We start from the raw sequence: 115,343 nt of genomic DNA, 5'->3' as shown, positions 1-115,343 counted from the left end.
CTGCGCGGCACCGTGGTGGCCGGCGACGACGGCGTCCGGGTCTGCGGCGGCGGCCCGGCGCTGGTGGTGCGCCGGCGCAGCGGATCCGACCGGATCTACAGCGTCGCCACCCGCGAGGACGCCCAGCGCATGGCCGCGCTGCTCAACCGCCGGGCGGGGAAGAACCAGTAGGCTGGTCAGCGACATTCACCCCCTTCCCCCGAGGATTCCCCATGCGCGTCCACATCGCCACCGACCACGCCGGGCTCGAGCTCAGCGCCCACCTTGTCCGGCACCTGACCGCCAACGGCCACGAGGTCATCGACCACGGCCCCACCGCCTACGACCCCGAGGACGACTACCCGGCGTTCTGCATCCGTGCCGCGCTCGCCGTCGTCGCCGACCAGGCCGCCGGCACCCAGGCGCTCGGCATCGTGCTCGGCGGTTCCGGCAACGGCGAACAGATCGCCGCCAACAAGGTCAAGGGCGTCCGCGCCGCGCTGGCCTGGAACCTGGACACCGCACGCCTGGCCCGCGAGCACAACGACGCGAACGTCGTCGCACTGGGCGGGCGCCAGCACAGCCTCGAGGAGGCCACGGAACTGGTGGACGCCTTCCTGGCCGAGCCGTTCAGCGACGCCGAGCGCCACGTGCGCCGCATCGGCAAGATCGCCACGTACGAAACCACCGGGGAGATCGTCGACTAGATGCCGGAAGGACACTCCGTCCACCGCCTGGCCCGGCAGTTCGCCGACGTCTTCGGGGGCCAGGCGCTGGCCGTCTCCAGCCCGCAGGGCCGTTTCGCGGCCGGCGCGGCCCTGATCGACGGCGCCCGCCTGGCTTCCTCCGAAGCCCACGGCAAGCAACTCTTCCTCGGCTTCGACAACGGGCTGCTGCTGCGCGTGCACCTGGGCCTGTACGGGGCGTGGGACTTCGGTGGCGACGGCACCTTCCGCGGCGCCTCCAGCATCGGCGCGCCGCGCAGGATCGGCGAACGCGAGGCGTACGACGGCGCCGCGCCGGCCCCGTACGGCGGCCCGCCCGCCCCGACGGGGCAGGTGCGCGCCCGGCTGGTGTCCGAGCACGGCTGGGCCGACCTGCGCGGGCCCACCGCCTGCGAGGTGCTCACGCCCGCCGAGGCGTCGGCGGTGCGCGCCAAGCTGGGGCCCGACCCCCTGCGCCCGGCGGATGCGGCGTGGGAGGACGGCGGGCCGGAGGAGTTCGTCCGGCGCCTGCGCAAGCGCTCGGTCATCCTCGGCACCCTGCTGATGGACCAGTCGGTGGTGGCCGGCGTCGGCAACATCTACCGCGCCGAGGCGCTGTTCCGCCAAGGCCTGGACCCGTGGGCGCGCGGCCGCGACTTGGGCCCCGGGCAGGCCCTGGAGCTGTGGGAGGACCTCGCCGCCACCATGGCCGACGGCGTGCGCCAGGGGCGGATCATCACTACCCGGCCCGCGGACCGCACGGATTCCTCGGCCCCGCTGTGGCCGGACAACGCCCACTACGTCTACCAGCGCCAGGGCCGGTCCTGCCGGGTGTGCGCCGTCCCGGTGGCCGTCACCGAACTGGCCGCGCGCAAGCTCTACTGGTGCCCCGGCTGCCAGGGGACCGGCCCGCGCTGAGCCGGCGGCCGGACGCACGGGACGCGCCGGCGTCGTGCCCTGCTGCGCATCTGGTGCATGCCCATGCGTCGGATGCGGTCGACGCGTCGGCATGCACGCGACGCAACGTCATGCACGGTACGGGACCGGCCGGCGCCGTGCCGTCCCGCAACGCGCGAAGGGCCCCGATCCTGGTGGATCGGGGCCCTTGGGTGCGGAGGGGATGACGGGAATCGAACCCGCGTAATCAGTTTGGAAGACTGAGGCTCTACCATTGAGCTACATCCCCGCAGCCGTTGGGAAACCCCCGCGGCGACGTTGAAAACTCTAGCAGTCACGCCGGAGGACGGGCAAATTGGGGCAGGTCCGGCCGGGGTTTGGCGGCCGCGGGCCGCCGCGCGGGGCGGACGTTGCGCGGATGATTAGTCGTTGGGGCAGGGTTTTGCATACACTGGCACCTGCACTAATTCGGGGTGTAGCTCAGCTTGGCTAGAGCGCGCGCTTTGGGAGCGTGAGGTCGCAGGTTCAAATCCTGTCACCCCGACTCTGAATGAAAACCCTTGCCACAGGTCGTTTCGGTTTTGGCGGGGTGCCGTCCAGACCGTCAACGATTCAGACAATCAGGAGAACTACGCCGTGAAGAGCGCCGTCGAAAACCTCACCCCGACCCGGGTCAAGCTCACTGTCGAGGTTCCCTTCGAGGAACTGAAGCCGGGTATCGATGCGGCCTACAAGACCATCGCCGGCCAGATCCAGGTCCCGGGCTTCCGCAAGGGCAAGATTCCGAACCGCCTGATCGACCAGCGCGTCGGCCGCGGCTACGTCCTGGAGACCGCCATCAACGAGGGCCTGAACGGCTTCTACCAGCAGGCCGTCACCGAAGCGGAGATCATCCCGCTGTCCCGCCCCGAGGTGGAAATCACCGAGGTTCCCGGCGCCGAGGCCCCCGAGGGCGAGGGCCAGCTGGCCTTCCAGGTCGAGATCGACATCCGTCCGTCCATCGAGCTGCCGGAGTACGCCGGCCTCGAGGTCACCGTTGACGCCGTCGAGGCCTCCGACGAGGACGTCGAGAAGGCCCTCGAGGACCTGCGCGGCCGCTTCGGCACGCTGAAGACCGCCGAGCGCCCGGCCGCCGACGGCGACTTCATCACCCTCGACCTGGCCGCCTCCGTCGACGGCGAAGAGATCGACGCCGCCCAGGGCCTGTCCTACCAGGTCGGCTCCGGCACCATGCTCGAGGGCCTGGACGAGGCCGTGACCGGCCTGTCCGCCGGCGAGGACGCCACGTTCGAGACCAAGCTGGCCGGCGGCGAGCACGCCGGACAGGACGCCCAGGTCAAGGTCGCCGTCTCCGCCGTCAAGGAGCGTGAGCTTCCGGAAGCCAACGACGACTTCGCCCAGCTGGCCTCCGAGTTCGACACCATCGCCGAGCTGCGCGAGGACCTGGCCAAGCAGGCCGCCGAGGGCAAGCTGATGGAGCAGGGCGTCCAGGCCCGCGAAAAGGTCCTGGAGAAGCTCGTCGAGCTGATCGAGGTTCCGGTTCCGGAATCGATCGTCACCGAGCAGGTCGAACAGCACTTCGAGCAGGGCGGCCACGGCGAGGGCGAGCACGACACCGAGGAGCACCGCGCCGAGGTCAAGGAAAACACCGCGAACGCCTTCCGCAACGAGGTCATCCTCGACGCCGTTGCCGAGAAGGAAGAGATCGGCGTCGCCCAGTCCGAGCTCATCGACTACATCGTCCAGACCGCCGGCCAGTACGGCATGGACCCGAACCAGTTCGCGCAGATGCTCGACGGCGCCGGCCAGGTCCCGATGATCGTCGGCGAGGTGCGCCGCCGCAAGGCGCTGGCCAAGGTCCTCGAGCTGGCCAAGGTCACCGACACCGAGGGCAAGGAGATCGACCTGAGCACCTTCGTGCGCCCGGCCGGCGAGTCCGCCGCCTCGGGTACCTCCGCCTCCTCGGCTTCTTCGGCCTCCTCCGCCTCCGCGGCGTCGGCCGAGTAGCCAAGCGTTGCCGCGCGGCCCACGCCGCGCAACTGCGGGGCCGTCCTTCGGGGCGGCCCCGCAGCCGTTTAAGCGCACGGCGGACGCGGCGGGGCGGGGGTATGCGCCGTCAGCGAACAGCCCGACGTCGCGCCCCCGGCGGTGCGTGTCAGGCAGTAGTCTCATCAGCAGAAAGAGCGCTTGAAAGCCGCAGGCCGACGGTCCGCGGAACAAGGCACCACGGAGAGGTATTCGAAGCATGTCCCATGAATCCCGCACCCCCACGATGGCGTCGGTCGACCCGGCCAGCCGCGAGGACTACATCTACAACCGGCTCCTGAAAGAGCGCATCATCTGGTTGGGTTCCGAGGTTGCCGATTCGAACGCCAACGCGATCTGCTCCCAGCTGCTCCTGCTCTCCGCGGAGGACCCGGAGAAGGACATCTACCTCTACATCAACTCCCCGGGCGGCTCCATCACCGCCGGCATGGCCATCTACGACACCATTCAGTACATCCCGAACGACGTCGTGACCGTTGCGACCGGCCTGGCCGCCTCGATGGGCCAGTTCCTGCTCTCCTCCGGCACCAAGGGCAAGCGCTACGCGACCCCGAACGCGCGCATCCTCATGCACCAGCCCTCCGGCGGCATCGGTGGCACCGCCTCCGACATCCGCATCCAGGCTGAGCTGATCCTGCACATGAAGAAGGTCATGTCCGAACTGACGGCCGAGCAGACCGGCCAGACCGTGGACGCCATCCTTCGCGACAACGAGCGCGACAAGTGGTTCACCGCCGAGGAAGGCCTGGACTACGGCTTCTTCGACCACATCGCCCAGAACTCGGGCGCCGTGTCCGGCGGCGGCGGCGTCGCCCAGTAGCCCACGGTCCAGAGCACAGATTTCCCAGGAGACACGATGAACTTCACCCCCTCCGGCACCGCCGGACAGATGCCCAGCTCCCGCTACGTGCTGCCGCAGTTCGAGGAGCGCACCCCCTACGGCTTCAAGCGCCAGGACCCGTACGCCAAGCTCTTCGAGGACCGCATCGTTTTCCTCGGCGCCCAGGTCGACGACGCCTCCGCGGACGATGTCATGGCGCAGCTGCTGGTCCTGGAGTCGATGGACCCGGAGCGCGACATCACGCTCTACATCAACTCCCCGGGCGGCTCCTTCACGGCCATGACCGCCATCTACGACACCATGCTGTTCATCCGCCCCGAGGTGCAGACGGTGTGCCTGGGCCAGGCCGCCAGCGCCGCCGCGGTGCTGCTTGCCGCGGGCGCCCCCGGCAAGCGCCTGGCGCTGCCGAACGCGCGCGTGCTGATCCACCAGCCGGCCATGGGCGGCGGAGAGCGTGGCACGGCCACCGACCTGCAGATCCAGGCCGAGGAAGTCATGCGCATGCGCACCTGGCTCGAGACCACGATCGCGGGCCACAGCAACCGGCCCCCGGAGCAGGTCGGCCAGGACATCGAGCGTGACCTGTACATGACGGCCGAAGACGCGAAGGCCTACGGGCTGATCGACGAGGTCCTTGTGCCGCGCAAGATGAAGACGCAGGCCATCTCCGGCTAGCTCGGCCCGCACCCGGGCCTCGGGGCGGGCGGCCGGCGGACACGAAACGTGCCGCGGGCCGCCCGACCCGGGAAACTGTCAGCCATCTGGCCTACAGTGGGAAGAAGTCATGTGGCGCGAACCCGCACCGGGGCCGCGCACCAAGCACCAGATAAAGGGGTCGGACACGATGGCACGCATGGGTGAAAGCTCGGATCTGCTCAAGTGTTCCTTTTGCGGCAAAAGCCAGAAGCAGGTCCGCAAGCTGATCGCCGGCCCCGGGGTCTACATCTGCACCGAATGCATCGAGCTGTGCAACGAGATCATCGACGAGGAGCTCGCCGAGGTCGAGGAGGGCGCGGAGTTCGAGCTGCCCAAGCCCCGCGAGATCTTCGACTTCCTGCAGGAGTACGTGATCGGGCAGGAGGGCGCCAAGCGCTCGCTAGCCGTCGCCGTGTACAACCACTACAAGCGCATCCAGGCCGGGAACGGGCCGAAGACCTCCGGCAGCCTCGGCGACTCGCACCCGCTCGACGAGGTCGAGGTCGCCAAGTCCAACATCATGCTCATCGGTCCCACCGGCTGCGGCAAGACCTACCTTGCCCAGACCCTGGCCCGGCGCCTGAACGTCCCCTTCGCCGTTGCCGACGCCACCGCGCTGACCGAGGCCGGGTACGTCGGCGAGGATGTCGAGAACATCCTCCTCAAACTCATCCAGGCCGCCGACTACGACGTCAAGAAGGCCGAACAGGGCATCATCTACATCGACGAGATCGACAAGATCTCGCGCAAGAGCGAGAACCCCTCGATCACCCGCGACGTTTCCGGCGAGGGCGTCCAGCAGGCGCTGCTGAAGATCCTCGAGGGCACTGTCGCCTCGGTTCCTCCGCAGGGCGGACGCAAGCATCCGCACCAGGAGTTCATCCAGATCGACACCACGAACGTGCTGTTCATCGTGGCCGGCGCGTTCGCGGGCCTGGAGGAGATCATCGGATCCCGGGCAGGGCGCAAGGGCATCGGTTTCGGCGCCCCGTTGACCGCGCTGCGCAGCGATGCGGTCTCCTACGCGGACGTCCGCCCGGAGGACCTGCTCAAGTTCGGCCTGATCCCCGAATTCATCGGCCGCCTGCCGGTGATCACCACAGTCGAGAACCTCGACCGTCCGGCCCTGATCCAGATCCTGACCGAACCCCGCAACGCCCTGGTGAAGCAGTACCAGAAGATGTTCCGCATCGACGGGGTGGACCTGGCCTTCGAGTCCGACGCGCTGGAGGCGATCGCCGACCTTGCGCTGGACCGGGGCACCGGGGCCCGTGGCCTGCGGGCCATCCTCGAGGAGGTCCTGGGCCCGGTCATGTTCGAGCTGCCCGGCCGCGACGACGTCGCCGAGGTGGTCATCACCTCAGAGGTCGTCACCGGCGGCGCGACGCCCACCCTGATTTCCCACGAGGTCCGCGACAAGCGGCGGACCAAGTCGGCCTAGAACCCGTCGGCCTGGAACCCCTCGGTCCGCCACGCCCGATCCGTCCGGCACACCCCGTGCGGGGCGCTGCATCCGCAGCCTTTCGCCCGGTTCCACCACCACCAGCCCAGGAGGCCCCGTGTCCGATTCCACCCGCGTCGATTTCTGGTTCGATCCCGTCTGCCCGTTTGCCTGGGCGACTTCGCGTTGGATCCTCGAGGTGGAGAAGGTCCGCCCGATCGACGTGGACTGGCACGTCATGAGCCTGTCCGTGCTGAACGAGGGCCGGGACCTGCCGGAGGAATACCGCACGAAGATGGACCAGAGCTGGGGCCCGGTGCGCGTGATCATCGCGGCCGCCGAGGAGCACGGCGCCGAGGTCATCGGGCAGCTCTACACGGCCATGGGCACCCTCATCCACCAGGACGAGGTTGCCGACCGCGCCGAGGTCATCGCCCGCGCCCTTGAGACCGTTGGCTTGCCGGCCGAACTGGCGGCCGCGGCTGAGACGGACCTTCACGATGACGCGCTGCGCGCCAGCCACGAGAAGGGGATCTCCCAGGTCGGCGAGGACGTCGGCACGCCGATCGTTTCCCTCAACGGCACCGCCTTCTTCGGTCCGGTCATCACACGCGTCCCCAGCGGCGAGGAAGCCGGGAAGGTCTTCGATGGCGCCGTCGCACTGGCCGAATACCCGCACTTCTTCGAGATCAAGCGCACCCGCACCGAGCGCCCGGCCTTCGACCTGAGCTGACGCCCGCGGCCGGCCCGCTTCCCCGCGGCATCTTGGCGGGGAAGCGGGCCGCAGGGGGCAAGACGGCGGGTCAAGTAGGTTCCCCCACAAAGGCAGCGGCGCTCTGATGGTCCGCGGCACAGCATTGGCCCCAGGGCCTTGCGGCGCCCCTGCCCGGGGTGCACACTATCAATACGCATCCCCACAAGATGCGGGAACGAAAACCAAATCTCCAGTGACGGAAACGGGACTTCCTCCCCGGACCGGCCGCCCGCAACGAGACGGTAAGACCTGACAGAAATGGATTTCGTTCGGTTGGAAGTCATCGTTGCCAACTGACCAAGATGAGTCGAAGCCCCTCCGACGGCAAAACGCCGAAGGGGCTTCCCCTCGTTAACGCCCCTTTTCCGGGAAAAGTGGCGCCCAACGAAAAGTGACGCGTTAGTGCGGGTGTTCCCGAGAATCCTGACGCGTAGGTGCGGGTCCACCACGGAATTTTGCTACCTCGCAGGCAGTCCCCGCTGGATTTTGCTATCTCCGAGGCAGTGTGTGCGAAATTCTGTGCAGGGCAGACAACGCGGGATCCTTGCCGGCGGGCCCGCCGGCGCAAAATCCCGTGGGAACTGCCTCGGTGATAGCAAAATCCTGGGACGGGCGGCTTGGGACAGACGAAGGAGGCCGCCACACCCGGACGGGTGTGGCGGCCTCCTCGCATCGGCGCCTACGCCTGGGGTGCCGGCTCCTCGGCCGGGGCCAACTCGATTTCGGCCACCGTGAGCTCGCCCTCCCCGGCCACCAGGACCAGGTCGCGGGCGTTGCCGGCGGCGAGCAGGTCGCCGAGGCCCTCGCGGAGCCGGGCCAGCTGCGCCTCCGGCGCGGTCACGACGCCGGTGAGCACCTCGGTGCGCTGCTTCACCTTGGCCTCGGATTTGGCCTTGCGGATGCCGCCCAGGGCCAGGCCGACCGCCGGGAGCACCTCGACGTCGGCGCCCTCGACGGCGTCGGCCAGGTTCTCCGCCGTCGGCCAGGCCGCGCGGTGCACGGACCCGGAACGCCACCAGCCCCAGACCTCTTCGGTGGCGAAGGGCAGGAACGGGGCGAACAGGCGCAGCACGGAGTCCAGCGTGGTGGCAAGGGCCGCGAGCACGGAAGCCTGCTCGGCCTCGCCGCGCGCGCCGTAGGCGCGGTCCTTGATCAGCTCCACGTAGTCGTCGGTGAAGGACCAGAAGAACGACTCCGCGATGGAGAGGGCGCGGGCGTAGTCGTAGGCCTCGAAGGCGCGGCTCGCCTCCCCGATGACCTGCTCCAGGCGGGCCAGCAGGGACTTGTCCAGGCCGTTGGTGACCACGGAGGCGTCACCGGCCAGCACGTTGTCCTCGGTGGCTCCGAGGTTGAGCACGAACTTGGACGCGTTGAGCAGCTTGATCGCCAGGCGGCGGCCGATCTTCATCTGCGCGATCTCGTAGGCCGTGTCCGCGCCCAGCTTGGCCGAGGCGGCCCAGTAGCGCACCGCGTCCGCGCCGAACTCGTTGAGCACGTCGGTGGGAACCACCACGTTGCCCTTGGACTTGGACATCTTCTTGCGGTCCGGGTCCAGGATCCAGCCGGAGATCGCCGCGTGCTTCCACGGCGCGGTGGCGTGCAGCGCGTCGGCGCGCACGGCGGTGGAGAAGAGCCAGGTGCGGATGATGTCGTGGCCCTGCGGGCGCAGGTCGAACGGGAACACCTTCGCGTAGAAGTCCTCGTCACGGCTCCAGCGGCCCACGATCTGCGGGGTCAGCGAGGAGGTGGCCCAGGTGTCCAGCACGTCGGCGTCACCGGTGAAGCCGCCGGGCACGTCGCGCCGGGACTCGTCGTACCCGGCCGGCGCATCGGCGGCCGGGTCCACCGGCAGCTGCTCGTCGGAGGGCAGCAGCGGGTTGTCGTAGTCCGGCTCGCCGGAAGCGTCCAGCGGGTACCAGACCGGGATCGGCACGCCGAAGAAGCGCTGGCGGGACACCAGCCAGTCGCCGTTGAGGCCGGAGATCCAGTTCTCGTAGCGGCTGCGCATGAACGCCGGGTGGAAGTCGATCTCCTGGCCGCGGCCGATCAGGCGGGCGCGGCGCTCCTCGTCGCGGCCACCGTTGCGGATGTACCACTGGCGGGAGGTGACCACCTCGAGGGGCTTGTCACCCTTCTCGAAGAAGTTGACCGGGTGCGTGATCTTCTTCGGCTCGCCGTCGAGCAGGTCCGCCTCGATGAGCAGCTTCACCACGGCCTCCTTGGCGGAGAACGCGGTCTTGCCCGCCACCTCGGCGTACGCGGCGGCACCCTCGGCGGTGGTGATCCACTCCGGGGTTTCGCCGAGCAGGCGGCCGTCGCGGCCGATGATCGCGCGGGTCGGCAGCTGCAGCTCGCGCCACCAGGTGACGTCGGTCAGGTCGCCGAAGGTGCAGACCATCGCGACGCCGGAACCCTTGTCGGGCTTGGCCAGCGGGTGCGGGTACACCTCGACCTCGACGCCGAACAGCGGGGAGGTCACCTTCTTGCCGAACAACGGCTGGTAGCGCTCGTCGTCGGGGTTCGCGACCAGGCCGGCGCAGGCGGCCAGCAGCTCGGGACGGGTGGTCTCGATGAAGACCTTGGTGCCGTCCTCGGCGAAGAACGGGTAACGGTAGTAGGCGCCGGGCATCTCCCGGTCCTCCAGCTCGGCCTGGGCCACCGCGGTGCGGAACGTGACGTCCCAAAGCGTCGGGGCCTCGGCCATGTAGGCGTCGCCCGCGGCCAGGTTGGCCAGGAAGGCGCGCTGGGAGACCGCGCGGGAGGTGTCGTCGATGGTTCGGTAGGTCATGTCCCAGTCGACGGACAGGCCCAGGGTGCTGAACAGGTGCTCGAAGACCTTCTCATCCTCGACCGCGAGCTGCTCGCACAGTTCGATGAAGTTGCGGCGGGAGACCGCGTCCCAGTCCCGCTGGTTCTTCGCCGGGGCGGCCGGGGGCTGGTAGCCGGGGTCGTAGGCGATCTTCGGATCGCACCGCACGCCGTAGAAGTTCTGCACGCGCCGCTCGGTCGGCAGGCCGTTGTCGTCCCACCCCATGGGGTAGAAGACGTTCTTGCCGATCATGCGCTGGTAGCGGGCCAGCACGTCGGTCTGCGTGTAGGAGAACATGTGCCCCACATGCAGGGAGCCGGAGGCGGTCGGCGGGGGAGTGTCGATGGAGTAGACCTGCTCGCGCGTGGTGTCCGCGTTGAACTTGTAGGTCCCCTCGGTGCGCCAGCGCGCGCTCAGGGTCTCCTCCAGACCCTCCAGCGCCGGCTTGTCGGGAACGTTGACGGTTGCGGGCGTGTCTGTGCCCGGGATCTGTTCAGCCATGGGTTCCATTCTTCCATGGGGGCGCACCTACCATGGGCGCATGGGGAACATACGGCTCCGGCGCGCCTACGAGGCGCCCGACGGCGGGTACCGGGTCCTGGTGGACAGGCTCTGGCCGCGCGGGCTGGCCAAGGCGGACGCGGAGTTCGACGACTGGGCCAAGGACGCCGCCCCCTCGACCGAACTGCGCGTCTGGCACAACCGCCAGGCCGGGCGCTTCGACGAGTTCCGCCAGCGCTACCTGCACGAACTGGAGGACGGTCCGGCCGCGGCCGGCGGCGAACGGCTGCGGGCGCTGGTGGCCGAACACCCCGACGTCGTCCTCGTCTACGCCTCCCGCGACACCGAGCACAACCACGCCCTGGTCCTGCGCGACTTCCTCACCGGCCCCTGACCGGGTCCAACCCGGACCAGCTTCGACCAGGTCCGACTCGGACTAGGGTTGATCCATGACTTCCGCACTTTCCGAAACCACCCATGCCGCCGTCGTCACCGGAGCCTCCACCGGCATCGGCGAAGCCACCGTCCGGGCCCTGACCGCCCGCGGCTGGACCGTCTACGCCGTCGCCCGCCGCGCCGACCGCCTGGACGCGCTCGCCGCCGAGACCGGAGCGGTTGCGGTCGCGGCCGACATCACCGAGGACGACGACGTCGCGCGCCTGCTCGAGCACGTCGCCGCCGGCGGGGGGATCGACACGCTGGTGAACATCGCCGGCGGGGCCCGCGGCGCGGACTACGTGGGCAACGCGAAGACCGAGGACTGGGAGTGGATGTACCGGGTCAACGTGATCGGCACCATGAAGGTCACCCGCGCCTTCCTGCCGATGCTGCGCGCGCACGGGGAAGGCACGGTGCTGAACCTGACCTCGACGGCGGGGATCGTCAGCTACGAGGGCGGTGGCGGCTACAACGCCGCCAAGTTCGCCGAGCGCGGCATGACCCAGGCGCTGCGCCTGGAGGAGGTGGGCCACAACCTGCGCGTCGTCGAGGTCCTGCCCGGCCTGGTGCAGACCGAGGAGTTCGCCCTCAACCGGCTCGGCGGCGATGCCAACGCCGCGGACAAGGTCTACGCCGGAGTCGCCAAGCCGCTGACCGCCGGGGACGTGGCCGACGTCGTCGCCTACGCGGTCACGCTGCCGCACCACGTGAACCTGGACGAGATCGTGATGCGCCCGGTGGCGCAGGCCGCCGCGCACAAGGTGATCCGGGACGCCTGATGGCCGTGCTGCACGTCGTCGCGACGGCCCACGGCACCGACAACCCGCGCGGGCGCGAACTGGTCAACGGGCTGCGCGCGCAGGTGGCCGCGCTGCTGGCCCCCGGCATCGGGGACTTTGCGCAGGTGGTGGTGCACGAGGCCTACGTGGACGTCCAGGAGCCCGCGCTGGAATCCGTGCTGGCGGCGCTGCCCGCCGGCGAGGCGGCGGTGGTGGCCCCGCTGCTGCTCTCCCACGGGTTCCACACCGGCGTCGACATCGCCGACGCCGTGGCCGCCCGGGAACACACGCTGGCCGCCGCCCCGCTGGGACCGCACCCGCTGCTGATCGCGCAGCTGGCCGACCGCCTCGGCGCGGCCGGGCTGGAAGCAGGGGACGCCGTCGTGCTGGCCGCCGCCGGGACCCGCATCGAGGCCGGGCAGCAGCAGGCCCGCGAGGCCGCCGCCGCGCTCGCGGAGCGGCTGGGACGCCCGGTGGGCACCGCGTTCTGCTCGGCCGCGCAGCCCTCGGTCGCCGACGCCGTCGCCGCGGCGCGCCGCGACCACCCTCACGCCCGCGTCGCCGTGGCCTCCTACCTGCTGGCCCCCGGATTCTTCCAAAACCGCGTAGCGCAAGCGGGAGCGGACTTTGTGACGGAACCACTGCTTCCGGGCGTCACAATCGCCGAATGTGTCGTTGCGAGACTTGCCGAAGTGCTCACACATTTCGCCACATGACGCGTACTGACCGGTAACGGAGGGGGGTCGCTGCACATCCCGAAACGTTCGTGAGACCGCCGGGTCCGGTGCCTACCGTTGAATGCATGACGCAGGCACCCAGCACCGACACCGTGGATTCCGGGACCCCCGCCCGGCCCGCACGATCCCGCCCCGCGGCCAAGCCGCACGGGCAGTGGAAGATCGACGGCACCACCCCCCTGAACGCGAACGAGGAGTTCAAGCAGGCCGACAACGGCCTGAATGTGCGCGAGCGCATCGAGACGATCTACTCCAAGCAGGGCTTCGACTCCATCCCGGGCGAGGACCTCCACGGACGCTTCCGCTGGTGGGGTCTCTACACCCAGCGCAAGCCCGGCATCGACGGCGGCAAGACCGCCACGCTCGAGCCCCACGAGCTCGAGGACCGGTACTTCATGCTGCGCGTGCGGCTGGACGGCGGCGCGCTGAGCACCGAACAGCTGCGTGTCATCGCCGGCATCTCCATCGAGTTCGCCCGCGACAGCGCCGACATCACCGACCGCCAGAACATCCAGCTGCACTGGATCGACGTCGTCGACGTGCCCGAGATCTGGCGCCGCCTGGAGGCCGTGGGCCTGGGCACCACCGAGGCCTGCGGCGACGTGCCGCGCGTCATCCTCGGATCCCCGGTCGCCGGCATCGCCCGCGACGAGATCCTGGACCCGACCCCCGCCATCCGCGAGATCGCCGAGCGCTACATCGGCGACCCGGAGCTGGCGAACCTGCCGCGCAAGTTCAAGAGCGCGATCACCGGCCACCCCTCCCAGGACGTGGTGCACGAGATCAACGACATCGCGCTCGTGGGCGTCGTGCACCCGGAGCTGGGCGCCGGCTACGACCTGTGGGTCGGCGGGGGACTGTCCACCTACGCCAAGCTCGGCGAGCGCCTCGGCGCGTTCGTCTCCCCGGAGCGCGCCGCCGAGGTGTGGCTCGGGGTGGTGAGCATCTTCCGCGACTACGGCTACCGCCGGCTGCGGAACAAGGCCCGCCTGAAGTACCTGCTTGAGGACTGGGGCGCGGCGAAGTTCCGCGAGATCCTGGAGACCGAGTACCTGGACGCCCCGCTGCCGGACGGCCCGCCCCCGGCCCCGCCGACCGAGCCGGGCGACCACGTGGGCGTGCACGAGCAGCGCGACGGCCGCTTCTACATCGGGGCCACCCCCACCGTGGGGCGCGTCTCCGGCACCACGCTGCTGGCGCTGGCCGAGCTGGCCGAGGCCCACGGGTCCTACCGGCTGCGCACCACCCCGCACCAGAAGATCCTGGTGCTCGACGTGGCGGGCGAGCACCTCGACGCCGTCCAGGACGGGCTGCGCGCGCTGGGGCTGGACCCGGCCCCCTCGGTGTTCCGCCGCTCCACCATCGCCTGCACCGGCATCGAGTACTGCAAGCTCGCGATCGTGGACACCAAGGACACGGCCGCCGCGGCCATCGACACGCTGGAGGAACGGCTCGGGGACATCTCCCACCGGCTGCCGCGCCGCCTGACGCTGCACGTCAACGGCTGCCCCAACTCCTGCGCCCGCATCCAGACCGCCGACATCGGGCTCAAGGGCCAGATCCTGCCCGACGGCGAGGGCGGCACCCGCCCCGGCTTCCAGGTGCACCTCGGCGGCGGGCTCGCCTCCGAGGACCGCGCCACCGCCGGCACCGGGCGCACCGTGCGCGGGCTGAAGGTGTTCGCCGACGAGTTGCCCGGCTACGTCGAGCGCGTGGTGCGCAGCTACGACGCCGGCCACGAGCCCGGCGAGTCCTTCGCCGCCTGGGCACAGCGTGCCGACGAGGAGGACCTGGTATGAGCGCGCGCCCCACCGACCTGCACATCCACAGCGAGCGCCGGCTCGGACGCCTGCGCGCCGCCGTGGAGGCCGGCGCCGCGGAGCTGGGCCACGACGCCGACGCGGCCGCCGTCATCGACTGGGCGGCGCGCACCGTGCCCACCGCGCTGGCCGCCGTCGCCTGCTCCATGGCCGACGCCGTGCTTCCGCACCTGGTCGCGGCCCGGATGCCCGGGGTCGACGTCCTGTTCCTGGAGACCGGCTACCACTTTCCCGAGACGGTGGCGACCCGCAACGAGGTGGCCCGCGTCCTGGACGTGCGCATCGTCGACGTGCTGCCCGAGCGCACCGTCGCCGAACAGGACGCCGCGCTGGGGGAGAAGCTCTACGAGCGCGATCCGGCCGCCTGCTGCCAGCTGCGCAAGATGGACCCGCTGAAGAAGGCGCTGGCCGGCTACGACCTCTGGTTCACCGGCGTGCGGCGCGACGAGGCCCCCACCCGCACGAACACGCCGCTGGTCACCTTCGACGAGCAGCACGGGCTGATCAAGGTCAACCCCGTCGCGACCTGGAGCTTCGATGACCTGCTGGACTACTCCCAACGCCACGCCGTGCCGCTGAACCTGCTGCTGCAGCACGGCTACCCGTCCATCGGCTGTGCCCCCTGCACCCGCCCCGTGGCCCCCGGCGAGGATCCCCGCGCCGGCCGCTGGGCCGGACTGGCCAAGACCGAATGCGGCATCCACACCCCGGCCGAAAGGAGCCAGCGATGACCTCCGTCGCTTCCCCCGTCGCCCCCGCGACCGCCCACACCCGGCCCGGCGCCGGGGACGCACCCGACGTGCTCTCCACGCTCGAGTCCGAATCGATCCACATCCTGCGGGAGGTGGTCGCCGAGTTCGAGCGCCCCGCGATGCTGTTCTCCGGCGGCAAGGACTCGGTGGTGATGCTGCACCTGGCCGCGAAGGCGTTCTGGCCGGCGCGCATCCCCTTCCCGGTGCTGCACGTGGACACCGGACACAACTTCGGCGAGGTCATCGACTTCCGCGACCGCACCGTGGCGCGGCTGGGGCTGCGCCTGGAGGTGGCCAGCGTGCAGGACTACATCGACCGCGGCGAGCTGCGCGAACGCGCCGACGGCACCCGCAACCCGCTCCAGACCACCCCGCTGCTGGATGCGATCGCCACGCACCGCTTCGACGCGGTCTTCGGCGGCGGCCGCCGCGACGAGGACAAGGCGCGCGCCAAGGAGCGCATCCTGTCCCTGCGCGACGAGTTCGGCGCCTGGGATCCGCGCAACCAGCGCCCCGAGCTGTGGAACCTCTACAACGGCCGCCACCAGCCGGGTCAGCATGTGCGCGCGTTCCCGATCAGCAACTGGACCGAGCTGGACATCTGGCGCTACATCGAACGCGAAAACATCGAACTGCCCTCCATCTACTACGCCCACGAGCGGGAGGTCTACCGCCGCGACGGGATGTGGCGGGCCGTCGGCCCGGTCTCCGCCCCGCGCGAGGACGAGCCCGTCGAGGTGCGCACCGTGCGCTACCGCACGGTGGGGGACATGTCCTGCACCGGCGCGGTGCTCTCGGACGCCGCCACCGTCGCCGACGTCGTCCGCGAGGTCGCCGCCAGCTCCCTGACCGAGCGCGGCGCCACCCGCGCCGACGACCGCATTTCCGAGGCAGCCATGGAAGACCGCAAGAAGGACGGGTATTTCTGATGACCACCCCCACCGTGCCGCACGGCACCCTGTTCCGTTTCGCGACCGCCGGCTCCGTCGACGACGGCAAGTCCACGCTCGTGGGCCGGCTGCTGCACGACTCCAAGGCGATCCTGGCCGACACGCTCGACGCCGTGGCGCGCACCAGCGCCGACCGCGGCTTCGGCGGCGAGGCCGGCGGGCTGGACCTGGCGCTGCTGACCGACGGGCTGCGTGCCGAACGCGAGCAAGGCATCACCATCGACGTCGCCTACCGCTACTTCGCCACCGACAAGCGCACGTTCATCCTGGCCGACTGCCCCGGACACGTGCAGTACACCAAGAACACCGTCACCGGCGCGTCCACGGCCGACGCCGTCGTGCTGCTCGTCGACGCCCGCCACGGGGTGCTCGAACAGACCCGGCGCCACCTGAGCGTGGCCGCGCTGCTGCGGGTGCCGCACGTGGTCGTCGCGGTGAACAAGATCGACCTCATCGGCTACGCGCAGGATCGTTTCGCCGAGATCTCCGGCGCCATCGAGGCGATCGCCGCCGAACTGGGACTGGAGTCGGTGGCCAGCATCCCGGTCTCGGCGCTGGAGGGCGACAACGTCGTCCACCGTTCGGAGCACACGCCCTGGTACGCGGGGCCGACGCTCGTGCAGATCCTCGAGACGCTGCCCGGGCTCGACGCCGCCGAGGCGGCCGAGCACGCCACGGAGGCCGGCGGCTCGCTGCGCTTCCCGGTGCAGTACGTGATCCGCCCGCAGGGCGCGCTCGCTGCCGGGCTGGACGAGGAGGAGTACCGCGACTACCGCGGGTACGCCGGACAGCTGGCCTCCGGCCACGTCGGCGTCGGGGACACGGTGAGCATCATCGCCCCCGGCCAGGGACGGCGCACCACCACGGTCGCGGGCATCGACACGGCGGACGGTCCGCTGCAGCGGGCCATCGCCCCGGCCTCGGTCACCCTGCGGCTGGCCGAGGACATCGACATCGCCCGCGGAGACCTGATCGCCTCCGGCTTCCTGCCCACCAGCACCGACGCGTTCACCGCGCGCCTGGCCTGGCTCGGGGCCCACGCGCTGCGGCCCGGGGCCCGGGTGCTCATCAAGCACGGCGCCGCCACCGTCAAGGGGCTGGTCACCGCGATCAACGGCCGGCTGGACCTGGACAGCCTGGAGATCGGGGAGGCGGAGACGCTCGAGCTCAACGACATCGGCGAGGTGGGCCTGAAGCTCGCCGCCCCGCTGCCCCTGGAACCCTACGCCGCGCACCGGCGCACCGGAGCGTTCCTGGTCATCGACCCGCAGGACGGCAACACCCTGGCCGCCGGCCTCGTCGCCTAGTTGCCAAGTCGCCACCAAAACCGCCACCACCCCAGCAAGCACCCCCAGCACACAAGGAACCACCATGACCGACAAGCCCCAGAAGCCGGAGTCCATTCGCATCGACGCCGCGGCCCCGGCTCCGCACCGCCGCAAGGTGCCACGCCTGGCCGCGGCCCTCGTCGCGCTGCTGGCCGTGGCGGCACTGGCCACGGCCTGGCTGGCCACGACCGGGCTGCCCGCGCCCTCCGGCGCCCAAGCGGCGGCCGGGGCGGGGCCGGCGGATAAGCTGCGCCTGGGCTACTTCGCGAATGTCACCCACGCCCCGGCCGTGGTCGGCGTCGAGCAGGGGCGGCTGGCAGACGCCGTCGGGCGCCACGGCACCACGCTGGAGACCCAGGTCTTCAACGCCGGGCCGGCCGCCATCGAGGCGCTGAACGCCGGGGCGATCGATGCCGCGTTCCTGGGCCCGAGCCCGGCGATCAACTCCTACATCAAGTCCGGGGGCACGTCGCTGCGGGTCATTGCCGGTGCCGCGTCCGGCGGCGCCCAGTTCGTCGTCGATCCCTCGATCACCAAGCCCGCGGACCTCAACGGCGCCGTGCTGGCCAGCCCGCAGCTCGGCGGCACCCAGGACGTCGCCTTGCGCACCTGGCTCGCCGACCAGGGCCTGAAGACCACGCCGGACGGCGGCGGAGAGGTCGCGATCAACCCCACGGGCAACGCCGAAACGCTGGACCTGTTCCGTTCCGGCAAGCTCGACGGGGCATGGCTGCCCGAACCCTGGTCCTCCCGCCTGGTGCTGGAAGCCGACGCCAAGGTGCTCGTGGACGAGGCGGACCTGTGGGACGGCGGCGAGTTCCCGACCACGATCCTCGTCGTGGACCAGCGCTTCGCCGCGGCCCACCCCGAAACCGTCGCCGACCTGCTGGCCGGGCACCGGGACACCGTCGCCTGGCTGGACTCCGCTGACACGGCCACCCGCCTTGACGCGGTCGGGAAGGGGCTGACTTCCCTGGGCGCCGCGCTGCCGGAGGACGTGCTGGCCCGGGCGCTGGGCAACCTCACGTTCACCACCGACCCGCTCGCCGGCACCTACCCCACCCTGATGGAGCACGCGGTCGAGGCCGGCCTCACCGAATCGGGCCAGCTCGAGGGCCTGGTGGACACCACGGTGCTCGACGCGCTGCCGGCGGACGCCGCGGACGGAACGGGCAAATGAGCGTCACGCTGACCTCGCTCTCCAAGTCCTACGACGGGCGCGTGCAGGTGCTCGACGGGCTGAGCACCCACATCCGCACCGGCGAGTTCGTGGCGATCCTCGGGGCCTCCGGCTGCGGCAAGTCCACGCTGCTGAACCTGCTGGCCAGGCTCGAGGCCCCGACCGGCGGAAGCCTGGAGGTGCCCGCCGACGGTGCCGCGTTCATGTTCCAGGACGCCAGCCTGCTGCCGTGGCTCACCGCGCGCGGCAACGTGGAGCTGGCGCTGCGGCTGCGCGGGGTCCCGCGTGCCGAACGCCGGGCACGGGCCGAGGAACTGCTGGACCTCGTGCACCTGCGCGACGCGGCCGAGCGCCGCCCGCACCAGCTCTCCGGGGGCATGCGCCAGCGTGCCGCGCTCGCCCGGTCCCTGGGCCAGGAACGCCAGCTGCTGCTGATGGACGAGCCGTTCGCGGCGCTGGACGCGATCACCTGCGACCTGCTCCACGATGAGCTGGAACGGGTCTGGCGCGCCACCGGGCGCACGATCGTGTTCGTCACCCACAACGTGCGCGAGGCCGTACGGCTGGGCCAGCGCGTCATCCTGCTCTCCTCCCGCCCCGGCCGCATCGTGGCCGAGTGGGAGGTGCCGGAGGAGATCCGCCGGGATCCGGCCGCCGCGGCCACCCTGGCCGGCACCATCACCGAACGCCTGCGCGAGGAGATCCGCCACCATGGGCACTGAATCGACACTGTCCACCAAATCAGAGCCGTCCACCGAACCGACCGTGACGTCGCCGGCCCGCACCGCACCGGCGGCGCCGTCCGCCAGCGACCTCGGCCGGCTGGAGGCCGGCCTCGACCAGCTCCAGCGCGTCGACCCGGTCGCCAGGCGCGGCACGTTCGGCTCACGCCTGCTCTGGCCGCTCGGCGCCCTGGCCGCGGTGGTCAGCCTCTGGCAGATCCTGGCCTGGAGCGGCATCAAGCGCGACGACCTGCTGCCGGGCCCCGGCCAGGTGGCCGCGATCGTTGCCGAGCAGGCCGCCAGCGGCGCGCTCGCGGAGGCGGTGGGCACCTCGCTGGCCCGCGGCGGCCTCGGGTTCCTCATCGCGGTCGCGATCGGCACCCCGATCGCGCTGGTGCTGGCCCAGCTGCCGGCACTGCGCCGCGCCGTCGGGCCCCTGATCTCCGGGCTGCAGGTGCTGCCCTCCGTGGCCTGGGTGCCGGCGGCGATCATCTGGTTCGGGCTGACCGACGCCACCGTGTACTTCGTGGTGCTGATGGGTGCCACCCCGTCGATCATCAACGGGCTGCTCGCCGGCATCGACACCATCCCGCCCCACTACGCCCAGGTCGGCCACGTGCTCGGCGCCAGCCGCTGGCAGCACACGCTGCTGATCACGCTGCCGGCGGCGCTGCCCGGCTACCTCGGCGGACTCAAGCAGGGGTGGGCGTTCTCCTGGCGCTCCCTGATGGCCGCGGAAATCATCGCGGTCGGCGGCTCCATCGGCTTCGGGCTCGGCTCGCTGCTGCAGCAGGGCCGCGACCTCTCCGACATGGGCCTGGTGATCACCGCGATCCTGGCCATCCTGGTGGTCGGCATCCTCGTCGAACTGCTGCTCTTCGCCCCGGTTGAACGCGCCCTGCTGGCGCGCCGGGGCCTCGCGAAAGGACACTCCGCGTGAGCGACCTCTATCCCGCCAGCCTCCGCCTGCTCGGCCGCACCGTCGTGATGGTCGGCGCCGGCGCCGTGACGGCCCGCCGCATCGGCGCGCTGCTCGACGCCGGGGCCCGGGTGCGCCTGATCGCCCCCGCCGCGCACCCCGAGCTGCGCGACCTGGCAGAGAACGGACTGATCGACTGGCAGCGCCGCGACTACGCCGAGGGCGACCTCGACGAGGCGTGGCTGGTGCACACCGCCACCGGCTGCCCGGCCACGGACGCGCGCGTCGGAGCTGATGCCGAGGCCCGCCGGCTGTGGTGCGTCAACGCCACCGACCACGCCACCGCCTCGGCCTGGACGCCCGCCGTCGCCCGCTTCGACGACGTCGTGGTCGCCGTGAACACCGCGGCCGACCCGCGCCGTGCCGCCGCGATCCGCGACGCGATCCGGGTCAGCCACGCCACCGGCGCGCTCCCGCTGCGCCACCGCCGGCCTGCGGCTTCTTCCAAGACGGCGGCTTCTTCCGGCCCGGCGGCTTCCGCCACCACTGCTGAGGCCGGTCGCATCGCGCTGGTCGGCGGCGGACCGGGGGACATCGGGCTGATCACGGTGCGCGGACGCACCCTGCTCGCCGAGGCCGACGTCGTGGTGGCGGACCGGCTGGGCCCGCGCGGCCTGCTGGCCGAGCTGGACCCCGCCGTGCGCGTCATCGAGGTCGGCAAGGCCCCCGGCGCCCACCTGGCCACCCAGGAGGAGATCAACGAAATCCTCGTCGCCGAGGCGCGCGCCGGACACCTGGTGGTGCGGCTCAAGGGCGGGGACCCCTACGTCCTCGGCCGCGGCGGCGAGGAGGCGGCCTATGCCCGTGCCCGCGGCATCGACGTCGAGGTGGTCCCCGGGGTCACCAGCGCGGTCTCGGTGCCGGCGGCCGCCGGCATCCCGGTCACCCACCGCGGACTGGCCACCGGGTTCAGCGTCGTCACCGGGCACCAGGACCTCGGCGAGGTGCCGGTGCGCCAGGACCACACGCTGGTGCTGCTGATGGGCATCGCCCGGCTGGGGGAGTCCGTGGCCGGACTGCTGGCCCGCGGCATGGACCCGGCGACCCCGGTCGGCATCGTCGAACGCGGCTGGACCCCCGAACAGCGCGTGTGCATCGGCACCCTGGAGACGATCGCCGCCGACGCCGGGCGCGCCCGCATCGGCAACCCGGCCGTCATCGTGATCGGGCGCGTCGTCAGCCTGAGCCCGTACGCGGGCCCCGTCTCCGAAACTACGGCCCCAGAAGCCGCGCCCGAAGAAGCCGTCCCCGCAGCCACTCCTTCATCCGTCACCGCCGCAAACGTCCCCGCCCGAGGCCTCAGCCTCGCGGCCCGGTAACACCCCCAGGAGAAACCCCTTGAGCCAGACCACCATTCCCGACCACCTCACCAAGCGTCCGCTCCGCGTGGCCATCATCGGCGCCGGTCCGGCCGGCGTGTACGCCGCGGACCTGCTCACCAAGTCCGAACCCGTCGCCTCCGGGGCGCTCAGCCTGGCGATCGACCTGTTCGACCGCTACCCGGCCCCCTACGGGCTGATCCGCTACGGCGTGGCCCCGGACCACCCGCGCATCAAGGGCATCGTCAACGCCCTGCACAAGGTCCTGGACCGCGGGGACATCCGCTTCTTCGGCAACGTGGACTTCGGCACGGACGTGGACCTGCAGGCGCTGCGCGAGCACTACGACGCGCTGATCTTCGCCACCGGCGCGATCCGGGACGCCGACCTGAACATCCCCGGCATCGGCCTGGAGGGCTCCTTCGGCGGCGCGGACTTCGTCTCCTGGTACGACGGGCACCCGGACGTGCCGCGCGAATGGCCCTTGGAGGCGACGGAGATCGCGGTCATCGGCAACGGCAACGTGGCCCTGGACGTGGCCCGCGTGCTGTCCAAGCACCCGGCCGAGCTGCTGGTCACCGAGATTCCCGAGAACGTGCATGCCGGGCTCCTGGCCTCGCCGGTCACCGACGTGCACGTGTTCGGCCGCCGCGGCCCGGCGCAGGTGAAGTTCACCCCGCTGGAGCTGCGGGAACTGAGCCACAGCCACGACGTGGACATCGTGCTCTACCCGGAGGACTTCGAGTTCGACGAGGCCTCCGATGCCGCCATCAAGACCAACAACCAGACCAAGACCATGGTCTCCACCCTCACCAACTGGCTGATTGAGCAGGAGGAGCGGGAGGACCGCGCCCCGGCCAGCCGCCGCCTGCACCTGCACTTCCTGCACAACCCCGTGGAGGTCCTCGGCGAGGACGGCAAGGTCTCCGGGATCCGGTTCGAGCGCCAGGAACTGGACGGCACCGGCCAGGTGCGCGGCACCGGCGAGCTGCTCGACTACCCGGTGCAGGCCGTCTACCGCGCCATCGGCTACTTCGGCTCCCCGCTGCCGGGCCTCGAGTTCGACGCGAACACCGGGGTGGTCCCCAACGACGGCGGGCGGGTGCTCGACGGCGACGGAGCCCATGTGCCGGGGCTGTACACGACCGGCTGGATCAAGCGCGGCCCCGTGGGCCTGATCGGGCACACCAAGGGCGACGCGCTGGAGACCATCACCCACCTGCTGGCCGAGCTGGGACAGCTGCCGCCGGCCGCAACGGAGGCCTCCATCGAGGACCACCTCCAGGCCCGCGGCGTTGCGTACACCACCTGGGAAGGCTGGCTGAAGCTGGACGAGCACGAACGCGCGCTCGGTGCGGACGCCGCCCCGGTGCCGACCGCCGCCGGGCCCGTGCAGCGCGAACGCATCAAGGTCGTGGACCGCGAGCGCATGGTGGAGCTCTCCCGCCCGCTGGAGGCCCGCGCGTAGGCCGGGCCCCTCTGTCGAAGTCCTGAACCGACCCCTTGGACCGAACCCTTGGACCGGGGCATCCGGAAAACACCCGCCCGCACAACCCCGGGCAGGTGCCGGATGCTCCGGCGGGCCGGACAGCGGGAGCGCTCAGCCGAGCTGGGCCAGCCACCCGCCGACCAGGTCCTCGTGGATGTCCTCGGTCCGCTCGTACTTCACGGTGACCACGTTCTGGTTCCCTGCCGGCTGCAGGACTCCGGCCGGATCGTGGAACTCCGGCCCCACCCACAGCATCAGGGTCACGTACCGGGGGAACGCCTTGTAGCCGGCGACCGGGTGCTTGCCGTGCATCCACACCGGCTGGGCGTGCCACAAGGTCGCCTCCAGCTCCGGCAGGCCGTCGCCGAGCAGCTCCGCCAAACGGTCGGCGACGTCCCGCAGCGGGGGATCGAGGGCGGCGTTGTAGTCCGGGACAGTGTTCATCGACATCCCCTTCCAGCCCCTGGGCCGGGGCATCCGGAAAACACCTGCCCAATGTACCTCCGGTGGTTGCCGGATGCTCCGGTTGGGCGGCCGCGACCCGCACCCCCGAGCCCGTCCGGATCCCCGCCTCGACGACGCGCCGGCTCCCGTCCTGGTCGGTTAGACTTGAGGCATCGGCGTCGACCCGGCCATCACCGGCGAGCCTCCGGAAGAAAAGCCCCCACCGGCGGTGCGCAGGAACCCCTGCGGACCTGCACGAAGGGCCCAGTAGAACCGGACGGGTATGCCCGTCACAGCAGACAACGAGCGGCATGGCCGCCCGTCCAGGCCCTTTCGGGACCATGCTCCTTCCGGACACGGTCCCGCGGGACCATCGCAAGCCGGTTTCACGACCCGGTGCCGCGGAGGACGGGCCCATGCAAACGGGGTGGTACCGCGGTGCCCGGCGAAAGAGAGCCGGGATCTCCGTCCCCGTGCCAGGACCAGGCGCCCCCTTCGGACGCCGACCACGCCAGGACTGTGCCGCCGATGACCAGCTATCCCAAGGCCTCAACCGACCCGCAGGGCACCACGCCCGCCTCCCCCCGCTTCCCCGAGATCGAGGAACGCGTCCTGAAGTACTGGGACGCCGACGGTACCTTCCAGGCCTCCATCGACGGCCGCGACGCCGAGGGCGGCACCAACGAGTTCGTCTTCTACGACGGCCCGCCCTTCGCCAACGGCCTGCCGCACTACGGCCACCTGCTCACCGGCTACGTCAAGGACCTGGTCGCCCGCTACCAGACCCAGCGCGGCCACAAGGTGGAACGCCGCTTCGGCTGGGACACCCACGGGCTGCCCGCCGAGCTGGAGGCCATGAAGCAGCTGGGCATGACGGACAAGAACCAGATCATGGCCATGGGCATCGACAAGTTCAACGACGCCTGCCGCGAGTCCGTGCTCAAGTACACCCACGAATGGCAGACCTACGTCACCCGCCAGGCCCGCTGGGTGGACTTCGAGAACGACTACAAGACGCTCAACGTCGAGTACATGGAATCGGTCATCTGGGCCTTCAAGCAGCTGCACGAGAAGGGCCTGACCTACCAGGGCTTCCGCGTGCTCCCGTACTGCTGGCAGGACGAGACCCCGCTGTCCAACCACGAGCTGCGCATGGACGACGACGTCTACAAGAACCGCCAGGACCAGACCGTCACGGTCACCTTCCCGCTGCTCGCCGGGGAAACCGCGGCCTCCCGGGCGCTCGCCGGCGTGCAGGCGCTGGCCTGGACCACCACCCCCTGGACCCTGCCGACCAACCTGGCCCTCGCCGTCGGGCCCGAGGTGGCCTACGTCGTCGTGCCGGCCGGCCCCCACGGCGTCAAGGCGTCCGCGGCCTCCGGCCGCTTCCTGCTGGCCTCGGACCTGCTCGCCTCCTACGCGAAGGACCTCGGATACGACGACGCCGCCGCGGCGGCCGAGGCGGTCGAGGCCACCTTCCTGGGCTCCGAGCTGGAGGGCATCTCCTACGAACCGCTCTGGGACACGTTCGCGGACACCGAGAAGTGGGGCACGCAGAACGCCTGGCGGATCGTGGTGGCCGACTACGTCACCACCACCGACGGTACCGGCATCGTCCACCAGGCCCCGGCCTACGGCGAGGACGACCAGAAGGTCTGCGAGGCCAACGGCATCCCCGTGGTCCTCTCCATCGACGAAGGCGCGAAGTTCCTGCCGCTGTTCGCCGAGGGGCCGCTGGCGGAGATCGCCGGCGTGCAGGTCTTCGACGCGAACAAGACCATCACCAACGTCCTCAAGGCCGACGCCCGCCTGGTCCGCACGGCCAGCTACGAGCACTCCTACCCGCACTGCTGGCGCTGCCGCACCCCGCTGATCTACCGCGCGATCTCCTCCTGGTACGTCGAGGTCACCAAGATCAAGGACCGCATGCTGGAGCTGAACCAGGAGATCAACTGGATCCCGGGCAACGTCAAGGACGGCCAGTTCGGCAAGTGGCTGGAGAACGCGCGCGACTGGTCGATCAGCCGCAACCGCTTCTGGGGCTCCCCGATCCCGGTCTGGGAGTCGGACAACCCCGAGTACCCGCGCCGCGAGGTCTACGGCTCCCTGGAGGAGATCGAGGCCGCCTTCGGCACGCTGCCGCGCAACCACGCCGGCGAGGTGGACCTGCACCGCCCGTTCATCGACGAGCTGGTCCGCCCCAACCCGGAGGACCCCACGGGCCAGTCCATGATGCGCCGCGTCGAGGACGTGCTGGACGTCTGGTTCGACTCCGGCTCGATGCCGTACGCCCAGGTGCACTACCCGATGGAGAGCAAGGACTGGTTCGACGGGCACAACCCGGCGGACTTCATCGTCGAGTACATCGGCCAGACCCGCGGCTGGTTCTACACCATGCACGTCCTGGCCACCGCGCTCTTCGACCGCCCGGCGTTCCGCAACGTCATCAGCCACGGCATCGTGCTCGGCTCCGACGGGCAGAAGATGTCCAAGTCGCTGCGCAACTACCCGGACGTCAACGAGGTCCTGGACCGCGACGGCTCCGACGCCATGCGCTGGTTCCTGATGGCCTCCCCGATCCTGCGCGGCGGCAACCTGGTGGTCACCGAGCAGGGCATCCGCGAGGGCGTGCGCCAGGTGCTGCTGCCGATGTGGAACGTGTGGCACTTCTTCAGCCTCTACACCAACGCGGCCAACGGCGGCGCCGGCTACGACGCGAAGCTGGCCCACGACGCCGCCGACCCGCTGGACCGCTACATGCTTGCCGCCACCGGCGACCTGGTCCGTGAGGCCACCGCCGCGTTCGACGCCTACGAGATCTCCGACGCCTGCGAGGCGGTGCGCCAGTACATGGACACGCTGACCAACTGGTACGTGCGCCGGTCCCGCCAGCGCTTCTTCGACGAGAACACCGAGGCCTTCGACGTCCTCTACACCTGCCTCGAGGCGCTGTGCCGCGTGGCCGCCCCGCTGCTGCCGCTGGCGACCGAGGAGATCTGGCGCGGGCTGACCGGCGGGCGCTCGGTGCACCTGGCCGACTGGCCGGACGCCGAACTCTTCCCGCGCGACGCCGGCCTGGTGGCCCGCATGGACGCCACCCGCCGCATCTGCTCGGTCGGCTCCTCGCTGCGCAAGGGCGCCAACCTGCGCGTGCGCCTGCCGCTGAACGGGCTGACCGTGGCCACCGAGGGCGCCAGGGACCTGGACGGCACCTACGCCGCGATCATCGCCGACGAGCTGAACCTGCGCGGGGTGACCCTGCTGGACGCCTCCGAGGCCGACGCCGGCGAGTTCGGCATCAGCCAGAAGCTGGTGGTCAACGCCCGCGCCGCCGGACCGCGCCTGGGCAAGGGCGTCCAGCAGGCCATCAAGGGCTCCAAGTCCGGGGACTGGTCGGTGGAGGCCGACGGCACCGTGGTCTCCGGCGGCCTGCCGCTGGAGCCGCACGAGTACACGCTGGAAACCGTGGTGGAGGAGCACGACGGCGGAGCCTCCGTGGCCGCGGCCGTCCTGCCCGGCGGCGGGTTCGTGGTGCTGGACACCGAGGTCACCGCCGAGCTCGAGGCCGAGGGCACCGCCCGGGACATGGTCCGCGCCGTGCAGCAGGCCCGCAAGGACGCCGACCTCACCGTCGGCGACCGCATCCGCACCGTGATCGCGGCCGATGCGGCCACCGTGGAGGCCCTGCGCGCCAACGCGGAGCTGCTCAAGGGCGAAACCCTGACCGTGGACCTGGTGCTGGAGGTGGCCCCCGACGCCGCCGAACCGGTGGTCACCGTTGCCGCCGCAACCGTGACGGGAGCCCAGGCATGAGCGGGTTCGACGAGTTCTCCGTGGAAAGCGTCTACGCCGAACTGCTCGGCCGCGCGCCCGAAAACAAGATCGAGCCCCGCATGGAGCCGATGCGCCGGGCGATGGAGGTGCTCGGGGAGCCGAACAGGGCCTACCCGATCATCCACATCACCGGCACCAACGGGAAGACCTCCACGGCCCGGATGATCGAGTCGCTGCTGGGCGCGCACGGGCTGCGGACCGGCCGCTACACCAGCCCGCACCTGGCCAAGGTCACCGAGCGCATCAGCATCGACGGCGAGCCGTGCCCGGACGAGACGTTCGTGCGGATCTGGGACGAGATCCGCCCGTACCTGCAGATCGTCGACGGCGAGCTGGAGGCCAAGGGCGAGAACCGGCTGACCTACTTCGAGGCCGTCACCGTGCTCGCCTTCGCGGTCTTCGCCGACGAGCCGGTCGACGTGGCCATCATCGAGGTCGGCCTGGGCGGGATCACCGACGCCACCAACGTCGGCGACGGCGCCGTCAGCGTGGTCACCCCCATCTCGCTGGACCACACCGACCTGCTCGGCGACACCGTCGAGGAGATCGCCTGGGAGAAGGCCGGGATCATCAAGCCCGGCGGCTTCCTGGTCAGCGCCGCGCAGCAGGCCGAGGCCGCCGACGTGCTGCTGGAGCGGGCCCGCGAGGTCGGCGTTCCGTTCCGCTTCCAGGGCGTCGAGTTCGGCGTCGAGTCCCGCAACCTGGCCGTGGGCGGCCAGCAGCTGGTCCTCCAGGGCCTGGCCGACCGGTACACGGACATCGCGCTGCCGCTGCACGGGGCCCACCAGGCACAGAACGCCGCCGTCGCGCTGGCCGCCGTCGAGGCGTTCATCGGCGGCGGCGAGAAGCCGCTCAGTGCCGACGTCGTCCGCGAGGGCTTCGCCAGCGCCTCCAGCCCCGGGCGCCTCGAGGTGGTGCGCACCTCGCCGACCGTCGTCGTCGACGCCGGGCACAACCCGGACGGGATCCGCGTCAGCGCCGAGGCGCTCAAGGAGACGTTCGGCTTCAGCAAGCTGGTGCTGGTGGTCGGCATCCTGGGGGAGAAGGACGCCCCGGCGATGCTCGCCGAACTGCGCGCCCAGTACAAGGACCTGGTCGAGGACATCTGCCTGACCCAGTCCACCTCCCCGCGGGCGATCCCGGCCGGCGAGCTGGGCGAGCTGGCGGTGGAGGCCGGCTTCCCGGAGGCGGACATCCACGTGACGGAAAAGCTCGACGACGCCCTCGACTGGGCCGTCGGCCGCGCCGACGCCGCCGAAGACTTCGGCGGGGGCATCCTCGTCACCGGCTCCATCACCTTGGTGGCCGAGGCCCGCACGCTGCTCGGAAAGTAGGGACACCGATGGCACGACTGACCAAGGCCCAGCGCGAATGGCGCCCGGGCATGAAGAAGAAGCGGCGCTCGATCCGCACCATGTTCGCCTCGACGGTGCTCACCCTGGAGGCGTTCCTGGTGTTCTTCGCGGCGCTGACCGTCTTCGGGCTGCGCAAGGACATCCCCGGGCCGGTGACGCTGGGGGTCGGGATCGGGCTGGCCGTGGTGTGCATCCTGGCCTGCGCCCTGCTGACCAAGCCGCTGGGCTACTGGATCGGCTGGGGCATCCAGGGGGTGCTGTTCCTGATCGGCTTCATCGAACCGACCATGTTCATCATCGCGATCCTGTTCACCGTCACCTGGTGGTACGCGGTGGCCAAGGGCGGGTCGATGGACCGGGAGAACGCCGAACGCGACCGGCTCCAGGCCGAATGGGAAGCCGCCCACCCGGAACCGGGCGCCTGACGCGGCCCTCCACCGGCCACGTTCCGTAACGAACGCCCCGCCGCCCTTCCCGGGCGGCGGGGCGTTCGCCGTTCGGACTAGCGTCTACCCGCCTCCCCGTTCGCGGCCTGCCCCACACGCTTCGCGCGCGGGGACCCCTGGCCGCTCACTTGGCTCGCTTCGCTCGCGGCGGGGCCCTCGGCGGCTAGACTCGGATCCAGAAATCGACCCCCACGAAGGAGGCACCCACGTGTCCATCGAACGGACCCTTGTCCTGGTCAAGCCGGACGGCGTGCAGCGCGGGCTCACCGGCACCATCCTGTCCCGCATCGAGGCCAAGGGCTACCGCCTGGCCGAGCTGAAGCAGGTGGCGGCCAGCCGCGAGCTGCTGGAGAAGCACTACGAGGAACACGTCGGCAAGCCGTTCTACGAGCCGCTGGTCGAGTTCATGCTCTCCGGGCCGCTGGTCGCGGCCGTCTTCGAAGGCCACCGCGTCATCGAGGGCTTCCGCTCCGTGGCCGGCACCACGGACCCCACCACGGCCGCCCCCGGCACCATCCGCGGCGACTTCGGCCGCGACTGGGGCGTGAAGGTCCAGCAGAACCTGGTCCACGGCTCCGACTCGCCCGAGTCCGCCGAACGCGAGATCGGCATCTGGTTCGCCTAGGCGCTCGCCGGACAACAACGGCGGGGCGGCACCTTCACAAGGTGCCGCCCCGCCGTCGTTTTTTCCCATTTCCGCCGCGATCGGGGATGCGTTGCGCGGCGTGTCGGCGCGACACGCCGCCGGTGCCCGCCGGAACCGGGAAGGTTTGCGCAGCGCCTAACCCAGGAACGCGTTCATGAACCGCAGGAACACGGTGCCGGCGGTCAGCACCAGCAACAGGGCGGTCGCCACCCAAGCCCATTCGGCGGCGACGGCGCGCACGCGCGGGCCGGCCGGAATCACCCCGGCGCGCAGGTTCCGCGCAGTCGTGTACACGAACAGCGGGATGACCATCGCCCACACGACCATGCAGTAGATGCACAGCGCGCCGATCACGTACAGCGCCTGGGACCAGAGCCACACGCAAAAGACGAAGGCCAGCGTGATGCCCGTCTGGAAACCGATCCAGTACCAGCGGGCGAAGCGCGCGCCGGCCAGCAGCGCCATGCCGACGGTGATGACGATCCCGAAACCGACGATCCCGATCAGCGGATTCGGGAAGCCGAACAGCGCGGCCTGCCAGGACTTCATGACGGTTCCGCAGGAGACCCACGGGTTGATGTCGCAACTGGTGATGTGCCCGGGGTCCTTGTAGAGGGCCAGGCGTTCGAGGACCAGGGTGGCCGAGGCGAGCCAGGACACCACGCCCGTCACCACGGCCAGCCAGGCGAAGGACCGGTCCCTTTGCTCCGTGGCCTGCCCGGGGGCGTCGGGGGAGCGGTCTGTCACGGTCACGGGGGACCTCCTCGGATCGGGGGCGGATCTCGCCGTCCAGTCTAGGCGCCGAGGGGCCCCGGCCGAGCGTAGCGAGGTCGGGGAGGCGCCGACGACGCTAGGCGCCGAGGTCGGGGGCCTGGCCAAGCTTTGGTGTCGGCGCGGGACACGCGGGCCTCGCCCGGTGCCGGATTGCCGTCGTGTGAGAGAATGGTCATGGCCGCCAGTGGAACCACAGTCCACTTCCGGTCCAGTGACAGGCTTCCGGGCCCGTCGGCGATGAATTGGACGGGGACAGACGAGAACGGCCCCTCCGAAAACCGCCGTCGGCCGCCGCAACAGAAAGCGGCATGCCGGGAAGCGTACCGCTGGTTCCCTCGGGAGTTCCGCACCGCACGACGACGGTGCACCCCCAGGGAATAGCACAACGACTTCCGGGGAACGGGAGGCCGCAAGGCCCCGTTTCCCGACTGACGCACCGGCAGGGGCCGCTGTGGAGGGTCCTTCCGGGTAGGAGTATGGCTATCCATGGACCCCATTAACGAAGAACAGGGCTTTACCGAAGGACAGGCCGCCACGGACGCGGACGCCACGAACGCCTCGCACGCGGAAGCCGGCGCTGCCCCGCAGGACGCGGCAAGCACCGACGCGAATGCCGAAGCGGTGAACGGAGAGGCCTCGGCCGCCGAGGAGGCTCCCGCCAAGGCTCCGCGCCGCCGGGCCACCACCCGCGCCACCACGGCCGGGACCGCCAAGCCGGCGACGCGCACCCGCAAGACTGCCGCGCAGAAGGCCGCCGAGGCCGCCGCGGCTGCGGCCGAGTCCGCCGCCGGGTCCGCCGAAGAGGTCGCGCCCGAGGTTGCGGGGGAGGGCCCCGTCGCGGCCGCCGAGGTGGCCGCCGCCGCTGAAGCCGCTGCCACCGAGTCGGCCGCGGCTGAATCCGGGGAGGCCGCTGAGGTTCCGGCTAAGGCCACGCGCCGCCGGGCCACCACCCGCGCCACCACGGCCGGGACCGCCAAGCCGGCGACCCGCACCCGCAAGACTGCCGCGCAGAAGGCCGCCGAGGCTGCCGAGGCGGCAGCGGTTGCCGCAGCCGGTCCCGCCGACGAGGTTGCGACCGAGGCCGCCGCCGAGCCCGCCGCGGCCGAATCCGGGGAAGCCGAATCCGGGGAGGCCGTTGAGGCTCCGGCCAAGACCACCCGCCGCCGCGCCGCCACCCGCACGGCAGCATCCCGCGCCACCACGGCCACCACCCGCACGCCGGCGACCCGCACCCGCAAGACCGCGGCGCAGAAGGCCGCCGAGGCGGCGGAGGCTGCGGCCGCCGCCGAATCCGCCACCGGCTCCGTGGCCGAAGGCGCGGTCGAAGTCGCCCCCACCGAAGCCGCCCCGCTTGAGGCAGCCCAGGTTGAAGTCGGCGCGGTTGAGGCCACCGAAGCGACGCCGGTTGGCGAAGCCGTTGAGGCTGCTCCGGCCGAGGCCGCCGTCGCACCCGCAGCTGCCGCAGAGGAGACGGCCGCCGCCAGCCCCGCCGCCAACCCGTTCGCGCTGCCGGTGGATCCGCTGTCCGTGCTTTTCCACGCCCCCGACCTCACCGCCATCCCGGCCCGTGCCGCGGAGCCTGAAGAGGAGCAGGAGGAGGCCGGCGAGGAGGACGAAGGCCGCTCCCGTTCCCGCCGTGCGCGCCGCGCCCGCGGCCGCGCCCGCGTTGAGGGTGCCGAAGCCGAAACCGAGGGTGCGGACGAAGCCGCCGAGGCGCCCCTGGTGGGTGAGGACGGCGTCGTTTCCCGCCGACGCCGCCGCCGTCGCCGCGGCGATGCGGACCTGGAACTGACCGGTGGCCACGATGACGATCCGCCCAACACGATCACCCGCGTGCGCGCCCCCCGGCCCAGCAACGGCACCGAGGCCGTCCCGTCCAACAAGGTCGCCTCCGTGAAGGGCTCCACCCGCCTCGAGGCCAAGCGGCAGCGCCGTCGCGAGTCCCGCGAGTCCGGACGCCGCCGCCAGGTCATCACCGAGGCGGAGTTCCTGGCCCGCCGCGAGTCGGTGGACCGGCAGATGATCGTGCGCCAGCGTGAGGATCGCATCCAGATCGCCGTCCTCGAGGACGGCATCCTGGGCGAGCACTTCGTTTCGAAGACGCAGCAGGACTCGCTGATCGGCAACGTCTACGTCGGCAAGGTCCAGAACGTGCTGCCGTCGATGGAGGCCGCGTTCGTCGACATCGGCCGCGGCCGCAACGCCGTCCTGTACGCCGGCGAGGTCAACTGGGACGTCGCGGGCCTGGACGGTCAGCCGCGCCGCATCGAGCATGCGCTGAAGTCCGGGGACTCGGTCCTGGTGCAGGTCACCAAGGACCCCATCGGGCACAAGGGCGCCCGCCTGACCAGCCAGATCTCCCTGCCGGGCCGCTACCTGGTCTACGTGCCGGGCGGCTCCATGACCGGCATCAGCCGCAAGCTGCCCGACGTCGAGCGCAACCGCCTCAAGAAGATCCTCAAGGACCACCTCCCGGAGAACGCGGGCGTGATCGTGCGCACCGCGGCCGAGGGTGCCTCCGAAGAGGAACTGATGAACGACATCAACCGCCTGCGTGCCCAGTGGGAGGAGATCGACCGCAAGTCGACCTCTACCAAGACGCTGCCGCCGGAGCTGCTCTACGGCGAACCGGACCTGACCATCAAGGTCGTCCGCGACGTCTTCAACGAGGACTTCTCCAAGCTGATCGTCTCCGGCGACGAGGCCTGGGACACCATCGAGGCCTACGTCACCTACGTGGCCCCGGACCTGGTCTCCCGCCTCGAAAAGTGGGAGGGCGAGGAGGACATCTTCGCGGCCAACCGCATCGACGAGCAGATCCACAAGGCCCTGGAACGCAAGGTGTTCCTGCCCTCGGGCGGCTCGCTGGTGATCGACCGCACCGAGGCGATGACCGTCGTGGACGTCAACACCGGAAAGTTCACCGGCAGCGGCGGCAACCTCGAGGAAACCGTCACCAAGAACAACCTCGAGGCCGCCGAGGAGATCGTCCGCCAGCTGCGCCTGCGCGACATCGGCGGCATCATCGTCATCGACTTCATTGACATGGTGCTCGAGTCCAACCGCGACCTGGTCCTCCGCCGGCTGGTCGAGTGCCTGGGCCGCGACCGGACCAAGCACCAGGTCGCCGAGGTCACCTCGCTGGGCCTGGTCCAGATGACGCGCAAGCGCATGGGCACCGGCCTGCTGGAGGTCTTCAGCGAGAACTGCGAGGCCTGCAACGGCCGCGGCGTCATCACGCACGACGAGCCCGTCGAGCACCGCCGCTCCTTCACCTCCCACGGCGAGCCGCAGGCTGCCCCGCGGATCGATCGGACGGACCGCACCACCGCCTCCCGCAGCGAGCGCCGCAAGCGCAGCCGCGGCCCGGAGAAGGAGCAGGAGGCCGTGGTGGCGCACCTGCCCGAGGCCCCGGAGGCGGCCAAGGCCAGCGCCGCCCGCGCCGCGTTCGCCACGATCGCGGCCGCCGCGCACGCCGCCCACGAGCATGAGCTCGAGCTTGAGCGCGGGGAGAGCGTCCACGCGGCCGCTGACGCCGCCCTGGCGGCGATCGTCCAGGGGGCGGCCGCCAGCGGCCACGCCCCGGAGGAGCGCGCCGACGACGGTGTTGTGGGCGAGGGCGCCGCGGGTGGCGCCGAGCAGGTGCTCACCATCGCCGGCGAAGAGGTGCCGTTGCCGCGTTCGCGCCGCCGCCGCCGCGCGTCAGCGCCGGTGCAGACGCCGGACCTGACGCTGGAGAGCCTCACCGCAGCGTTTGCCGAGGTCCCCTCCGTGCCCGCGGTCCAGTCCGTGCCGCCAGCCCAGTCCGTCCCGGCGGCCGCGCAGGCGCCGGAAGCGATCGAGGAGGAGGTGCCGCAGGGCGCAGCCTCCGGGGAGGCCCTGATTGGCGGGACCCTCACCGGCGAGGCGCCGTCCGGCGAGGGGCGCTCGCGCCGCCGCCGCCGTGGACGCGCCTCCGCCCCGGCGATGGCTCCGGCCGCCGCAGGGCAAGCGCAGGTCTCTGCGCCTGAGCAGGCAGAAGCTCCGGCGGAGGTTCCGGCCGCCACGCCGGTGGCGTCCGCGGAGCCCGTGGCGCCCGCCCGGCCCGCCGCGGAGCGGGCGGCCGAACCGGCGCCGGCCGATCAGTTGCAGGCCGGCGAGGGCACCCGCGCGCGCCGTGCCCGCCGCCCCCGTGCGGCGCGCAGCGCCCAGGGTTCGGCCAACGAGCCCATCCAGCGCAGCGAGGCCGTGGCGGGCGCCGGGCAGGGATCCACGCACGTGGCCAAGCTCCCGGCAACCGCCCCGGCCGCGGCTCCGGCCGCCCCGGCGGCCGAGCCGATGATCCTCGGTGTCGGCGTGCCGGCCTCGGAGCTGTAGGATCGTTGGAGAAAAAGGGTCTTGACGACTCGCCGGGGCAGGCAGTATTTGCTCCGGCGGGTCGGGCTAGCGTAGTCTAGACCTTCGGTGCGAACGCCAGCTATCGGAATCTTCCGCTCGGCGTGACAGCACAGCGCAATCCTGGGAGTTCTTCCGGGTAGTGATGCGCAGCAAAAGTATTAGACGTCGAGAGAAGTGAGTTCCCAAGTGGTGTACGCGATTGTCCGCGCTGGCGGCCGCCAGGAGAAGGTTTCTGTTGGAGACCTGGTTACCCTTGACCGTGTCCCGGTGGCAGCAGGTGGCACCATTGAGCTTGCCGCTCTGCTCCTGGTTGATGGCGACAAGGTGACCTCCGCAGCTGCCGATCTGGCCAAGGTAACGGTGACGGCAGAGGTGGTCGAGAACCTCCGCGGCCCGAAGATCGTCATCCAGAAGTACAAGAACAAGACCGGCTACAAGAAGCGCCAGGGCTTCCGTTCCGCTCTGACCAAGGTCAAGGTCACCTCCATCGCCTAAGCGCGGTCGAGACCTCTGATTCCCTCTAACTTCTAAGGTAGGCATATTCAATGGCACATAAGAAGGGCGCCAGCTCCACCCGCAACGGCCGCGATTCCAACGCTCAGTACCTGGGCGTGAAGCGCTTCGGTGGCCAGGTCGTTTCCGCCGGCGAGATCATCGTTCGCCAGCGCGGCACCCACTTCCACCCGGGCGCCAACGTCGGCCGCGGCGGCGACGACACCCTGTTCGCGCTGACCGCCGGAGCCGTCGAGTTCGGCACCCGTCGCGGACGCCGCGTCGTGAACATCGTGACCGCCGACTAATTATCGGCGCGACCGCAATTCATTAGACTGGAGGGTGGGCCGGAAGGCCCGCCCTCCAGTTGTTTATCCCGGGCCGCCACCGATGGCGCCCCATCCCTTTGCAAGAGGAGTCCCCAGCAGTGGCAGCGTTCGTCGACCGAGTGGTCCTACATGTTTCCGGCGGTGCCGGTGGCCACGGCTGCGTCTCCATCAAGCGTGAGAAGTTCAAGCCGCTGGGTGGCCCCGACGGCGGCAACGGCGGAGACGGAGGCGACGTCATCCTGCGCGTGGACCACCAGACCACCACGCTGCTGTCCTACCACCACACGCCCCACCGCCACGGCGAGAACGGCGAGGGCGGCAAGGGAGACATGCGCGGCGGGCGCCAGGGCGAGTCGCTGGTCCTCCCCGTGCCCGAGGGCACCGTGGTGAAGACCCGCGACGGCCGGATCCTGGCCGACCTGGTCGGCGAGGGCACCGAATACATCGCCGCCGCCGGCGGCCAGGGTGGACTCGGCAACGCGTCCCTGTCCTCGCAGAAGCGCAAGGCCCCGGGCTTCGCGCTGCTGGGCATCCCCGGCGACGAGCAGGACATCGTCCTGGAGCTGAAGACCGTCGCCGACGTCGCGCTGGTGGGCTATCCGTCCGCCGGCAAGTCCTCCCTGATCGCGGCGCTCTCCGCGGCCCGCCCGAAGATCGCGGACTACCCGTTCACCACGCTGGTGCCGAACCTGGGCGTCGTCCAGGCCGGCGACGTCCGCTTCACCGTCGCCGACGTCCCCGGCCTGATCCCCGGCGCGTCCGAGGGCAAGGGCCTGGGGTTGGAGTTCCTGCGCCACGTCGAGCGCTGTGCCGCCCTGGTGCACGTGCTGGACTGCGGCGCCCTCGAATCCGAGCGCAACCCGATCTCCGACCTCGAGACCATCGAGGCCGAACTCGACGCCTACGCCACCGACGCCAGCTTCGCCGGCGCCGACGGCACGGTGGTCCCCCTGAACGAGCGCCCGCGCCTGGTCGCCCTGAACAAGGTGGACATGCCCGACGGCGCCGACATGGCCGAGTTCGTGCGCCCGGAACTGGAGAAGCGCGGCTACCGCGTCTTCGAGGTCTCCGCGATGAGCCGCGCCGGCCTGAAGGAACTGAGCTTCGCCATGGCCGACCTGGTCATGCAGGCCCGCACCGTCGTCGCCGAAACCCCGGCCGCCGTGCCGGTGCAGGTGCTGCGCCCGCGCGCCGTCAACGAGGCCGGCTTCGAGATCCGCCGGGAGGAGCGCAACCTCGAGCCGCTCTTCCGCGTCCTGGGCGAGAAGCCCGTGCGCTGGGTCAAGCAGACCGACTTCACCAACGACGAGGCCGTCGGCTACCTCGCCGACCGCCTTGCCAAGCTCGGGGTGGAGGACCGCCTGTTCAAGGTCGGCGCCAAGCCCGGCGACGCCGTGGTCATCGGTACCGACGACGACGGCGTGGTCTTCGACTGGGAGCCGACCATGGCCGCCGGCGCGGAGCTGCTGGCCGGTCCGCGCGGCACCGACCTGCGCATGGAGGACATCAGCCGGCCCACCCGCGAGCAGAAGCGCCAGCAGCAGCAGGACCGCCGCGACGCGAAGTCCGCCGCCCGCGCCGAGCTCGAGGCCGAGCGCAAGGCCGGCATCTGGACCGAGTCGGTGAACTACAAGCACCAGCAGCGTCCCTCGGAGGACGGGGAGTAGCGTGCGGGCCAACAACACGCCGTCGGCGGTCGCCGACCGCTCCCAGTTGCCGCAGGCCGGCCGCATCGTCGTCAAGGTTGGCTCCTCGTCGCTGACCACCGTGGGCGGGGGCATCTCCGAGGAGGCCCTCGCCGGGCTGGTGGACCGGCTCGCCGCGGTGCGCAACTCCGGCGTCGAACTGATCCTGGTCTCTTCCGGCGCGATCGCCGCCGGGCTGGCCCCGCTGGGCCTGTCCCGCCGCCCGCGCGACCTGGCCCGGCAGCAGGCCGCCGCCTCCGTGGGGCAGGGCCTGCTGATGGCCCGCTACACGCAGGCGTTCGGCGCGCACGGCGTCACGGTGGGGCAGGTGCTGCTCACCGCTGAGGACCTGATGCGCCGCCAGCAGTACGCCAACGCGTTCCGTGCGCTCAACCGGCTGCTGAACCTCGGCGTCGTGCCGATCGTCAACGAGAACGACACCGTCGCCACGCACGAGATCCGCTTCGGCGACAACGACCGGCTCGCCGCGCTGGTGGCGCACCTGGTCAAGGCCGACGCGCTGGTGCTGCTCTCCGACATCGACTCCGTCTACACCGGCCCGCCCGACGAGGGCGGCGTGCGGATCCCGCGCGTCGACTCGGCTGCGGACCTTGAGGGCGTGCGCATCGGCAGTACCGGCAAGGCCGGCGTCGGCACCGGTGGCATGGTCACCAAGGTGGAGGCCGCCACCATGGCCGCCGAATCCGGCATCCCCGCCCTGGTCACCTCCACCGCCAACGCGGCGGCGGCGCTGGCCGGCGAGGACGTGGGCACCTGGTTCTCCACGCGCGGCGGCCGCCGCCCGGTGCGCCTGCTTTGGCTGGCCCACCTGGCCACCACCCAGGGGCGCCTGGTGCTCGACGACGGCGCCGTGGCCGCCGTCGCGTCCGGCCTGCGCTCGCTGCTGCCGGCAGGCATCACGCGGGTGGACGGGGACTTCGAGGTCGGGGACCCGGTGGAGATCGCCGACCGGCACGGGCGCGTGGTGGCCCGCGGCCTGGTCAACTACTCGGCGCAGGAACTGCCCCGGATGCTCGGGCGCAGCACGCATGAGCTGGCCAGCGACCTGGGCCCCCACTACGAGCGCGAGGTCGTCCACATCGACGACCTGGTGGTCGTCTAGGGGTTGTGGCGGCCCGTGGTCCCCGCCCCGTAATCCTCGACACGGGCGGGGCGCCCGCTCCGCCCGTCGGACTAGACTGGTCCGCATGACCCTTTCCGCCGATCAGGCCTCCACCGCATTGCCCGCCGACGCGCCCTCCGCCGACCTGTCGCCGGAGACCGTGCCGGACGCCGTGGCGGCCGTCGGCCAGTTGGCCGACCGCGCCCGCGTCGCCTCCCGCGTGCTGGCCCGCGCCGACCGCAACCGCAAGGACCACGCCCTGGTGTCCATCGCCGGCGCCCTGGACGAAGGCCGCGCCGACGTGATCGCCGCCAACGCCAAGGACCTTGAGCGCGAGGCCGCCGCCGGCACCGGGGCGGCGCTGCTGGACCGCCTGCGCCTGGACGACGCCCGCGTGGACGGCCTGATCGCGGCCCTGCACGAACTCGCCGGCCTGCCGGACCCCGTCGGCACGGTGCTGCGCGGCCAGACCCTGCCCAACGGCCTGCGCCTGCGCCAGGTCCACGTGCCCATGGGCGTGGTCGGCGCCATCTACGAGGCCCGCCCGAACGTCACCGTCGACATCGCCGGCCTGGCGCTGAAGAGCGGCAACGCCGTGCTGCTGCGCGGCGGATCCGCCGCCGCGGAAACCAACAAGGCCCTGCTCGCCCTGGTCCGCGGGGCCCTCGAGGCCGCCGGCTTCCCCGCCGACGCGGTGCAGAGCGTGGACCCCTGGGGCCGTGCCGGGGCCACCGCCCTGATGGCCGCCCGCGGCAAGGTCGACGTCCTCATTCCGCGCGGGGGCCGCTCGCTGATCCAGTCCGTGGTGACCAACGCCACGGTGCCGGTGATCGAGACCGGCGAAGGCAACGTCCACATCTACCTGGACGAGTCCGCTGACGCCGCCGATGCGGTGGCGATCCTGCTCAACGCCAAGACCCAGCGGCCCTCGGTGTGCAACACCGTGGAGACCCTGCTGATCCACCCCAAGGCGGCCGCCGCCGTCGACGTGCTGACCGCCCTCGCCGGGGCCGGGGTGCGCCTGCACACCGACGAGCGCGCCGCCGCGCTGGTCCCCGGGGTCGCGACCGTCCCGGCCACCGAAGAGGACTGGGCCACCGAATACATGGACCTTGACCTCGCCGTGCGCGTGGTCGATGGCCTCGACGCCGCCATGGAGCACATCCGCGCCTGGTCCACCGGGCACACCGAGGCGATCCTGACCAACGACCTCGCCAACGCCGAACGTTTCATCGCCGAGGTCGACTCGGCCGCGGTGATCGTGAACGCCTCCACCCGCTTCACCGACGGCGGGCAGTTGGGCCTCGGCGCGGAGGTCGGAATCTCCACCCAGAAGATGCACGCGCGCGGCCCGATGGGCCTGCGCGAGCTCACCACGACCAAGTGGATCGTGCAGGGCGACGGCCACGTCAGGTCGTAACCCCCTCCGCAACGCGGGTACGATAGAACCCACGCATCCAATCGCGCCAAGCGCTTCCCCCAGGCCTTTCCGGGCCCGTGTGAGCCGTGCGGCGACAACCTGAAAAGGGAGAGACATGCTCGTTCAGCTGCTCACCGCGGCCGCCGAAGCCGAATCCAACGAGGCCGGAACCACCGCACTGCTTGTCGGCGGCGGCATCATGGCCTTCTTCCTGCTGGCCCTGCTGGTGACCGTGTCCTACACCAACGTCGGCCGCCGCCACGATGCGCACGCCGAGGTTTCGGACACCCACCGCCAGCACTCCAACAAGCACGGACATCACTAGCCTGTCCGACGCCGAGGCGCCCGCCCGGCCGTTCCGCCTGGGCGTCATGGGCGGCACGTTCGACCCCATCCACCACGGACACCTGGTGGCGGCCTCCGAGGTCGCGGCCGAGTACGGACTGGACGAGGTGGTCTTCGTGCCGACCGGCGAACCGTGGCAGAAGGCCGGGCGGGGCGTCACCGATTCGGAGCACCGCTACCTGATGACGGTGGTCGCCACCGCTTCGAATCCGCACTTCACGGTCAGCCGGGTGGACATCGATCGCCCCGGCCCGACCTACACCATCGATACCCTCCGCGACCTGCGCCGGTTACGGCCGAATGCGGAACTGTTCTTCATCACGGGCGCCGACGCCATGGCCCAAATCATGTCCTGGAAGGACATCGAGGAACTGTGGACGCTGGCGCACTTCGTGGGCGTCACGCGGCCCGGACACGAACTGTCCAACAGCGGGCGGAGCAACGTCAGCCTGCTTGAGGTTCCGGCCATGGCCATCTCCTCGACGGACTGCCGGAACCGGGTGCAGCGGCGCAAGCCCGTTTGGTACCTGGTGCCGGACGGCGTGGTGCAGTACATCGCCAAGTACAAGTTGTACAACGACGACGGCGGCGAACGAGCCTAGCCGGGAAATGGACCTCATGAGTGACGACCAGGGCATGGCCCTCAGCCGACGGGCCCTGCGCGAGCAACGGCGTGCGGCCGAGGCGGCGCTCTCCGGCGCGTCCGCGGAGGCCACCGGCCCGCCCGCCACCGAGCAGAAGCCGCTCGTTCGGCCCGCCCCCTCCAGGAACACCCAGCCCCGGGACACGCAGCCCCGGGAGGCACAAAAGGACACCCCGAAGGCGCGCCCCTCGGCCGCCGAGGCGGGCAGGCCCGCCAGCGCGCCGGCGAACCATGCCGGCCAGTCCCGCCCGTCCGGCATGACCCGCGCGGCGGCCCGGGCCCGCTCCGCGGCGGCCCCTGCGCCGTCCACCAACGCTGCGCCATCCACCACCGCTGCGCAATCCGACGCTCCCGACCGGACCGCACCTGAAAAGTCCGCCGCACCCCAGCGGTCCGCCGCGCCGGCCCCGCAGCCCGCTGAAAAGTCCGCCGCACCCCAGCGGTCCGCCGCGCCGGCCCCGCAGCCCGCGACCCAGCAGGCGAAGTCCCCGCAGCCGAAGGTTCAGTCCGCTGCCGAACGGCGCCCGGCGGCCCAGTCCGGCGCCCAGCGGCCCGCCGCGGCTTCCGTAAAGCCCGGCGTTCCTGAATCCGGACAGGCCAAGGCCCCGGCCAAGCCCTCGAAGGCGCCCCAGCCGGCCGCTGACTCGGCGACCCCGAAGACCGAGGCCGCCCCGAGGACGCAGGGCACCCCCAAGGCCCAGCCCGCCCCCAAGAACCAGGCCGCCCCGGCCAGCCTCCGTCCCCGCGCCCAACGTCCGTCCGCGGCCGCGGCCGACGAAGTGCGGAGCACGCCACCACGCCCCACGGCAACGGGGACCCCCGCGCCGCAGGCAGCGCCCGCCCCGCAGGCTGTTTCCGTGCCGCGGACCACTTCGGCCGCGTCGGCCACACGCCCTGCCGGTCCTGCGGCGGGTGCCAAGGAACCGGCGAGGGACGCCGCGTCCAGCGCCCCGGCCCGCCCCGAGCGCAGCTCCCAGCAGCGTGCCCGCGACCGCGAGGTGCTGCGCGAGCTGCGCCGCCTGGAGCAGGTGGCGGGCCGGTCGGCATCCCGCGAGCCGGGCGATGCCGCCCAGGACCAGACACCGCTGACCCGCCGCCAGCTGCGCTCGCGCCCCTCGGCTCCGGGTGCACGTGGCGCCGCCCCGGCCACCGGCTCCATTCCGGTGGTCCGCGGTGCCGCCCCGGTCACCGGATCCGTCCCCGTTGTTCGCGGGGACACCGCCGCTCCGGCCACCGGCTCCGTTCCGGTCGTCCAGCAGGGCGCGAAGGATCCGGCGCCGCGGACCGGAAGCATTCCCGTGCTTTCCAAGTCGGCCAGGGCGGCCAAGCCCGTGAAGAAGGCGGCGTCCACCGGCCAGGACGCCCCGTCCGGGGACGTCAGCCTGGAGGACGCCCTCGCCGCCCGCCGCCGCACGGCGGCGCGCATGGCCGCCGTCGCCCTTCCCGCCGCCACCGACGACGACTCCGTGTTCGACGAGGACAGTGGACTGATCGACCTCGAGGTCCTGGCCCGCCAGCGCGAACTGGCCGCCCGCGCCGCGATCATCAGCCGCCGGGCCGCCGAACGCCAGCGTCTGGAGCAGGCCAACTCGATGCGCATGGAGAAGGTCCGCACCGACCCGTTCACCGGCGCCCTCATGCAGGTACGCGACCCCCAGGCCGAGAAGAAGCTGGCCAACATCGGGGTGCGCGGACCCGAAACCAGCGGCTTCACGCTGGATCTGAGCGACGAGGTGAAGCAGATCCGCCGGTGGGAGGCCGCCCAGGCGGAAGCCGCCGTCGTCCCGCAGCCGCTGCCCGCCATCGCGCCCGTTCCGGATGAGGACGAGCGCGCGTTCGGGTTCAGCGGCGCGCTGGGGCGGATCCGCTCCGGTATCGCCGCCGACCGGGACCTGGCCCCGCAGGACGACGACGATCCGAACGTCCAGCCGGTGCGCGCGGTCCGCGCGCAGGGCCTGGATCCGCTGGACTACCTCACCGCCGGCGTGCGCCGCGCCAACCACACCGTGATGCTCACCGCCGGCTCCGTCACCGCCGGAGGCGGGGCGTTCGTGGCGGGCATCGTTATGATCTTCACCGCCCGCTAGGCGCGCAGACGCGCCTGGCACCACCCCTCAAAGGAGCACAGTGACCGCTACCGATCACTCCCTGGACATGATCCGCACCGCCGCCACCGCGGCGGCCGACAAGCTTGCGGAGAACCTCGTCGCGCTTGACGTGAGCGACCGGCTGGGCATCACCGATGCCTTCCTCATCGCCTCTGCCTCGAACGAGCGCCAGGTCAACGCCATCGTCGATGGCATCGAAGAGGTGCTGCTGGAGAAGTTCGAGCTGCGCCCGGTGCGCCGCGAGGGCCGCGGCGAGGGCCGTTGGGTCCTGCTCGACTACGCCGACGTGGTCATCCACGTCCAGCACAGCGAGGACCGTGTCTTCTACGCGCTGGAGCGCCTGTGGGGCGACTGCCCTCTGATCGAACTGCCGACCACCGGCGAACCCGCCTCCGGCGCGGCCGCCGCCGGGCAGCCCCAGCCCGAGTAGTTTCCGCAGCAGTCCCCTTCCGCGGCGCCGGTACCCTGTCTTGGGTGCCGGCGTCGCGGCGTTGGGCCCCCGGTCCGTCCGTGCCGATTCACCACTTACCCCGCCGACACGCCGTCGTCGGGCACACCTCCCGCCCCACGTGTCCCACGCGCCCCACCAAGTGGTGAAATGCCACGGAGAGGGGAGGGTAGCGGGGGAGCGCGCGCCCGATTTGCGTTTCCGTTTCGGACTGCCCTATGATGGACGAGTTGTCCGGCGGGGAACACCGCAGGACAACAACCCATTCGGGGGTATGGCGCAGTTGGTAGCGCGTCTGCATGGCATGCAGAAGGTCAGGGGTTCGAATCCCCTTACCTCCACCGAAGAGCAGAAGGAGCCGCTTCCCACGGAAGCGGCTCCTTCTGCGTTCCCCGCCGCCTCAGGGCGCACGGGTTCAGGCGCACGGCCTTAGGGCGCGCGACGGTGGTAATCGCCTGCCGCGCGCACGCGGGCGCGCGTGGACACCGCCGAGACCCCGGCCTCCAGCGGGCCGCGGCCCACGAGGTTCTGCCACAGGACCCCGACCAGCAGGGCGGCCCCCACCTGCAGCCCGAAGGACTCGAAGGGGCTGGTGCCGAGCAGTCCCAGGGACAGGAAGACCAGGTGCGCCGAGTAGAGGGTTAGCGTCATGCTTCCGGCCGGGGCCAGGACCTCGATGATCTGGCGCAGCGCCCGCCCGGCGACCAGCAGCACCCCCAGGGCCACCATGGCGGTGCCGATCGTGTGCAGCAGTTCCAGCGGCATGGCCGAGTACGGGGTGGAGGCGGCCAGCCACCACCAGGAACCGTCGTCGAACCGCGGGTCCCGGCCGTCCACCAGGAGAATGGCCGTCTGCCTCCACCCCAGGCCCCAGGCCCATGCGGTGGCGATGCCGGAGACCACCCACGCGCCCGCCGCCAGCAGCACCCCGAAGCCCAGCAGCCGCATCCCGGTCCGGCGCGCACCCAGGTCCATCCGTCCGATGGCCAGGCCCGCGCACATGTACGCCATCCACGGCACCGCGGGGTAGCCGCCGGTGAACAGGAGTTGGGTGAGCGTCACCCACGGGTCGGTCAGCAGGGAGGTGAAGGTGGGGTTGTCGTCCGGCGGGACCGGCAGCACTCCCTGCAGGGCCAGCACCAGGACCGGCCCGGCCAGCGCGAACGCCGCGCACAGGCCCACCAGGGTCCGCGGGCCCAGGCCCAGCAGGGGCACCGCCAGCAGGAACATCACCCCGTAGTAGGCCAGGATGATGTCCACGTCCGGTTCGGTGTAGCCGAGCAGCAGGCCAAGGGCCAGGATCAGTAGGGCGCGCACCGCGGTCCCCGCGCGCGCCGCCCGCAGCGCCCGCCCCTCCAGCAGGGTGCGCCCGCCGGAGCCGAAGGCCAGCGAGACGCCGGCCAGCAGCGCGAAGAGGGCGGAGGCCCGGCCCGCGAACAGGATCCAGGTCGCGGAGGGTTCGGCCGCGGAGTTCGCCTCGGGCAGCACGTGCACGCCCATCATCCCGATCAGGGCCAGGCACCGGGCGGCGTCCACCGCGAGGATGCGGGCCTTGCCGGGCCGGCGGACCCCGGTGGGGGAGGTGCCCGGTGGCTGGGAGGCGCCCACCGGCGGGGAGGCGCCGGGCGGCTGGGGGCCGGCGGGAGAGCGGGGTCCCGGGGCGGGGCGCGGAGCCACACCTCCGGGAACGGGCACAGGGGTTTCGGCCGGCTGGGCCATTGCAGTCCTCCTCCACGCACCGGCGGCCCCCGCCGTCGGGCCCCCTGTGACCATGGGGACGCAAGAACGACGGCGGGACGGCGGCAGGACCGGGCCCGCGAAAGACCCCGGAGCCGGGGCCTGCTCCGGCCATGGTGGCACCGCCGGCGGCGGGCGGCAAGGCCGCGGCCGGGCCTTTTTGGGGAGCCGGACGGGGCCGCCGGCGCGTCCGTCCCGGGGGCGGGCGGAACCGCGCCGCGACACGCCGGGCCCACCCGACACGCCCCTTTTCGAAGCTGTGTGCGACCCTTCCACAGGGTGTGGATGGCGCCTCGAAATGCGCGGAAATCCGCGGGAATTTGGGGCCGGTTTTTCCACACTCGGTGTGGACGGCACGATGGACGAATGACATACTTGTAAGACAACATCTTGGGGTAGATCCCCACCCCGCCCACTAGATGTAGTATTGGGATCGCTGACGAGGCAGGAGACCCATTCGGGGAAAACCACCCCGAATCCGCGGTTGAGACGCCCACCACAGCGAACCCGCGGCAGCCACGAAAGACCACAGATTTTCGAATTAGAAGCTTCCGGACCAAAGGGGAACAGGACATGACCGTCACGGTTTACACGAAGCCCGCCTGTGTGCAGTGCAACGCCACCTACCGCGCCTTGGACAAGAAGGGCATCGCCTACCAGAGCGTGGACATCTCCCAGGACCCGGAGGCCCTGGAGCGCGTGCGCGCCCTCGGCTACATGCAGGCCCCGGTTGTCATCACCGAGGCCGACCACTGGTCCGGCTTCCGCCCGGACAAGATCGAGGAGCTGGCCCAGGCCGTCTCCTCCGTCGCCTAGCGGCACCACGCATCCGGCGCAAAGGACCCCTGGCATGACCGCCAACACCTTGGCGGGTCCGGCGCGCGACGCCGGGCCCGTCCCGGAGTCGGCCACGGACCGCGACCTGGTCTACTTCTCCTCGGCCTCCGGCTACACCAAGCGGTTCATGGAGAAGCTGGGTCTCCCGTGCGCGCGCATCCCGCTCTACGCCACCGAGCCGCGGCTCGTGGCCACCCGGCCGTTCGTGCTGGTCCTGCCCACCTACGGTGGGGAAGAGGGCCGGCACTCGGTGCCGCCGCAGGTCGTCCGCTTCCTGAACGACGAGCGCAACCGTTCCCTGCTGCGCGGGGTGATCGGCGCCGGGAACACCAACTTCGGCAAGGCCTACTGCCTCGCGGCGATGAAGATCGCCGCCAAGTGCGACGTGCCGTTGCTTTACCGCTTTGAACTTATGGGCACGTCCGAGGACGTGGACCGCGTACGCGAAGGATTGGAAGAGTTTTGGACACCAAAGTCACAGAACCGGCCGTGAAAAAGGACGGCAAGGAGCTCCCCGCAGCGTGGCAGGGGCTCGGCTACCACGAGCTGAACGCCATGCTGAACCTGTACGGACAGGACGGCAAGATCCAGTTCGAGGCGGACCGCGCCGCGGCGCGCCAGTACTTCCTGGACCACGTGAACAACAACACCGTGTTCTTCCACGACCTGGACGAGAAGCTCGATTACCTGGTCAAGCACGACTACTACGAGCGCGAGACGCTGGACCAGTACACGATGAACTTCATCCGTGACCTGTTCAAGCGCGCCTACGCCAAGAAGTTCCGCTTCGAGACCTTCCTGGGCGCCTTCAAGTTCTACACCAGCTACACGCTGAAGACCTTCGACGGCAAGCGCTACCTGGAGCGCTACGAGGACCGCGTCTGCATGGTGGCCCTGCACTTGGCCCGCGGCGACGAGCAGCTGGCCGAGTCGCTGGTGGACGAGATCATCGACGGCCGCTTCCAGCCGGCCACCCCGACGTTCCTCAACGCCGGCAAGGCCCAGCGCGGCGAGCTGGTCTCCTGCTTCCTGCTGCGCGTCGAGGACAACATGGAGTCGATCGCCCGCGGCATCAACTCCTCGCTGCAGCTGTCCAAGCGCGGCGGCGGCGTGGCCCTGTCCCTGACCAACATCCGCGAGTACGGCGCTCCGATCAAGCAGATCGAGAACCAGTCCTCCGGCGTCATACCCGTGATGAAGCTGCTCGAAGACTCCTTCTCCTACGCCAACCAGCTGGGCGCACGCCAGGGCGCCGGCGCGGTGTACCTGCACGCGCACCACCCGGACATCTACCGCTTCCTGGACACCAAGCGGGAGAACGCCGACGAGAAGATCCGCATCAAGACCCTCTCCCTGGGCGTCGTGATCCCGGACATCACCTTCGAGCTGGCCAAGAAGAACGAGGACATGTACCTCTTCTCCCCGTACGACGTCCAGCGCGTCTACGGGATCCCCTTCTCCGACGTCAACGTCACCGAGAAGTACTACGAGATGGTCGACGACGCGCGGATCAAGAAGACCAAGATCAACGCCCGCGAGTTCTTCCAGACCCTGGCCGAGATCCAGTTCGAGTCCGGCTACCCGTACATCATGTTCGAGGACACGGTGAACCGGGAGAACCCGATCAAGGGCAAGATCACCATGAGCAACCTGTGCTCGGAGATCCTGCAGGTGTCCACCCCCTCGATCTACAACGAGGACCTGGGCTACCAGACCGTGGGCAAGGACATTTCCTGCAACCTGGGCTCGATGAACATCGCCAAGACCATGGATTCGCCGGACTTCGGCGCGTCCATCGAGACCGCCATCCGGGCGCTCTCCGCGGTCTCGGACATGTCCCACATCAACTCGGTGCCCTCCATCGCCGAGGGCAACGCGAAGTCGCACGCGATCGGCCTGGGGCAGATGAACCTGCACGGCTACCTGGCCCGCGAGCACGTCCACTACGGCTCCGAGGAGGGCCTGGACTTCACCAACATCTACTTCTACTCGGTGCTCTTCCACGCGCTGCGGGCCTCCAACCGCCTCGCGATCGAGACGGGGGAGACCTTCGGCGGGTTCGCCGACTCCAAGTACGCCTCCGGCGAGTTCTTCGACAAGTACACCGAGCGCGAGTGGGCCCCGGAGACCGATCGGGTCAAGGAGCTCTTCGGGGAGATCCACATCCCCACCCGCGAGGACTGGGTGGAGCTGAAGGCCTCCGTCATGGAGCACGGCATCTACAACCAGAACCTGCAGGCCGTCCCGCCGACCGGCTCGATCTCCTACATCAACAACTCGACCTCCTCCATCCACCCGGTGGCCGCGAAGATCGAGATCCGCAAGGAAGGCAAGATCGGCCGCGTCTACTACCCGGCGCCGTACCTGACCAACGAGAACCTGGAGTTCTACCAGGACGCGTATGAGATCGGCTACGAGAAGATCATCGACACCTACGCCGCGGCGACGCAGCACGTGGACCAGGGCCTGTCCCTGACCCTGTTCTTCAAGGACACGGCCACCACGCGCGACATCAACAAGGCGCAGATCTACGCGTGGCGCAAGGGCATCAAGACGCTCTACTACATCCGCCTGCGCCAGCTCGCGCTGGAAGGTACCGAGGTCGAGGGTTGCGTTTCCTGCGCGCTTTAGTACCAAGCTTTGTAGCAACATCGGCCCGGTGGGCCGCGCAGAACTGAGGCGTACGACGGCGGGGGAGGCCCGCCGTCGTACGCCTATCCTGAGAACACAGCAAGCAATAGGAAGACAGGGATCGAGATGACCGAGAAGGTCAAGCTGCTCAGCCACGTCGAGGCCATCAACTGGAACCGCATTCAGGACGAGAAGGACGTCGAGGTCTGGAACCGCCTGGTCAACAACTTCTGGCTGCCGGAGAAGGTGCCGCTGTCCAACGACATCCAGTCCTGGGGCACGCTGACCGCCGAGGAGAAGACGCTCACCATGCGCGTCTTCACCGGCCTGACCCTGCTGGACACCCTGCAGGGCACCGTCGGCGCGGTCTCGCTGATCCCTGACGCGATCACCCCGCACGAGGAGGCCGTGTACACCAACATCGCCTTCATGGAGTCGGTGCACGCGAAGTCTTACTCCTCGATCTTCTCCACCCTGTGCTCCACCAAGGAGATCGACGACGCCTTCCGCTGGTCGGTGGAGAACCAGAACCTGCAGAAGAAGGCGCAGATCGTCGAGAGCTACTACCTCGGCGACGACCCGCTGAAGAAGAAGATCGCCTCCACCCTGCTGGAGTCCTTCCTGTTCTACTCGGGGTTCTACCTGCCGATGTACTGGTCCTCCCGGGCCAAGCTGACAAACACCGCCGACCTGATCCGCCTGATCATCCGCGACGAGGCCGTGCACGGGTACTACATCGGCTACAAGTTCCAGAAGGGCCTGGAGGGCCTGTCCGAGGAACGCAAGCAGGAACTGAAGGACTGGACCTTCGAGCTGCTCTTCGAGCTGTACGAGAACGAGGTCCAGTACACCCACGACCTCTACGACGGCGTGGGCCTGAGCGAGGACGTCAAGAAGTTCCTGCACTACAACGCCAACAAGGCCCTGATGAACCTGGGCTACGAGGCGATGTTCCCGGCCACCGTCACCGACGTGAACCCGGCGATCCTCTCCGCGCTCTCGCCGAACGCCGACGAGAACCACGACTTCTTCTCCGGCTCCGGCTCCTCCTACGTGATCGGCAAGGCCGTGAACACCGAGGACGAGGACTGGGAGTTCTAGGTCCCTGTAAATTGCCAAGCGACTTGGTCCTTTTGACACCCTATTTGATCCAGTGCCATCGAAGATGGTCCTTTGGTCCATGAGGTGACACGAAGGGAATCCTGCGGCAGATCAAAGTTGAGTTGTCGCAACGGGGGGCATGGAGATGATGAGCTCCATGCCCCTCTGAGAATCACCGAAGCTTGATGGAGGACGCGGTTTTGGCAAGTTGGGCCGATGTGCGAAGAGCGCGGTGGAGCGAACTTACTCAAGCGGTACGTCGCCACAAGCCTTCAGAACTTCTGCCCATATTGGCCCGGCTGGCAAGCGGTCAGTGTGAGTTTGAATTTGACCGTTCGTGGAAAGGCCTACCCCCTTGGGGGATCGCTGCCGTGGCACGAGAAAGCATTCTCTGCGGAAGTGAAATGCGCTCGAAACCAGTCGACCAGCGGGCTTTGAGGAGGATTTTCAATCTCTTTAACCAAGCAAACGGAGGTATCCCAGAGGGCAAGCACCTATGGCTCATGATTCAGGCCTTTCTTTATGAGCAGTTTTCATACCAAGACAGCCCCCTCCATGACATTGCCCGCACATTTCTCCTGCTGGTAGATCTGGAAGTTGAGGATCCGAGATTTCCTGCCCACCGTGATTGGAGGGAGGTTCTCGGAATGACCTTGGAAGAGCGAATGCAGGTTGTGTTTGCCATTTCTGTGTATGTTAAGGAAAATGCCGGTCTACTTGATCCTTCGGCTCCGGAAAGGGATAGGTGGCAGGACCTCCCATTCAGCCCTGCGCTTAGACTTGATTCTGTCGCCACTGCAATTAGCGACCTTACAACCACTATTGATCAAGCGCGTTCGGACTACGAGGCCGTGCCAAGGGTTGCAGAGCATTTGCACCGCTTTGGATACAGCCCGCTAACCAAGAAACCCTTAGTCGATTTGAACACCGGCCTCTTGGTGGCTCCCCAGTGGCTTCTCATTCTGCGCACGATGACTATTGAAAACCTCTATTACGCAGCTTGCGCTAAGTGGGGAAACAATTTTGCAGAAGAGTTGGGGGTCCGCGTAGAAGCCTATACCGGCATGCAGTTACGCTATGCGGGATTCCAAGATGTCTTGCCTGAGATTTCCTATGGCAAGGGCAAAAAGCTTTCAGTTGACTGGTTCGTGGTCACCGAGGAAATTGTTCTCCTATTTGAATGCAAGTCTGCAAAGATTCCGTTGGCTGCGCGCGCCGGCGGAATTAGCATGGAAAACCTGCTGAAGACCGCGATTGGCAAGGCGCGAGAACAGATTAAGAAGAGTAGCGGTCTAGTGCGAGAAGGGCACTCGGAATTCAGTGCGATTCCAAGCGGGCTTAGCCAGATTGGGATAATCGTGACAGCGGAACCTATCTACTCTGCCAATGATTACCTGTTCAACGAGGAGCTACCGGACCCTGGCATCCCATGCCTAACCATCTCTCTAAAAGAACTTGAGCTACTGACAGCCTTGGGCAGCCAAATGATGGTCCAGGTCCTCTCAAAGATCGTGAATAGAGAGCATTTCGCTGTGTGGAGTGTTCATAATGCGATTGTTGATGCGCTTGGTCACCAAGGGCTACCTGCGAACAAAATTGTGGTTGATGCCTTCGATGAGTTCGTGATTCCTCGTGTTTGCCCCTCGAGTCGGATTTCCGGCTGCAGCGATTCTGACTGAGAGCGGCAGATTGTGCTCAAGCTAATATCCCATTGCGTGCTTAGCTCCGCTTAGGCGCCTTGCTGAAATAGAATCTCAGGTCGCTTTGTTGCGCGTTGTTTTCGGAGTATCTGGCCAGAGCTTACCGGACTGAGGAAATAGGGCGGATGAGCGTGGTCGAGGCACCCTGGGGATCGCCGGTTCGTTCCGCTATGGTACTGATGGCTAGGTCCACTGGCAGGAGTTCTGAGAACTTCAGGGCCTTCAGAGCGCGGGCATCGATGTGGGGCAGGAACCTGGCTGGATCGGCGTGCAGCGCGTCGCGGACGTCTTGTAGGACGCTGCCCAACGTCCCGGCCATCGCGTCGCCCCGCAGCCCGATCTGCCAGTTGTTGTAGGCGCGGGTTTCGTCGAGCAGTTCGGGAGCTATTTCGAGCAGGGCAGAAACCAGCACGGCATTGGCCCGGGCGCCTGCCCAAGTCCACCACCGCAACCGACCAGTCTCCTCGCGGACCAGTACTGAGGCATCCTCCGCGACCCGGCGCTGCGCGGTTAGTCAGGGGACCAGCCGTTGCGTGGGGCGGCGCTTGCATCCACAACCACTCCGCCGTCGACCTGGGTGGAAGTTTCATCGACACCCTTGTCTGTTACCCAAGCTGCACTGGTGTACTGTCCGGGACGCCCGGACTAATCCGGAGACTCAGGTTCCTCAGGGCGACCGGGTCAGGACCCGCCCTGTCAGCAACAGTGACAGCCGGACTTATTCAATGCCGAAGTCGAATCCACCTCGCTGGTGGTGCCCAAACCGGTCTCTTAGGAAGTTGCCCATGGTGGTCAACTCCGCTGAGGTATGGCCATGACGGCCGGAGTGCAACGCCTCAGCTTGTCCGGAGAGGAGCTGAAGCTGCTCGGTCAGTTCCTCGCTGGGCGTTCTTCCGTTTGGCTGCCGGTTGTCCACCATGCTAGGCGGGATGGCTAAATATTTTTGCAGAACCGCTGGCAGGTACTCGGCTGCTATAGCTCCGAGCTCGTACTCAAACCGGGCGTCCGCCGATGGTTGCCGCCTTTCCGCGTCAATTACGGCGTCTAGGGTCTGACACGTCTCCAATATGGTGACGTACGCCTCCGTGGGGAGTCGGTGCTTGTTTTGCTTGGCGTGCGAGGTTACCCATGTCAGTGCGGATGACAGGTCGTTCGACGACGGGGCGAGCGGCGCTGCTGCCCGGGACGGTTCGGCGGCGCGGCGTACAGGCGCGTTCGACTGGGCCATGCCGCCACGCCGCGGTTCCCGAACCCGTTTGTGTAGCCACAGATCACGAAGCATGTAGGACCGCAGGGCAGATATGCCCATAGACCCGATACCAAGAAGGGGCGCCAAGGCGAGCAACGCACCGCTTGTGGCAGCCAAGGCGAGCAACGCACCGCTCCCTGTGGCAGCCAAGGCGAGCAACGCACCGCTCCCTGTGGCAGCCAAGGCAGCAGAGAACGCAGCGGCGTAAAGCGCACCCTCGAGAACCACTTTCTTGTTCTTCCTGCGTATCCCGATTGCAAGTACCAAGAAGGCGATGAAAGGCCAACATATGACGGCCAGCGCTACCTTGACGACGTTACCTAAAGTGAGTCGTGACATCATCAACCCCTCGGGGGGTGTGTGGTGGCGGCGTCGGAGGAGTGACTGCGCTCCAGTTGAAGCCGGGCCCGGCTGACTTGCAGTTCAAGGACCTGCACCGTCTGCTTCATTGACCGGGCCGCTTCGACCCTGTACCGGTCAACCTCGTCCATGGCTTGGAACACGTTATCGAAGGCCTGTTGCAGCTTGGCGGGGTCGACAGTGGCTTTGGCGGCGTTCTGATGAATGGCGGTGCCCTGGGAGCGGAGTAGCTCTGAAGTCGAGACAATCATGTCCGCAGTGGTCGAGTTGAGGGCATCGATCTGCGCCAGGACGATCTTCTGCTGGGCCAACGCTTGTGCCACTATCACCGCGGCCCTCAACGCCGCCAAGGTGGTGTCGAGCGCTCGGTCCACACCTTTGATCAGCTCTGAGTTGTTCTTCTTGACCACATCAAGAGCCAGATAACCTTGGGTAGAGACCGCCATTTGGACCATAAGGTCCTGGTGCCGCTGGCGGACATAGAAAAGAGCATCAGCCTCCAATGTGGCAGCATCGTCTGCTTTTCCCCGGTTTCGAAGCTCTGTGATGCGCTGCTCCAGCCCATCTCCGAGGTGGCCCGCGAGAACGGCATAGTTCGCCAACTGCCCCATCGCCTTCCAGAGTGCGTCGCGCTCCGTCTGGATGGCGGCGTTGTCCTGTCGCAATTCGTCCTGCCCACCCTTGAGTGCCCTGGTGATGGCGTTGAGTTGCTCCTGTGCGGACTCATACTTTATGAAGTATCGCTGGATGGCGCTGCCCCCGGGAAGGAACCGCAGGATGCGCTTCGTCCCGGTCAAATCATGTCGCTTCGGGTCCAGGTCCGTCACGATTTGCCGCAGTTCCACCAGTGTTTTGCCGGTACGCGAAGCAGGATCCGCGCCAGTTGCTGCGAGAGCGGCTGCGGGCCTTTTCAGCACGCGGTTTGACGCGACGCTAGCCTGCTGCATCGTCCCCTCGCCCAACCGGGTCAACTGCGCCAACTTGGTCTGGAACTCGGGGCTATGAAGCGGGGTAGCCAGCAGGTCATCAAGGAAGCGACTGGCAGTTTCAGCGTGCTTCTGCTGTGCGTCAGCATCCACCAGAATCATGCCGCCGACCGTCTCCGGCCCATAAACCGCTACCTCATCCACAGGCGTCGGGGGCTCTAACACCAGTGGATTCTCTACCTCTGAGTACTGGGTATTGCTGAGGTCGAGCGGGTTCGACATGCTGAACTCCTCAGGTTCCGGGCCTAGCAACAGCTTAGCCGTATTGTCAACAATATGTCGGTGACGGTCGGCTTGGCTTGGTGGCATAAGGAAGACCCTCGGGTGGAGGGCAAGCGTCTCCAGAGCGCAGTTCGCACGCACGGAGGCCTTTGTCGAGTCCCAGGGTTATGTTCAGGTTGCTCGGTGCTTACGCTGCAGCAGTGATGGCCCACTACTTGGGCCAGACCGGTTCCAAGCCAGCATGACTGGGTTTGGCGCGCGGTCGTTTGAGGCCTTCCAGGGAGCCGCCGGCACCGAGATGACCGACCGCTTGAAGGCTATCCGCGAAGCGTCCGGTAAGTCTCATCTCTCATTGCTCCGCGTGCTGGACATCATCTTATGGATGGAAGGACTCTGGCTCAGAAGGTGCGCGAGACCGTTGGTGACGACGAGTAACATCATGCACGCTCATACGGCTATGGGTTGCCACTAGCCTCGGGCGGACCTGGGGCCTCGGGCCGTCTTACAAGCTGGCGCCTCATCAGTGCATTGGCCGATGACAGGGGCACGGCTGGTTCGCCGGCCAACCGGTCCATCGTGGTGCCACACCTGCGTATCAGGCCCTGCAGGCTCCTGCGCTCATGACTGCGGTTGCCAATTGAATGAGGAGGATTTGCCTCGGTTGGCAGCTCCGGGCGGCTGGCTTGGTACGAGGCTTCGGAAAAGTTGCCAACTAGTTTGGCAATCCCGCCGCATGGTTGCTGCTACAGATCCGCGCAAATTCAAGGGACAACTAGGTTGGAAATTGCCAAGTTGGCTGAAATCTCACAGTTGGAAGTTCTTCCAACTAGATGAGTGAGTCCTAATAGGTGGGGCGCAGCGTCCCTGCCGGGCACAGGCGAAGGGTGCTTAGCCCGATGTGTGAGCAACGAACTGAACACCCTCCTGATCACACTCTATGTCCACCTGGATGACTGTGTCCTGCCCGGTCTGGGTTGGTCGCGGGACCACGTGCCGGGCCGGAAACCGGTCCTGTCCGATGCCGAACTGCTGTGCCTGGCCGCGGCGCAGCACCTGTTGGGCATCGCCTCCGAACGCCGGTGAATCCGGTACGCGCAGGCCCATCTGGCCGGCATGTTCCCGCACCTGTCCTGCCAGCCCGGGTACGGCAAGCGGCTGCGGCGTCAGGCCGGACTGGTCGCCGCGGCCATTACGGCCCTGGCCCGGGACGCGGCCTCCTGGGACGGGGACCTGCGCCTGATCGACTCGACCCCGGTCCCGTGCGAGGCTTCCCGGGAGACGGTCAGGCGCTCGGCCCTGGCCGGGCAGGTGATCCTCGGCGACAAGGGCTTCGCCGACAAGGGCTTCGAGGCCTTCATCGCCGGGCTCGGCGCCGTGCTGCTACGCCCGGACCGCAGGGACGAACCCCTTCGCTTCGGCAGCCCGGGCAAGGTCCGCCAGTGGATCGAGTTCGTCTTCGACACGCTCAAGGGCCTGCTGACCCTCGAGCAGCACGGCGGGCGGACCCTGGCCGGGGTCTATGCCCGGGTTGCGGCCCGGCTCTTCGCCCTGGCCGCCGGGATCTGGCACAACCGGCTCATCAATGCCACGCGGAAAAGGTCACTGACTGCCTACGACCACTGAACCTAAACGGACTCACTCATCTAGGCATCGATCACCAGGTCGGTCTGCGCTGTGGAGCAGCAGGGCAGGAACTTGCCTGCATCGATTTCGCGTGCCCGGATACCGCCTTGGTGGTTCATGTCGACTTCCCCGGAAAGCTTGACGACCTTACAGGAGCCGCACATGCCTTCCTTGCAGTTCGCGCCGATCCTGACACCGGCACGCTGTGCCACCCCGAGGATGTGTTCGGCGGGATCAATCCGCACATTGATGCCTGTGCGCAAGAAGGACATGGTGAGGCTGCCCGTACCCACGGTGTCGAAGCTCGAGGCATCGGGGGTCGTGGCCTCCGGCTCGGCGTCCGAACTGCGCTCGGGGCCGGGGGCGTCCGGGTCGACGGTTTCCAGAGGCAGCCCCGAGGCCTTCAGGGTTCCCTCGGCGTCGTAGCCGGGCTCGTAGAGCCCGAACGCGCTGGGCTGGCTTTCATAGTAGTCCTCTGCGGAATCGGCGATTTCCTCGGTGATTTCCTCCGCGATGTCCGACGCAAGCGCGATCTCTGCCTGGTACTCAAGGAGTGTTTGGCGATCTCCCGAGAAGAACTCCATGTAGATGGAGGTGTCATCGACGCCGACCTTCTTGAGGAGCTCGGTGGCGCTATTCAGGTAACCCTCGGGGCCGCAGGCATAAACCTGGCGGCCGTTGGCATCGGGTGCCACCTGGTCGAGCATGGCTGCCGTCAGCCTTCCGCTGAGCCCTTCCCACCCCTCGGGCTTGCTGCGGTCGCCCAGGGAGTAGAAGACCGTGACGCGTGAGTCCACGGAGGCGATGTAGGCCAACTCCTGGTGGAAGGCGAAACCTCCAGCCTCGGCTCCATGGTAGAGCACCACGACGTCGGCATGTCCGGGCAGGGAGTGGATGGTCCGCACCATGGACATGATGGGAGTGATGCCCGCGCCGGCGGCCAGCAAGAGGTAGCGCGCCCGCCGGTCGGCATCGGGCAGGTGGAACGCTCCGACCGGTCCGAGCATATCGAGGACGGTGCCGGGTTTGACGTTCTGGTGCACCCACGGGGAGACGAGTCCTGTGGGGTCGCGTTTGACGGTGACGCTGAAGGTCCAGGGCTGGGTGGGCGAACTGGACAGCGAGTAGCTGCGGTCTACCGGTTCCTGGTCCTCGCCGTTCACGGGAAAGGCCATGTTTACGTACTGGCCCGCACGGAACGCCAGGGGCGCACCGTCGCAGCGGCGGAACACGAAGGTCATCATGCCGCCCGCTTCGGGTACGGTCTCGACACATTCGGCCATGAACTCCTGCGGATGCCAGGGACCCAAGGCGCGGGCGGCGTGGGCGGGTGCCTCGGTGCTGCCCATCACCCTGTTCCACGGCATCTCGAGACCGCGAATGCGCTGTGGTTCCTGGATCACCGTCTCAGTGAGGCGTTCAGTCATGCCAAGTGCTCCTGTACGCGCTGCACGTACCAGTTAATGAACGCCTCTACCTGGTATTCGCTCTTCATGTACGGACCGGGCTCGTAGGCGGGGCTGCCGGCACCCTTCTGGCACAGCTCCACGAACGCCTTGTCCTGCAGGTTTGTCTGCTTCCAGGTGTAGGTGAGTTTTTCCAGATCGTAATCGACGCCTTCTTCGGCGTCGTCGGCCACCAGCCAGGTGGTGCGTACCAGCGACTGGTGTTCGTTGATGGGGAAGACGCCGAACGTGATGACGTGGTCCCCGAGGAAATGGAACCAGCTGTTGGGCTGCAGGTGCATCGAGCAGCGGCCAAGGCGGAAGTCCGGCAGGTCGCCGAGCAGCTTCTTGGAAAGCCTGCGCCCGTCGGCCGAGAACGATTCGCCCTCTCCGTCCAGTGATTCACGTGAGATGCGGATTCCCGCGATGCGCGTGTCAAGCTCCTCGACCACCTCGTAGGGCAGGCCGTAGCGGCGGCAACGCTCCTCAAGGGAGGACTGGGCTTCCTTGTTGCGGTCCCACACTTCCTCAAGGTGGGGCGGAATCAGGCCCTCCGTCAAACCCCACGTCGGGAAGAGGGAGCAGGCGAGTTCAGGGTGGCCGTCGCAGTGGTAGCACTCACGGTTGTTCTCCATGACGAGCTTCCAGTTGCCCTCTTCGATGATGTTCTGCTGGTAGGCGATTTTCGTCTTCGACAGATCGTGGGGGGCGAGGTAGGGCTCAAAGATCTTTGAGGTTTCGTCGAAGTCGGCCGGCGGTTCGTCCGCAATGCAGACGAAGATGAGTCCGGCGACCACGCGGCTGTGGGCGCGCTTGAGGGCGAAACAGTTCTTGTCGAACTTCGCTTCTCCCGGTGCCGAGGCGTGGATCAAGTCGCCGCTGGGCGAGTAGGTCCAGGAGTGATAGCCGCACACCAGGTTTCCGGTTGAGCCGGCGGATTCAGTCAGGACGCGGGCGCCGCGGTGGCGGCACACGTTGTGCAGGACGTTGACGCCACCGTCGTCGTTGTGCAGAACAATCAGGGAATAGGGCCCGTAGTCGACGGTGACGTAGTCGCCCGGCTCCGGCAGTTCAGCGACGCTGGCGGCAAAGATCCAGTGCTTGCCAAAAATGGCCTCCATGTCGATCTTGAAAACCGTCGGGTCGGCGTAGAAGGGGGCGTCGAGGGAATATCCCGTGCGGCGGAACGCAAACAATTCGGTGATCTCAGCCAACTGCTCTGCAGGCACTGATGTAGCGAGTTTTCCGCGTGAATTGAGGGGCGCGTTCACTGAAGCAGACATCTGTTTCCTCCCGGAGGGCTGGGTAGTGGGCAAATCGTGGAGACCACGGGTTTGGTGGGGCAACCGGCGTTGTCGAGAACGTTTTGGTCATGAAATTAGGGAGGATCGATGTGCAGTAAAAGCGCACGATCTAGGAAGGGCCGTGGATAGCGGTAGCGACTCCAATATTTCAGCCCTCCAAATGCGTCCTACGCAACAGCAATCAGCATACGCAACATGGTGACTCGCGTCACGCCTGTTGTCAAGCATCCTTAAGATGCAGTGCAAGACGACAGAACAGCGCAGGTCATCGAGGTTGCCGGCCAGACGGTCCATGCTGTGCATCACCACGGTGGCCCCCGTCCCGAGCGAACCGCAATAACTCGGTCACTTCCGGCTTGGCCGTGTCCCTACCGGGGGCTTTGTCCGTGAGGGGTGACCAATCCCTGGGGCAGGTCAGAGAGTCGACAAAACCCAGGGCAGTCCCCTGAGCGCGTTGTGCCGAGGCTCCGGGTGGTCGCCTTGGACGATCAATGGCGTGTGCAGTAGAACCTGCTGAGCAAATAGCCGCATGGGCCGGAAGCCCTTTTTGCGGAAGAGGCCCTGGACCGGATCTGCGCGGTCATCAACCGGTTCGGCGGGTGGGAGCTTCGGGGCCGGAGGAGCTGGACGGGGAAGTGGAACCCGCCACCGCCTGACGGGCATCCGCCGATTTCGGGGTGGCTCCGAAGGTGGCCGACACCGTCGCTCACCTGATTCGCACACTGAGGGTGAGCGGATGGCGTGCCGGCTGGCCGCGCTCTCACGCTCCGCGTATCACCGCCTGCGTCGAGGGCTGGGTGGCGAACCACGAGATCCAACGGCTGTGGAGCGAGGAGAGCCCGTGCGTTCCCTGGCGCCACTGACTCAGTCACGATCAGGACAACCGGAATCTTTCCGAGCAAAACGAACCAAGGGACTGCTCCGGCTCCCATTGATCCGTGTAGCATCTTTCCTCCTGGTCATGGCTCGAGTATCTGGCGATGAGGTCATCCCCTGCGGGTGATGCCGTCCTCTGTCACGGCGGAATAGGTTTGTAAGAGGAGTCGTGGCGATCCGGTCTCACCGGGTCCCTCGGCCCTCTGCCCCGCAACCAGATGGAGATACGGTCATGGCCGACGAAGAAGACCTAGTCAGCGACACCCTCGCCCAGATCACCGCCGCATCACTAGAACGGTCCACTCTCGAACCCCGCGAGTTGATGCTGGCCCGGATCGCGGCACTCGTGGCAGTCGACGCCCCGCCCGCCTCCTATCTGCTCAACGCCGGTACTGCAATGGACGTCGGCATCACCTTGGAGGATGTCCAGGGAATACTGGTGGCCGTTGCGCCCATCGTCGGCACCCCTCGGATAGTAGCGGCAGCCGGCAACCTTGGCAGGGCACTGGGTTTCGCCATCGAACTCGAAGCAGAGGCAGAGGCCGAAGCCGAAGGCTGAACCCGTCCAGCGGGGGATGGGCCGGTTGCCGGCTAAGTACCTGATGAGGTCACGGCTGATGCTTCCACGGTCCGGATCATCCGGCGCGGGTGAGGCGCCCGCCGGCAAAGCGGACCTATGGTCGTGGGCATGGGACTATTGCGGCACCAGCCTGACGAACCCGTGGGCGAGCGCTTCCAGATGCGCGAGAAACTGCTGTCGATTGGAGACGACTACTGGATCGAAGACGACCAGGGCAGACGCGCCTACAAAGTCAATGGCAAGGCGGTTCGAATTCGGGACACGTTCGTTCTGGAGGACGCCGCGGGAAACGAGGCGGCGAGCATCCAGGAGCGCAAGCTCTCGATCCGGGACAAGGTCGACATCGAACGCGGCGGCGACACCGCCGCGACGGTCCACAAGGCGCTGGTCGGGCTCCGGGATCGCTTCGCCATCGACGTGAAAAACGGCGCCGATTTGAAGGCGCACGGCAACATCGTCGACCACGAGTACGAGATCGAGCGCGATGGCCGCACGGTCGCCACCATCTCCAAGAAGTGGTTCCGCGTGCGTGAGTCCTACGGCGTGGAAGTCGCGCAGGGCGAGGACGTCCCGCTGATCCTGGCGATCACCGTCGCCATCGACTCGTTGACCTAAGCCGTTCAGGAGTCAGGGCCCAAGAGCTGCATGCCAGCGGGGTCAGCAGCAACTGCCGGCCGCAGCAGGGGTGGTGCAGCAGCCTTGGGCTTCGCCCTGCGAGGCGGCGGAGAACGTGGCGCTGTCGGCCAGGACGGTGTAGATCTCCCACCGTTCGCCGTCGGGGGTGTTCTGCACCCAGAACTTGTCCTGCTTCGCGTAGCAGCAGGTGCCCTCGCGCTCATCCACGGTGGCTAAGCCGTGCCCTGCCAACCGAACCTGTTCGGCGTCGACGGCGTCGGTGTCCTGGACCTCCACGCCCAGATGGTTGAGCGAGCCTCCGTTGCCGGGGTTCTCGATGAGCACGAGCTTCAGCGGCGGCTGGTCCACGGCAAAGTTGGCGTAGCCGGGCCGGCGCTTGGCCGGTCCGGTGCCGAAGAGCCGGGAGTAGAACTCGACCGACTGCTCAAGGTCATCGACGTTGAGGGCGAGCTGCAGGCGGGACATGGCGGCCTCCTATATATAGATGATTGTCTATGTCCTTGAGGTTGCCACTAGACATTGATATCTGTCAATATTCACGTGTGTCGAAATCCGTACTTGAACTGACCCCCGTGGAGACCGTCGCGTGCTGCACGCCCATGACCCGGGAGCCTATGACCGCCGCCCAAGCCGAGCGCGTGTCCGCACTACTGAAGGCCATGGCGGACTCCGTCCGCCTGCAGCTGCTTTCCCTCGTGGCCTCCCACGAGGGCGGGGAGGCCTGCGTCTGCGACCTGACCGAAGCCTTTGAGTTGTCCCAGCCCACGATCAGCCACCACCTGAAGGTGCTGCACCAGAGCGGGCTGCTGGAGCGCAGCAAGCGCGGCGTCTGGGTCTACTACAAGGTCCAGGCCGAGGTGCTGGACTCGCTGGGCAAGCTCATCTCCAGCGCGGGCGCGTGAGCGGCCTGGCCCGGCGGGCCCTGGCCGAACTGGTCGGAACCGCCCTGCTGGTGGCCGCCGTGGTGGGCTCGGGGATTGCCGCCTCCCGGCTGTCCCCGAACGATACCGGCCTGCAGCTGCTGGAAAACGCCCTGGCCACCGGAGCCGTCCTGGTGGCCCTGATCATCGCCCTGCAGCCGGTCTCGGCCGCATTCAATCCGGTGGTCACTTTGGCCGAACGCTGGCTGGGCGTCATCGGCTGGCGGGAGGCCGGGGCGCTGATTGCCGCCCAGGTCGCCGGGGGAGCGGTGGGCGCCATGCTGGCCAACCTGATGTTCGACCTGCCCGCCGTCACCCTGTCGACCCACCAGCGCGCCGGGGCCGGACTGTGGCTGGCCGAAGTGGTGGCCACGGCCGGGCTGCTGCTGGTCATCTTCGGTGCGGCCCGCTCCGGGCGCAGGGACATGATTGCCGTTGCGGTCGGCGGCTACATTACCGCCGCCTACTGGTTCACCAGTTCCACCAGCTTCGCCAATCCCGCGGTGACCGTCGCGCGCATGTTCTCGGACACCTTCGCCGGCATCGCCCCGTCCTCGGTCCTGCCCTTCATTGCCATGCAGCTGGCAGGCGGCGTCCTCGCCGCGGTACTGATCCGCCTGCTCTACCCCCACGCCGAACAGGCCGCGGCTGAAATCACCGCCGAAACAACCCCCAAAGGATGACCCGATGACCAACCAGCCCACCGTTCTTTTCGTCTGCGTGCACAACGCGGGACGCTCCCAGATGGCCGCCGGCTACCTGCGGCACCTGGCCGGGGACCGCATCACCGTGCTCTCCGCCGGTTCGGCACCCGGAGACAAGGTCAACCCGGTGGCCGTGCAGGCCATGGCCGAGGAAGGCATCGACATCGGCGGAGCCCTCCCGACGATCCTCACCACCGGGGCCGTGCAGGAGTCCGACGTCGTCATCACCATGGGCTGCGGCGACACCTGCCCGATCTTCCCGGGAAAGCGGTACGAGGACTGGGTCCTCGAGGACCCGGCAGGCCAGGGCATCGACATGGTCCGCGGCGTCCGCAACGAGATCAAAAGGCGCGTGCAGGCGCTGGTGCGGGACGTCGACGATTCCCTCGCTGCCGGGCGCCGCTCCTAGCTGTGGCCGCCCCCGTTGACCTGGGCCTGCACGATGAGGAGCTCGCGATGCGGCCCCGGTGGCGGGCAGGGCCGGTTGCTACCCTGTTGGCATGCGCCCGGTGACGGACCGGCTTCCGGCGGTCGATGAGGCGAATCTGGTGATTGACCACGCCGGCCAGGTCAACGTGTTCCTGGTTGCGGGCCTGCTGGCGCCGGGCGGCTTCGTCGATCCCGATGGCGCCCCCGACCTGACCGCCCTGCGCGCTGCCCTGCGCGAGCGGATCAAGGCGCTGCCCCAGCTGCGGAAGATGGCTGTCGCCACGGGCCGCCGCCACCGCTGGGTCGAGGCGCGGCCCGACCTTGAGCAGCACGTCCGGCTTCTCGGGACCGTCGACGGACTCGCTGGCTTCGAGCGCAAGTGCGGGGAGCTGATGAATGTGCCGCTGGCACCGGATCGTCCGCTCTGGGAGATCCTCGTGGTGCCGGGTGCAGCCGTGGGGGAGGCCGGCGTCGTGCTGCGCATCCACCATGCGCTCGCCGACGGGATGGCGGCGGCCGGGATCGTACGGCAGCTCTTCGATCCCTCGGAATCGCCGGGGACGCCGGCGTACGTGCCTCCCGTCCGAGCGGCGCCGAAGGTTCCGCGGCGCGACCTGCGGCACGTCCTGGGGCGGCTTCGCTACGGCCTGCGCCGCATCCGCATGACCCTGCGCGGTCGCGAGGTCGGCCCCACGGTGCTGCTCGGTGAAGTGGGTCCGCAGCGCGGGGTCGTCTTCCTGGACGCCGATCTCGCTGCTCTCGAGGAGCATGTTCGGCGGTTCCGCGCCACCGTCAACGACGCCCTGCTGGCTGCGGTGGCCTCGGGCTACCGGGCGGTGCTGTCCGACGCCGGCGAGCCGATCCCAGCCCGGCTGCCCGTCTCGGTGCCGGTCGCGCTGCGGCGCCGCGGGACGGCGGGGAACCAGGTCGGGATCATGCTCGTGCGGCTGCCCCTCGGCGACGTCGAACCCGACGAACGCGTCCGGCTCATCGCGGAGCAGACCCGGGAGGAGAAGGCCCGGGCCAGGGAGCAGGGAACGCTCGAGTTCATGCGCGGCCCGGTCGGCGCACGCATCATGGACCGCATCGGCCGGCGGCAGCATCTTGTCGCCGGGTTCGTCACCAATGTGCCCGGCCCGGCAGGCACCTTTCGCCTCGCGGGTGCCCCGGTCGTTGCGCTCTGGCCGGTTGGCGTGCTCGCTGCCAACGTCCGGCTCGGTGTCGCGGCCCTCTCCTACGCCGGCCGGCTCCGCTGCGGCATCCACTTCGACGCAGGGAACGTGCCCGGGGCGGCCTTCGCCCGCGCGATGGACGAGGAACTGGCGCTCTTGGGCCCATGAACTCCGCATCGATGCGGGCGAGGTACCTCGGTTTCGCCGGGGCACTACCCATATGCGGCGCCGCACTTGGCACCACATAATGGGCTCACCAGAGAGAATGGAGGAACCAAAATGCGTGGAAGCAGCCTGATCTGGACCATCGTTGGCATCCTTGTTGCGATTGCCTTGATCATCTGGATTGCCTCGGCAATCTAAATCGAAGTAGCGAGGGGTCTCCTGCCCGGGATTGTTGGGTGTCCGGGCAGGGGGCCTTTCCGCGGTCCGAAACCGTTGCCGTCCAGGCGGCGCTCGGCCAGAGGGGACTGCGGGGAAGCGAATCCCTGTGCCCTAGAGGGCGGCGGGTGCGAGGAGTAGGGTGGGGAATCGCGGGCCCATCCGCCCATCCTCTGTTCACGTCAAAGGAGACGTCATGAGCACGAAGGTTGAAAAGCAAGTCCTGGTGAACGTGCCGCTCAGCACGGCCTACAACCAATGGACGCAGTTCGAGGACTTCCCCCACTTCATGGGGGGCGTGAAGAGCGTGACGCAACTCGGCGATGACCGGCTGGAGTGGGTGGCCGAGGTCGCCGGCGTCCGCCGCAAGTGGGAGGCGCGGATCCTTGAGCAGGTCCCGGACAGCAAGGTGGCCTGGGCGGCCACCGAGGGCGCCACGAACGCGGGTTCGGTAACGTTCGAGGACGTGGGAGGCGGCCAGACATCGGTGCGCCTGACCCTCGAATACGAGCCCGAAGGCCTGGTGGAGAAGATCGGCGACAAGCTCCACGTGATCGAGCACCGGGTCGAGGCCGACCTGAAAAAGTTCAAGGAGTTCATCGAGTCCGAAGGCTATGCCACCGGGGCCTGGCGCGGGTCCGTCAACGAAGGCACGACGGCGGGAACGCCAGACATCGACGACGCCGCTGCCTCGCGCGGGGACAGCGGCAAGGCCGGCGTGTCGGGAAAGGTGGCCGCGGCGGGCGTGGGGGTGGCGGCTGCCGCCGCCGCCGGAGTGGCCGCCGCGGCGGCGGCCAAGAAGGACTCCGACGACGAGGTGGTGGCCACGCCCGTGACCACCACGCCTGTGGTGGGGACGACGCCGGTCGAGCCGCTGGGCACCACGCCGGTGGGAGGGATCCCGCCGGTCGAGCCGTTGGGCACCACGCCCGTGGAGGAAACCGATCTCACGGCTGCCTCGGACCGGATCCTCACGCCCGAGGAACTGGCTGACCGGGAGGGGCGCCCGCCGGAGGACCTCACCGACGACGACCGGCCCCGGGGGACCGGCATCTAGGAGCTGCCTGAGACCGCACCCGGCGTCCCGAACACACCCGGCGTCCTGACTCTGGGGGCGCCGGGTGCGGCGCGCTCTCCTCCGGTGCACCGGGGAACTCCGCGCCAGGCACCGGCGCAATCGGTCGTGAACCGTGCTTCCGGGCGGGGCCATTCGCGCTGGGGTTCCGAACGAGGGAACAATGGGGGGCATGGCGCGGGGTAGGTTGCATATTTTTCTGGGGGCGGCCCCCGGGGCGGGGAAGACCTTCGCCATGCTCGAAGAGGGGCAGAGGCTCCGCAGGGATGGTGTGGACGTCGTCGTTGGGGCGGCCTCGGTGCGGGGACGAAGCGAAACCGCTGCCCTTTTGGAGGGCCTGGAACGGTGCCCGGCGCCGTCCGCGGGGTTGGGGGAGTCTGACTTGGACGCCGGAGCGGTCCTTGAGCGCGCGCCGGCGGTGGTGCTGGTGGACGACTACGCCACCGCAGCCGGTTCGGCCGGCCGGGGCCGCGCGCGGTGGCAGGACGTGGCCCTGTTGCTGGATGCCGGGATCGACGTCGTTTCCACGCTGGATGTCCGCAACATCGAATCCCTGTCAGACGTCGTCCAAGGGATCACGGGCTCCGGGGACCACGAGACGGTTCCGGACGTCGCGGTGAGGGCGGCGGAGCAGATCGAACTGGTGGACGCTCCACCCGAGGTACTCCGCGACCGGCTGGGCCAGGGAAAGATCTACGGCACCCGCCAGCGCGTGGATGCGGCGCTCGCCGGGGACTTCCGCACCGAGAGCCTCGCGGCCCTGCGGGAGCTGGCCCTGGTGTGGCTGGCCGACCGAGTCGAGGAGCGGCTGGTGGGGTACCGCTCGGCCGAGGGGAAGGACGCCCTGCCCAAGCGCGAAAAGATCGTCGTGGGCCTGTCCGGCGGTCCCGAGGGAGCGGCGCTGGTCCGCCGCGCGGCACGGCTCCTGGCCGGTTCCGCCGGCGGGGAATTCGACGTCGTGCATGTCCGCCGCAGCTCCGGGGATGACCGCCCGGCCGCCACGGAGCTCGAGCGGCTGCGCAAGCTGACGAACGACTTGGGCGGCGGTTTCCATGTGGTCGGCGGCGAGGACGTACCGGAGGTCCTCCTGCAGTTCGCACTTAACGGAGGCGCCAGCCAGATCCTGTTGGGATCGCGTTGGGCCCGGCCCTACGACGTCGGCCGCGGAACCGTGGCGAGGATCCTGCGGCACGCGGCCGGCCTGGACGTCCACCTGGTTCCCCACGAAGGGGCGGCGGCAGGTCCGCCTCCCGTCCGCAAGCCTTCCCGGCTCGGCCGCCGGCGCGAGGCCGTCGGCTTCGTGATGGCCGTCGTCCTGCCGCCGGTCCTCCAGCTGGTCTTGGATCTGCTGCCGCACGACCAGTTGTCCACCGACATGCTGGTCCAGCTGACCGGCATCGTCGCGGTCGCGCTGGTCGGCGGGCTGCGGCCGGCCGTCCTGGCCGCGGTCCTGGCGGGACTGGTGGTCAACTACTTCAGCGTCAGGCCGTTCGGGTCGCTGTCCGTGATCGACGCCGAAAATGTCCTGGCCCTGGTGGTCTTCCTGCTGGTCGCGGTGGCCGTGTCCCTGGTGGTGGACCGGTCGGCCCGGCGCAGCAGGCAGGCGCACCTGGCCAGCGCCGAGGCCCGCATCCTGGGAGATCTGAGCCGCCGGGCGGTGATTGAAGGCAGTGGCGTCCCCGCATTCCTGGACCAGGTCAGGGAGCATTTCCGGGTGGAAGGGGCGGGCCTGTGGGTCCGGGACGGGACGGAACCCGGCACCTCGGCCTGGCGGCTCGAATCGTTCTCCGGGACGCCGGGGAGCGGGGTCCCGGAGGATGCCGAGGCCGTCGAGCGCCTGGACGAGGAGAGGACCCTGACGCTTTCGGGGCGGGTCCTGGACCAGGACGAACGGCGCCTTCTTAGCGCTTTCGGGGCGCACCTGCTGGCGCTGCTGCAGCGCGAGGAACTCACGCTCAGCCAGCGCGAGAACCTGCGCCTGGCGGAAGGGAACACGATCCGCACCTCGATCCTCCGGGCCGTGTCCCATGACCTGCGCACGCCGCTGGCCGGGATCAAGCTCGCGTCCAGCAGCCTGCGCAACAGGTCGGTCGTCTTCACCCCCGCGGAACAGGAGGAATTCCTGGCCACGATCGAATCCGGGGCGGACCGCCTGGACCGGCTGATCGGCAACCTGCTCGACATGTCCAGGATCACCGCGGACTCCGTCTCGCCGCTGATCGGGCCGGTCTACTGGTCCGACGCCGTCGCCGATGCCCTGCGCGAAGCGGACCCGGACCGGGTCCGGATCCTGCTGCCCTACAACATGCCTCCCGTGGATGCCGATCCCGGGATGCTCGACCGGGTCATCGCCAACCTGGTCGAAAACGCCCTGAAGTATGCCCCGGAATCGGAAGTGGTGGTGGCCGGGTCGGTGGGCGGGTACGGCAATGCCAGAATCGGGGACCTCCCCGCCAGCGAACTGCGCATCATCGACCATGGGCCCGGCATCGCCTCGGAAGACGTCCTGGCCATGTTTCGACCCTTCCAACGGGCCAGCGACACCACCCCGCAGACCGGCATCGGGCTGGGACTGGCGGTGGCGAAGGGTTTCACCGAGGCCATGGGAGGTGCCCTCATCGCCGAACCCACTCCCGGCGGAGGGCTGACCATGGTCGTCCGCCTGCCGCTGTCCGCCGGCTCCACCGCCCAGAACCGCTAGAACGCCCAGTACCGCCAGAAGAGGTGCCATGCCGACCGTGCTGATTGTCGACGACGAAGTTCCGATCCTCCGTGCCCTGGAAATCAACCTCAAGGCCCGCGGATACACCACCGTCACCGCGCTCGCCGGGCAAGGGGCCCTGGACCAGGCGGCGAACCACCGGATCGACCTGCTCATCCTCGACCTGGGCCTGCCGGACATCGACGGAGTGGAGGTCATCCACCGGCTGCGGCGCTGGTCGGACGTGCCCGTCATCGTGGTGTCCGCCCGGCATGGCTCCAACGACAAGATCCAGGCCCTGGACGCGGGGGCCGACGACTACGTCACCAAGCCCTTCGGCATGGACGAGTTGCTGGCCCGCATGCGCGCGGCCTTGCGCAGAGGGGCGGCCGGGAACGACCCCGTCGTGGAAACCGCGGACTTCGTGGTGGACCTTGCGGCCCAGCGCGTCACCCGCGACGGCGAACCTGTCCGGCTCACCCCCACCGAGTGGGCCATCCTGGAGCTGCTGGTCAGGAACAGCGGGGCGCTGGTCACCCACGAGGAACTGCTGAGGCGGGTGTGGGGGCCGGCCTATGCCGGGGAGACCGCCTACCTGCGCGTCTATCTGGCCCAGTTGCGGCGCAAGCTCGAGCCGGATCCGGGCAACCCGCGCCACCTGCTCACCGAGACGGGAATGGGTTACCGCTTCAAGGACTAGGGGCGCGCCCGGAAGCTCTGCCTGCCTTTCCGCAGGCCGATTCCGCCGGCGTTAAGAAAGCATTAAGAACCCCGGGATTGCGCCCCTGTGGCCCCCGCGCCGGTGCTACGCTCGCCGAGTCCAGCAGGCGAACGGACCTGCTCCCGGGAGATGGAACGGTGAACCTTGAACCGGTGCCGCGGCGCCGCCGCTCGCGTTCCGCAGGAACCGCCTTCCTGTCTTCCGTCCCTTTGCCGTGCCGCGCGGACGACGGTTCCCGGTTGCCCCGGCCCCCAACGGGGCGCTGGGCCGATCGTGGACCGGAGCAGCGCAGGCCCGGCGGTAGAGAAAGATGCACCTTGACCACCTCCGCCCACTACTCGATGCCGGCGAGCCTGCCGGCCCCCGCTCCCCAGACCCGCCCGGGGGGGCCGTTCACCCGGTGGCTGCTGGAGCATCGAGTGGAACAGCCCGTGGGGCCGGAAGCCCCCGAGGGGCAGTCCCACGTGCAGCCGTGGTGGAAGGTCATGTGCCTGACCGGCGTGGACTACTTCTCCACGCTGTCCTACCTTCCCGGCATCGCCGCGCTGGCCGCCGGCGCGGTGTCGCCCTTCGCCACGCTGCTGATCGTGCTCCTGACCCTGGGCGGGATGCTGCCGATGTACCGGCGGGTGGCGAAGGAAAGCCCGCATGGGCAAGGATCGGTGGCCATGCTGGAGAAGCTGCTTCCGTTCTGGAGGGGCAAGGTCTTCGTCCTGATCCTGCTCGGTTTCGTCGCGACGTCGTGGATCATCACGATCACCCTCTCGGCCTCGGACGCGACCGTGCACCTGCTGGAGAATCCCTACGCCCCGGCCGCCCTGGAAGGGCAGGCGGTGCCCATCACCGTACTGATGCTGCTGATCCTGGGAGGGGTCTTCCTGAAGGGCTTCCGCGAGGCCGTGGCCGTCGCCATCCCCTTGGTGGGAGTGTTCCTGGCGCTGAACGCGGTGATCATCGCCGTCGGCCTGGTCACCATCGCCACCACGCCGGGCTTCATCGCGTCGTGGACCGAAGCCCTCACTTCCTCCGGGGGCGGTTTCGGGAGCGTTTTGGGGCCGGCCCTGTTGGCCTTTCCCCTGCTGGTGCTGGGCCTTTCCGGGTTCGAGACCGGGGTCAGCATGATGCCGCTCGTGAAGTCCACGGGCGCCACGCCCGAGGAGCGCCTGGCGTCGCGGATCCGCAACACCCGCAAGCTCCTGACGACGGCGGCATGCATCATGAGCGTGTTTCTGATCGGCAGCAGCCTGGTGACGACGCTGCTGATTCCCTCCGAGGCCTTCCAGCCGGGCGGCGAGGCCAACGGCCGGGCCCTGGCCTACCTCGCCCACGAGCAGCTCGGCAACGGGTTCGGTACGGTCTACGACATCAGCAGCATCCTGATCCTCTGGTTCGCGGGCGCGTCGGCGATGGCGGGTTTGATCAACATCGTCCCGCGCTACCTTCCCGCATACGGAATGGCGCCGGACTGGGCACGGGCGGTGCGTCCGGTGGTGCTGGTCTACACGGCCGTCAGCATTCTTCTCACCATCGGTTTCAAGGCCGACGTCGACGCCCAGGCCGGCGCGTACGCCACCGGTATCCTGGCCATGATGGTCTCCGGAGCCGTCGCGGTCGCGATCTCCGCCGCCCGCGCCAAACAGCGCGCCGCGGCCGCCGGCTTCACGATCCTGACAGTGGTCATGCTCTACGCGCTGGTCGCGAACGAGATGAAGCGGCCGGACGGGCTGATGATCTCCGCGTTCTTCGTCCTGGGCATCGTCGCCGTCTCCCTGGTGTCCCGGGTCACCCGGACCACCGAATTGCGCGTGGAGCGGATCGAGTTCGACGACGAGGCCCGGCGCTTCATCACCGACACGCTGGACTTCGACGGCAGGATCAACCTCATCGCCCACCGCCCCCAGCCGGGGGACACAACGGAGTACGCGGAGAAGGAGCGCGCCGCGCGGGACCTGACCCCGGTGCCGGGGAGCGCGGACGTGATCTTCCTGGAGATCGAGATCACCGATCCGTCGGGCTTCAGCGACGTGCTGAAGGTCCACGGGGTGGAGCTCGACGGGCACCGGGTGCTGCGCGCCCAAAGCCCGGCCGCGCCCAACGCCATCGCCGCGATCCTGCTTGCCCTGCGCGACACCACCGGGGTAAGGCCGCACGCGTACTTCGAGTGGTCCGAGGGCAACCCCTTGGGGCACCTCATGCGCTACCTGCTGCTCGGGCGCGGGGACACCGCCCCCGTGGTGCGGGAGATCATCCGCGAGAACGAGCCCGTGCCCGGGCACCGGCCCGGGATCCACGTCGGATGACAACGGGCACAAGGCAGGACGGGATGGGCGGGGCCCGGTCGGGTCGTGGCCGTCGCCAACCGGCACCATGCTGATCAGGGCGCGCTGGGCCCGCCGGACCAGGACGGCCCGGGCCCGGCTGCGCGCAGGGTTTCACCGTCTTCTGCCCGCCTCTTCCGGACCCGCCGGCCGGTTCCTCACCCGGACCGGACGGGCCCTGCGTCCGGCCACCCCGGCCCAGGCCATCGTCACCGGTTTCCTCGGGGCGATCGGACTGGGAACGGCGGTGCTGATGCTGCCCGCGTCCAGGCAGGGACCGGGCGGCGCCCCGTTCCTGGACGCGTTGTTCACCGCGACGTCGGCGGTCTGCGTGACCGGCTTGATCACGGTGGACACCCCGACGTACTGGACGACCTTCGGGCAGGTCGTCATCCTGGTGCTGATCCAGCTCGGCGGCTTCGGGGTCATGTCCTTCGGCGCGCTGCTGGGCGTGCTGCTGGCGGGGAAGCTCGGCTTGCGCTCGCGGCTCCTGGCGGCGGCGGAGACGAAGAACGCCGGACTCGGGGACGTCCGCTCGGTGCTGGTCGGAGTGCTGAAGGTCAGCCTGGCCGTCGAGGTGGTCCTCGCTGCTGTCCTCGCGACCAGGTTCATGGCCGGCTACGGCTATCCGCCCGGACGCGCCGCCTGGGAAGGGGTCTTCCACTCGGTTTCCTCGTTCAACAACGCCGGCTTCGCCCTCTACACCGACAACCTCATGGGCTTCGTCGGCGATCCATGGATCTGCCTGCCGATCGCCGCCGCCGTAATCATCGGCGGACTCGGGTTCCCTGTCCTGTTCGAACTGCGGCGACGCTACCGCACCCCGAACCGCTGGAGCATGAACACCAAGCTCGTCCTCTCCGGCAGCGCGGTGCTGCTGGCCGGCGGGACCGCGTTCATCACCGCCGTCGAATGGGCCAACCAGGCCACCCTCGGCCCCCTCGCCCCGCAGCAGAAGGTCCTGGCCGGATTTTTCCAGTCCGTGGTCACCCGCACCGCCGGGTTCAACAGTGTGGACATCGGCCAGATGCACCCGGTGTCCTGGCTGGGGATGGACATCCTCATGTTCATCGGCGGCGGCCCGGCCGGCACCGCCGGCGGCCTGAAGATCACCACGTTCGCGGTGCTGTTCTTCATCCTCTACACCGAGCTGCGCGGCGGAACCGCGGTCAACGTGTTCGGCAAGCGGCTCTCCCGGGCCGTGCACCGGGAGGCGATCACCGTTGTGCTGCTCGGAATTGCCCTGGTGGTCGGCTCGACCGTCTTCCTCATGCTGATCTGCGACTTCGGGCAGGAACGCCTCCTCTTCGAGGTCGTCTCGGCCTTCGCCACCGTCGGCATGTCCACCGGCATCACGGCCGGGCTGCCGCCGGCCGGCCAGGTCGTCCTCATCCTGCTCATGTTCGTGGGCCGGCTCGGGCCGGTTACGCTGGGCACCGCGTTGGCGCTGCGCGCCGACACGCGCGCTCCGCTGTATGAATACCCGAAGGAAAGGCCGCTCATTGGCTAGGTCGCAGTTCTTCTCCCGCACCGGTTCCCGCCTCCCCGACACCGGATCCGTGGCAGTGATCGGACTTGGCCGCTTCGGTGGCGCCCTGGCCCTGGAACTGGAGGCCCAGAAGACCGAGGTCCTCGGGATCGATGCGCGCGAGGACACCGTCCAGTCCTACAACGGGCAGCTCACCCACGTCGTGAAGGCCGACTCCACGCGCGAGGAGGTGCTGCGCCAGCTCGGTGTCCACGAATTCGACGTCGTCGTGGTGGGGATCGGCTCGGACATCGAGGCCAGCATCCTCACCAGCTCGCGGCTGTTGAAGTTCGGCAAGCCGGTCGTGTGGGCCAAGGCGATCAGCGAGCCCCACGCCGAGATCCTCGAACAGCTTGGCGTCCATCACGTGGTGCGCCCGGAGCACGACATGGGCCGCCGGGTCGCGCACCTGGTGCGCGGGGGCATGCTCGACTACGTCGAGTTCGAAGGCGACTTCATCCTCATCCGCACCCGGCCCCCGGCAGTGGCCCAGGACCGGCCCCTGGGCGTGCTGGGCCTGCGCGACAAGTACGGCATCACCGTGGTCGCCTCCAAGAGCCCCGACGGGCGCTGGCAGCCGGCCACCACCCAAACCGTGCTCTACGAGGACGACGAGATCCTCGTCGAAGGAAACAAGCAACAGACCGAGGCATTCGGCCGGCTCCTCTGACGGGACGCGGAGGCGCTGCGGCTGCCGCCGGACAGGGCACCGAGCAACCGGCCGCCCGGGCCTGCAGGAATTTGCCGATGGTCAGCCAGAATGGGCTCACGAAGGTCCAAGGACGGTAACGTCCAGGAACGGTTCGAGCCCGGGAGGCAGCTGTGGCGCGCATAGTGGGAATCCACGGAATAGGCCACCAGGTCAGCAGCGGTCCACAACTGGCCGAGGAATGGTGGCCCGCGATCGTGGGTGGCCTCGAGGCCGCCGGCCGGCAGGAAGAGGCCGCCGGTCTGGGACGTGCGGACGTGCGGGTGGTTTTCTTCGGATCGCTCTTCCGGGAGCCTTCGGTGAGGCTGGCGGCGGCGTCGCGGGGCGCACCGGGGGATCCGGCGGGCGAGGCCCCGGTCTCCGACGACGGCGATGAGGCCGAGCTCATAAGGGAGTTCTACAGGGAAGCGGTCTGGCAGGACGTTTCCGCGGAGCGTGGAACCGGCCGGCCCACCCTCGCCGCCTTGGGTGTCCAGGAGATGCTGGCCCGACTGCTGAAATCACCCACCTTTGCGGACGTCGCCCAAAGCCTATTTGTCGGCAACCTGAGGCAGGCAACGGCGTATCTCAACGACCCAAAGGTGCGCGACCAGGCCATGGCCCGCGCAGCAAAGGAGATCCAGGCAGATACGCGGGTGCTCATCGGGCACTCGCTGGGTTCCGTCGTTGCCTACGAGCTGCTGGCAACGGGCCGCTACCCGCAGGTCGGGCTCCTTCTCACCGCAGGATCCCCCCTCGGCATTCCCAACGTGGTCTTCGACAAGCTGCTTCCCGCCCCCGTGAACGGCAAGGGCTCCTGGCCGGGCGCGGTTGCCCGATGGGTGAACCTTGCCGACCGGCACGACGTCGTCGCGCTGGTGAAGAGGCTTGCCCCGCTTTTCCCCGCCCCGGCCGGATTTCCGCCCCTCGAGGACTATCGGGTGGACAACGGACACTCTCCCCACGACGCCGCCGCCTACCTCAATGCCGATGTCGCGGGCCGGGCCATCGGAGAGGCCCTCTCCGCTCCCACGGCGGGGACGTAGCAGTCTTTACGGGGCCCTCTGTTGCTGGGGGAGCGGCGGGGGGAAGATGTGATGCGAAGGCACGGCTGGATGAGGCACGCGGGCAACGCGCCGGCGGCGAAGGCGGGGGCGGGGGCGGCATGGATCCGGATACGGCGGTCGAGATCGAGCGCAAGTACACGGTCGGGGATGGGACGGTGCTGCCGGCGCTGGGGGATCTGCCCGGGGTGCGGGATGTGGATCCGCCGGTGGAGCAGGACCTGAAGGCAACCTACTTCGATACTGAGGACCTGGTTCTGGCCGGGCACGGCATCACGTTGCGGCGCAGGCGCGGGGGCGAGGATGCCGGATGGCACTTGAAGGTCCCGGAGGGGCCGGACGGGCGGCGGGAAATCCACGAACCTGTGCACGGCAGGCAGCAACGCGTGCCGGAGGAGTTGCTGCGCCTGGTCCGGGTCCACGTGCGGGCAAAGCCGGTGAAACCGGTCGCGAAGGTCTCGACGCGCCGTTCGGTGTACCGGCTGCGCGGCAACGACGGGGTCCTGGCGGAGGTCTGCGACGACCAGGTGCGCTCCGAGGCCGAGGGCGGGGCGCTGATGGGCGCGTGGCGCGAGTGGGAGGTCGAACTTGTCGCCGGGGACCGCACGCTCCTGGACGCGGCGGGGGACCTGTTTGTGGCGGCGGGGGCCAGCCCGTCCGGGCACGCGTCCAAGCTGGCTAGGGCCCTTGGGGACCACCCGGTCCATCGGGAGCCGGAACCGCCGTCCGCGGGCCTGGATGAGCCGGCCTCCGCGGTACTGCTGGGCTACCTGCACGAACACGCCGGGCACCTGAAGCTTCAGGACCCGTTGGTGCGTGGCCATGCCCCGGACGCGATCCACCAGATGCGCGTCGCCACGCGCAAACTGCGCTCGGCGCTGGCCACCTACCGCAAGCTGCTCGATCCCGAGGCCACCAACCGCCTGCGCGGCGAGCTCAAGTGGCTCGCCGGGGTGCTGGGAGAGGCGCGGGACGCCGAGGTGATGCGCGATCGGCTGGCCGAAATGGTCGCCAACGAACCCGGCGAGCTGGTCATGGGACCCGTGGCGCAGCGGATCGGGGAGGAACTCGGAGCCACCTACACGGCAGCGCGCGAGTGGGTCCTCCACGCCATGGACGGGGCCCGCTACTTCGGCCTGCTCGATGCCTTGGACGGGTTTCTCGAGGACCCCCCGCTCCGCGGCAAGGCCTCCCGGCCGGCACGCAAGGCCGTCCCCAAGCTCGTCGAACGCGACGCGAAACGGCTGCGCCGGGACGTGTTGGCCACGGTACCCACCAGCGAGGGGGACCACGATGCGGCATTGCACGATTTGGCCCTGCATGAGGCGCGCAAGAGCGCCAAACGCCTGCGCTACGCCGCCGAGTCCGCCATCCCGCTCTTCGGCAAGCGCGCCGAGCGCCTGGCCAAGGCCTCCCACCGGATCCAAAAGATCCTGGGCCACCACCAGGACAGCGTTGTCGCCCGGGACATCCTGCGCGGGCTCGGCGCCGGGGCGACCGGCAATGCGGAAAACGGATTCAGCTACGGCCGCCTGCACGCCCTCGAACAGGCCATCGCGGCTGAATCCGAGGCCGCCTTCCGCAAGGCGTGGAAACGCTTCCCGACCACGAAGCTCAAGATCTAGGCCTGGCCGAGCAGGCCGCGCAACGTATCGGCGTTGCGCACGGCGTTGCCTTCGATGGTGTTGTTGAAGTAGACGAAGACGTCCCTTCCGTCGTCCTGCCACTCGCGGACCCTCCCGGCCCACCACTGCAGGTCGGCGTCCGAGTAGGACCCCACGTACAGCTGATTGGGGTCCGGCCCGTGCAGGCGCACGTAGACGAAAGGCGCGGTGGCCTCGAGGATGCAGGGCAGGTTGGCTCCACTCATGACGCAGTACGCGGCCCCGTGGTGCCCGAGCAGGGCATACACGTCGGGGTGGTGCCAAGTGGGGTGCCGGAATTCGACGGCGACCCGGATCCACTCCGGCAGCCTGTCCAGGAAGTAGCCGAGCCGGGTGTCGTCGCGTTCCATCCCCGGCGGCAGCTGGACGAGCAGGATGCCGCGCTTGTCGGCCAGTGCGTGCCAGGACGTCGCGATCCGCTCGATCCACTCCTCCGGGGCGCGGAGCTTCTTCGCGTGGGTGAGCTCCCGGGGAGCCTTGACGGACAGGGCGAAGCCGTCGGGCAACCGGCGGCACCACCCGGCGAACGCCTGGTCCCGGGGCCAGTGGTAAAAGCTCGCGTTCAGTTCGACGGTATCGAAACGGCGGACATAGTGGCTCAGCCGGTCCCGGACTGCGGTGCCGGCGGGGTAGAGGACGTCGTCCCAATCGTCGTAGCTCCAGCCGGACGTCCCGATCCGGATACTCACGTCGTGCCGCCTCCGTCTCCGTCAGGCGCCGGGGAGACGCCGTTCCCGGCTGCCTTCCCGGTCAACGGCGAGGGAACGTCGGCCAGGATCTGCGCGTAGATCCGCTCGTGCGCCCCGGCCAGCTCCCGCCGCTGGGCCAGCCGCTCGGCGACCGAGGGCGCGGGCCACGGGCGACGGCGGTAGAGGCGGTGCACGGCGTCGCGGAGCGAGGCGGCGTCCAGGCCGCCGTCGTTATAGGCGTACTCGACGACGGACGGGTGCTGGTCGCGGTAGTGCCCGCAGCTGGGGGCGATGACCGAGGTCCCCACGTCGCGGCACGCCTCGAGCCAGCCCGAGTGGGTGCCGAAGCGGTAGGGCAGCACCGAGACATCCAGCGAGGCCAGGTAGCCGAAGAACGCCTGTTCGTCGTAGTAGTCGTGCGCGTCCAGGACCCACCGCCCGGCCGCGTGCCCGGCACGCAGCAGGCGGGCGACATCTTCCCGGTAGTCCTTCGCTCCCGGCTCGAGGACGTCACGGTGGATGTTGACCACCAGCTCGGCGTGCCCGAGGCCGGCCACCGCGTCGGCCAGCGGCTCCACGATCCCCGGATCCATGTTCCGGCGGATGCTCTTCAGGTGAACGCCGATGCGGAAGGGGTCCCGTTCCGACGGAGGCGCCGCGTCCGTGCCGGCGCGCTGCCGGGCGCCCTGCAGCGCCTCCATGGTCGGGAAATCGACAACGTGCGGGTGCGGCAACACGACCGCCTCCACGCCCCAGCGTCCACGGATCTCCGTGGCGGCCCCCTCCGTCAACGTGATGACCCGATCCGCTGCCGGAACCAGGATGTCCAGGTGCTCATCGTGCGCCCGCCGATCGTCGTGGTGCGGATTGCGCAGGTCGTGGGCGGTGTAGGCCAGCGGCTTGCCGTGCCGGCGCAGTTCGTCGACCAGCGCCTGCAGGTCCGCGGCCGAAATGGCGTCAAAGCCGAAGTGGATGTGCATGAGATCGAACTCGGCGTGGTGCAGCGCCACCCACTCCGCCGACAGCATCACCGGGGGCCACCACACCGACTGCGTGAACTTGCCCCCGCCCGCAGGATCCGGATCCGGCAGCCGCCTGACCCGGGCCGCGCGCTCGCCGTCCACCGCCTCCAGGTGGCGGATGTACACCTGGCTGTAGGGAATCGAGGCAACCCGGATCGTGTCTCCGAACGACGTGCCGTCCATTTCTCCCCTTCCGATGCCCGATAGGCTGTCGAGCCTAGGCCACCACGGAGGGATCGAACATGCAAGGCGATGCGACTCCCGATGGCGTCTCGCTGCTGGTGATCGTCCGCGGCCGCGAGCAGCACCTGCGCCGGCTCATCGACGGCGCGAACCGGGCGGCCCCGCGGCCGCGGGAAATCGTCGTCGTACACATGGGGGAGGCCGACACGGAGGACCTGCGGTCCCGCATCCCCATCCGCCAGTTTCGTATTGAGGTGCCCGGCACAGGCACCCTGCCGCTGGCCCGCGCCCGCAACCTGGCGGCCCACCACGCGGAGGGGAGCCGGTACGTCTTCCTCGACGTGGACTGCATCCCGGCACGGGACCTGTTCGGCATCCTGGCGGAGGACTCCGAACGGCTCGGCGGCATCGCCATGGCCGAACCGCGGTACCTGCGCGCGCCCTTGCCGCCCGGCACGCCGGCCGACGACGGCGCCCTCACCCGCGACTCCGTGCCGCACGCCGCCCGGGCCGGACTGCACGCCTCGGAGGGCGCGCTTCCCTCAGAACGGTACGAGATGTTCTGGACGCTGGGCTTCGCCGTCGACGCCGCGGACTTCGGACGCATCGGCGGCTTTGACGAATCCTTCACCGGCTACGGCGCCGAGGACACGGACTTCGCCTTCACGGCACGCGAACGCGGAGTGCCCCTGGGCTTCTCCGGCGCCACCATGTTCCACCAGCACCACGGGTCGTACCGGCCGCCGCTGAACCACTTCGCGGACATCGTGGCCAACGCGACCGTCTTCCACGGGAAATGGGGCACCTGGCCCATGGAGGGGTGGCTGGGCGCGTTCACCCGGCTGGGACTGGTGGACTGGTCGCCGTCGTCGTCCGCGATCCGCGTGCTGCGCGCCCCCACGGCGATGGAGACCGAGGCCGCGGCCCACGCCGGCGCGTACTAGCCCGCCCGTGCCGACCTGTCGCCGGCAGGTTCCTCTCCGGCGAGCGCGTCGTGCAGCAGGGCGGCAAAGCCGTCGCGGAAGGCCTCCCGGCCCACGAACAGCGCGTCGGCCAGCCCGCTGGGCGGACCGGACGCCAGGGCCTCCAGCAGGGCGGGCCAGTCGTGCACGGCCTCCCACGAAGAGGCCACCGACGTGCCGGGGATGCCGCGCAGCCGTTCCGCGAAGGCTGCCTGTTCGCCGAAGGGGCGTTCCTCCGGGATGACGACGGCGGGGCGCCGGGCCGCGGCCGACGCCGCGATGGCGTTGTGGCCCGCCGAGGTCACCACGACATCGGCGGCGGCCAGCAACGGACCGGGCTCGGCGACGACACCCAACACGTGCAGGTTGCCGGGCAGGGGCTGGGTGGTCCCGTCGACCCGTCCGGCAACCTGCCAGTCCCAGGACGGGGCCACCCGTGCGGCACGGACGATCCGGTCCAGGCCCACCCCGCCGCCGAGGCTGGTCTGCACCACTACCTGGCGCCTTGCCCGTGAAGGCTGCGCGGGCAAGGGGGCGGGCGCGGCATCGGCCTGGCTTCTGGCCGGGGCCAGCATGCCCAGGTAGGCGCTCTTCGCCCCGTGGGCCGCCAGGTGTGCCGGATCCTCCAGGGCCGCCGGATAGTAGGCCAGCAGCCGGGTGGCCGACCCGTAGGCCAGGGCGTGCCCGGGGTCCGTGCGGTTTCCGGGCATGCGCCGAAACAGCACCGGATAGCCCGAAAGCCGGGCGAACATCGCTACCTCCACCGACACGTCCACCAGCACCGCGTCGGCGCCGAAATCGGCCCAGGCCCGGGAGAGCTGCGCGAAGCGCCGGCGAATCGCGGGATGGGTGGGGGCGTAGTGGAATTCCGGCGGCGGCGCGTTTTCGAAGGGAACGCCGTCGGGCCGGACGTCGGGTTCAAGGGACACGTACTCAGCCGGGCCTTGCAGCAGCGCCCGGTTGCGGGGCCCGGTGCTGGTGACCAGCAGGTCGACGAGGTCCAGCGAGGCCACGTTCTGGGCATGGCGCAGGTGCCCGGTGCCGTGGTGGTGGGCGTAGTACGCCAACCGGAGCCGGCGGCCCGTCCCCGGGTCCGCGGCGATCAATGGCCCGCCGCGGGGTCGCCGGCGCTTTCATCGGCCCGTTCCAGGTCCGCCGGATCGGACTCGGCCGGCTCGGCGTCGTGCGCCTCCGCGGCCGCCGCGCCTCGGCCGGGCCGCGTACCCGCCACGGGGACCCCACCGGCCAGCCGCAGCAGTTCGGCCTCGTAGCGTTCCACCATGTGCTCGATCGAGAAGCGCTGCGCCGCGAGCGCGACGGCCCCGTGGGGCAGCCTGCGGGCCGCGGTGATCGCCTCGGCCAGCGCCTCCGCGTCCGCGCGGGAGGCCACCACCCCGGCGGCGGGGGAGATGATCTCCGTCATGGCACCGGCCGGCAGGGCCGCCACCGGAGTGCCGGAGGCCAGCGCCTCAACGACGTTCAGGCCGAACGGTTCCTCCCACAGCGGCGAAGCCACCAACACTTCCGCGCCGGAGAGCAGCGTGCGCAGACTGGGGTGGTCCAGGTGGCCCGCGTAGCGGATCGAGGCGTCCAGTTCGGGTTCGATCATCAGGGAGAAGTACTCGGGATCATGGATCGGCCCGGCCAAGGTCAGTTCCACCCCGGCGCGCCGGGCGGCGGCGATGGCCACGTGCGTGCCCTTCTCCGGCGTGATGCGGCCGGTCCAGACCGCCTGGCCGGCCCGCCGCGGTGCGGTGGGATCCCACTGGTGCAGCGGAATGCCGTTGTGGATGACGCCCAGCGACGGCAGGTGCTGCCGCCACGCACGGGCGTTGGACTCGGACACGCTGACATAGGCGTGGCGAGGATCGGGTGTCCAGCCCTCGCCGGACAAGACGGCGACGATGCGGGGCAGCGGCGGCGTGTGGAACACGTTCAGCGTGGGGAACCCCAGCAGGGCGGTGTACGGGACGGGGCTGAGCGAATTGTTCAGAACGACGTCGAACCCGCGGCGCGCGCTGCGGATGGCCGTGCGCATGGCGCCGTCTAACACGCCGTGCTGGCGGTCCATGGCCCTGCTGTCCGGGTAGCCCTCTACCGTGAATCGCCCCTCAAGGACGGCCACGTGGCGGCAGGCCACGCGCGTGCCCGCCTTGGCGAACAGGATGACGTCGTGCCCGCGGTCCGTGAGGGCAGCGACAACCTGTGCCGTGTGGGCCTCGAGGCCGCCCGCGTACGGGGAAGCGATGGGGTGGTGAAGGTGGGCCAGTACCGCGATCCGCAGCCCGCCGTTCCGTGATCGGGGCAGGTGGGATCGGCTCATTCCTGCATCATTGCAGATAAACCCGGCCAACCCGGGTGATGGCCCACCCGCAGGTCACAATGGCAGGGCGGGCAAGGCAGAATTCACCTCCCGGATCCGCCGTCAGGCTTACGCCCCGGCTGGCCGCTGGCCTAGGCTTGCCGCGACCAAGGTCGGGGGAATTCATCATTCGGAGAACGGACTAACACATGCAACTCGGCGCTTTCTCGCTCAGCCTCACCGTCAAGGACATCGCGGCCTCGGCTGCGTTCTACGAGAAGCTGGGGTTCAGCAAGTTCGGGGGCGACATCGAGCAGAACTGGCTGATCCTGAAGAACGGTGAGACCGTCCTGGGCCTGTTCCAGGGGATGTTCGAGAAAAACATGCTGACGTTCAACCCCGGCTGGAACCAGGACGCGCAGGCGCTCGACTCGTTCACCGACGTGCGTGATCTCCAGCGGGAACTGAAAGCCCACGGCACGCCTTTCGTGGCGGAGGCGGAGGAGGGAACGGCGGGTCCGGCGAGTTTCATCGTGCTGGATCCGGACGGCAATCCGATTCTGGTGGACCAGCACGTCTGACCTGCGGGGCCTCGTGGTCCCGGCGGCGTTGCACGTTCCTGACTATGCGAACTTCCGGCGCAAGGCCCCAGGTCCCTAGTTTTGGTAGGCCGGGTAGTCGGTGTAGCCTTCGGCGCCGTCCGCATAGAACGTGGACTGATCCGGCTCGTTGACCGGCAGGCCTTCGCGCCAGCGGCGCGCCAGGTCCGGATTGGCGAGGGCCGGGCGTCCGACGACGACGGCGTCGGCGAGCCCGTCCGCCACCAGCGCCGCGGCCTCCTCGCGCGTGGTGACCTCACCGAATCCGGTGTTCACCAGGAAGGTTCCGTTGAATCGGGCGCGCAGGTCCTGGACCAGCCCGCCGGCGGGATCCTTGTGGAGGATGCTCAGGTAGGCCAGATTCAGCGGAGCCAGCGCATCCACCAGATGGCCGTAGGTCTCGCGGACATCGGCCGCGTCCAGTTCGAAGGCTCCCTGGATGTTGTGCTCGGGGGAGATGCGGATGCCCACGCGGTTCGCGTCGATGGCGGCCGCCACGGCCTCGGCCACCTCAACGACGAAGCGGGCCCGGTTCTCCGGGGACCCGCCGTAGCCGTCGGTGCGCTGGTTGGCAGCCGGCGAGAGGAACTCGTGCAGCAGGTAGCCGTTGGCGGCGTGCAGTTCCACGCCGTCGAACCCGGCCTGGATGGCGTTGCGGGAGGCCTGGACGAATTCCTGGATGATCTCCGGCAACTCCCCCGAGGTCAGGGCGCGGGGGACCGGGAACGGCTGCTTGCCCTCGTAGGTGCGGGTTTCGCCGTCGATGGCGAGGGCGCTGGGCGCCACCACCTCGTGGCCGCCGTTGGTCGCCGGGTGGCTGACGCGGCCAGCGTGCATCACCTGGGCGAAGATCCTGCCGCCTTCGGCATGCACGGCCGAGGTCACGTTGGCCCAGCCCTCGAGCTGCTCCTCGGTGACCAGGCCGGGCTGTCCAGGGATTCCCTGTCCGGCATGGCTGGGGTAGGTGCCTTCACTGACGATCAGGCCCAGCGAGGCGCGCTGGCGGTAGTGCTCGACAACCAAGGGACCGGGGATCCCTTCCCGGCCGGCGCGGAGGCGGGTCAGCGGCGCCATCACGAGCCGATTGGGAAGTTCCATCTCACCGAGGGCCAACGGGGAAAACAGCACGGGCAGTTCCTTTCGCAGCGGATTGGGTCCACTGGCGACAACCGCGCCGCCCCGGAATCTATTTCCTGCCGGACGCGTCCGGCTCCCACGGCATCCGGCGGGCCATGATGCCCGGGGCGCCGGCCGTTCTCTGGCGCGGCGGAGCCGGCCGTCCTAGCATGGGCGGCAAGCCCCTTCCGACCTCTCGGCCCGCAACCGCAAGGAGGCGCCATGGCCGCCATGCCGCAGCACGCCCGATCCTTGGGCCTCGCCGCGGCATTCCGCGACGCGTTTGCCGGCCATCCCGCCGGCGTCGCGGTGGTCACCGCCGCGGGGCCCGACGGACCGGCAGGAATCACCGCATCGTCGGTGATCTCCGTGTCCGCAGAGCCCCCCGTGCTGGCATTGTCCGTCGCCGCCGACAGCGCATCCGGGGCCGCCCTTCTCGCTGGCGAAACGTTGGCCGTTCACCTGCTTACAGCCGCCAACCGCAGGCTGGCCGAACTGTTCGCGACGCCCGGATCGCACCGCTTCGGGTACGACATGGACTGGTACGCCGCGCCCACCGGCGAACCGATCATCCGCGGCGTCGGCACCGTCCTGCGCTGCCGGCCCCTGGCCCGGATGCCGGCGGGCACCGGCGTCGTCCTTGCCGCCCAGGTCCTGGAGGTGCTCGACGGCGGCTCGTCCGCTGCTCCGCTGGTCTACCGGCGCCGCACCTACTACGCCCTCGAGTCCTGGTCCGCCGTGCGCGGTCGCAGCCGCTAGCTGGCCGCAGGCGGCGGACCTCCCTACAGCCGGCGCTGGGCGTACGCGTCCATGGCCTCGGACAGGTAGGCCGCCAGGCCGGGCCGGGCGGGGGAGTCCTTGGGCTGGTCGTAGAACGCGGTGAAGCGCGAATCCTCCACGTACATCCGCCCCAGCCCGAGGTACGCCTCCCGGTCCGGCGTCCAGGACAGGCACACCCACCGGTAGTGCCGGGCGGCGGCTTCCTGCGCGCGCTCGCCGTCCGCGGGTTCCCCCTCGGCCATGCACGCGGCCAGCTCGGCGTTGATGGCGACGGCCTCCTCCAGCATGGCCTCGCGCCCGCCGGGCGGAAGCGCCGCCAGGCGCGCGTTGGACCGGTCGACGGCGGCCTCGCCCCAGCGCTCGCGGGCCTCCTCCTCGTAGGGGTTCTTGCCGAATCCGTTGAACATTTCCCGCGGTTCCATGGTGCCTCCAGAGATGAGTCGTTCGATGGTCGTGTCCACGGTCCGCGCCATCGCGGCCAGCCGGCGCAGTTCGGCCTCCAGCCAGCGGCGGTGGGAGCGCAGGGCCTCGACCGGGGACCGGCCGCCGTCCAGGACCTCCCCGATGGCCTCCAACCCCAGCCCGAGATCGCGCAGCAGCAGGATGCGCTGCAGCCGCAGCGCCTCCTCCCACCCGTAGTAGCGGTACCCGTTGGCGCCGATGTGGGCGGGGACCAGCAGGCCCAGCCGATGGTAGTGACGCAGCGTGCGCGAACTGACCGAGGCCTGCCTGGCCAGTTCGGCGATGCCGTAGGTCTGCTGCGGGGACCGAGTCGACTGAGTGGACATGGGACCAGCGTAGAAGTTGACGTTGCGTCAAGGTCAACCGCGGGGCGCTCCGGGCGGACGGCGTGGAGGGTTGCGCATGACACCACTGTGGTGTCATGCTGACGCCGTGGATATTTCGCGACACGTACAAGAAGTCCAGGACCAGCTGGCGGAGGCCACCGAACTGGCGGGAGAGCAGGCGAGCGAGGTTGCCCGCCGGCTGATCCGTTCGCTCGATGCCGCCCTGCGGCTGGCCATTCTCGAGGCCCTGTCCGAGGCGGCAGGCGAGATCACCGCCGAGCTCGCACCCGGTTCGGTCGACGTGAGGCTGCGCGGGCGGGACCCGGAATTCGTGGTGACACCACCGATGCCGCCTGACACCACGGAGGCCGCCCTGACCCAGGAACCGGCATCGTCCTCGGACTACGCCGTCGACGGGCGGACGACCCGCACCACCCTGCGCCTTCCCGAGAACCTCAAGGCCAGGGCCGAGGCCGCCGCCGCTCGCGAAGGCCTCTCCGTCAACACCTGGCTGGTCCGGGCGGTCGCCACCGCCCTCACCGACCCGGCCACGACCGCCCCGCTGCCGCCCACCAACAGCGGCACCCGATTCACCGGCTGGGTCCGGTAAGGAGCTTTTATGCAGTACACCTACGCCGCCACAGGCATTATCGACGCCACCATCACCCTTGCGATGGGCGAGTTGGTGGTCACCGCCGACGATGTCGACGAGGTCACCGTCGACATCACGCCCACCCGGGGCGACCGTCCTTCCGACGTCCGCGCGGCCGAGAACACCACCGTCGGCTTCGCCGACGGCCGGCTGACGATCACCCAGAAGCGCGAGAGCATGCTCAGCACCTGGGTCAACAAGGGCTGGTCGATCGACGTGCATGTCCGCGTCCCCAAGCGGTCCCGCCTCGACGTGAAGTCGTCCTACGGCAACATCCGCGTCCGCGGGCCGATCGGCTCCTCCTCGCTCACCACTGCCTTCGGCGGCATCACCGCCGGTGATGTCGCCGAACTGACAGCCAAGACCGTCCACGGCGAGATCAGCCTCGAGCGGGTCAGCGGCACCACCGGGCTCACCGGGTCCAGCGTGCTCGTGGGCGAGGTGTACGGCAGCGCGACGATCAAGGCCACGCAGGGAAACGTCGCCGTCGGACTGGTCATGGGACACCTCGCCGTGGCCAGTGGATACGGAAACATCGACGTCCGCACCGTCATGGGCGACGTCGAGGCCCGGGCCGCCTACGGCAAGATCCGGCTCGGCGACGCGGTCACTGGCACCGCCAGCCTGGAGACGAGCTTCGGCGACATCGAGGTCGGCATCCGCCAAGGCACGCTCACCTGGCTCGACCTGGATGCGAAGGGCGGCGCCGTCCGCAACGAACTCGACGCGGCCGGTTCCGAACCCGGGGACGACGACGGCACCGCCGACCGTCTCAAGGTCACCGCCCGCACCAACCACGGCAGCGTCCGCGCGTTCCGCGCGGCGGTGCTCTAAAGAGGGGGAAACATGACTGGCACCACCACCGCCACGGACCTCGCCTTCGACGTCCGTGGACTGCGCAAAAGCTACGGCAATCTCACCGTCCTGGACGGCATCGACCTGAGCATCGAACGCGGCAGCGTGTTCGCCCTGCTGGGCCCCAACGGTGCCGGCAAGACCACCACCGTCCAGATCCTCGCCACCTTGATCAACGCGGACGGGGGCACGGCCGTGGTCGGCGGCCACTCGGTGGTGGACGAGCCGGGCCGTGTCCGCCGGGCCATCGGGGTGACGGGGCAGTTCTCCGCCGTCGACGAGCTCCTCACGGGAGCCGAGAACCTGCGGCTGATCGCGCGTCTGCGCCATGTGCCCAAGGGCGAGCGGGAGGCCTTGATCGAGCGCCTGCTGCGCCAATTCGAGCTGACCGAGGCCGCCGGCAGGCCCGCGTCCACCTACTCGGGCGGCATGCGGCGGCGGCTCGACCTGGCCATGACCCTGGTGGGCGACCCGCGGATCATCTTCCTCGACGAGCCGACCACCGGCCTGGACCCGCGCAGCCGGCGAGCCATGTGGGACGTGGTGCGCACGCTGGTTGCCGGCGGTGTCACCCTTTTCCTGACCACCCAGTACCTCGAGGAGGCCGATCAGTTGGCGGACCGGGTGGCCGTGCTCGACGGCGGCCGCATCGTCGCCGAAGGCACCCCGGCCGAGCTCAAGGCCATGGTCGGCGAGGAGCAGCTGCGGCTTCGTTTCGCCACCGAAGACCAGGCGCGCAGGGCGCGGAGGGCGCTGGCCGCCGTCGTTCCGGACGGCCTGCCGGCCTCCGGCGACGGGCTCGAGCTCCGCGTACCGACACCGGCCAATGGCACGGCCGTGCGCGGCGTGCTGAACCTGCTGGCGGACGCCGGCGTGGAACCGGCCGAAGTCACCACCGCGGCCCCGGACCTTGACGATGTCTTTTTCGCGCTCACCGGCGCCCCCAACCAAGCATCTACGCAGGAGGAAGCATGACGACGATGACGGCACCGGCCGCGGGCCGCGAATCCAGCGCCCTGCAGTACGCCCTCGCTGACACGGCGACGCTGACGGGGCGGGGCCTGAAACGGCTGGTCCGCTACCCGTCGATGGTCATCATGATGATCGGTTTGCCGGTCGTCTTCCTGCTGATGTTCGTGTACGTCTTCGGCGGCATGCTGGGCGCGGGACTCGGCGCGGAGGCCGACGGCGGAGTCGCGGCCTACCTGCAGTACGTGGTCCCCGGCATCGTGCTGATGGCCGTGGGCAGCGGGGGCGCCGGCACCGCGATCTACATCGCAATGGACATGCGGCAGGGCGTGGCGGCCCGGCTGGCCACGATGGACGTCTCCCGCACCGCGATCCTGTCCGCGCACGCCCTGGTCAGCGTGGTGCAGGCGCTGCTGGCGACGCTGGCGGTTGGGGCCGTCGCGATGCTGCTCGGATTCCGGCCCGCAGGGGGCGTGCTGGGGACACTGGCGGCGCTCGGCGTCGTTGCCCTGATCGCCTTCGCGATCACCTGGCTCTGCCTGGCGCTCGGCATCATCGCCGACACCGTCGAAACCGCCAGCAACCTGCCCATGCCGTTGTCCTTCCTGCCCTTCCTGAGCAGCGGATTCGTCCCGACGGATTCCATGCCCGCGTGGTTGGGCGTGGTGGCCGAGTACCAGCCGTTCACCCCCTTCATCGAGACGGTGCGTGGGCTGCTGATGGGCACCGGCGTTGGGCACTACGGGTGGCAGTCCCTGCTGTGGTGCGTCCTGCTGACGGGCGTGGGGATGGTGTGGTCGCGGAGCAAGTATGAGGCCAGCCAGACCCGCTCATGACACCCCCGCCCGACGGAGCCCGCAGGCCTGCACGGGAGCACGGCGAATGGCGCCACGTTGCAGGACGTGGCGCCATCCGGCGCGTATCGGGTGTGCCGGCAGGGGAGGCGGGTCCTAGGCGGCCACGTGCGGGTACTCCCCGGTTCGCTTCTGGAACTCGAGCACGGCCGGGTTGACGACCACGCCGTCGCGGATCTCGATGGCGCGCCGGACGGTCGCGTTGGCGTCCCATCCGGCCGGGCCTTCCAGCACCGGGCGCAGGAACGGCATCAGCGCCTCGCTGACCTCCCAGGTGGAGGAGTCCCACAGGTACGACGGCGTGTGGTCCACCGCGTAGTAGTGGACGTGGTCGCCGACGTCGAACATCGGCTCCTGGAACGTGGTCATCTTTGCCCAACTGAACCCCATGCCCTCGTCGCAGGACACGTCGACGATCAGGCTGCCCGGCCGAAACGCCGCCAGGTCCTCCTCGTTGAGGTAGGTCAGCGGGGCGTTCGGGTCCTGGAGCGTGCAGTTCACCACGATGTCGTGCTCGGCCAGGTACGGCGCCAGCGGCAGGGGGCCGCGGTCCGTGATGACCGTGCTGAGCTGGGGCGCGTCGGCGTCGTGGACCATCTGGGTGATCCGCACGGAGTGGATCGGCGAGCCGACGGCCGCCACGCCGCGGTTGGTGAGGATCTCGACGTCGTGCACGCCATGGGCGTTCAGCGCGGTGACGGCGCCGCGTGCCGTCGCGCCGAACCCGATCACGACGGCGCTGAGCCGGCGCCCGTACACTCCGGTGGTCCCGATGAGTTCCAGCGCGTGCAGCACCGAGCAGTAGCCGGCCATTTCGTTGTTCTTGTGGAACACGTGCAGGCCGAACCCGCCGTCGGGCGCCCAGTGGTTCATCGCCTCGAACGCGATGAGAGTGAGGCGCTTGTCGATGGCCAGTTGGGTGATGGCGCGGTCCTGGACGCAGTGCGGCCAGCCCCAGAGGACCTGGCCGTCCCGCAGGTCGGCGAGGTCCTCAGGCTGCGGCTTGGGCAGGAGCACGACGTCGGCCTCGGCGATGAGCTCGGCGCGGGAGGCCATCCGGCCGACCAGGGGCTCGAGCTGCTCGTCGGACAGGCCAAAGCGCTCCCCGTAGCCGTGCTCAAGGATCATCCGCCCGCGCAGAACGGGGTCGATGCGTTCAAGGTGCAGCGGGTGGAGCGGCAGCCTCCGCTCGTCGGGCTTGCGCGTTGTGGCTAGGACGCCGACGCTCAGCAGCGACACCTGCGCTCAGCGCTTCTTGGTGACGCTGATGATTTCCGAGGCGAGGGAGTCTGCGGCCTTTGCCTTCTTGTCGGCGCGCTTTTCCTTGATCGACTTGGCGGCAACCTTCTTGGTTGCGGACTGGCGTGGGGATTTGTTGGACACGATGTCCTCCTTGGTGGAAGCGAGTGCTGCTGCTTCCTTACAGGAGCAAAAGTTGCTCCCTACCTTCGAGACTACGGCACGGCGTCCAATCCGGTCCCGCCTGCCCAACCGGGCTGTCCGCCGTTACGAGCCGTAGATGGCGACGAGGTTGGAGAAGTTGACGGCGTCCGGAGTCGGGTTGGTGGTGTTGTCGGTAACGGAGTTCATCACGTCGGTGCGGGCCAGTCGGTGGTCCAGACCCAGGGCATGGCCCATTTCGTGGACGATGGTGGCCAGGGCTCCGTTGTCCGTGGCCCGATCCAGGGGGCGGGTAAACAGGGTGATCGTGGCGCTTTCCATGTAGTCCCCGGAGTCTTCCCACTCCATTTCCCCGTCGGTGTTGCGGGAGCGGCTGGCATCTTCCTGCAGGAGCACGCAATTTGAACCGGTGGAGCACGCCTGCACCGCCACCGCGTTCAGGCAGGGACTTTCCGACCAGATGGCGGCCGCCTCCGACACGAATCCCGCGTAGCGTGCGGACAGCTGGCTTGTTGAGAATTCCACCATCAGTTCCTGCCCGGCCGGCTTGTTCCAGGGTGGGACCGGGGAGTCCTCCGGATCGATGTCCTGGACCGTCGCGCCGGCCGCGGCCACGCAGGCGCCCGGGGTCTGCACGGGGGAGGGCACGCCGGTGCCCGGGCTGCCCCGGGTCGGCCCGCCGCTCGGGTTCCCCTGGTCGGATGGAGTGCAGGCCGTCAAAAGGAGTGCGCATCCGAAGGCCGCGCCGGCCAGCGACGTGCGGATCGTGCCGGAGCACCGGCGAACTGCGGGCATGCCATGGTTACTGCCGGACCCATCCATCATCGTGCCTTTCCTGAGGTCCGAAGTGCTTGGAAGACCCAGAATATTGAGGCCGGAACGGGCCCTGAAAGAGCTTCGTGTTGATGCAAAGCAACCTCTAAGCGCCTGCAAAGGTTGGCTCATTCGAACGTCTCCGCGGCGCAGAAATTCCCCGCCTTCCGGAGCGCCGAAGGGCTAGTCCGGTTCGCCGTCGCGCCGTTTTTGGGCTGCGGCCTGTTCCGCCTCGACGGCCCGGTGGATGTTGCCGTGGATCCTGTCCGCGCCGAGGCGCTCGATCACGCCGTCCTTCTCCAGGACCGCCCGCACGGCCGGCTTCAGCCGGGCCAGCCGCAGGTTGACGCCCGCCTCGCCGGCGAGGTTTGCGATCTCCGCCATCTTGGCCGCGCCTTGGGAGTCGACGAAGTTGATCCCCTCGCAGTCCAGCACGACGCCGGTGAGTTCGGGCGCCGATTGGATGACGTCGCGGAGGCGGTCCTCCAACGCGTCGGCGGTGGCGAAGAAGAGTCCGCCGTCGAGCCGCACCACGGCCACGTCGGGAAGCAGTTCGTCGCCGGGATGCCCCTCGGTCTCGCGGAACACCTGGGTGCCCGGCTGGCGTCCCAGGGAGGGCATCTCCGGGTGGGTGGCCACCGAGACGAGCCAGATCAGCGAGAGCCCGATCCCGATGACGACGCCCGCGAGCACGCCGAAGATGAGGGTGCCCAGGATCGCCACCACCGCGATCCAGAAGTCGAACCGCTGCACCCGGGCCAGCCGGCGCATTTCGCGCACGTTCATCATGCCCATGATCACGGCCTCGATGATCAGCGCCGCCAGCACCGGCAGCGGCAGGTTCGAAAAGAGGGGAGCCAGGAAGATCAGCGTGAGCAGCACGGTGGCGCCGGAGGTGAGCGAGGCCAGACCGGTCTTGGCGCCCGAGTGGTCGTTCAGCGAGCTGGCCGACAGGCTCGTCGAGACCGGCATCCCCTGGAACACCCCCGCGGCCGTGTTGGCGAGCGACTGGGCCGTCGACTCCTGGTTGATGTCGATCCGGTAGCGGTGCTTGGCGGAGAAGGCCCGCGCGTCCCCGGCGGTCTGGGAGAAGCCGATCAGGGACAGCGCCACCGCCGCGACGGCCACGATGCCCACCTTGTCCCACATGAGGGTGAGGTTCGGGATCTCCAGCGACGGCAGCCCGCTGGGCACCTCGCCCACCAGGGCCACGCCCCGGGCGCCGAGGTCGAACAGTTCCGCCGCCACCAGTCCGCCCACGACCAGGACCAGGGCGCCGGGAACCCTGGGTGCCACGGCCCGCAGTCCGAAGACGACGGCCAGCGCGATGGCGCCCACGACCACGGTCGCCGGCTGCACCTCGCCCAACGTGCCGATCCACGAGCGCAGTTCCTGGATCGGGTTGGAGCCGGTGGCCTTGGTTCCGGTGAGCTTGGGAAGCTCCCCGATCACGACGTCGATCGCAGCGCCGAAGAGGAATCCGGTGACCACGGCCCGCGAGAGGAACTGCGCGATCCAGCCCATCTTGAGCACGGCCAGCAGCAGGAACAGGATTCCGGAGGCGAGCGTGATCCCGGCCACGAAGGAGGCGGCATCCTGGGGGGTGGTGAGGCCAGCGGCGAGCACGGCACTGGCGGCCACCGCCGCGAGGCCCGAACTGGGGCCCATGGAGATCTGCCGGCAGGTGCCGAAGATCCCGTACGCGATCGCGCCGGCCGCCGCGGCATACAGTCCGTTCTGCAGCGGAATCCCCGCGATGCCCGCGTATCCGAGGTTTTTCGGAACGATCAGCGCCGCGACGGTGACCCCGGCGATCAGGTCGCCCCGCAGCCAGGTGCGGTCGTAGGAACGGAGTTGGCCGAGGATGGGCACCAGGGTCCGGCCCCCTCGCTGCGCCCTCTTCATCCTCCAGTGATACCCCGGGGCGGATCGATCCACCAGAGTTTGGCCTCCAGCGTCCAGCACTCCGGCCCGCCCCGACGGGTTTGGCGGTGGATCGGTGGCGACGGCGGCCTGCCCGGCGTCGGAATCATCCGGCGCGGGTGGTGACGCCCGGCCGGGACGGGCCCACACTGGCACCAGCGTGCCTGGAAGCGCGCCGGAAGCAGAACGGAGGAAGGCCAGTGACAAGCACACCGCAGACCGAGGCCCACGGACCGGTCGACTTTGTACTCCTCGAGTTCCCCTTGGAGGGATTGACGGGACGACCGAGCGAGGAACTCATCAAGCTCGTGGAGCAGGGCGTGGTTCGGATCTTCGATCTCCTCATCGTGGCGAAGGACGAGGACGGCTCGGTCCAGGTGCTCGAGCTCACCGACCCGGGCGGTCCGGGGGAGGCGTTCTCCTACTTCGCTGGCGCCCAATCCGGCCTCCTCGGGGAGGAGGACGTCGCCGAGGCGGCGGGCGCGATCCTGCCCGGACGGGTGGCCGCGCTGATCGTCTACGAGAACATCTGGGCGGCGCCGTTCGTGGCGGCCGTGCGCGACAGCGGGGGAGAGCTCGTCGCGAGCACGCGCATCCCTGCCCCCGACGTGATGGAGGCACTCGAGGCCCTCGAGGCCGAGTCTTCGCCCACCTGACACACCGGAATTGACCAGAGAGGAGAAAATCATGGGACTACTGAGAGGTGTTGCGCGGACGGCTGTTGTTGCCGGGACGGCAACCGCGGTCAGCGGCCGTGTCCAGCGCCGCCAGGCTTCGAAGTTCGCCGATAAGGACGCCGCGATCGCGGCCCAGCAACAGCAGGCCTACGAGGCGCAAATGTACGAGCAGCAGATGGCCCAGCAAGCGCCGCCGCAGTACGCCCAGCCGGCGCCGCCCGCCCAGGCGGCCCCGGCGGCCCCGGCGGCCGCGGCAGGCGGCGACATCGTCGGCCAGCTCAAGGACCTTGCGGCGCTGAAGGAGCAGGGGATCCTGACGGAGGAGGAATTCGCGGCCCAGAAGGCGAGGATCCTGGGAGGATAACGCGGGCCGGTGCGCGGCCCGGCGGGGCTTCGCGCCTCGGGGGCCAGGCGCTTCCTTGGTCAAGGGCCCTTGCCGTCCGGAACCGGCGGCCCCGTCTCGTGGAGAGGCGGGGCCGCCGGCGTGCGTGGGGACATGCACGGGGAGGAACGCAGGGGGATATGCACGGGGAAGCACGGGGAGGGAATCGTGCGGGGCAAAGGCTCCGATGGGAAGCGCCCGCCGCGTCCCGGGCCTTCGGCGGGGTGATTGGCTGCGGGCTTTCGGGCGTCTTGTGAAACGAATCAAAACTGTGGGCAAATCAGGTTGACGTGGGTCACACGGCTCATTATGATTCAAGTCACAGCTCATTCTGAATCGTTTCATAATCCTGATTCGCTTCAGAATCGAATCCAGTCCTCGAAGGTGCGGTTCACTCCATGCAAGTTCCACACGATGAGCAGGTCATGCAAACAGACCCTGATCTCCACGGGCAGTCCACCGTAGCGCTGTCCCTGGCCCACGCGGCCAAGACCTTCGGCCCGGTGGTGGCCCTGGCCGACGGCACGATCGAAATCCGCGAGGGCGAGATCCATGCCCTCATGGGGGAGAACGGCGCCGGCAAGTCCACGCTGGTCAAGATCCTGGCCGGGCTGCACCAGCCCGATTCCGGGGACTTCCGCATCGGCGGCGAACCGGTGTCCTTCCGCAACGTGGCGGAGAGCAAGGCCGCCGGCATCTCGGTCATCTACCAGGAGCCCACGCTCTTCCCCGACCTGACCGTCGCGGAGAACATCTTCGTGGGCCGCCAGCCCAAGGGCCGGCTGGGGCTGATCAGCCAGGGCGAAATGCGCCGCCAGGCGGCCGCGCTGTTCGACCGGCTCGGCGTGGCCATCGACCCCGCCCGGGTGGCGGAGGGGCTGTCCATCGCGGACCAGCAGATCATCGAGATCGCCAAGGCCATCTCGCTGGACGCCAAGGTGCTCATCATGGACGAGCCCACGGCGGCCCTGAGCGGGGTGGAGGTCGAGAGGCTCTTCGCCGTCGCCCGCGGGCTGCGGGACAAGGGCACCGGACTCATGTTCATCTCCCACCGCTTCGAGGAAGTCTTCGCCCTCTGCGACCGGATCACCGTGATGCGGGACGGCAAGTACGTCTCCACCCACGTCACCGAGGACGTGACCGTCGATCGGATCGTGCGGGAAATGGTCGGCCGGGACATCGCCGAGCTCTTCCCCAAGGAACCGGCCGAAATCGGGGCCCCCGTCCTGTCCGTGCGCGGCCTCAGCAGGGCCGGCGTCTTCCGGGACATCAACCTGGAGGTACGCGCCGGCGAAATCGTGGCGCTGGCCGGGCTGGTCGGGGCCGGCCGCACCGAGGTCGCCCGGGCGGTCTTCGGCATCGACCCGTACGACTCCGGAGAGGTCGTCTTCGGGGGCAAGCCGCTCAAGGGCGGGAACCCCCAGGCCGCGATCAACGCCGGGATGGGCTTCGTTCCCGAGGACCGGCGCAAGCAGGGCCTGGTCATGGACCTGTCCGTGGCCCGCAACGTGACGCTGACCCTGCGCAAGCGGTTCGCCAAGGCCGGGCTGATCAACGGCCGCGCCGAACGCCGGGCCGCGCAGGAATGGAGCAAGCGCCTGCAGGTCAAGGCCGGCTCGCCCGAACATGCGGTATCGACCCTCTCCGGCGGCAACCAGCAAAAGGTGGTCCTGGCCAAGTGGCTGGCCACCGAACCCCGCTTCCTGATCATCGACGAACCCACCCGCGGCATCGACGTCGGCACCAAGAGCGAGGTGCACCGCCTGATCTCCGACCTGGCGGGCCGGGGGATCGCGATCCTGATGATCTCCTCCGAACTGCCCGAGGTCCTCGGCATGGCGGACCGGGTCCTGGTGATGCGCGAAGGCCGGATCACCGCCGAACTCAGCCGCGAAGAGGCCAACCCGGAGTCCGTCATGCACGCGGCCACCGTCGCCGGCGCAACCAACTAAGGCAATCATGGACAACACAAACACAGACACCCGGCCCTCCGGCGCACAGCCCGGAACCGGCCGCCCCCGGCCGGCGGCGGGCAAGGGCGAAGGCGGCAAGGGCGCCCTGGCTTCCCTGCTGACGATGCGCGAGCTGCCGGTCATCACCGCGCTGGTCCTGCTGGTGCTCATCACCTACCTGAACAACCCGCTGTTCCTCTCCCCGCAGGGCGTCAAGGACCTGTTGCTGAATGCAACGATCATGATGATCCTGGCCGCGGGGCAGGCCGTGGTGATCATCACCCGCAACGTCGACCTCTCCGTCGGATCCATTCTGGGCCTGGTGGCGTTCGGGACCGGTTCGATCTTCGCTGCCGCCCCGGGAATGCCCATCGCCCTGGTGTTGCTGATCGGGATCGTCTTCGGGGCCGTGCTGGGATCCGTCAACGGCCTGCTGGTCACCCTCGCCAAGGTTCCGGCGCTGGTGATCACGCTCGGCACCCTGTACGTGTACCGGGGACTGAACAACGCCTGGGCCGGCGGAACGCAGTACTTCGCCGGCGACCGGCCGGCCGAATTCGGCGCCCTGTCCGTCGACACGATCCTGGGGATCCCGATCATCACCCTGCTGGCCATCGTTGTGGTCGCCGCGGTGGCCATCTACATGGCCGGCACCCGTCCGGGCCGCGACCTGTACGCGATCGGTTCGGAGCCGGACGCCGCCAAGCTCTTCGGCCTTCCCGTCTCCAAGCGGGTCTTCCTGGCCTTCCTGGCCAACGGAGCCTTGGCCGGCCTGGCCGGCGTGCTGTACGCCAGCCGCTTCAACTCCGTCGGCGCCACCACCGGCACCGGCATGGAGCTCGACGTCGTCGCCGCGGCGGTCGTCGGCGGCGTGGCCATCTTCGGCGGCAGCGGCAGCGTCGTCGGCGCGGCCCTCGGCGCCATGCTGCTGACCACCATCACCAGCTCGCTCACGGCCCTGCGGGTGGACAAGTTCTGGCAGCAGGCCATCGTGGGTGTGCTGATCCTGGCGGCGATCGTGATCGACCGCGTCGCCAGCCTGCGCACCGCCAAGAAACTGAGGATTAGCGAGGCCCGCAATGTCTAAGACCGCCGTCGACAGCACCACCACCCTGGCCAGCGAGCCCAAGGGCCGCACCGGCGCCGCACGGATCCTGCTGGGCCGCGACGCCGTCATGATCTACCTGCTGGCCGCCTTCCTGATCTACGCGGCCCTCACCATTCCGCGCTTCGCCTCGCCGCTCACCGCGGGCTTCCTGCTGCTGGACGTCATTCCGGTGTTGCTGATCGCCATGCCGATGACGCTGATCATCATCACCGGGGAGATCGACCTGTCCGTGGCCAGCATCGCCGGCCTGACCAGCGCCTGCATGGGCGTGCTGTGGGCCGGCGGGATGGACATCGGGCTGGTCCTGGTGCTGAGCCTGCTGGTGGGCACCGCCGCCGGCGTGTTCAACGGGTTCCTGATCGCCGTCGTCGGACTGCCCTCGCTGGCGGTCACCATCGGCACGCTGGCCCTGTTCCGCGGCCTCGCCTTGGTGGTCATCGGCGACAACGCGGTGGCGAACTTCCCCACCCAGCTGACCTCCTTCTTCACCTCCAAGCTCGGGGGCAGCGGCATTCCGACGGTGATGATCGGCGTCGTCGCGGTGGTCCTGTTCTTCGGGATCCTGCTGCACTTCACCCCGTTCGGCCGTGGCCTCTACGCCATGGGCTTCAGCAAGGAAGCCGCGACCTTCGTGGGCATCAACGTGGCCCGCAGCAAGTTCTGGCTGTACCTGGCCTCCGGGCTGGTGTCCGCCATGGCCGGCATCTTCTGGACGCTGCGCTACTCCAGCGCCCGCAGCGACAACGCCTCCGGGCTGGAGCTGGCGGTCATCGCCGCCGTCCTGCTCGGCGGGGTCTCCATCTTCGGCGGCAAGGGATCCATTCCCGGCGTCATCGCGGGCGTGCTGCTCATCGGCACCCTGAACTACGCCCTGCGCCTGGGCCGCGTCTCCGACGTCGTCCTCATCACCGTCACCGGCCTGCTGCTCATCGTGTCCGTGGTGGCCCCGAGCATCGGAGCGGCCATCAAGCAGTGGCGGCACAACCGGCGGGTCCGCCGCAATTTCAACCACTCCGCACCCACAGCGGCAAGCGCCTAGGACAACCCAATGCCCGGCGCGAACCAGAACAAGAGAGGGAAAACAATGAAGTTCATCCACACCACTGCCGGCAGGGGAGGGCGCCTGGCGTCGCTTGCCGCCGTAGCCACCGTCGCGGCCCTGGCCCTCTCGGCCTGCGGAGCCTCCGGAGAGTCCAATGCGGAAGGCAGCCCCGCCGCGGGAGGCGACCAGAGCATCACCTTCATTCCGAAGCAGCTGAACAACCCCTACACCGACGTGGTCCTCGGCGGCGGAAAGACCGGAGCCGGGGAAGCCGGGTTCGCCAGCAACCAGGTGGTCGGACCGCTGGAGGCCTCCGCCTCGAGCCAGGTGTCCTTCATCAACGCCGAAACCCAGGCCGGCACCAACGTGATCGCCGTCGCCGCGAACGACCCCGACGCCGTCTGCCCGGCGCTCCAGGAGGCGCGCTCCGCCGGAGCGAAGATCGTGTCCTTCGACTCTGACACCAACCCCGACTGCCGCGACGTCTTCATCAACCAGGTGGTCGCCAAGGACGTGGCACTGATCCAGATGGAGCTCATCGCCGAGCAGATCGGCGGCTCGGGCCAGATCGCCATCCTCTCCGCCACGGCCAACGCCACCAACCAGAACGAGTGGATCAAGTTCATCGAGGAGGAGCTGAAGTCCAACCCGGAGTACAAGGACATCGAACTGGTCGCCAAGGTCTACGGCGACGACGACGACACCAAGTCCTTCCAGGAGGCCCAGGGCCTGCTGCAGGCCTACCCGGACCTGAAGGGCATCATCTCCCCGACCACGGTCGGCATCGCGGCCACGGCCCGCTACCTCTCCCAGTCCGAATACAAGGGCAAGGTGGCCTTGACCGGCCTGGGCCTGCCGAACGAGATGCGCGACTTCGTCAAGGACGGAACGGTCACGGAGTTCGCGCTCTGGGATCCGGCACAGCTGGGCTACGTCGCCGCCTTCGCGGGCAAGGCCCTGGCCGACGGCACCATCACCGGCGCGGCCGGCGACAAGTTCACCGCCGGCGACCTGGGCGAGCGCACCGTTGAAGAGGGCGGCATCATCATCGTCGGCCCGCCGACGGTCTTCAACAAGGACAACATCGACGACTACGACTTCTAGCCGCGCAGGCGGGTCGCGTGGGGCCCGGCGGGCGGACAGTGTCCGCCCGCCGGGCCCCACGCGGTGAATCAGGTCGGGAAAACGAGACCGGTAGGGACAATGAAACGAATCTGCTTCCAGCTCCAGGTCAAGCCTGGGCGGATCGATGAGTACAAGCGGCGCCACGCGGCGGTGTGGCCGGAAATGCTGCAGGCCCTCCAGCGGTCCGGATGGCACAACTATTCGCTGTTCCTGAGGCCCGACGGCCTCCTGATCGGCTACTTCGAGACGGAGGACCTGGCCGCGGCGCAGGCGGCCATGGCCGCCACCGAGGTCAACGGCCGGTGGCAGGCGGAGATGGGGGAGTTCTTCGAGGACCTGGACGGGGCCCCGGACGAGGGCTTCGTGCGGCTCGAGGAGGTCTTCAACCTCGAGGACCAGCTGGGCGGGGCATAAAGCGCGGGGCGGAAGGACCGTAACGGTCCCTCCGCCCCGCGCCGTGTCCGTCGCCCGCCCTGCACCGGGCGCCGCGCCATGCGCCGGGCGCTAGACCTTCGGCCGGGCGGCGCCGGTGCTGCCGCGCACCACCAGCTCCGGCTTGAAGACCACGTGCTCGTGGGGCGCCTGGGGATCCTCCAGCTCCTGGGCCAGCAGGCGGATGGCCGTGCGCCCGATCTCCTCGGCCGGCTGGCGGATGGAGGACAGGGGCACGATCGCGGAACTGGCGAAGTCGATGTCGTCGTAGCCGATCAGCGCGATGTCCCGGGGGACCTCCAGGGACTCGGCCAGCAGGACGGACTGCAGCACGCCGGTGGCCAGCAGGTCGTTCGCGCAGAAGACCCCGTCCGGCAGGAGGGCGCGGGAGCGCCGCACCAGCGCCTGGCCCACCTCCCGGCCGGCCAGGACGTTCAGCTCCTCGGTGGGAAGGAACTCCAGGGACACGCCGGGGTGCTCGGCGACCGCCTTCTCCGCGCCCCGGAGGCGGTCGGCGACCTGCTGCAGGTGCCGGCCGCCGCCGACGAAGGCGATCCGCGTCCGTCCCGTCTCCACCAGGTGCGAGGCGGCCAGGTACCCGCCGTGGACGTCGTCCACCGACACCGAGCTGTACAGCTCGGGGTCGCCTTCGCGGTCCAGCAGCACGACGACGAGCCCGTGGGCCTTCAGCTCGGCCACGCGGGCGGCGATGCTGCCGACCGGCGAGACCAGCAGGCCCTGCACGCGCTGCTCCTCGAACAGGTCGATGTAGCGCGCCTCGCGCCGGGCATCGTGGCGGCTGCTGGCAAACATCACGCTGCTGCCGGCGACGGCGGCGGCGTCCTCGGCCCCGCGGGCCACCGAGGCGAAGAACGGGTTGGCGGCGTCGAGCAGGACCATGCCGATGGTCCGGCTGCGCCCGGCCCGCAGCTGGCGGGCGGCGTCGTTGCGCACGAAGCCCAGTTCCTCGATGGCGCGCTGCACCTTTTCCTGGGTGCGCGCGGACACCCGGTCCGGGTAGTTGAGCACGTTCGAAACCGTCCCGACGGCGACTCCGGCACGGTCGGCGACGTCCTTGACGCTGGCTGGACGCATTTTCCGGCTCCTGAGCATTTTTCCGAATATGACGCTTGACACACTACTAGAAATTGCCTACTTTTGAAACGTATTTATGAAACGATTCAAAAGGCAGAGGGGTCCCTTGCGGACCCGCAGCCAACCCCTTGGATCGTCCGCCCCCGGATTTTGGAGTTCGCCCCCATGACAACGTTGTCCAGCATCGCGGCCCGCTTGGAGGGCCTTGCCATCGAAGTCCCCTCGTGGGCCTACGGCAACTCGGGAACCCGTTTCAAGGTCTTCGCCACGGCCGGGACCCCGCGCACGGTCGAGGAGAAGATCGCCGACGCCGCCAAGGTCAACGAGCTGACCGGCCTGGCGCCGGCGGTGGCCCTGCACATCCCCTGGGACAAGGTCGACGACTACGGCAAGCTCAAGGAGCACGCCGCGGGGCTGGGGATCGCGCTGGGCACGGTGAACAGCAACACCTTCCAGGACGACGACTACAAGTTCGGCTCCCTGACCCACAGCGACCCGGGCGTGCGCCGCAAGGCCGTGGACCACATGCTCGAATGCATCGACATCATGGACCAGACCGGTTCGCGCGACCTGAAGATCTGGCTCGCTGACGGAACCAACTACCCCGGCCAGGGGAACATGCGCGCCCGGCAGGACTGGCTGCAGGAGTCCCTGCGGCAGGTCTACGACCGGCTCGGCGACCACCAGCGGATGGTCCTGGAGTACAAGTTCTTCGAGCCGGCGTTCTACCACACCGACGTTCCCGACTGGGGAACCTCCTACGCCCACTGCCTGGAGCTGGGCGAGAAGGCAATGGTGTGCCTGGACACCGGCCACCACGCCCCGGGCACCAACATCGAATTCATCGTCGCCCAGCTGCTGCGGCTCGGAAAGCTGGGGTCCTTCGACTTCAACTCCCGCTTCTACGCCGACGACGACCTGATCGTCGGATCCGCCGATCCCTTCCAGCTGTTCCGGATCATGTTCGAGGTGGTCCGCGGCAACGGCTTCGGCCCGGACAGCGGCGTCGCGCTGATGCTGGACCAGTGCCACAACCTGGAGGAGAAGATCCCCGGCCAGATCCGCTCGGTGCTCAATGTGCAGGAAATGACGGCCCGGGCGCTGCTGGTGGACACCGCGGCGCTGGATGAGGCCCAGCGGGCCGGCGACGTGCTGGCCGCCAACAGCATCTTCATGGATGCCTTCTACACCGACGTCCGGCCCGGCCTGGCCGAATGGCGCGAAAGCCGGGGCCTGCCGGCGGACCCGATGGCCGCCTACCGCGCCAGCGGCTACCAGGACAAGATCAACACCGAACGCCAAGGCGGCCAGCAGGCCGGATGGGGAGCATAAGAGAAATGACGAACAACACCGTTGCGGACCTGATTGCCCGCTCGAACCGCCTGGGGGCGGACAAGCGCAACACCAACTTCGCCGGGGGCAACACCTCGGCCAAGGGCAGCCAGACCGACCCCGTCACCGGCGAGGACGTCGAGCTGCTGTGGATGAAGGGCTCCGGCGGGGACCTGGGCACCCTGACAGAGGGCGGACTGGCGGTGCTGCGGCTGGACCGCATGCGCTCCCTGGTCCAGGCCTACCCGGGGGTGGACCGCGAGGACGAGATGGTGGCCGCCTTCGATTACTGCCTGCACGGCAAGGGCGGGGCGGCCCCGTCGATCGACACCGCCATGCACGGCCTGGTCGACGCCGCGCACGTGGACCACCTGCACCCGGACTCCGGCATCGCCATCGCCACCGCCGCCGACGGGGAGGCCCTGACCAAGGACATCTTCGGCGGCAAGGTGGTCTGGGTGCCATGGCGCCGTCCAGGCTTCCAGCTGGGCATGGACATCGCCGCGATCAAGGAGGCCAACCCGCAGGCGGTCGGCACGATCCTGGGCGGGCACGGCATCACCGCGTGGGGTGCCACCAGCGAAGAAGCCGAGGCGAACTCGCTGTGGATCATCGAGACCGCCGAGGCCTACATCCGCGACAACGGCCGGCAGGAGCCCTTCGGCCCGGCACTGCCCGGCTACGGCCCGCTGCCGGAGCAGGAGCGCCGCGCCAAGGCCGCCGCCCTGGCCCCCGTGATTCGTGGCCTTGCCTCCACCGACAAGGCGCAGGTCGGCCACTTCACAGACGATCCGGCGGTGCTGGACTTCCTGGGGCACGAGTCCCACCCGCGCCTGGGTGCCTTGGGGACCAGCTGCCCTGACCACTTCCTGCGCACCAAGGTCAAGCCCCTGGTCCTGGACCTGCCCGCGGACGCCTCCGTCGAGGACAGCATCAGCCGGCTGCGCGGACTGCACACCCTGTACCGGGCCGACTACCAGGCCTACTACGACCGCCACGCCACCGCCGATTCCCCGGCCATCCGCGGGGCTGACCCGGCGATCGTCTTGGTGCCCGGCGTCGGCATGTTCTCCTACGGGGCCACCAAGCAGACCGCGCGAGTGGCCGGGGAGTTCTACCTCAACGCCATCAACGTCATGCGCGGCGCCGAGGCCCTCTCCAGCTACGCCCCGATCGAGGAATCCGAGAAGTTCCGCATCGAGTACTGGGCGCTCGAGGAGGCCAAGCTGGCCCGCATGCCCAAGCCGAAGTCCCACGCCACGCGCATCGCGCTGGTGACCGGGGCGGCCTCCGGCATCGGCAAGGCCATCGCCACCCGGCTGGCGGCCGAGGGCGCCTGCGTCGTCATCGCCGACCTGAACCTGGACAGCGCCCGGGCCGTCGCCGACGAACTCGGCGGCCCCGACGTGGCCATCGGCGTCCAGGCGGACGTGACCAGCGAGGACCAGGTCCGCGCCGCCATCGACGCGGCCGTCCTGGCCTTCGGAGGCCTGGACCTGGTGGTCAACAACGCCGGGCTGTCCATCTCCAAGCCCCTCCTGGAAACCAGCGAGAAGGACTGGGACCTGCAGCACAACGTCATGGCCAAGGGATCCTTCCTGGTGTCCAAGGCCGCCGCCCGGGTGCTCATCGACCAGGAACTGGGCGGAGACATCATCTACATCTCCTCCAAGAACTCCGTCTTCGCCGGACCCAACAACATCGCCTACTCCGCCACCAAGGCTGACCAGGCCCACCAGGTGCGCCTGCTGGCGGCCGAGCTGGGTGAATACGGCGTGAAGGTCAACGGCATCAACCCCGACGGCGTCGTGCGCGGCTCCGGCATCTTCGCCGGCGGCTGGGGCGCCAAGCGCGCCGCGGTCTACGGGGTGCCCGAGGAGGAACTGGGCAAGTACTACGCCCAGCGCACTCTGCTCAAGCGCGAGGTCCTGCCCGAGAACGTGGCCAACGCCGTCGCCGTCCTGACCTCTGCGGACATGTCCCACACCACCGGCCTGCACGTGCCGGTCGACGCCGGCGTCGCCGCCGCCTTCCTGCGGTGAGCGGCGCCGAGCGGCCGGTGTTCGCCGCCGTCGACATCGGCGCCTCCTCCGGCCGCGTCATCCTGGGCAGGCTGGAGGGGCAGGACGTCGACCTGGAGACCGTCCACCGCTTTCCCAACGGGGCGCAGCGGATCGACGGCGCGCTGCGCTGGGATATCCACGGGATCTTCGAGCAGGTCCTCACCGGGCTGGCGGCCGCCGGCGAGCGGGCCCGGGAGAACGGCGAACGCATCGCCAGCATCGGCATCGACACCTGGGCCGTGGACTACGGGCTGGTCGCGGCCGACGGGTCACTGGCGCACGTCCCCTACAGCTACCGGGACGGGCGCGGCGAGGCGGAGGTGGCCAGGGTGCACGGGCTGATCGATCCGGCGCGGCTCTACGCCACCACGGGTCTGCAGTTCCTGCCGTTCAACACCCTCTACCAGCTGGCGGCCGAGCCGGACCTGGAAGGGAAGCAGGCGCTGCTGATTCCGGACCTGCTGGCCTTCTGGCTCACCGGGCAGCGGCGCACCGAGGAAACCAACGCCTCCACCACGGGCCTGTTCGACGCCGTGGCGGGGGAGTGGGCCTCCGAATTCCTGGCCCCGCTGCGCCTGCCGGAAGACCTGTTCGCGCCACTGGTGAGCCCCGGGGAACCGATCGGCACCCTGCTGCCGGAGATCGCCCGGCGCACCGGGCTGCCCTCCCGGACCCCGGTGGTGGCCGTCGGATCCCACGACACCGCCTCCGCGGTCGCCGCCGTCCCGGCCCGGTCCCGGGACTTCGCCTACATCTCCTCCGGAACCTGGTCCCTGGTGGGGGTGGAACTGCAGCACCCCGTGCTCACCGAGGCCAGCCGCCTGGCCAACTTCACCAACGAACGCGGCGTGGACGGAACCATCAGGTACCTGCGCAACGTCGGCGGCCTGTGGCTGCTGCAGGAGTGCCTGCGGACGTGGGCTGAAGAGGGAAGGGCCGGGGAAGGCAACGCCGGCGGGAGCACAGGGACCCGACTGGCGGACCTGCTCGACGCCGCGGCGCACCTGCCCGCCGGCGGACCGACCATCGACCCGGACTCCCCGGCGTTCATCGCCCCCGGCGGCATGCCCGGCCGCATCCGCGACGCCGTGGAGGCCGCCGGCGGAACCCTCGGCGCGGATCCGGGGAGAATCGTCCGCTGCATCCTGGACAGCCTCGCGGCCGGGTATGCACGCACCCTGGCCCAAGCGGTGGAGCTGTCCGGGCAGCGGGTCGGCACCGTCCACATCGTCGGCGGCGGGTCGCAGAACGCCCTGCTGTGCCAGCTCACCGCCGACGCCACCGGCCTGCCCGTCGTCGCCGGCCCCGTCGAGGCCACAGCGCAGGGCAACGTCCTGATCCAGGCCCGTGCCGCCGGCGCCGTTGCCGGCGGCCTGGCCGACCTGCGCCGCCTCACCGCCCGCCACCAGCCCACCACCACCTACCGGCCCGGACAGGATCGGCAGGAGTCTGGTATGCAGGGATCAGGCGCCGCCGCCCAACCGGCCGCCACCGGAGGGAAGCCATGAGAATCGCCCTGTTCGCCACCTGCATCGTGGATGCGATGTATCCCAACGCGGCCCGCGCCACCGTGTCCATCCTCGAGCGGCTGGGCCACGACGTCATCTTCCCCGCCGGGCAGGCCTGCTGCGGGCAGATGCACGTCAACAGCGGCTACCTCAAGGAAGCCGTGCCCGTGGTCGCCAACCACGTCAGGGCCTTCGAGGAGGAGGAGTACGACGCCGTCGTGGCCCCCTCGGGATCCTGCGTCGCCTCCGTCAGGCACCAGCACCCCATGCTTGCCCGCCGCTGCGGGGACGCGGACCTGGAGGCCCGGGCCGCCGCCGTCGGCGCGCGGACCTACGAACTGTCCCAGCTCCTGGTGGACGTCCTCGGCATCACCGACGCCGGGACCCAGCTCGGATCCTGGTTCCCGCACCGGGTTACGTACCACCCCAGCTGCCATGGCATGCGCCTGCTCCGGCTCGGGGACCGCCAGCAGCAGCTGCTGGGGACCGTGCGGGGCATCGACCTCGCGCCGCTGGCAGAGGCCGACCAGTGCTGCGGCTTCGGCGGGACCTTCTCGATGAAGAACGCCGACGTGTCCTCGGCGATGCTGGCGGACAAGACCGCCAACATCGAGGCCACGGGCGCGTCCCTGTGCACCGGCGGGGACGCCTCCTGCCTCATGCACATCGGCGGCGGCCTGTCCCGGCAGGGCAGCCCCGTGGGCACCCTGCACTTTGCCGAAATCCTCGCCAGCACCGAGCAGGATCCGGCACCCGTCACCGGCGCCGTCCGGCTCTCCAGCGGAAGGGGCTCCCATTGAGCCAGACATTCCTCGGAATGCCCTCCCTACCCGTCTTCGGGGAGGGCAACATCCACGCCAGCGAGCCGTTCCCTGCCGCTGCCCGCAGGGAACTGGGCAACGCCCAGCTGCGCGCCAACCTCGGCCACGCCACCCACACCATCCGGGACAAGCGGCTGAAGGTCGTCGCCGAGCTGCCCGACTGGGAACAGTTGCGCGAAGCCGGCAGCACCATCAAGCAAAACGTGATGGCCCGCCTGCCGGAACTGCTGGAGCAGTTCGAGGAAAACTTCACCGCCCGCGGCGGCACCATCCACTGGGCCCGCGACGCGGCCGAAGCCAACGCCATCGTCGCAGGCCTGGTCCGGGACCAGGGGGCCGACGAGGTGGTCAAGATCAAGTCCATGGCCACCCAGGAGATCGGCCTGAACGAGTACCTCGAGGAACAGGGCATCGCCGCCTTCGAAACCGACCTGGCCGAGCTGATCGTCCAGCTCGACCACGACAAGCCCAGCCACATCCTGGTCCCCGCCATCCACAAGAACAGGACCGAGGTCCGCGACATCTTCCTGCGGGAAATGCCCGAGGTGGACCCGGCCCTGACCGACGAACCGGCCAAGCTCGCCGACGCGGCCCGGACGCACCTGCGCCGTAAATTCCTCACCGCCAAGGTCGCCGTCTCCGGCGCCAACTTCGCGCTCGCCGACTCCGGGACCCTCGCCGTCGTCGAATCCGAAGGCAACGGACGCATGTGCCTGACCCTGCCCGAAACCCTGATCACCGTCATGGGCATCGAGAAGCTGCTGCCCACCTGGCAGGACCTCGAGGTATTCATGCAGCTGCTGCCCCGTTCCTCCACCGGGGAACGGATGAACCCCTACACCTCGCTGTGGACCGGCGTCACGCCGGGGGACGGGCCGGCCAACGTGCACCTGGTGCTCCTGGACAACGGACGATCCGCCGCCTTGGCGGACGAGATGGGCCGTTCGGCCCTGCATTGCATCCGCTGCAGCGCGTGCATGAATGTCTGTCCCGTGTACGAGCGCACGGGCGGGCACGCCTACGGATCGACCTATCCCGGGCCCATCGGCGCGATCCTCTCGCCCCTGCTGACCGGCATCGAGTCGGAGGAGAACAGTTCGCTGCCCTACGCCTCCTCACTGTGCGGGGCCTGCTACGACGCCTGCCCGGTGAAGATCAACATCCCCGACATCCTGGTCCACCTGCGCGGGGAGGACGTGGACAGCAAACGCGGAAAGCGGAAACTGCCCACCCAGATGGACGCCGCCATGCAGGCCGCCTCCTGGGCGCTCTCCTCCGGCAAGCGCCTGGGCCTGGCAGAAAAGGCGCTGCCGTTGGGCCGCCTGGTCGCCGGTCCGGACCGCAAGATCACCCGCCTGCCCGGCATCGCCGCCGGCTGGACCCAGAGCCGCGACATCCCCGCCCCGCCGTCGGAATCCTTCCGGGCCTGGTGGCGCAAGGAACACGGGAAGGGCCCGGAACATCAAGGACCGGACCACGGCACCGGGCAGGATCAGGGAACCGGACAGGATCAGGAAAAGGGGAAGCCATGAGCGCACGCGACGAAATCCTGGGGCGGGTCCGCTCCGCCCTGCGGGACGCCCCCGCGGCCCCGCAACCGGACCGGACCTACCGGCGGACCTCGACGATGAGCGAGGACGCGCGCATTGAACTTCTCGTCGACCGGCTCGTGGACTACAAGGCCAAGGTCCAGGTGGTGGGGCCGGACCAGGTGGCCGACCGGATCGCCGACCTGCTGGCCGGGACGGGCGACTGCGTCGTTCCCGCCGGCTTCACCGCGGCGTGGCTTCCGGCGGACAACCCGGAGACGGGCCCGCGGATCAAGACCGACGGCCCGGAGAGCCCCCTGGCCCTGGCGGAGCTGGACGGTGCCGACGCCGTCCTCACCGCCAGCGCCGCCGCCGTGGCCCAGACCGGGACGATCATCCTGGACGGCAGCCCCGGCCAGGGCCGGCGGGCGATCAGCCTGGTCCCGGACCGGCACATCTGCGTGGTGGAGGCGGCGGGCATCACCGAACTCCTCCCCGAGGCCCTGGCTCGGCTGGACGGGACCCGGCCCATCACGATGATCAGCGGGCCCAGCGCGACCAGCGACATCGAACTGGAACGGGTGGAAGGTGTCCACGGGCCCCGGAACCTGGAGGTCGTGATCGTCCGTTCGCGGAGAGCGTGAGGCCAGGCGGTGCGCACAGACCGAAAACAGGTCCCGCTGCGCCTGTAGCCGGAGCCGCCGGGGGGACGGCCGTGGCTATGGCCGCTGCCCGGAACGGCAGCCCTGCACAAGCGGCGCAAGACGTATGCGGCGGCCCAGCGGCAAAAGCGCGTCCCCGCTTTCGTGGGCGGGGCCGCGCTTTTGCAATGGGGTGACCCTAGCGGACTTCGACGGTGCCGTACGGCACCAGCTCGACAGGGCCGATGAGTCCATACCGCTGGCGGCCGGCGACGCCGAAGACCGTGGGGTTGCTGACCCTGAGCCGGTTCAGCAGCGTCGTTGCCACCTCAATCTCGATCGTGTTCTCGCCCGGATGCAGGGCCGTGCCCAGGTCAACGACAGTCTGCAGCGACGCGGGCGCCTGGAGTTCGGTACCGTTGACCTTTACGCGGAACGTGTCGAAGACCTCGCCCAGCTTCAGGTAGCTTCCGACGCCGTGGCTCCACCGTTGATCGAGACGCAGCGTGGTCCGATAGACCCCGAGTCCGGACGTGTCCTCGAACCCTGGCAGTTCGCTCCATGGCTTGAGTTCCTCCAGTTCGATGCTTCGCCTGCTCTTGGCCGTTTCCGTGGCAACCGAACCTGGCTGCCAGTCCTCGATTTCCACCGACCAGCGCCGCAGGGTAGCGGGCGCCGGCACCTCGGGAATGGTGAACGTCCGGGTGGTGCCCCCTGCCAGACTGGCGAGGTATTTGCCTCCGGATGCCGCCCGGAGACTGACCGATTGGCCGTCCACCGACACCGAATCCGCGTCGGTATGGAGAACCTGCGGCAGCTTCGCGTCCCGCTTCCGGTTCCACGTTGCCGCAGCCACAGCGATGATGGTGCTTTCTCCAGGATCCAGTGCCACGCGGACCCGGATGCCACCCTCGTCCCGGGTGAACTGCCCAACGCGATTGATCTCCCCGGTCCAGGCGTCGAGACGGTAGGGAACGTCGGATGCCTTGTCCGAACGGATCCAGATATCCTGTTCAACCCGCTCCAGGCGCCTGTTCTCGGCATGCTTGGCGTTGGCGATGTAGTACAGGTCGGCGTCGTCGAGGGCACGGTGCATGTGGATCAAGGTGGACTTCTCATGCGCCACCTCGCGTTCGATGCCCAGCTCCGCCAGCAGTGCCGGAAGCTCCGTGGCGGTGCCAGCCAGCCGGACCGTGGGCAGGGCCAGCGAGCGATCCATCCATTTCTTGATATCAACGTTGTCGGTGCCCTGCGGGAGCCCCTCCACGGTGGCGTTGTTCCAGTCGCCGACGAAGATCACCGCAAGGCCGTCGGCCGCCAACTGGTATAGACGTTCAGCGGCACGGACCGTCAGGGTGGGGCGCCGGCCGCGGAAGGCATCCGCCTCGATGATGATCGCCTTGTACGCCGGACCGTCCGGGGCGAGCCGGCCGTTGCGAACAATGGCCGACTCCCAGTCCAACAGTGCGGCGCTGAGGAAGCCGTGGCTCCACCCCACGGGGATCCCGTCATTGGTGCCCCACTGGACGCCGATGCCGGTACTGGCCCAACCCTTCTGGCGGTAGTAGACCAGATCCAAGCGGGGTCGGCCGGATTGCAGGACCCATTGGGTGCGCCGCAGATAGTCCGCAATGTGAGGTACGTGGCCCCAGGTCGGTTGCCGCGGCCCCCAAGCTTCGGAAAATCCGGGCGCGTTGTTGAAATACGGCGAAAAGGCGGCGAATCCCGGCCACTGGGCCCCCGGGGCGTCGGCATAGGGAAAACCATGCAGGACGGCTTGGTTGACCCCTGCCGTGTAGATGCTGTTGACGGTGGTCAGTACCCGGCTCCACGGAACCGCGTACGCGCTGCCGTTGTACGCGGCGGCCTCGCAGGACAGAATGGTCCGCCCGCCCATGTCGCGTCCACCGGCCATGATCCGGTAGTCGTCCAGGTTCTTGAACCCCAACGATTCGGTCTCGGGCTGGTCCAGCAGTCCGGAGTACTCGAGTGTGTCCGTCTCCAGGCCGTAGGCCTGGATCCGTAGTTCCAGTCCCAGGGCGTTGGCCCACTTCTTCAACGGAAGGAGGTGATTGTCCCGGTAGAGGTTGCTGAAGACCTGGGCGACATCGTCCCGGACCCGGGAGGTCTCGTCCGTGGCATAGGTGTAGAGATACTTTTCCTTGGACTCGATGACCACGGGCAGGTACGGCAACAGATCGTAGCCGTTCTGGGCGCGGAACTCGTCCAGGAAGCCCGCGGTCCACAGGGTTGACTCCGTCTCCATCTCCAGCGAATCCTCGAAGAAGGTGTTTCCGGCCGTCCTCAGCAGGCGGCGGATCTTCGGCGTCAGAATGTTCCTGTCCCAGTACCCGGTTATGGCCTCCGTGCCGAGCCTGCTGAAGTGGTCCACCACGTATGAGTCCGGAGACGTGTGGGGTCCGGCCTCGGGCATCTGCCCGGAACCGCGCTGCCAGTAGGCCAGGACCAGCCACTCGCCATCGGGAGCCGCCCACCTTAACCGCCCGTCGACCACCTGGTCCGTCAGATCCACGAGCGAGCTCTTCTCCAGGGTCGACTCGCGGGTCGAACGGGTGACGATCCGCACCGCCTGGACCGCAATGAGCTGCTGCTTCGTGACGCCATCCGCCGCGGCATGCAGCGCGGCCGGGACGACGCCGTCATAGGTGCTGCCTCCGGCCAGTTCGAGGGTGCCGTGGGCCAGCTCGGTGACGGCCGCAGGGTCGTCCGGCGTCACCGTCGGCAGGGCGGACGGCCAGGACGGGCCAGCCGTCACGTCGATCGTGACGCCCTGTTCGACGGCCTCTTCCAGGGCCGCCTCGAGCCCGGCCTTCCACGCCGGAGTCGCCCATCCGTGGCCCACCGGATCCAGACCGGAGCGCACGCTGTGGTGCACGTCGGCGATTTCGAGGCCGCCGAATCCGGCCTTGGCGATGGCAGCCACCTCCCGCCGGATTTGAATCGGTTCAACGTGGCCGTTGGGCCACCACCAGCGGAACCGCGCGGCGGCGGTGTTCGGTGGTTTCCGGAAGGACCGGGCAAACGCTTCATCCGATGCCGGGCTCTGGTCGGGGGCCCCATGGGCCGCTTGATCTGCGCTTGGCCAGACGGCCAAGCCCAAGCCCGCTATTGCCGCGGTGCCGATGAGCTGTCTTCGGGTCGGTGATGGCTTCGGCATGAAGTGGATGCCAGAGGGGGATTCGGCAGTCATTGGAACCTTTCAATTAGAACGTTTCATTTGACCAGCCAAACCATAGTGATCTGAATCACGGCACGTCAACAGCGGGGCGTCGGGGTAGGGCCGGCGAAACGGGATGCCGCCGTTTCGTTCGACGCTTGCCAGCGGTTGGCCCCGTGGGCAAGAATCGGCTCAATCCCCGTTATGGGTCCCAGGCCTGCCGCACGCGCCACGTAAGGGCCGGCCGTCGGCAGGGCGGGCCATGGGAAGGGGCCCCTGCTCGTCTTGGTCGCAGCAGGTGCCCCGACCGGGCGTTCACAAGGAGGGGAGGGATCCGTGGATTTCCATACCGTCATGGACGGCGTGGGCAAGGCCGTGGACATCGCCGGCGTTGCCGCCATCGTGATCGGGGCCGCCGTCGCGACCCTCCAGGCCGGGATGGCGGTGCTGCAACGGCGCGCCGGAGACACCTACGGGACCTATCGGCGGCGGCTGGGGCGCTCGATCCTGCTGGGCCTGGAGCTGCTGGTCGCCGCCGACATCATCCGCACCGTCGCCGTGGCCCCGAGCTTCGAGTCGGTGGGCGTGCTGGCCCTTATCGTGTTGATCCGTACCTTCCTCAGCTTTTCCTTGGAGCTTGAAATCACCGGACGCTGGCCGTGGCAAAAGCCCGGTCCGGAACGCGGCCAGGAAACCGTCTAACCGCTTATTTCCGGCACTTGGATTTATTGGTGAATTCGCTCGCCAATGATGCTGGAACGAGGATTCCACTTCCAACGTCCCGCCCCATGTCCCTTTCGAGGCTCCTTAGGAATGCCGCATTCGAGGACACCACTAAGGACTTCCTGCCGCACGCCAATAGGGCGGCTTTTCATTCTTCAGGTGTGAGCTGTAATCTCCATGCATGGCTAAATCCACGATTATCGTTGATGACATTGATGGAACTGCGGACGCGAAGTCCTACACCTTTGCCCTTGGCGATGACAAATACGCCATCGACCTGAGCTCGGGAAACTACCAGGCGCTCCAGGAGGCCCTGGCCCCATACATCAAGGCGGCCACGAAGGAATCCGGGAGGACCCCGCGCGCCCAGGGTGAAGCCCGTCGGGGCCCCGCGGAACTTCAGAAGATCCGCGAATGGGCGGCGGGCCAGGGCCTTGAGGTTGCGCCCAAGGGGCGCATCAAGCAGTCGGTGGTTGAGGCCTACGAAAAGGCCAACGGCTAACACCCCAAGGAATGGGCCGCGGAATATCCGCGGCCCATTTTTTGTGCCCAAAACCAAGGCGCTTCTTCTCTTGTGGACGTGGAGCCATGCGCCTTCGCGGACGTATTGCCTGCCGTATTCACACCACGCCAAGACGGCCATTAGGGGCCCTGAGGAAGTAGCGACGGTTAGCGCCGGGATGGGAGGGGTCGCAATCCTGCGGAGCCGGAATCCCCTTTAAGGCGGCGGCTTTTCAATCGTTCACGGATGGGGCAAGCGTTTATTGGGCGGCATCTATTGAAGGGTGCTGTTGAGAGGCGTTTGTTGCGTCACACATACGGGACCGGCTTCATTTGCGGGTCCCTTTGCGGATCCAGGGATGGGGCAGCGGGGCGTTGGAAGCATATTTCCCCCAACCTCTTGTGGGCGCCTGTGACGTGGGTTACGGTTTGGGCATCCTAGAACTGTGGTTCTAGGGGAGGAGTTCTAAAACCTTCCGCATCCCTGGCTCAAAGGAGAGTCCACCCATGCTTGAATCCCTCGCCTACGTTGGCATTGCCACCCCCGCCCAGAAGGAATGGGACCATTTCGGCACCCGCGTCCTGGGCCTCGAACGGGGTCCGGACGGACCGGACGGCGCGCAGCGCTACCGGGCGGATGACGCGCTCTTCCGCCTGGCGATCCACCCGGGCGAACGCAACGACGTCGCCTACTTCGGCTGGGGCGTCTCCCTCCCGGAGCAGGCGCGGGAAGTCGCCCAGCGGGTGGAGGCTTCCGGCCTGGAGGTTTTCGACGGCGACCCGGAGACCGCGGAGCACCGCGGCGTCGAAGGCTTCGTCTGGTTCCACGACCCGTTCGGGTTCCGCCACGAGGTTTCCTGGGGGCAGGTCTTCCTGCCCAGCACCTTCCGTCCGGGGCGCGCCCACAGCGGGTTCAAGACGGGGGAGCAGGGCGTGGGACACGTGGTGCTGCTGGTGCCGGACCTGGAGGCGGCGGACGAATTCTTCCGCGGCGTGCTGGACTTCAAGCTGTCCGACCGCATCATCGACGGCAAGCTGGACGGACGCTTCTACCACGTCAACGGCCGCCACCACACGTTGGCGCTGATCCAGGCCCCGATGACCGGCCTGCACCACCTCATGCTGGAGGCGAACTCCCTGGACGACGTCGGCACCGCATTGGACCTGTGCAACGAGCACGGACACCCGATCGTCAGCAGCCTGGGACGCCACACCAACGACCTCATGACTTCCTTCTACGTCCACACCCCCTCGCACTTCGCCATCGAGTACGGCTACGGCGGACTGGCCGTGGACGACCTGTGGGTGCCGCGGACCTTCCACAAGGCCAGCATCTGGGGCCATGCCCCGGGCGAGCGCAACGCCGAGCTCCCGCCGGCACTGGTCACCCGGATGCCCGAGCCCGCAGCGGCGCCCTAGCAGGCCACGCCACGCAGTCCGCCCACTGAAGTCTTTGCCCCAGAAAGCGAGAACCATGAGCACTCTTTCCTCGGTGTCCGTCCAACACCAGATCAGCCAGGTCGCCGACCGGCTGCGCGACAGCGCCGGCGAAGCCGAACTGGCCGGCAGGCTCGCCCCCGAAGTCGCCGACCTCGTCAAGGGAACCGGCGTCGTCCGCATGCTGCAAAGCTGCGACAACGGCGGCCTGGAAACCTCCCTGGAGGAATTCTCCGCCGCAGTGATGCAGATCGCCGCGCTGAACCCGGCGGCCGGCTGGGTCGCCGGCGTCGTGGGCGTCCATCCGTGGGAGCTGAGCCAGGCCGATCCCCGGCTGCAGGCCGAACTGTGGGGAACGGATCCCGACACCTGGATCGCTTCCCCCTACGCGCCCACCGGCCGGGCCGTCCCGGTCGACGGCGGCTACCGCCTCACCGGACGCTGGCAGTTCTCCTCCGGAACCGACAACTGCCAGTGGGTGGTCATCGGAGGCGTGGCCACCGACGCGGAAGGCAACGCCGGGGAGGTCCCCGACGTGCGCCACTTCGTCCTGCCCCGCGCCGACTACCGGATCGTGGAGGATTCCTGGAACGTGATCGGCCTCAAGGGCACCGGCAGCAAGGACCTGGTCGTCACCGACGCCTTCGTTCCCGAGCACCGCGCCATCGGTGCGGCAGCGTTGATCGGGGGCGGGCTGACCGAGCGGAACCGTCCGGGCCACCCGCTCTACGCGATGCCCTTCGGCGTGGTGTTCTCCTACGCGATCGCCTCGGCAACCCTGGGCATCACCCAGGGCGCACTGCGCGAATTCACCGACTACACCCGGAACCGCATCGGCGCCATGGGGGACCGGGTGGCCGGAAACCCCTTCCAGCAGGCGGCGCTGGCCGAGGCGTCAGCCGACATCCGCGCCAGCCGCCTCCAGCTTCTGGACGGTGCGCGCCGCATGCAGGAGATCGCCGCCACCGGGCGCCGCCTCACCGAGTCCGAGCGCCTCGAATTCCGGACCGACCAGGTGCGCGCCTCCCGCCGCGCCGTCGACGCCGTCGACCGGCTCTTCACCTTCGCCGGCGGCGGATCCCTGCGCCTCGAGCAGCCGTTCCAGCGCTACTGGCGCGACGCGCACGCGGCCATGAACCACGTGTGCAACATCGCCGAAGCCATCTACCAGGGCTACGGGCAGGACACGTTCGGCCTGGAGCACGACCGGTCCATCTTCTACTAGGACCCTCCACCGGGGCCCCTTCCCCAACCGCATCCCGCACCACAAGTCCACAGCACAGAGGAAGACCCATGACCATTGACGCCACCGCGGAGATCACCCGCGAATCCACCTCCCGCACCGTCCGGACCCGGGATTGGAGCATCCACTACCAGGAGGCCGGGAGCGGGCACCCGCTGATCCTGATCCACGGGTCCGGGCCCGGCGCGTCCGGGTGGAGCAACTTCTCCCCGAACATCGGCCCGCTCGCGGAGCGGTTCCGGGTCCTGGCCATCGACGTGCCCGGCTGGGGAGACTCGGATTCGGCGACCCCGGAACAGGCCGACTCGGTCGGGGCGCTGGTGCAGTTCATGGACGAACTCGGCATCGAGCGCGCGGCCCTGGT

General features: G+C 69.1%; 100 protein-coding genes, 3 tRNA genes and 2 pseudogenes (1 of these 105 running past the window's edge). 81 read left to right on the top strand and 24 right to left on the bottom strand.

The genetic code is table 11. The features are described 5' to 3' along the window. The 3 genes in view from ABD912_RS12450 to ABD912_RS12440 are tightly spaced (at most 41 nt apart) and all read left to right on the top strand, a layout consistent with a single transcriptional unit that may run on beyond the window. Positions 1 to 171, top strand: partial view of a hypothetical protein gene (locus tag ABD912_RS12450; RefSeq protein WP_345151167.1) — the 3' end only. Its footprint begins 246 nt before the window's first position; the window shows 171 of its 417 coding nt (coding positions 247-417); the start codon falls outside the window, past its left edge; the stop codon is at positions 169 to 171. 41 nt (positions 172 to 212) lie between these two features. Continuing rightward, positions 213 to 686 carry a ribose-5-phosphate isomerase gene (locus ABD912_RS12445; protein ID WP_345151166.1) on the top strand — a complete coding sequence of 158 codons (474 nt, stop codon included), beginning with the start codon at positions 213 to 215 and terminating at the stop codon, positions 684 to 686. Next, on the top strand, positions 687 to 1,601 hold the full coding sequence (locus tag ABD912_RS12440) for an Fpg/Nei family DNA glycosylase (RefSeq protein WP_345151165.1): 915 nt from the start codon (positions 687 to 689) through the stop codon (positions 1,599 to 1,601). A gap of 197 nt (positions 1,602 to 1,798) precedes the next feature. Here ABD912_RS12440 and ABD912_RS12435 read toward each other — a convergent pair. Then, positions 1,799 to 1,869 (bottom strand) — tRNA-Gly (locus ABD912_RS12435). A 180-nt stretch (positions 1,870 to 2,049) separates the two neighbouring features. On the opposite strand from ABD912_RS12435, the gene ABD912_RS12430 reads away from it, so the two are divergent. The 6 genes from ABD912_RS12430 (at position 2,050) to ABD912_RS12405 (ending at position 7,337) form a co-directional block, all read left to right on the top strand. Then, positions 2,050 to 2,124, top strand: a tRNA-Pro gene (locus tag ABD912_RS12430). A gap of 92 nt (positions 2,125 to 2,216) precedes the next feature. Beyond that, a complete protein-coding gene (gene tig / locus ABD912_RS12425; RefSeq protein WP_345151164.1) occupies positions 2,217 to 3,587 on the top strand; it encodes a trigger factor in 1,371 nt (456 codons plus the stop codon). A 265-nt stretch (positions 3,588 to 3,852) separates the two neighbouring features. Next, entirely contained in the window at positions 3,853 to 4,446 is a 594-nt protein-coding gene (locus ABD912_RS12420) for an ATP-dependent Clp protease proteolytic subunit (protein ID WP_345151336.1), read from the top strand. A 36-nt stretch (positions 4,447 to 4,482) separates the two neighbouring features. Next, positions 4,483 to 5,142 (top strand): ATP-dependent Clp protease proteolytic subunit, encoded by a 660-nt coding sequence (locus ABD912_RS12415; RefSeq protein ID WP_345151163.1) that lies wholly within the window; start codon positions 4,483 to 4,485, stop codon positions 5,140 to 5,142. Between the two features lie 169 nt (positions 5,143 to 5,311). Then, a complete protein-coding gene (clpX, locus tag ABD912_RS12410) occupies positions 5,312 to 6,604 on the top strand; it encodes an ATP-dependent Clp protease ATP-binding subunit ClpX (protein ID WP_345151162.1) in 1,293 nt (430 codons plus the stop codon). Between the two features lie 118 nt (positions 6,605 to 6,722). After that, positions 6,723 to 7,337, top strand: coding sequence for a DsbA family protein (locus ABD912_RS12405; protein ID WP_345151161.1), 615 nt, complete (start codon positions 6,723 to 6,725; stop codon positions 7,335 to 7,337). A 700-nt stretch (positions 7,338 to 8,037) separates the two neighbouring features. Here ABD912_RS12405 and valS read toward each other — a convergent pair. Beyond that, the gene (gene valS, locus ABD912_RS12400; RefSeq protein WP_345151160.1) at positions 8,038 to 10,668 is read right to left on the bottom strand and encodes a valine--tRNA ligase; all 2,631 of its coding nucleotides are present in this window, start codon (positions 10,666 to 10,668) and stop codon (positions 8,038 to 8,040) included. Positions 10,669 to 10,708: 40 nt separating this feature from the next. Between valS and ABD912_RS12395 the strand changes: the two genes are divergently transcribed. From ABD912_RS12395 to ABD912_RS12340, 12 genes are all read left to right on the top strand, one after another. Then, positions 10,709 to 11,062, top strand: coding sequence for a DUF488 domain-containing protein (locus tag ABD912_RS12395; protein WP_345151157.1), 354 nt, complete (start codon positions 10,709 to 10,711; stop codon positions 11,060 to 11,062). Positions 11,063 to 11,117: 55 nt separating this feature from the next. Then, the gene (locus tag ABD912_RS12390) at positions 11,118 to 11,885 is read left to right on the top strand and encodes an SDR family oxidoreductase (RefSeq protein ID WP_345151156.1); all 768 of its coding nucleotides are present in this window, start codon (positions 11,118 to 11,120) and stop codon (positions 11,883 to 11,885) included. After that, a complete protein-coding gene (locus ABD912_RS12385; RefSeq protein WP_345151155.1) occupies positions 11,885 to 12,601 on the top strand; it encodes a sirohydrochlorin chelatase in 717 nt (238 codons plus the stop codon). The genes ABD912_RS12390 and ABD912_RS12385 overlap by 1 nt, the downstream gene beginning before the upstream one ends. 86 nt (positions 12,602 to 12,687) lie before the next feature. Continuing rightward, complete coding sequence (locus ABD912_RS12380; RefSeq protein ID WP_345151153.1) at positions 12,688 to 14,421, top strand: nitrite/sulfite reductase; 1,734 nt, start codon at positions 12,688 to 12,690, stop codon at positions 14,419 to 14,421. Continuing rightward, on the top strand, positions 14,418 to 15,173 hold the full coding sequence (locus ABD912_RS12375) for a phosphoadenylyl-sulfate reductase (RefSeq protein ID WP_345151151.1): 756 nt from the start codon (positions 14,418 to 14,420) through the stop codon (positions 15,171 to 15,173). The genes ABD912_RS12380 and ABD912_RS12375 overlap by 4 nt, the downstream gene beginning before the upstream one ends. Further along, positions 15,170 to 16,123 (top strand): sulfate adenylyltransferase subunit CysD, encoded by a 954-nt coding sequence (gene cysD, locus ABD912_RS12370; protein ID WP_345151149.1) that lies wholly within the window; start codon positions 15,170 to 15,172, stop codon positions 16,121 to 16,123. Before ABD912_RS12375 ends, cysD begins: the two co-directional genes overlap by 4 nt. Beyond that, on the top strand, positions 16,123 to 17,451 hold the full coding sequence (locus ABD912_RS12365) for a sulfate adenylyltransferase subunit 1 (RefSeq protein ID WP_345151148.1): 1,329 nt from the start codon (positions 16,123 to 16,125) through the stop codon (positions 17,449 to 17,451). The genes cysD and ABD912_RS12365 overlap by 1 nt, the downstream gene beginning before the upstream one ends. Positions 17,452 to 17,515: 64 nt before the next feature. Next, positions 17,516 to 18,652, top strand: a complete 1,137-nt coding sequence (locus tag ABD912_RS12360; protein WP_345151146.1) for an ABC transporter substrate-binding protein — start codon at positions 17,516 to 17,518, stop codon at positions 18,650 to 18,652. Next, positions 18,649 to 19,374 carry an ABC transporter ATP-binding protein gene (locus ABD912_RS12355; RefSeq protein ID WP_345151145.1) on the top strand — a complete coding sequence of 242 codons (726 nt, stop codon included), beginning with the start codon at positions 18,649 to 18,651 and terminating at the stop codon, positions 19,372 to 19,374. Before ABD912_RS12360 ends, ABD912_RS12355 begins: the two co-directional genes overlap by 4 nt. Then, a complete protein-coding gene (locus ABD912_RS12350; RefSeq protein WP_345151144.1) occupies positions 19,364 to 20,314 on the top strand; it encodes an ABC transporter permease in 951 nt (316 codons plus the stop codon). The genes ABD912_RS12355 and ABD912_RS12350 overlap by 11 nt, the downstream gene beginning before the upstream one ends. Continuing rightward, the gene (cobA, locus tag ABD912_RS12345) at positions 20,311 to 21,672 is read left to right on the top strand and encodes a uroporphyrinogen-III C-methyltransferase (RefSeq protein WP_345151143.1); all 1,362 of its coding nucleotides are present in this window, start codon (positions 20,311 to 20,313) and stop codon (positions 21,670 to 21,672) included. Before ABD912_RS12350 ends, cobA begins: the two co-directional genes overlap by 4 nt. Before the next feature lie 19 nt (positions 21,673 to 21,691). Then, complete coding sequence (locus ABD912_RS12340) at positions 21,692 to 23,140, top strand: FAD-dependent oxidoreductase (protein ID WP_345151142.1); 1,449 nt, start codon at positions 21,692 to 21,694, stop codon at positions 23,138 to 23,140. A 132-nt stretch (positions 23,141 to 23,272) separates the two neighbouring features. On the opposite strand, the gene ABD912_RS12335 is transcribed toward ABD912_RS12340, so the two are convergent. Next, on the bottom strand, positions 23,273 to 23,605 hold the full coding sequence (locus ABD912_RS12335; protein ID WP_345151141.1) for a DUF1801 domain-containing protein: 333 nt from the start codon (positions 23,603 to 23,605) through the stop codon (positions 23,273 to 23,275). A 528-nt stretch (positions 23,606 to 24,133) separates the two neighbouring features. On the opposite strand from ABD912_RS12335, the gene ileS reads away from it, so the two are divergent. The 4 genes from ileS to ndk all read left to right on the top strand — a co-directional run bounded on the left by ileS (position 24,134) and on the right by ndk (position 29,865). Beyond that, on the top strand, positions 24,134 to 27,418 hold the full coding sequence (gene ileS, locus ABD912_RS12330; protein ID WP_345151139.1) for an isoleucine--tRNA ligase: 3,285 nt from the start codon (positions 24,134 to 24,136) through the stop codon (positions 27,416 to 27,418). Further along, positions 27,415 to 28,773, top strand: a complete 1,359-nt coding sequence (locus tag ABD912_RS12325; RefSeq protein ID WP_345151137.1) for a bifunctional folylpolyglutamate synthase/dihydrofolate synthase — start codon at positions 27,415 to 27,417, stop codon at positions 28,771 to 28,773. Before ileS ends, ABD912_RS12325 begins: the two co-directional genes overlap by 4 nt. Before the next feature lie 8 nt (positions 28,774 to 28,781). Next, positions 28,782 to 29,219, top strand: coding sequence for a DUF4233 domain-containing protein (locus tag ABD912_RS12320; protein WP_345151135.1), 438 nt, complete (start codon positions 28,782 to 28,784; stop codon positions 29,217 to 29,219). 229 nt (positions 29,220 to 29,448) lie between these two features. Continuing rightward, positions 29,449 to 29,865, top strand: a complete 417-nt coding sequence (gene ndk, locus ABD912_RS12315) for a nucleoside-diphosphate kinase (protein ID WP_345151134.1) — start codon at positions 29,449 to 29,451, stop codon at positions 29,863 to 29,865. Positions 29,866 to 30,021: 156 nt separating this feature from the next. On the opposite strand, the gene ABD912_RS12310 is transcribed toward ndk, so the two are convergent. Then, on the bottom strand, positions 30,022 to 30,639 hold the full coding sequence (locus ABD912_RS12310) for a vitamin K epoxide reductase family protein (RefSeq protein ID WP_345151132.1): 618 nt from the start codon (positions 30,637 to 30,639) through the stop codon (positions 30,022 to 30,024). A 507-nt stretch (positions 30,640 to 31,146) separates the two neighbouring features. On the opposite strand from ABD912_RS12310, the gene ABD912_RS12305 reads away from it, so the two are divergent. From ABD912_RS12305 to ABD912_RS12255, 11 genes are all read left to right on the top strand, one after another. Then, entirely contained in the window at positions 31,147 to 35,016 is a 3,870-nt protein-coding gene (locus ABD912_RS12305) for an Rne/Rng family ribonuclease (protein ID WP_345151131.1), read from the top strand. A 207-nt stretch (positions 35,017 to 35,223) separates the two neighbouring features. Then, positions 35,224 to 35,532, top strand: a complete 309-nt coding sequence (gene rplU, locus ABD912_RS12300) for a 50S ribosomal protein L21 (protein WP_345151335.1) — start codon at positions 35,224 to 35,226, stop codon at positions 35,530 to 35,532. 50 nt (positions 35,533 to 35,582) lie between these two features. After that, positions 35,583 to 35,837, top strand: coding sequence for a 50S ribosomal protein L27 (gene rpmA, locus ABD912_RS12295; RefSeq protein WP_345151130.1), 255 nt, complete (start codon positions 35,583 to 35,585; stop codon positions 35,835 to 35,837). A 119-nt stretch (positions 35,838 to 35,956) separates the two neighbouring features. Continuing rightward, complete coding sequence (gene obgE / locus ABD912_RS12290; RefSeq protein ID WP_345151128.1) at positions 35,957 to 37,525, top strand: GTPase ObgE; 1,569 nt, start codon at positions 35,957 to 35,959, stop codon at positions 37,523 to 37,525. 1 nt (position 37,526) lies between these two features. Continuing rightward, complete coding sequence (gene proB, locus ABD912_RS12285) at positions 37,527 to 38,666, top strand: glutamate 5-kinase (protein WP_345151126.1); 1,140 nt, start codon at positions 37,527 to 37,529, stop codon at positions 38,664 to 38,666. 85 nt (positions 38,667 to 38,751) lie between these two features. Further along, a complete protein-coding gene (locus ABD912_RS12280) occupies positions 38,752 to 40,086 on the top strand; it encodes a glutamate-5-semialdehyde dehydrogenase (RefSeq protein WP_345151125.1) in 1,335 nt (444 codons plus the stop codon). A 115-nt stretch (positions 40,087 to 40,201) separates the two neighbouring features. Then, positions 40,202 to 40,411, top strand: a complete 210-nt coding sequence (locus ABD912_RS12275) for a hypothetical protein (protein ID WP_345151124.1) — start codon at positions 40,202 to 40,204, stop codon at positions 40,409 to 40,411. Between the two features lie 46 nt (positions 40,412 to 40,457). Beyond that, positions 40,458 to 41,033 carry a nicotinate-nucleotide adenylyltransferase gene (nadD, locus tag ABD912_RS12270; protein WP_345151123.1) on the top strand — a complete coding sequence of 192 codons (576 nt, stop codon included), beginning with the start codon at positions 40,458 to 40,460 and terminating at the stop codon, positions 41,031 to 41,033. Between the two features lie 16 nt (positions 41,034 to 41,049). Then, the gene (locus ABD912_RS12265) at positions 41,050 to 43,161 is read left to right on the top strand and encodes a hypothetical protein (protein ID WP_345151121.1); all 2,112 of its coding nucleotides are present in this window, start codon (positions 41,050 to 41,052) and stop codon (positions 43,159 to 43,161) included. Positions 43,162 to 43,201: 40 nt separating this feature from the next. Further along, positions 43,202 to 43,612: a ribosome silencing factor gene (gene rsfS, locus ABD912_RS12260; protein WP_345151119.1), complete on the top strand. Its 411-nt coding sequence runs from the start codon at positions 43,202 to 43,204 to the stop codon at positions 43,610 to 43,612. A gap of 286 nt (positions 43,613 to 43,898) precedes the next feature. Further along, a tRNA-Ala gene (locus ABD912_RS12255) sits at positions 43,899 to 43,971 on the top strand. A gap of 88 nt (positions 43,972 to 44,059) precedes the next feature. On the opposite strand, the gene ABD912_RS12250 is transcribed toward ABD912_RS12255, so the two are convergent. Beyond that, a complete protein-coding gene (locus ABD912_RS12250; RefSeq protein WP_345151117.1) occupies positions 44,060 to 45,349 on the bottom strand; it encodes a heparan-alpha-glucosaminide N-acetyltransferase domain-containing protein in 1,290 nt (429 codons plus the stop codon). Between the two features lie 591 nt (positions 45,350 to 45,940). On the opposite strand from ABD912_RS12250, the gene nrdH reads away from it, so the two are divergent. The 5 genes from nrdH (at position 45,941) to ABD912_RS12225 (ending at position 51,615) form a co-directional block, all read left to right on the top strand. Beyond that, positions 45,941 to 46,183: a glutaredoxin-like protein NrdH gene (gene nrdH / locus ABD912_RS12245; RefSeq protein ID WP_149958007.1), complete on the top strand. Its 243-nt coding sequence runs from the start codon at positions 45,941 to 45,943 to the stop codon at positions 46,181 to 46,183. A gap of 34 nt (positions 46,184 to 46,217) precedes the next feature. Beyond that, positions 46,218 to 46,697, top strand: coding sequence for a class Ib ribonucleoside-diphosphate reductase assembly flavoprotein NrdI (gene nrdI, locus ABD912_RS12240; RefSeq protein ID WP_345151115.1), 480 nt, complete (start codon positions 46,218 to 46,220; stop codon positions 46,695 to 46,697). Further along, positions 46,667 to 48,835 carry a class 1b ribonucleoside-diphosphate reductase subunit alpha gene (nrdE, locus tag ABD912_RS12235; protein WP_425548061.1) on the top strand — a complete coding sequence of 723 codons (2,169 nt, stop codon included), beginning with the start codon at positions 46,667 to 46,669 and terminating at the stop codon, positions 48,833 to 48,835. The genes nrdI and nrdE overlap by 31 nt, the downstream gene beginning before the upstream one ends. Positions 48,836 to 48,961: 126 nt before the next feature. Next, a complete protein-coding gene (gene nrdF / locus ABD912_RS12230) occupies positions 48,962 to 49,936 on the top strand; it encodes a class 1b ribonucleoside-diphosphate reductase subunit beta (protein ID WP_345151114.1) in 975 nt (324 codons plus the stop codon). 182 nt (positions 49,937 to 50,118) lie between these two features. Then, positions 50,119 to 51,615: a hypothetical protein gene (locus tag ABD912_RS12225; protein ID WP_345151113.1), complete on the top strand. Its 1,497-nt coding sequence runs from the start codon at positions 50,119 to 50,121 to the stop codon at positions 51,613 to 51,615. 121 nt (positions 51,616 to 51,736) lie between these two features. Here the strand turns inward: ABD912_RS12225 and ABD912_RS12220 are convergent, their stop codons facing one another. The 3 genes from ABD912_RS12220 to ABD912_RS12210 all read right to left on the bottom strand — a co-directional run bounded on the left by ABD912_RS12220 (position 51,737) and on the right by ABD912_RS12210 (position 54,453). Beyond that, on the bottom strand, positions 51,737 to 52,048 hold the full coding sequence (locus ABD912_RS12220) for a hypothetical protein (RefSeq protein ID WP_345151112.1): 312 nt from the start codon (positions 52,046 to 52,048) through the stop codon (positions 51,737 to 51,739). 306 nt (positions 52,049 to 52,354) lie between these two features. After that, positions 52,355 to 53,224, bottom strand: coding sequence for a hypothetical protein (locus ABD912_RS12215; protein ID WP_345151111.1), 870 nt, complete (start codon positions 53,222 to 53,224; stop codon positions 52,355 to 52,357). A gap of 2 nt (positions 53,225 to 53,226) precedes the next feature. Then, positions 53,227 to 54,453: a toxic anion resistance protein gene (locus ABD912_RS12210; RefSeq protein ID WP_345151110.1), complete on the bottom strand. Its 1,227-nt coding sequence runs from the start codon at positions 54,451 to 54,453 to the stop codon at positions 53,227 to 53,229. 900 nt (positions 54,454 to 55,353) lie between these two features. Here ABD912_RS12210 and ABD912_RS12205 point away from each other — a divergent pair. Next, positions 55,354 to 56,076: pseudogene (locus ABD912_RS12205) on the top strand (transposase family protein). Positions 56,077 to 56,096: 20 nt separating this feature from the next. On the opposite strand, the gene ABD912_RS12200 reads toward ABD912_RS12205, so the two are convergent. From ABD912_RS12200 to ABD912_RS12190, 3 genes and pseudogenes are all read right to left on the bottom strand, one after another. Then, entirely contained in the window at positions 56,097 to 57,503 is a 1,407-nt protein-coding gene (locus ABD912_RS12200; RefSeq protein WP_345151109.1) for a ferredoxin reductase, read from the bottom strand. After that, on the bottom strand, positions 57,500 to 58,804 hold the full coding sequence (locus ABD912_RS12195; RefSeq protein WP_345151108.1) for an aromatic ring-hydroxylating oxygenase subunit alpha: 1,305 nt from the start codon (positions 58,802 to 58,804) through the stop codon (positions 57,500 to 57,502). Before ABD912_RS12195 ends, ABD912_RS12200 begins: the two co-directional genes overlap by 4 nt. Positions 58,805 to 59,074: 270 nt before the next feature. Then, positions 59,075 to 59,213: pseudogene (locus tag ABD912_RS12190) on the bottom strand (recombinase family protein); the annotation flags it as partial. A 720-nt stretch (positions 59,214 to 59,933) separates the two neighbouring features. Between ABD912_RS12190 and ABD912_RS12185 the strand changes: the two are divergent. Together ABD912_RS12185 and ABD912_RS12180 are read left to right on the top strand one after the other, a co-directional pair. Beyond that, positions 59,934 to 60,260 (top strand): carboxymuconolactone decarboxylase family protein, encoded by a 327-nt coding sequence (locus tag ABD912_RS12185; protein WP_345151107.1) that lies wholly within the window; start codon positions 59,934 to 59,936, stop codon positions 60,258 to 60,260. Between the two features lie 162 nt (positions 60,261 to 60,422). Then, entirely contained in the window at positions 60,423 to 60,896 is a 474-nt protein-coding gene (locus ABD912_RS12180; protein WP_345151106.1) for an LURP-one-related/scramblase family protein, read from the top strand. A gap of 42 nt (positions 60,897 to 60,938) precedes the next feature. Here the strand turns inward: ABD912_RS12180 and ABD912_RS12175 are convergent, their stop codons facing one another. Beyond that, entirely contained in the window at positions 60,939 to 61,382 is a 444-nt protein-coding gene (locus tag ABD912_RS12175; protein WP_345151104.1) for an ArsI/CadI family heavy metal resistance metalloenzyme, read from the bottom strand. Positions 61,383 to 61,516: 134 nt separating this feature from the next. Here ABD912_RS12175 and ABD912_RS12170 point away from each other — a divergent pair, with 134 nt between their 5' ends. The 12 genes from ABD912_RS12170 (at position 61,517) to ABD912_RS12115 (ending at position 76,243) form a co-directional block, all read left to right on the top strand. Beyond that, on the top strand, positions 61,517 to 61,819 hold the full coding sequence (locus ABD912_RS12170; RefSeq protein WP_345151332.1) for an ArsR/SmtB family transcription factor: 303 nt from the start codon (positions 61,517 to 61,519) through the stop codon (positions 61,817 to 61,819). After that, positions 61,816 to 62,520 carry an MIP/aquaporin family protein gene (locus tag ABD912_RS12165; RefSeq protein ID WP_345151102.1) on the top strand — a complete coding sequence of 235 codons (705 nt, stop codon included), beginning with the start codon at positions 61,816 to 61,818 and terminating at the stop codon, positions 62,518 to 62,520. The genes ABD912_RS12170 and ABD912_RS12165 overlap by 4 nt, the downstream gene beginning before the upstream one ends. A 4-nt stretch (positions 62,521 to 62,524) precedes the next feature. Beyond that, positions 62,525 to 62,950, top strand: coding sequence for an arsenate reductase ArsC (locus ABD912_RS12160; RefSeq protein WP_345151100.1), 426 nt, complete (start codon positions 62,525 to 62,527; stop codon positions 62,948 to 62,950). A gap of 91 nt (positions 62,951 to 63,041) precedes the next feature. Continuing rightward, the gene (locus ABD912_RS12155; protein ID WP_345151098.1) at positions 63,042 to 64,310 is read left to right on the top strand and encodes a wax ester/triacylglycerol synthase domain-containing protein; all 1,269 of its coding nucleotides are present in this window, start codon (positions 63,042 to 63,044) and stop codon (positions 64,308 to 64,310) included. 409 nt (positions 64,311 to 64,719) lie between these two features. Further along, positions 64,720 to 65,580, top strand: coding sequence for an SRPBCC family protein (locus tag ABD912_RS12150; RefSeq protein WP_345151097.1), 861 nt, complete (start codon positions 64,720 to 64,722; stop codon positions 65,578 to 65,580). Positions 65,581 to 65,761: 181 nt separating this feature from the next. After that, positions 65,762 to 68,299: a DUF4118 domain-containing protein gene (locus ABD912_RS12145; protein WP_345151096.1), complete on the top strand. Its 2,538-nt coding sequence runs from the start codon at positions 65,762 to 65,764 to the stop codon at positions 68,297 to 68,299. Positions 68,300 to 68,327: 28 nt separating this feature from the next. Beyond that, the gene (locus ABD912_RS12140) at positions 68,328 to 68,999 is read left to right on the top strand and encodes a response regulator (protein WP_345151094.1); all 672 of its coding nucleotides are present in this window, start codon (positions 68,328 to 68,330) and stop codon (positions 68,997 to 68,999) included. A 338-nt stretch (positions 69,000 to 69,337) separates the two neighbouring features. Further along, positions 69,338 to 71,320: an APC family permease gene (locus ABD912_RS12135; protein WP_345151093.1), complete on the top strand. Its 1,983-nt coding sequence runs from the start codon at positions 69,338 to 69,340 to the stop codon at positions 71,318 to 71,320. Positions 71,321 to 71,387: 67 nt separating this feature from the next. Next, positions 71,388 to 72,848 (top strand): TrkH family potassium uptake protein, encoded by a 1,461-nt coding sequence (locus ABD912_RS12130; RefSeq protein WP_345151091.1) that lies wholly within the window; start codon positions 71,388 to 71,390, stop codon positions 72,846 to 72,848. After that, positions 72,841 to 73,536: a potassium channel family protein gene (locus ABD912_RS12125; protein ID WP_345151090.1), complete on the top strand. Its 696-nt coding sequence runs from the start codon at positions 72,841 to 72,843 to the stop codon at positions 73,534 to 73,536. Before ABD912_RS12130 ends, ABD912_RS12125 begins: the two co-directional genes overlap by 8 nt. A 152-nt stretch (positions 73,537 to 73,688) precedes the next feature. Further along, positions 73,689 to 74,600 (top strand): alpha/beta hydrolase family protein, encoded by a 912-nt coding sequence (locus tag ABD912_RS12120; protein WP_345151089.1) that lies wholly within the window; start codon positions 73,689 to 73,691, stop codon positions 74,598 to 74,600. Between the two features lie 119 nt (positions 74,601 to 74,719). After that, a complete protein-coding gene (locus ABD912_RS12115) occupies positions 74,720 to 76,243 on the top strand; it encodes a CYTH and CHAD domain-containing protein (RefSeq protein WP_345151088.1) in 1,524 nt (507 codons plus the stop codon). On the opposite strand, the gene ABD912_RS12110 is transcribed toward ABD912_RS12115, so the two are convergent. Beyond that, positions 76,240 to 76,971: a DUF72 domain-containing protein gene (locus tag ABD912_RS12110; protein WP_345151087.1), complete on the bottom strand. Its 732-nt coding sequence runs from the start codon at positions 76,969 to 76,971 to the stop codon at positions 76,240 to 76,242. The genes ABD912_RS12115 and ABD912_RS12110 overlap by 4 nt on opposite strands. After that, positions 76,968 to 78,176 carry a glycosyltransferase gene (locus tag ABD912_RS12105; protein ID WP_345151086.1) on the bottom strand — a complete coding sequence of 403 codons (1,209 nt, stop codon included), beginning with the start codon at positions 78,174 to 78,176 and terminating at the stop codon, positions 76,968 to 76,970. Before ABD912_RS12105 ends, ABD912_RS12110 begins: the two co-directional genes overlap by 4 nt. A 59-nt stretch (positions 78,177 to 78,235) precedes the next feature. Here ABD912_RS12105 and ABD912_RS12100 point away from each other — a divergent pair, with 59 nt between their 5' ends. Then, the gene (locus ABD912_RS12100) at positions 78,236 to 79,120 is read left to right on the top strand and encodes a glycosyltransferase family 2 protein (RefSeq protein ID WP_345151085.1); all 885 of its coding nucleotides are present in this window, start codon (positions 78,236 to 78,238) and stop codon (positions 79,118 to 79,120) included. Here ABD912_RS12100 and ABD912_RS12095 read toward each other — a convergent pair. Next, positions 79,117 to 80,244 (bottom strand): glycosyltransferase, encoded by a 1,128-nt coding sequence (locus ABD912_RS12095; protein ID WP_345151084.1) that lies wholly within the window; start codon positions 80,242 to 80,244, stop codon positions 79,117 to 79,119. The two genes, ABD912_RS12100 and ABD912_RS12095, sit on opposite strands and share 4 nt — an antisense overlap. Then, complete coding sequence (locus ABD912_RS12090; RefSeq protein ID WP_345151083.1) at positions 80,241 to 81,461, bottom strand: glycosyltransferase; 1,221 nt, start codon at positions 81,459 to 81,461, stop codon at positions 80,241 to 80,243. The genes ABD912_RS12095 and ABD912_RS12090 overlap by 4 nt, the downstream gene beginning before the upstream one ends. Before the next feature lie 188 nt (positions 81,462 to 81,649). On the opposite strand from ABD912_RS12090, the gene ABD912_RS12085 reads away from it, so the two are divergent. Next, positions 81,650 to 82,021, top strand: coding sequence for a VOC family protein (locus ABD912_RS12085; protein ID WP_345151082.1), 372 nt, complete (start codon positions 81,650 to 81,652; stop codon positions 82,019 to 82,021). Positions 82,022 to 82,096: 75 nt separating this feature from the next. Here ABD912_RS12085 and ABD912_RS12080 read toward each other — a convergent pair whose 3' ends face one another. Further along, entirely contained in the window at positions 82,097 to 83,167 is a 1,071-nt protein-coding gene (locus tag ABD912_RS12080; protein ID WP_345151080.1) for an alkene reductase, read from the bottom strand. A gap of 210 nt (positions 83,168 to 83,377) precedes the next feature. Between ABD912_RS12080 and ABD912_RS12075 the strand changes: the two genes are divergently transcribed. Further along, positions 83,378 to 83,914, top strand: a complete 537-nt coding sequence (locus ABD912_RS12075; protein ID WP_345151078.1) for a flavin reductase family protein — start codon at positions 83,378 to 83,380, stop codon at positions 83,912 to 83,914. Positions 83,915 to 83,937: 23 nt separating this feature from the next. Here the strand turns inward: ABD912_RS12075 and ABD912_RS12070 are convergent, their stop codons facing one another. After that, on the bottom strand, positions 83,938 to 84,723 hold the full coding sequence (locus ABD912_RS12070; protein ID WP_345151076.1) for a MerR family transcriptional regulator: 786 nt from the start codon (positions 84,721 to 84,723) through the stop codon (positions 83,938 to 83,940). A 106-nt stretch (positions 84,724 to 84,829) separates the two neighbouring features. On the opposite strand from ABD912_RS12070, the gene ABD912_RS12065 reads away from it, so the two are divergent. The 4 genes from ABD912_RS12065 to ABD912_RS12050 are packed head-to-tail and all read left to right on the top strand — an operon-like array spanning position 84,830 to position 88,035. Further along, entirely contained in the window at positions 84,830 to 85,333 is a 504-nt protein-coding gene (locus ABD912_RS12065) for a toxin-antitoxin system HicB family antitoxin (protein WP_345151074.1), read from the top strand. A gap of 9 nt (positions 85,334 to 85,342) precedes the next feature. Beyond that, positions 85,343 to 86,209: a DUF4097 family beta strand repeat-containing protein gene (locus tag ABD912_RS12060; RefSeq protein ID WP_345151072.1), complete on the top strand. Its 867-nt coding sequence runs from the start codon at positions 85,343 to 85,345 to the stop codon at positions 86,207 to 86,209. A 12-nt stretch (positions 86,210 to 86,221) separates the two neighbouring features. Next, positions 86,222 to 87,205 carry an ATP-binding cassette domain-containing protein gene (locus ABD912_RS12055; protein WP_345151070.1) on the top strand — a complete coding sequence of 328 codons (984 nt, stop codon included), beginning with the start codon at positions 86,222 to 86,224 and terminating at the stop codon, positions 87,203 to 87,205. Next, positions 87,202 to 88,035 carry an ABC transporter permease gene (locus tag ABD912_RS12050; RefSeq protein ID WP_345151069.1) on the top strand — a complete coding sequence of 278 codons (834 nt, stop codon included), beginning with the start codon at positions 87,202 to 87,204 and terminating at the stop codon, positions 88,033 to 88,035. The genes ABD912_RS12055 and ABD912_RS12050 overlap by 4 nt, the downstream gene beginning before the upstream one ends. Positions 88,036 to 88,149: 114 nt before the next feature. Here the strand turns inward: ABD912_RS12050 and ABD912_RS12045 are convergent, their stop codons facing one another. From ABD912_RS12045 to ABD912_RS12030, 4 genes are all read right to left on the bottom strand, one after another. After that, on the bottom strand, positions 88,150 to 89,292 hold the full coding sequence (locus ABD912_RS12045; protein WP_345151067.1) for a N(5)-(carboxyethyl)ornithine synthase: 1,143 nt from the start codon (positions 89,290 to 89,292) through the stop codon (positions 88,150 to 88,152). A gap of 6 nt (positions 89,293 to 89,298) precedes the next feature. Further along, positions 89,299 to 89,436, bottom strand: a complete 138-nt coding sequence (locus tag ABD912_RS12040; RefSeq protein ID WP_345151065.1) for a hypothetical protein — start codon at positions 89,434 to 89,436, stop codon at positions 89,299 to 89,301. A gap of 123 nt (positions 89,437 to 89,559) precedes the next feature. Then, on the bottom strand, positions 89,560 to 90,249 hold the full coding sequence (locus tag ABD912_RS12035) for a matrixin family metalloprotease (protein WP_345151063.1): 690 nt from the start codon (positions 90,247 to 90,249) through the stop codon (positions 89,560 to 89,562). A gap of 201 nt (positions 90,250 to 90,450) precedes the next feature. Beyond that, complete coding sequence (locus ABD912_RS12030; RefSeq protein ID WP_345151062.1) at positions 90,451 to 92,172, bottom strand: SulP family inorganic anion transporter; 1,722 nt, start codon at positions 92,170 to 92,172, stop codon at positions 90,451 to 90,453. 218 nt (positions 92,173 to 92,390) lie between these two features. Here ABD912_RS12030 and ABD912_RS12025 point away from each other — a divergent pair, with 218 nt between their 5' ends. The 7 genes from ABD912_RS12025 (at position 92,391) to ABD912_RS11995 (ending at position 98,890) form a co-directional block, all read left to right on the top strand. Further along, complete coding sequence (locus ABD912_RS12025) at positions 92,391 to 92,846, top strand: DUF6325 family protein (protein WP_345151061.1); 456 nt, start codon at positions 92,391 to 92,393, stop codon at positions 92,844 to 92,846. 31 nt (positions 92,847 to 92,877) lie between these two features. Beyond that, complete coding sequence (locus ABD912_RS12020; RefSeq protein ID WP_345151060.1) at positions 92,878 to 93,231, top strand: SHOCT domain-containing protein; 354 nt, start codon at positions 92,878 to 92,880, stop codon at positions 93,229 to 93,231. Positions 93,232 to 93,674: 443 nt separating this feature from the next. After that, on the top strand, positions 93,675 to 95,201 hold the full coding sequence (locus tag ABD912_RS12015; RefSeq protein WP_345151058.1) for a sugar ABC transporter ATP-binding protein: 1,527 nt from the start codon (positions 93,675 to 93,677) through the stop codon (positions 95,199 to 95,201). A gap of 7 nt (positions 95,202 to 95,208) precedes the next feature. After that, complete coding sequence (locus ABD912_RS12010) at positions 95,209 to 96,288, top strand: ABC transporter permease (RefSeq protein WP_345151057.1); 1,080 nt, start codon at positions 95,209 to 95,211, stop codon at positions 96,286 to 96,288. Beyond that, entirely contained in the window at positions 96,281 to 97,348 is a 1,068-nt protein-coding gene (locus tag ABD912_RS12005) for an ABC transporter permease (RefSeq protein ID WP_345151056.1), read from the top strand. Before ABD912_RS12010 ends, ABD912_RS12005 begins: the two co-directional genes overlap by 8 nt. Positions 97,349 to 97,393: 45 nt before the next feature. Next, a complete protein-coding gene (gene rhaS / locus ABD912_RS12000) occupies positions 97,394 to 98,455 on the top strand; it encodes a rhamnose ABC transporter substrate-binding protein (protein WP_345151054.1) in 1,062 nt (353 codons plus the stop codon). Positions 98,456 to 98,554: 99 nt separating this feature from the next. Continuing rightward, positions 98,555 to 98,890, top strand: coding sequence for an L-rhamnose mutarotase (locus ABD912_RS11995; RefSeq protein ID WP_345151052.1), 336 nt, complete (start codon positions 98,555 to 98,557; stop codon positions 98,888 to 98,890). 90 nt (positions 98,891 to 98,980) lie between these two features. Here ABD912_RS11995 and ABD912_RS11990 read toward each other — a convergent pair whose 3' ends face one another. Further along, the gene (locus ABD912_RS11990; protein ID WP_345151051.1) at positions 98,981 to 100,003 is read right to left on the bottom strand and encodes a LacI family DNA-binding transcriptional regulator; all 1,023 of its coding nucleotides are present in this window, start codon (positions 100,001 to 100,003) and stop codon (positions 98,981 to 98,983) included. Positions 100,004 to 100,168: 165 nt separating this feature from the next. Between ABD912_RS11990 and rhaI the strand changes: the two genes are divergently transcribed. The 6 genes from rhaI to ABD912_RS11960 are packed head-to-tail and all read left to right on the top strand — an operon-like array spanning position 100,169 to position 107,900. Then, positions 100,169 to 101,335, top strand: a complete 1,167-nt coding sequence (rhaI, locus tag ABD912_RS11985) for an L-rhamnose isomerase (RefSeq protein ID WP_345151049.1) — start codon at positions 100,169 to 100,171, stop codon at positions 101,333 to 101,335. Positions 101,336 to 101,340: 5 nt separating this feature from the next. After that, positions 101,341 to 103,377, top strand: coding sequence for a bifunctional aldolase/short-chain dehydrogenase (locus ABD912_RS11980; protein ID WP_345151048.1), 2,037 nt, complete (start codon positions 101,341 to 101,343; stop codon positions 103,375 to 103,377). Further along, positions 103,374 to 104,906, top strand: coding sequence for a rhamnulokinase (locus tag ABD912_RS11975; protein WP_345151046.1), 1,533 nt, complete (start codon positions 103,374 to 103,376; stop codon positions 104,904 to 104,906). Before ABD912_RS11980 ends, ABD912_RS11975 begins: the two co-directional genes overlap by 4 nt. Further along, positions 104,903 to 105,706 carry a (Fe-S)-binding protein gene (locus ABD912_RS11970; RefSeq protein ID WP_345151045.1) on the top strand — a complete coding sequence of 268 codons (804 nt, stop codon included), beginning with the start codon at positions 104,903 to 104,905 and terminating at the stop codon, positions 105,704 to 105,706. The genes ABD912_RS11975 and ABD912_RS11970 overlap by 4 nt, the downstream gene beginning before the upstream one ends. After that, entirely contained in the window at positions 105,703 to 107,259 is a 1,557-nt protein-coding gene (locus ABD912_RS11965; RefSeq protein ID WP_345151044.1) for a LutB/LldF family L-lactate oxidation iron-sulfur protein, read from the top strand. The genes ABD912_RS11970 and ABD912_RS11965 overlap by 4 nt, the downstream gene beginning before the upstream one ends. After that, positions 107,256 to 107,900 carry a LutC/YkgG family protein gene (locus tag ABD912_RS11960; protein WP_345151043.1) on the top strand — a complete coding sequence of 215 codons (645 nt, stop codon included), beginning with the start codon at positions 107,256 to 107,258 and terminating at the stop codon, positions 107,898 to 107,900. The genes ABD912_RS11965 and ABD912_RS11960 overlap by 4 nt, the downstream gene beginning before the upstream one ends. Before the next feature lie 196 nt (positions 107,901 to 108,096). On the opposite strand, the gene ABD912_RS11955 is transcribed toward ABD912_RS11960, so the two are convergent. Continuing rightward, positions 108,097 to 111,075, bottom strand: coding sequence for a glycosyl hydrolase (locus ABD912_RS11955; RefSeq protein ID WP_345151330.1), 2,979 nt, complete (start codon positions 111,073 to 111,075; stop codon positions 108,097 to 108,099). Between the two features lie 336 nt (positions 111,076 to 111,411). Here ABD912_RS11955 and ABD912_RS11950 point away from each other — a divergent pair, with 336 nt between their 5' ends. The 5 genes from ABD912_RS11950 to ABD912_RS11930 form a co-directional block, all read left to right on the top strand. Further along, positions 111,412 to 111,777: a DUF1622 domain-containing protein gene (locus tag ABD912_RS11950; RefSeq protein WP_345151042.1), complete on the top strand. Its 366-nt coding sequence runs from the start codon at positions 111,412 to 111,414 to the stop codon at positions 111,775 to 111,777. A gap of 202 nt (positions 111,778 to 111,979) precedes the next feature. Continuing rightward, positions 111,980 to 112,300, top strand: coding sequence for a histone-like nucleoid-structuring protein Lsr2 (locus ABD912_RS11945; RefSeq protein ID WP_345151040.1), 321 nt, complete (start codon positions 111,980 to 111,982; stop codon positions 112,298 to 112,300). Between the two features lie 506 nt (positions 112,301 to 112,806). Then, the gene (locus tag ABD912_RS11940; RefSeq protein WP_345151038.1) at positions 112,807 to 113,718 is read left to right on the top strand and encodes a VOC family protein; all 912 of its coding nucleotides are present in this window, start codon (positions 112,807 to 112,809) and stop codon (positions 113,716 to 113,718) included. 55 nt (positions 113,719 to 113,773) lie between these two features. Continuing rightward, complete coding sequence (locus ABD912_RS11935; RefSeq protein WP_345151036.1) at positions 113,774 to 114,961, top strand: acyl-CoA dehydrogenase family protein; 1,188 nt, start codon at positions 113,774 to 113,776, stop codon at positions 114,959 to 114,961. Between the two features lie 68 nt (positions 114,962 to 115,029). After that, the coding region (locus ABD912_RS11930; protein WP_345151032.1) for an alpha/beta fold hydrolase at positions 115,030 to 115,343 on the top strand (314 nt) is incomplete at its 3' end.

The sequence above is a fragment of the Arthrobacter ginkgonis genome, from assembly GCF_039540195.1.
Lineage (GTDB): Bacteria > Actinomycetota > Actinomycetes > Actinomycetales > Micrococcaceae > Zafaria > Zafaria ginkgonis.
This window is presented reverse-complemented; position numbering and strand designations above follow the sequence as displayed.

Excerpts from the sequence above, each read along its gene's own strand:
- ABD912_RS12445 (WP_345151166.1), top strand. The coding sequence starts at position 213 with ATGCGCGTCCACATCGCCACCGACCACGCCGGGCTCGAGCTCAGCGCC.
- ABD912_RS12440 (WP_345151165.1), top strand. The coding sequence starts at position 687 with ATGCCGGAAGGACACTCCGTCCACCGCCTGGCCCGGCAGTTCGCCGAC.
- ABD912_RS12420 (WP_345151336.1), top strand. The coding sequence starts at position 3,853 with ATGGCGTCGGTCGACCCGGCCAGCCGCGAGGACTACATCTACAACCGG.
- ABD912_RS12415 (WP_345151163.1), top strand. The coding sequence starts at position 4,483 with ATGAACTTCACCCCCTCCGGCACCGCCGGACAGATGCCCAGCTCCCGC.
- clpX (WP_345151162.1), top strand. The coding sequence starts at position 5,312 with ATGGCACGCATGGGTGAAAGCTCGGATCTGCTCAAGTGTTCCTTTTGC.
- valS (WP_345151160.1), bottom strand. The coding sequence starts at position 10,668 with ATGGCTGAACAGATCCCGGGCACAGACACGCCCGCAACCGTCAACGTT.
- ABD912_RS12395 (WP_345151157.1), top strand. The coding sequence starts at position 10,709 with ATGGGGAACATACGGCTCCGGCGCGCCTACGAGGCGCCCGACGGCGGG.
- ABD912_RS12390 (WP_345151156.1), top strand. The coding sequence starts at position 11,118 with ATGACTTCCGCACTTTCCGAAACCACCCATGCCGCCGTCGTCACCGGA.
- ABD912_RS12385 (WP_345151155.1), top strand. The coding sequence starts at position 11,885 with ATGGCCGTGCTGCACGTCGTCGCGACGGCCCACGGCACCGACAACCCG.
- ABD912_RS12380 (WP_345151153.1), top strand. The coding sequence starts at position 12,688 with ATGACGCAGGCACCCAGCACCGACACCGTGGATTCCGGGACCCCCGCC.
- ABD912_RS12375 (WP_345151151.1), top strand. The coding sequence starts at position 14,418 with ATGAGCGCGCGCCCCACCGACCTGCACATCCACAGCGAGCGCCGGCTC.
- cysD (WP_345151149.1), top strand. The coding sequence starts at position 15,170 with ATGACCTCCGTCGCTTCCCCCGTCGCCCCCGCGACCGCCCACACCCGG.
- ABD912_RS12365 (WP_345151148.1), top strand. The coding sequence starts at position 16,123 with ATGACCACCCCCACCGTGCCGCACGGCACCCTGTTCCGTTTCGCGACC.
- ABD912_RS12360 (WP_345151146.1), top strand. The coding sequence starts at position 17,516 with ATGACCGACAAGCCCCAGAAGCCGGAGTCCATTCGCATCGACGCCGCG.
- ABD912_RS12355 (WP_345151145.1), top strand. The coding sequence starts at position 18,649 with ATGAGCGTCACGCTGACCTCGCTCTCCAAGTCCTACGACGGGCGCGTG.
- ABD912_RS12350 (WP_345151144.1), top strand. The coding sequence starts at position 19,364 with ATGGGCACTGAATCGACACTGTCCACCAAATCAGAGCCGTCCACCGAA.
- ABD912_RS12335 (WP_345151141.1), bottom strand. The coding sequence starts at position 23,605 with ATGAACACTGTCCCGGACTACAACGCCGCCCTCGATCCCCCGCTGCGG.
- ileS (WP_345151139.1), top strand. The coding sequence starts at position 24,134 with ATGACCAGCTATCCCAAGGCCTCAACCGACCCGCAGGGCACCACGCCC.
- ABD912_RS12325 (WP_345151137.1), top strand. The coding sequence starts at position 27,415 with ATGAGCGGGTTCGACGAGTTCTCCGTGGAAAGCGTCTACGCCGAACTG.
- ABD912_RS12320 (WP_345151135.1), top strand. The coding sequence starts at position 28,782 with ATGGCACGACTGACCAAGGCCCAGCGCGAATGGCGCCCGGGCATGAAG.
- ABD912_RS12305 (WP_345151131.1), top strand. The coding sequence starts at position 31,147 with ATGGACCCCATTAACGAAGAACAGGGCTTTACCGAAGGACAGGCCGCC.
- rpmA (WP_345151130.1), top strand. The coding sequence starts at position 35,583 with ATGGCACATAAGAAGGGCGCCAGCTCCACCCGCAACGGCCGCGATTCC.
- ABD912_RS12280 (WP_345151125.1), top strand. The coding sequence starts at position 38,752 with ATGACCCTTTCCGCCGATCAGGCCTCCACCGCATTGCCCGCCGACGCG.
- ABD912_RS12275 (WP_345151124.1), top strand. The coding sequence starts at position 40,202 with ATGCTCGTTCAGCTGCTCACCGCGGCCGCCGAAGCCGAATCCAACGAG.
- nadD (WP_345151123.1), top strand. The coding sequence starts at position 40,458 with ATGGGCGGCACGTTCGACCCCATCCACCACGGACACCTGGTGGCGGCC.
- ABD912_RS12265 (WP_345151121.1), top strand. The coding sequence starts at position 41,050 with ATGAGTGACGACCAGGGCATGGCCCTCAGCCGACGGGCCCTGCGCGAG.
- ABD912_RS12250 (WP_345151117.1), bottom strand. The coding sequence starts at position 45,349 with ATGGCCCAGCCGGCCGAAACCCCTGTGCCCGTTCCCGGAGGTGTGGCT.
- nrdH (WP_149958007.1), top strand. The coding sequence starts at position 45,941 with ATGACCGTCACGGTTTACACGAAGCCCGCCTGTGTGCAGTGCAACGCC.
- nrdI (WP_345151115.1), top strand. The coding sequence starts at position 46,218 with ATGACCGCCAACACCTTGGCGGGTCCGGCGCGCGACGCCGGGCCCGTC.
- nrdF (WP_345151114.1), top strand. The coding sequence starts at position 48,962 with ATGACCGAGAAGGTCAAGCTGCTCAGCCACGTCGAGGCCATCAACTGG.
- ABD912_RS12215 (WP_345151111.1), bottom strand. The coding sequence starts at position 53,224 with ATGTCACGACTCACTTTAGGTAACGTCGTCAAGGTAGCGCTGGCCGTC.
- ABD912_RS12210 (WP_345151110.1), bottom strand. The coding sequence starts at position 54,453 with ATGTCGAACCCGCTCGACCTCAGCAATACCCAGTACTCAGAGGTAGAG.
- ABD912_RS12200 (WP_345151109.1), bottom strand. The coding sequence starts at position 57,503 with ATGACTGAACGCCTCACTGAGACGGTGATCCAGGAACCACAGCGCATT.
- ABD912_RS12195 (WP_345151108.1), bottom strand. The coding sequence starts at position 58,804 with ATGTCTGCTTCAGTGAACGCGCCCCTCAATTCACGCGGAAAACTCGCT.
- ABD912_RS12185 (WP_345151107.1), top strand. The coding sequence starts at position 59,934 with ATGGCCGACGAAGAAGACCTAGTCAGCGACACCCTCGCCCAGATCACC.
- ABD912_RS12175 (WP_345151104.1), bottom strand. The coding sequence starts at position 61,382 with ATGTCCCGCCTGCAGCTCGCCCTCAACGTCGATGACCTTGAGCAGTCG.
- ABD912_RS12170 (WP_345151332.1), top strand. The coding sequence starts at position 61,517 with ATGACCCGGGAGCCTATGACCGCCGCCCAAGCCGAGCGCGTGTCCGCA.
- ABD912_RS12160 (WP_345151100.1), top strand. The coding sequence starts at position 62,525 with ATGACCAACCAGCCCACCGTTCTTTTCGTCTGCGTGCACAACGCGGGA.
- ABD912_RS12155 (WP_345151098.1), top strand. The coding sequence starts at position 63,042 with ATGCGCCCGGTGACGGACCGGCTTCCGGCGGTCGATGAGGCGAATCTG.
- ABD912_RS12150 (WP_345151097.1), top strand. The coding sequence starts at position 64,720 with ATGAGCACGAAGGTTGAAAAGCAAGTCCTGGTGAACGTGCCGCTCAGC.
- ABD912_RS12145 (WP_345151096.1), top strand. The coding sequence starts at position 65,762 with ATGGGGGGCATGGCGCGGGGTAGGTTGCATATTTTTCTGGGGGCGGCC.
- ABD912_RS12140 (WP_345151094.1), top strand. The coding sequence starts at position 68,328 with ATGCCGACCGTGCTGATTGTCGACGACGAAGTTCCGATCCTCCGTGCC.
- ABD912_RS12130 (WP_345151091.1), top strand. The coding sequence starts at position 71,388 with ATGCTGATCAGGGCGCGCTGGGCCCGCCGGACCAGGACGGCCCGGGCC.
- ABD912_RS12115 (WP_345151088.1), top strand. The coding sequence starts at position 74,720 with ATGGATCCGGATACGGCGGTCGAGATCGAGCGCAAGTACACGGTCGGG.
- ABD912_RS12105 (WP_345151086.1), bottom strand. The coding sequence starts at position 78,176 with ATGGACGGCACGTCGTTCGGAGACACGATCCGGGTTGCCTCGATTCCC.
- ABD912_RS12100 (WP_345151085.1), top strand. The coding sequence starts at position 78,236 with ATGCAAGGCGATGCGACTCCCGATGGCGTCTCGCTGCTGGTGATCGTC.
- ABD912_RS12090 (WP_345151083.1), bottom strand. The coding sequence starts at position 81,461 with ATGAGCCGATCCCACCTGCCCCGATCACGGAACGGCGGGCTGCGGATC.
- ABD912_RS12085 (WP_345151082.1), top strand. The coding sequence starts at position 81,650 with ATGCAACTCGGCGCTTTCTCGCTCAGCCTCACCGTCAAGGACATCGCG.
- ABD912_RS12075 (WP_345151078.1), top strand. The coding sequence starts at position 83,378 with ATGGCCGCCATGCCGCAGCACGCCCGATCCTTGGGCCTCGCCGCGGCA.
- ABD912_RS12070 (WP_345151076.1), bottom strand. The coding sequence starts at position 84,723 with ATGTCCACTCAGTCGACTCGGTCCCCGCAGCAGACCTACGGCATCGCC.
- ABD912_RS12060 (WP_345151072.1), top strand. The coding sequence starts at position 85,343 with ATGCAGTACACCTACGCCGCCACAGGCATTATCGACGCCACCATCACC.
- ABD912_RS12055 (WP_345151070.1), top strand. The coding sequence starts at position 86,222 with ATGACTGGCACCACCACCGCCACGGACCTCGCCTTCGACGTCCGTGGA.
- ABD912_RS12050 (WP_345151069.1), top strand. The coding sequence starts at position 87,202 with ATGACGACGATGACGGCACCGGCCGCGGGCCGCGAATCCAGCGCCCTG.
- ABD912_RS12035 (WP_345151063.1), bottom strand. The coding sequence starts at position 90,249 with ATGCCCGCAGTTCGCCGGTGCTCCGGCACGATCCGCACGTCGCTGGCC.
- ABD912_RS12030 (WP_345151062.1), bottom strand. The coding sequence starts at position 92,172 with ATGAAGAGGGCGCAGCGAGGGGGCCGGACCCTGGTGCCCATCCTCGGC.
- ABD912_RS12020 (WP_345151060.1), top strand. The coding sequence starts at position 92,878 with ATGGGACTACTGAGAGGTGTTGCGCGGACGGCTGTTGTTGCCGGGACG.
- ABD912_RS12015 (WP_345151058.1), top strand. The coding sequence starts at position 93,675 with ATGCAAACAGACCCTGATCTCCACGGGCAGTCCACCGTAGCGCTGTCC.
- ABD912_RS12010 (WP_345151057.1), top strand. The coding sequence starts at position 95,209 with ATGGACAACACAAACACAGACACCCGGCCCTCCGGCGCACAGCCCGGA.
- ABD912_RS12005 (WP_345151056.1), top strand. The coding sequence starts at position 96,281 with ATGTCTAAGACCGCCGTCGACAGCACCACCACCCTGGCCAGCGAGCCC.
- rhaS (WP_345151054.1), top strand. The coding sequence starts at position 97,394 with ATGAAGTTCATCCACACCACTGCCGGCAGGGGAGGGCGCCTGGCGTCG.
- ABD912_RS11995 (WP_345151052.1), top strand. The coding sequence starts at position 98,555 with ATGAAACGAATCTGCTTCCAGCTCCAGGTCAAGCCTGGGCGGATCGAT.
- ABD912_RS11990 (WP_345151051.1), bottom strand. The coding sequence starts at position 100,003 with ATGCGTCCAGCCAGCGTCAAGGACGTCGCCGACCGTGCCGGAGTCGCC.
- rhaI (WP_345151049.1), top strand. The coding sequence starts at position 100,169 with ATGACAACGTTGTCCAGCATCGCGGCCCGCTTGGAGGGCCTTGCCATC.
- ABD912_RS11980 (WP_345151048.1), top strand. The coding sequence starts at position 101,341 with ATGACGAACAACACCGTTGCGGACCTGATTGCCCGCTCGAACCGCCTG.
- ABD912_RS11970 (WP_345151045.1), top strand. The coding sequence starts at position 104,903 with ATGAGAATCGCCCTGTTCGCCACCTGCATCGTGGATGCGATGTATCCC.
- ABD912_RS11960 (WP_345151043.1), top strand. The coding sequence starts at position 107,256 with ATGAGCGCACGCGACGAAATCCTGGGGCGGGTCCGCTCCGCCCTGCGG.
- ABD912_RS11955 (WP_345151330.1), bottom strand. The coding sequence starts at position 111,075 with ATGCCGAAGCCATCACCGACCCGAAGACAGCTCATCGGCACCGCGGCA.
- ABD912_RS11945 (WP_345151040.1), top strand. The coding sequence starts at position 111,980 with ATGGCTAAATCCACGATTATCGTTGATGACATTGATGGAACTGCGGAC.
- ABD912_RS11940 (WP_345151038.1), top strand. The coding sequence starts at position 112,807 with ATGCTTGAATCCCTCGCCTACGTTGGCATTGCCACCCCCGCCCAGAAG.
- ABD912_RS11935 (WP_345151036.1), top strand. The coding sequence starts at position 113,774 with ATGAGCACTCTTTCCTCGGTGTCCGTCCAACACCAGATCAGCCAGGTC.